Source organism: Bacteroidota bacterium (genome assembly GCA_040388375.1).
In the GTDB taxonomy this organism is placed as follows: domain Bacteria; phylum Bacteroidota; class Bacteroidia; order UKL13-3; family UKL13-3; genus JAAFJM01.
This window is the reverse complement of the sequence record JAZKBU010000003.1, coordinates 57,672-173,014: the sequence shown is the minus strand read 5'-3', so window position 1 is coordinate 173,014 and position 115,343 is coordinate 57,672. Positions and strand designations below refer to the sequence as shown.

The following is a 115,343-nucleotide window of genomic DNA, read 5'->3' as shown; positions in this document are numbered from 1 at the left end:
ACCAGAAGCAACATTATAGTTATTGGCTCTTACTGCAGCAACTACACCAGCCCTACCATAGCTATTTACAGTGGTTTGTCTGGATATAAGTGTTCCCGAATTTAAAGAATTTGTCCAGCCCGTGGGAGTCATTGATACATCAAAATCCTCCAAGACCCTGACCTGACCAAAAGAAAGCGCTGAAATAAATAAAAGCAACGCTAATAAGTAATTTTTTTTCATTTTAATTTAAGTTTGTTAATTTGTTTAATACAAAAATATCATTTTGATAGTCATATTTGCAAATAATAATTAAAGTTAAGTTAAGTTTACACATGAAGTTATCCGTTTTGATTTTTTTCTACCTCATTTCCAATTTGTTATTTGGGCAAATAACGCTCATTAGTCCTAACTATTTAGACACCTTAAACTATAGACAAATTATGTTTGAATATGAACAAGTAGAGGGTGCTCAAAGCTACCAAATAGAAATATCAACAAGCCTTGATCAATTTGAAAAACATATTTTTATAAAAAAAAAAATAGCAGGTTTAGCCATAAGGATTGATAGTGGCTTTAACTTCGGAAACCACTATTATTGGCGAGCTAAAGGATTCAAAAAAAATGGTAGTATTTTAACTACTTCAAATATTTCAAACTTTTATATTGCTAAATCAAATTGGAGTTCTTCTCTACTCATAAAACAGGAAACCAAATCCAATAATCCTCTAAAAATGTACAATGGTCTTATTGTGTACGATTATGGTGTTATTGCTAACAAAAAGGGGGAAGTGCTTTGGTTTTTACCAGATAACGATGGGGCATCTAGAAACTTAAATTTAAATCCAGATGGCACTATTACTTACAATGGGTCAAATGGTTCTTTTGAAACGGACTTAAATGGCAAAAAAACATGGAAAGCGCCTTTTTTTCTTAACGATACCACATTGATAAAAAATTATCATCACGATTTCAAAAAATTAAAAAATGGCCATTTTCTATGTGTTGCAGAAAAGAAACTTAGTTATGAAACAGATAAACTTTTCAGTGTAATATTTGAAATAGACCGAAAAAATAATTTGTATTGGAAATGGGACGAAGAACCTATTTATTACAAACGAATGGATAATGTTTTATCAAACCATATTAATGCCATTGACATAGATACAGATAGAGGAATTGTTTATATAAGTAATCGCAATTTAAATAGCATTAACAAAATAAGGACTGCTAGTGATACCTCCTATATTATAAAGTATATTGGAAATATTAATAATCGGTTTTTCTCTGGACAGCATAGTTTAAGTTTACTGCCAAACAAAAATTTATTACTATTTAACAACAATACTATTGATAAAGAATCACCTAATTCAGTTTCTTCTATACAAGAAATCAATCAAGTTACTTCATCAGATACTTTTGTAAATATTGTATGGGAATACAAATTTTCTTTTCCGAAAATGGAAGAAAATAAATGTGCTAAAGCCGGTGATGCAGACTTGCTACCAAATGGCAATATTTTAATCACAAGTGGTGCGAATAATAGGGTTTTTGAAGTGAACAGAAAAAAAGAAATTATTTGGGAATGCCGCTCATTTAGAAGAGATAAAGAAACAGATATTTTTACTCCTCAATCAAGCTACAGATCCCATTATTGCTCTTCTCTTTATCCCAATTATTTTACGATACAATATAAGAGTTCCAAAAACTTAAAACTAAACAAAGAACAAGAAGTTAAGTTGATAATAAATAATAATGGAAGTGACGATGATGAATATACAGTAAATGTTACATCAAATAATACAGTTATAGAAGAATGTTCTTCTACTATTGCCGTAGCTGCACAAAAAAGTAAAGAAGAAACAATAAAAATAAAAACAAAAAATATGGATGAAATAATAGTCAATATTACTTCAAAAACAAATCCGCTAAAAACCAGAAACATTGTTTATAGAGTAAACTAATGAATAAAATTTACCCATTATTTAACATTCAATTATTTTCAAATAAAATATTCCTCATTTAGCATCTATTGTGATTAATTTCGCACATCAAAAATAACCGTTGACAAATTAAATATCCAAGTAACACCTCGTAATAGTTATAGAGACTATTTTGATTTGCACTTATGTTTACACTAAAAAAAAGTGGTATACTTAATTTGATAAATATTATTTAATAAATTTATACGACTATCGGGATATAGGAAAGTAAAATAATAAAATATTGTATTTCAGCTATTTACTTCTAAGTATTTTTTAAATGATTCCAAATCAAAAGCACCGTATTGTTTATCCATGATAATATCAGCCTCTCTAATAATGAAAGTATAAGTAGTAACATGGCTATCTATATCTAGTTTAAAATTTTGCACCCATTCCTTTTGAATCAAGATATTATTGTATTCATGACTATGAGTAATCATATAAACGACAAAAAAAATTCATCACTAAACCTATTATTAGTAATAGGTCTATCAATAATTAAATAATGGTCTTCACGAGCAGTACCTTGTATTAAAAACATACCAACTTCTACCCACTCATCATTTATAAGCAGAAGTATCATTCATTTCTCTAGCTTTATATAAATAACTACCTTTTTTTATTTTCCTAATTTGTTCTAACTGGATTGGAACATTTGTTTTTCTTACTTAAAACTTGTTCTGTTCAAAGCAAATATTAAAACTAATAAATATTATTACTAACTATTTTTTCATACAACTAAAAATCAACCTTCGATTAACAACTATTTTTACTTTCCAAATCCAATTCAAAACACTGTTCAAATAGTTCTTACTTTTCATTAATCAACTTCAAATCAAAAAGGCCGCTTATCTTTTGACAAGTGGCCTTTTTGAAAATAGCAATAAGTTAGTGTTAAAAACTATTGCTCATTAAAACAATTATTAATTTAGTATTTTATTACTTTAAATACTTCTGCTTTAGTACCGTTTGATACTTTTACAAAGTAAATGCCTGCAGTTAATAAATCTAAGTTCGGTAACGTTGTTGTATTGTTCCCGATTGATACTGGTACCACAACTGTAGATATTATTTTACCACTGATATCAGTGATAGCTATCGTGGTGTTTGTATTTATATCTGATGAAATATCTACTGTCAACGTTTTGTTAAATGGATTCGGATAAATCTTAACTCCATTTGATACCAATTCGTTTTCGTTCACTGCTACCTGATTTGAATAGGTTGGTGTACCATCAAAATCAACTTGTTTTAATCTATAGTATAATACGTTTGATGAAGTTGCTACAAATGCGCCTAAATCTATTTTGCTATAGTTTGTTGTTTTGTTAGTGTTTCCTGCGCCTTTTATAAAACCTATTGAACTGAAGTTTTTACCGTCTACTGAACGTTCTACTTCAAATCCTTTGTTGTTTATTTCATTAGCAGTTATCCATTTCAATTGTACATTACCTTCTACATTGTTAGCTGTAAAGCTTACTAATTTAACCGGTAATGTGGTAGTTGTATTGCTTGAGGCGGCTGCAAATTTATTATGCATATATTTACCATTGTACTCATATACATCAAAACTGTAACCTGTTACTGTAGTTAAACCTGTTACGTTTACTGATGAACCTGTACCATTGTAAACTACATAGTTACCTGTTCCTACTAAGTCGCCACTTCCAAATGCTGCGTTAGCTGTATATAAAACAGTATCGTAAGGAGCAACTGCTGTAGTTGATGTTAACCTTGCAACTACTAAACGACCTTGACCGTTACCCGGTACAAATGCTACGTTTACTGATGTTCCATTAGGTGTTAATGTTACTGTTCCTGTTGGTATAGTTGGCGTTAAATCATTTACTACTTCTACGTTGTCAAAAGCCCAACCTTCGTCTGTTCCTGAACCATCTGAAGCAAAACGTATTCTGAATTTAACATTTGACTGACCGGCAGCTCCTGTTAAACGGGTAGCACTTTGAATCCAGTTGCTAACATTGCTTGAGAACAAGTTACTGTTTTGCGACCATTTTGAAGGAGTCATCGGACCGGCAGTACTTGAGCTATTATACCAGCTATAGCTGCTAAGTGTATTAAAGTTTACACCTGTTCCTAAGTTATCATCTAACTTAGTCCATGCACCATTGTTAATTGATATTTCTAATACTGCTGCATCCCAACCTGCTTCTGTTGTAAAGTTATGTCTGAATCTTACTACAGGATCTGATGTTAAACTTGTAAAATCAAATCTAGGTGAAACAACTGCTCCATTATGGTTATCAGAATAATTAGCAGCAGCACTTGTAAACCAGCATTTAGTTCCGCTATAAGCACCACTTAACTGTGTTTTTGCCGGAGTTCCAACAAGCCATTCATTTAAACCACCTGTAGCTACTGTTGTCCATCCTGTAGAAATACTGCTACTACCATCAAAATTTTCAGTGTATGGGAAAACTGATACAATAGGTGCAGTTGTAAAACTATCTTGTATACTATAACCTGTACCTACTGCATTACTTGCATAAGCACGGAAATAATATTTTGTATTAGAAGCTAAACCAATAGGATTAACAGTGAAAGTTCCTGAAGTAACTAAAGGACTTGTAGTTGAATCTATTACACCTGACCCCAATAAAGCAGGGTTACTGGTAGTAGCATATACAACACCACTTGCTGTTACTGGCGAACCTCCATCTGAAGTAATATTACCTCCGATATTAGCACCTGAGTCAGATACATTAGTTGCTGCTATTTTTAATATAGTTGGAGCAACGGCTGAAGAATTAGTAGTAAATGTACTATCAGCACCATAAGTAGTACCTATTCCGTTTATTGCATAAGCACGGTAGTAATAAGTAGTTGAATTGGTTAAGCCTGCAACGTTTACAGTAAAACTTCCGTTTGTAGCCAATGGAGAAGTAACTGAATCAACTACTCCAAAACCACCTAGGGTTGGTGCAGGGAAAGTACTAAATACAACACCACTTGCTGTTATAGTTGCGTTACCATTGCTAACAATAGTACCGGCTAAAGTTGCTTGGCTGGTTGTAATATTGGTTTTTGTTCCAGTAAGCATAGTTGGTGCAACCGGAGAGAAAACTTCTATATTATCAAAAGCCCAACCTTCTGATGTTCCTGAACCATCCGAAGCAAAACGTATTCTAAATCTAACATTACCCTGGCCTGCAGCTCCTGTTAATTGAGTTGTACTTTGAATCCAAGTACCTACTTTACTTGAAAATAAGCTACTGTTTTCTGACCATTTTGGAGGAGTCATTGGACCTGAAGCACTTGAGTTATTATACCAGCTAATACTATTAGCGGTATTAAAGTTACCTCCTGTTCCTAAAGTATTATCTAACTTAGTCCAAGCACCATTGTTAATTGATATTTCTAATACTGATCCATCCCAACCTGCTTCTGTTGTGAAGTTATGTCTGAATCTTACTATTGGATCTGCTGTTAAACTTGTACAGTCAAATTTAGGTGATACTACAGCTGCATCACTGTTATCAGAGTAATTAGCAGCAGTACTTGTAAACCAGCATTTAGTTCCGCTATAAGCACCACTTAACTGTGTTTTAGCCGGAGTTCCAAGAACCCACTCATTTAAACCACCCGTAGCTACCGAAGCCCACCCTGTTCCAATACTGCTACCAGCATCAAAATTTTCAGTATATGGGAAAGTTGATACAACCGGTGCAGTTGTAAAACTATCTTGTAAAGTATAAGTTGTACCGGCTGAATTTACTGCATAAGCTGAGTAATAATATTTAGTATTAGCAGTAAGTCCTATTATATTAAATGTAAAACTTCCAGTTGTTACCAATGGATTGGTAGTTGAATCAATAACGCCCAAACCGCCAATTAACGGATTAGAGGTAGTTGAATAAACAACACCGCTGGATGTTACTGCTGCACCACCATCAAGTGTAATATTACCGCCAATATTAGCTCCTGTATCAGATACATTGGTAGCTGCTATTTTTAATAATGTTGGAGCTGTTGCTGCTGCATTGGTAGTAAATGTACTATCAGCACCGTAAGAAGTACCTACCGGATTTGTAGCATAAGCACGGTAGTAATAAGTAGTACCATTTAATAAACCTGCAATATTTTTAGTAAAAGTACCACCGGTAACTACTGGGTTTGTAGTAGAGTCAACAACACCAAAACCAGCAATAGTTGGCGTTGGAGAAGTACTGAATACAACACCACTTGCTGTTATACCTGCACCGCCATTATTGGTAATATTACCACCTATAGTAGCAATATTTGTAGTAATACCGCTTTTTGTTCCTGTAACTACTGTTGGAGCTGCAGGAGAGAATACTTCTATATCATCAATAGCCCAACCATCTGCAACTGCACTGACATCTGTAACAAATCTAAATCTTAATCTTACATTTGACTGCCCTGAAGTTCCTGGTAATTGAATTAAGCTAGTAATCCAACCTCCAGCTTGAGTAGAGTATGCATTGCTATTATCAGCCCAAGAGTTTCCTTGAGTTGTCAAATTGTACCAAGCTGTTCCATTTGTAGTATTAAAATTCCCTCCAGTACCTATTACATTTTCTACTTTTGTCCAAGCACCTCCACCAATAGAAATTTCTAAAAAACCTCCATCACAACAAGACTCTGTGATAAAACGGTGTTTAAATTTCAAAACAGCATTTGAAGTAAATGCTGTTAAGTCCAATTGAGGAGAAACTAATGCAGCATCGTGGTTATCTACGTATTGCGTTGAAAGACCTGTTGTCCAACAATTAGGAGCACTAAAGGCCGCTGAAATAGTTGCTTTTGTTGGAGTACCTACTGCCCAATTATTAAATGATCCAACAACAATAACACTATTCCATCCTGTATTACCCGCGCCATCAAAATTCTGAGTATAAGGAAAGGTTGATACAACCGGTGCAGTAGTAAAACTATCTAAAGCACTATAAGCTATGCCTGTTGAGTTAGTGGCATAAGCCCTGTAATAATATTTGGTAGTAGCAGTTAAACCGGCAGGATTAACTGAAAAACTTCCTGAAGTAACAACTGGATTTGTAGTTGAATCTACAACACCTACTCCAAATTGTAAAGGATTATTAGTAGTACTATATACCACTCCACTTGAAAGAATTGGAATTCCACCATTAGAAATAATAGTCCCTCCAACAGTAGCCGTATTTGCAAGCACATTGGTAGCTACATTGCGTTGAACCGTTGGAACCGGAGCAGTTGTCGGGGTAGTAAAAGTGCTATCAGCACCATAAGCTATATTAGCACTTGTTCCAATAGTATCAAGAACGTATGCTCTGTAATGATAAGTAGTACCTAAAGTTAAACCCGTTACATCAAATGAAATGGTTCCAGAATTAACCAAAGGAATAGTTGATGAATCAATAACGCCTATGCCGCCCACTGAAGGGTTAGCTGATGTTGATATAACGATACCAGTAAAAGTTACACTAGTTGGAAGTGTACTACCAACTGTTATACCTCCTTTTAGTGTTGCAGATGATACCAATATTTTACTTGCAGATAAAGTAGTTGCAGAAGAAGGAACTGCTGCAGGAATAGTATAAGTAATTTGTAATTGAGGTTGTGTATTAGCCGAACGACCAGGGTAACCAGAAATATTATAAGTATTTGTTGATCCTCTTACATAACCTAAATTAACGTTGGCATTACCAACATTAGCTTGTAAGAACGAAATACCCGCTGGGTTAAGCGCTTTAGTTTGTAAAGCATTTGCCGACCAAGTAGAAGAATTGTAAACGGTACCTGAACCGCAATTAGCGTATAATGCCGCTCCGGTCATACTTGACGGGTCGCCAGTAAAACCAAAAACAGAATTAGTTGCACCTGATAAGGTAGAAGAAAAAGTCGTAAAAAATGCAGTAGCCGAATTAATTGTTGCACCTGCAGGTAAAAAAGAAAGATCGAATTTGGCCCATCCTCTATTGGCAGAACTATTAATGGTTACCATATCTCCATCGTTAATAGTTCCCGTAGAGCTAACAGAGCCCGATGCTAAAGAACCAGTGTTTCCATTACAATTAAGCGTAATTGTAACTGTTACTTGTGCATTCAAATTACTTATTAGCGCACCAAAAAATAGCACTACTAACAGCAACTTTGAAAACTCAAATTTGAGTTTTGTAGTTGTTTTTTCCATAAATTTAATTGTTTTGTTTGTTTGTTTGGGGCGTAAAATAGGCAATTAATAATAAATTAATGCTCGTTGATTTGTGTTTTTTTTAAATCTATTATGTTTTAAAATTATTAAGTAATTTTCTAGCCAACATTAAAATTCAAACACACTGAATAACAGACGAATAATTGCATTTGTAATTTTTACATTAAAATGAAATTAGTATACCCAATAAACGTAGTGAAAACACTACATAATCGTTGCTTTTGGAGCTATCTTCATAACAAAATATTGAATTTAATTACACACAAAATTAACATTAAAATAACGCTGCATACTAAGATATTTTAAGTGATACGGGTTAATACAGTTAAATGGCTTATCAATAAACAGGTTTCAGTCCTTTATCTTTCCAGTATTGTATAATAGGCTTAAACGGTCCATACTTGTGTTGTCGCACTGAAAAAAAATCAGCGTAAGGACCTTTATCATAGTCTATTGCTTTATCATTTATAAAAGGATAATCCCATGTTTGAGGATTGGGTCTTTTATGTATTTCATCGTTATTTACAAAAGCTGCAATATCTAAAGCTTCTTCATCAGTTAAAACAGGTTTATTCCACTTAGCCAAATCGTAAGGCATATTGGCTTTAAGCCACTGTGCCTGTTTAATTATACGGTGCATACTGGAGCCCGGTTGATATCCATAACGACCCCAAAGTGGAGGATAGGCATAAGTAACATTGTTTACGTTCATTACACCTTCGCCTTCAGGTCCATGACATCTTTGACAATGTTTAGCATATAATACCTCTCCTGCAGCTGAATTTGCTGCCCTATCCGGAAAGTTTACAGACAAGTTTTTATTTCCTAAAAAAGGCTCTTCCTTAGCTTGGCTATTAATCCATTTCAAATACGATAAAAAGGCCAACATTTCTTTTCCATCTAAAGGCAAAGGTTTTCCATTATGCGGGCGGCTTACACAATTATTTACTCGCTCAGCTAAAGATAGAACTTTCCCCTCTCTTCCCCTGTATTGCGGGTACTCATTATGCGAATTAATTAAGTTAAATGAAAATGGCTTGGTACCTGCATCCTGATGGCAGTTGGTACAATTCATTTTGTTACCTAAATACTGCCCATTGATTCCTTCCGGCCCAATATAATAAGCCGTATTAAGCATTAGGTTTCTTCCATACCTAATCATCTCTCCAAATTTATCATTCGGAATTTTATTGGTATCAATTACTAACGCTACAATACTGTCCTTTTGCTTCACTTTACCTTCCTGTACATTATTATTTGTACAAGCATATATGAAACAAAGCAGCAGCCATACCAAATGAGTAAATTTCATTGACGCAAAATAATTAATTTCAATTAACTATCTATTGAAATGGTAAAAATTTGGATAATCCTTCAATCAGTCATTTTGCTTTTTAGTCAATCCTAAATAGTACTAATGGCATCTTTCTAAAACTAATATTTAGCAATAAAATCAACAACAATTGTCAATTCTTGCTTTCTAATGTAGATTTATTCTAAATTGCACCTCTTATGATGAATCTGACACAATTAGATTTTGGGCAAAAAGCAATTATTACAAGAGTTCATGGGCAGGTATTGGCTTTAAAACTTTTTGAAATGGGTATATTACCCGGTGAAGAAGTTGAGCTGGAGAATGTAGCTCCATTTGGTGATCCGATTGCCATTAACTTAAGTGAAAGTAAAGTTTGCCTCCGTATGCAGGATGCAAGTTGTGTAGAAATTAAATTAGTGGATTAATTAATTGGAACAAAAAGAAATAACTGTAGCGCTTGTAGGCAATCCAAATTGTGGCAAAACAAGTTTGTTTAATGCCCTTACCGGATTAAACCATAAAGTATCTAATTTTCCGGGAACTACCGTTGAAAAAAAAACAGGTTCATTTAAACTAAGTGCCAATAAAAATGCACACATTATTGATTTACCCGGTACTTATAGTCTTTATCCAAAAAGTGCTGACGAATTAGTAACCTACGAAATACTGCGTAACAAAGCAGAAACTAATTACCCTGACTTGGTTGTATTTATTGCAGATGCCAGTAACTTAAAACGCAACTTGCTTTTGTTTACTCAGGTAGCAGATTTAAAAGTACCTATTGTATTGGCTTTAAATATGCTTGATGTGGCTGAACGCAGAGGCATAAAATACGATTTAGATAAATTACAGGAGAAACTACAAGTACCCATTATAAGTATCAATGCACGCAAGAAAGAAGGTATTGACAAACTAAAAGAAGTTTTGTTGGATGAAAAACTACGCATTACTGCCAAGTATTTTAGTTTAGAAAAAGTAAGCCCACAGCTATTGCTTGATATTAGCAAAGTAACTGACAAACGTAATAAATATGCGGCTCTGCAATATGCCATTAATGCATCTAGTTTATTGAGTGAAAAAGCTACGCGCTTAAGCGAAATATTTAAACACTACGAATTTGATATTATCAGTTTTCAGGAAGATGAAGTATTAACACGTTACCAAATTATTGACGAAACTGTTAAGTACGCACGTATTAAAAATACGGCTCAACTCAGATCACCTGTTACTTCAAAAATTGATAAAATACTAACGCATCGTTATTATGGTATAGCCATATTTTTAGTGTTGCTGCTATTGGTTTTTCAAGCCATGTTTAGCTGGAGCGAATACCCGAAAGAATGGTTGGAATACGGACTAAACTCATTCACCAATTACGTAGAAAAAACACTCCCGGCAGGTATACTAAACGACTTAATAGTACATGGTATCCTTGCAGGATTAACAGGTGTAATCGTATTTTTACCACAAATTATTTTGTTGTTTTTATTTATAGCCATATTGGAAGATGTGGGCTATATGGCACGTGTTGGTTTTATTATGGATAGAATTATGCGTCCGTTTGGTATGAACGGAAAATCTATTGTACCATTAATTGGCGGTATGGCTTGTGCTGTACCCAGTATTATGGCTACACGTAGTATTGAAAACAAAAAAGAGCGTTTAATAACCATATTGGTAACACCACTCATGAGCTGCTCCGCCCGTTTACCTGTATATACTTTATTAATTGGTATGATGCTAGAAGACTCTGCCAAATGGGGTCCTTTTAACATGCACGGTTTGGTATTAATGCTGATGTATTTAATTGGTTTTTTTGCCGCTTTACTCAGTGCATGGATGTTTAAATTTTTTATTAAACAAAAGGAAAAAACCTATTTTATTTTAGAGTTACCGGGCTACAAAGTACCCGTGTTTTCAAACCTGTTAATTACTATTTATGAAAAAGGAAGCGCTTTTGTTTTTGGTGCAGGTAAAATAATTATTGCTGTATCAGTTATACTATGGGTATTGGCTTCTACAGGGCCAAATGCCAATATGCAAGCTATAGAGAAAAAATACACTACGCTTTTAAACAGCGATACCTTAACTGAATTGCATAAAAAAGAATTGCACTTACAAAGAAATGCACAAAAGCTGGAAGCTAGTTATGCGGGTGAGTTTGGTAAGCTAATTGAACCTGTTATTCGTCCCTTGGGTTTTGACTGGAAAATAGGTATTGCCTTACTTACTTCCTTAGCCGCACGCGAAGTATTTGTGGGTACCATGACAACCATATATAGTGTAAATAACGATGGGGATAATAGCTTTAGCCATATTAAAGAAAAAATGATGGCTGAGATAAGCCCACGTACCCATAAGCCCAGTTACAATACCGCTACTTTTCTTTCCTTAATGATATTTTATGCTTTTGCTTTGCAATGTATGAGTACCATAGCCATTGTACGCAAAGAAACAGGTAGCATTAAATGGCCTCTTATACAATTTGTATACTTAACAGCATTGGCTTACGGCAGTAGCTTCTTGGTATATAATTTGTTTAGTTAGCGCTCTGCCCAATTGATATAAGACTCCGCCCAATATGAACCCAGTTGGATAAATTTGAGCGGAGCCGGGAACAAACAATTAGGTATGTACCATAAGTTTAGTTGTTTCTAAATGTTTCAATTGTTTTCCTAACTCTTCTCTTATAGACTGATAAGTGGGGTCATAAGCCAAGTTATTCAATTCATCAGGGTCATTTACCAAGTCGTATAACTCATATTGCATAGCATAAGACCCCATTGCATCAAAGTAATAGTCATATTTCCACTTTTCGGTGCGTATGCAACGTATACGGTTAGCTGCATTTACAAACGATGGCATATTATTCAACCCTGCCTTGGTATCGTCAAAAGCAAACAAAATGCTATCCTGTACGGGAGTGCCATCTGTTATTACAGGTAATAAACTAACTCCGCGTAATCCGCTTGGAGGATTAGCTACATTAGCAATATCGGCAATAGTAGGTAATACATCAACCAGTGAGGCCAGTGCCAATGAACTTTGTAACTTATCACCAGCAAATAGTACAGGGTTGGATATAACCAACGGCACACGTATTGCTTCTTCATAAGCTACAAACATTTTCTGGCGTAAACCACCATGTGCTAAACCCATTTCTCCATGGTCGGCTGTTTGTATTACAATTGTTTTGTCAGCTAGCTTAATACCATTAGCATCGGATGCATATAGCTCTTTGGTTAATTGGCTGATTTCATTATCGGCCTTTGATAACAAGTATGCATAAAAGTTAATATAGTTTAACTTATCCTCATCGTTAGGTAAAGGACCTAAGCCTCCATTCAGTTTAAGCAGTGTTTGAAACTGTGCAATGGGTTTTTTATTTTCCAGCAATGGCTCATCCACCGTATTAGGCAAACCGACTTCACGTATTAACCAGTTGGATGAGTTATAGCCATAGGTTCCGGCACTTTGCGGATACGCCAATAAATCGTGCGGGTTAACTAATGACACTATTAAACAAAAAGGTTTGGCATCGCCTGCAGCTCTTCTGGCCTTTACTTGTTGTAAATATTTTATCCCCTGGTCAATAAATTTGGCATCATGGTTAGCAAAACCACCACCAAAATTAAGAGGGTCTGTATCTTCACCCGCATCGGGCGCAACCCAGCCCATTCCACCATACAAAGCAATATCGGCCGACATCAATGTATTATAGGTAGTAGTACCTTTACTCAGGTGCCATTTACCTCTGTATTGTACATCGTAACCTTCGCCTTGCAACATATTCATAATATTAGGCAATGCATTGTCTAGTTGTATTTCGCCCGGAGAGTAAATGCCTAATTCGGTCAGGGTTTGCGAAACACCATGCTGGGCAGGATAAGTTCCTGTGAGTAAAGTGGCTCTGCTGGGTGAGCACATGCATGTATTGCAAAACGCTCTGTCAAAACTAAAACCATTCTTTTTAAAGAAAGTCAGGTTAGGCATATATTGTTCTTCCCAGCCGGGTGGGAAGTGTTGGGTAGCGCGCTGTTGATCGGTTATAATAATTAAAAAATCGGGTTGTTTTCCAAGTTCTTCAAGGTTCTTTTTAAAGTTCATAGTTGTTTTATTTTAGGGTATAAAATCAAAACTAACAAAATCCGCTTGGTAACAAATATTGTTCATGTTACATGTTTAATATGTAGGCATTATCTGTCAAAAAGTATCAATTCCCCTACTTCTCTCATACTGCAACAAAACTTCAACTATTTTTCAATTTGAATATATAGCCCTATTATTGCACACCTTTTTAGGATAAAAACCTAACGTATTATGAAGAAAACTATTCAATTAACTGCTTTACCTGAGCAGCTAAAAACGGACGCTGATATTAAGCTTGAAATCAATAAAAATTTTGGTATTGATTTTAATGAAATAAATGGTTTTACGTATGTTAAAAAATCGATTGATGCACGTAAAAAACCTGTACGCATTAATTTAACTTTAGATGTTTTCATCAACGAAAATCCGGTTAAAGAAACTATCTCATTTGATTTTAAGAATGTAAGTAATGCAAAAGAAATAGCCATTATTGGCGCAGGCCCTGCGGGTTTATTTGCCGCTTTACAATTAATAGAATTGGGTTTAAAACCCATCATTTTTGAACGTGGTAAAAACGTACGTGAACGCAGACGTGATTTAGCTAACATAACTAAAAACAATACCGTAAATCCGGAAAGCAATTATTGTTTTGGTGAAGGTGGTGCCGGCACTTATAGCGATGGTAAATTATATACGCGTTCTTCTAAACGTGGTGATGTGAACCGTATTTTAAAGCTATTGGTTTACCACGGTGCAGAAGAAAACATATTGTACGAAAGTCACCCACATATTGGTACAAACAAGCTACCACATATTATTGAAAAAATAAGGGAAACGATTATAAACTGCGGAGGCGAAATACATTTCAACTCCAAATTGACGGATATAACATTGGATGGTGATAAAATAAAATCACTCACCATCAACCAACAAACAACTATCAACTGTCAACAAGTAATATTAGCTACCGGCCATTCTGCACGCGATATATTTGAACTATTGCACCACAGAAATATAGCCATTGAAGCCAAGCCTTTTGCTTTGGGTGTACGCATTGAACATCCGCAGGCATTAATTGACAGCATACAATATAAATGTGGTTCACAACGCAGTGAATATTTGCCTGCGGCAAGTTATAGCTTAGTGGAACAGGTAAATGACAGAGGCGTGTTTAGTTTTTGTATGTGTCCGGGTGGTATTATAGCACCTGCCATGACGGCTCCGGGAGAGATTGTAGTAAACGGATGGAGTCCATCTAAACGCAACAATCCTTTTGCCAATTCAGGCATGGTGGTTTCTATTGGTCAGGACGATTTTAAAGCTTTTGAAAAACAAGGACCTTTAGCGGGTATGTATTTTCAAAGCATGGTGGAGAAAAACTGCTTTGAGCAAGGCAATAAAACATTACAAGCCCCTGCACAACGTATGCTCGATTTTGTAAACAATAAAACCAGTACCATTTTGCCTGACAGCAGTTATTTACCCGGAACGGTTAGTCGTAATTTAAGTGAAATATTACCTTCGTATGTAGCTAAAAGTTTGCAAGGTGCTATGAAGGCTTTTGGCAAAAAAATGCACGGCTATTTAACCAACGAAGCTATTTTACTGGCTACGGAAAGCAGGACATCATCACCAGTACGTATTCCACGTAACAAGGAAACGTTTGAACATATTCAAGTAAAAGGATTGTATCCGTGTGCTGAAGGTGCCGGTTATGCCGGAGGTATAGTAAGTGCTGCTATGGATGGAGAAAATTGCGCCAAGGCTATTGCAGTTTCTTTACTTCTATAATAAAAACATTCCTTCTGTTCGAGCGAATCAACCCCTTAATTATGGCTATTACTTAGCCATCTCATCAATTGAATAAATCATAGCCAATACAAAAGGAACAAGAATAAGGAATGAAATAAACAAAGGCTTCCAAATGGTTTTCTTTTCGTACGCCCCTTCATTGGGAAAATGTTTCTTAAAAAACACTTCGCCTAATACAATACCTCCGGCAAAATTACATATAAAGGAAAGTGCTGTTTGTGGCTTGGCAGGTATGTTTACTATAAAAATTGTTAATACGGTATACAGTATGGCATAAAATAATACTTTGTTGGCTTCACTACGTTTACCAGCATCTTTTAAGTTTTGCATTAACAGCACGGCACCAAATATGGCAGAGAAGAAAACGGAGAAAAACACAATGACTTGCTTCGAATATATTTTAGGTAATATTATTTGTTGTTTGTTCCAATAGGCTTCACTTGCGTTTTGCTCTGTAGTGTTGTTTTCCATAATAATGTATAAAGTAGCGCAAATATAATAATTCTGTTCCTTGTGAATTATTTATTATACTTGGCTAGTTATTACAAACTTTACAGCAATGAATAAAAAACTTAACTTATTGGATAGTATTATGCTCATTATGGGCAGCATGATTGGCTCAGGTATATTCATTGTATCTGCCAGTATGATGCGTGAGTTGGGTTCGCCCAGCATGCTTATTGCGGCATGGTTAGTTACTGCTTTGCTTACTATTATGGCTGCTTTAAGTTATGGTGAGTTGGCTGCTTTAATGCCTAAAGCGGGCGGGCAATATGTATATTTAAAAGAGGCTTACTCACCCCTATTTGGCTTTTTATATGGCTGGACATTGTTTACCATTATTCAAACAGGAACCATTGCTGCGGTAGCGGTGGGTTTTGCTAAATTCAGTGGTGTTATATTTCCGATATTTAGCGAGAAGAAAATACTTTTTTCGCAAGTTATTACGAGTACCTATACTTTTACCATTAGCTCAACGCAGGTATTGGGTATAGCGCTTATTGTATTGTTAACCTTATTTAATTTTGGCAAAGTAAAACAAGCGGCTTTGTTACAAAATATTTTTACTATTAGTAAAATCGGCTCATTGCTCTTTATCATTTTTGCAGGCTTGTACTTTATTTTCACCAATCAGCCAAGCGAGGCTATTGAGTACGCTCCATCAGCGAGTTTAGACATACCCACATTTAGTATTGTTATTTTTTCGGCTGCATTGGTTGGTTCTATTTTTAGTGCCGATGCATGGAACAATATAACTTTTACAGCAGGTGAAATGGAAAACCCTAAACGCAATTTACCTTTATCATTAATTATTGGAACAGGTAGTGTTTTACTATTGTATATTATTATTAATTTTATTTACATCAATGCCTTAAGTATTCCTGAAATTCAAAATGCTCAACAGGATAGAGTAGGTACTTTATTGCTTCAAAAAATATTTGGCAACAATGGTTCTATTATTATGGCTGTATTAATTATGGTATCCACTTTTGGTTGTGTAAATGGCATTATTTTAAGTGGCTCACGGGTATATAAAGTAATGGCTGATGAGGGTTTATTTTTTAAACAGGCATCGCAATTGAATAAAAACAACTCACCTCAAAAAGCATTGATTTTTCAAGCTATTTGGGCTGCATTGCTGGTACTTTCCGGCTCTTATAATGACTTGTTAGATTACGTGGTTTTTGCTGTTTTGTTGTTTTATATATTAACTGTAGCAGCGGTATTTATACTGCGTAAAAAACAACCGGAGGCAGAAAGACCTTATAAAGTATTTGCTTACCCTTACTTACCTATTTTATACATTGTAATGGCACTTGTTATTTGTGTTAGTTTATTGATGTATAAAACAGCATTTGCTTTTACCGGCTTGTGTTTTGTATTGGCAGGTATTCCTATTTATTACGCTATCAGGAAGAAATGAGCAATGCTTATTTCTTTTTCCAACTTAGCAAAGCTGATACACCAAAAGGAAAACTTACTTTTCGTTTAAGCAATGTATTCTCACTTAAAAACAGATAGTATAAAACAGTATTTAAAAAGCCCAATGTAAACATAGAATGATCGCTTCCTGAACCATCGCGTTTAAACAATTTAGGAAATTGATTGCTCAATGAACGTACCAACCAGATAGGAATAAACAACCACGAATTAAAGTAGGTTAGGTATTGTATTTGTCCGCTTTTGTTAAACAGTTTACTTAACTCATCGGTTTTGTATCTTCTAAAATGGTGGTTCACTACATCGTGCTGACTCCACAAGCTCATAAACGCAGGTACGGTTACAAAAACAAAGCCTTCAGGCTTACAAACCCTTGCCATTTCATTAACGGCTAACTGGTCGTCTTCTACATGTTCTATTACATCAAAAGCGCAAACTAAATCGTATGTATTTTCAGCAAAACGCAGTTCCAATATGCTGCCTTGTTCTATATCAATCTGTAGTTTTTCTTTTACAAAATTAAAGCATACTTCATCGTACTCTATTGATTTTACTTTACCAAAAGATTCTAACATAACAGAAGTAGCTCCAGTGGCTACACCTACATTTAAAATATTTAAATCGGTTCTACCCGGATATAGTTTTTGAATATGTGATTTTAAAATTTCCAAACGTGCGGTAAACCACCAGTTACTGCGTTCTAATTCATAATATTCTTTGTAGTATTGGGTATCCATTAGTTATTAAAATTTATGGGGGTTATATAATTTTTGTTTTTAAAAATAAGCAAATCGTTTTGGTCATATACTTTATTGTAATGCAACGTATCGTTTTCTACTTTTTTTATCACTGCTTTAAACTCTGCCACAGTAAGGGGAAAGGTAGTACTCCCTTCTTTAATAATTAAAATTAAATCGGCATTTTGAATACCCGGAAAGGTGTAAATAGTATCTCTTAAGCTAATATGCGGTACCAATGCGGCACTTGCACTCACTTTTGCATCAGCAGGAATTTTGCTCATCATAGCATGCATGTCTGACACATCAAAGCTTTGTTTATAATGTCGTGCATCAAAAAAGTTAGCCTGTACTTTATCGTAATAAACTGAATAACGATGATCTAATGAAGCTATGGTAGAACCAAATGTCAAAAGCACAAAAGCCAATGCATATCTCTCTTTGTGTTTTAACGGTTCGTTTTCTATAAGCCATGTATACAATGCAAATGTAATAATGGGTACAAACTCTATGCTATAATGGTAATTTAAACCCCATTTCATCGGGTCAGTATTAAACAATTTTTGTGCATATATGGAAATAAGCATAATTAGATATTGAGGCTTTAAAAACAAAGCAAAGCCTCCTGCTAACAATACATAAAAATGTAATTCGGTTTTAATAGCAAATGTTTTCGGATTGGGGTTATTGCTTTCAAATAACAAGGTAATAGCAAACTGAAATCTGGTTAGAATGGTTTTAATAGCTTCTGCCGGATTTTTACCTAATACATCAAACGAGAAATGAATATAGTTATTACCCGTTGGTGATAAAGCCGGAATGACAAAACTAATCATAGAGAAAAAGTAAACAAGGCTTATACCTGCAAAGGCAAGTGCTTTTTTTATTTGTTGTTTATCTTTTCTGTTTTGTAGTACTAAACCTAAATTGATAAATAATAACCATAAACCCATTATTTCTTTACAAATAATAATAAGTACAAAAAAGAGTATGGTCATTTTTACATTTCGCTTATCAAAAAAATAAAAATACCATGGCACAAGCATAGCACCAATTACACTGCTATGGTAATCGAATGAAAGGGCTGAATAAATACCCCAGATACTGTAAAAATGAAACAAGGCATAATTAGGCAATGTAGAACCTGCTGCTGCTTTTGATTTAAAATATTTGTATGTGCCAAAGCCTCCTAATATAACGGCTGCAATTTGTGCTACCAACAAAGTGGCATTACCAAAAATAAAGCTTAAGGGCGATAGCAAAACAACCATTAAATCAAAGTGATCGCTTAACTGGTTACGAGGACTAAAAAGAGGCACTAACAACAATGAATAATTGGGGCGCAAGTTTCTATAGTCGTACATAGCGTGGTTATGCAAACCTAAATCTAAAGAGTATGTTCTAAAGTTATAATGGTTAACCAATGATATGGAACAAAATATAATGGCAAAAAATACCATTATCATATAAGCTATTTTATGTTCGTTACTTTTAATTTTCATCGACTAATTTATAATTAGAAACTATGGTAATGGATATAACAATAGAGCTCCAAAACAAATAATTGTAAGGAACTAAAGCAAATGCAAACACAATAGTTAATAGTGCTTTTAAAGCTAATAAATGTAGAAATTGCGGTTTAACCGTTTTGTGTTTTTTTAATACTATATACGCTAAACAAACAATGCTTATAATAATAGCCGCAAACATAATGTGTTTATGTAAATCAACCCTGGCCGGTAAGGGGGCATTGCTTAATAAATATACCCATGAGGCAAAACCCAATCCTTGAAAAAGTTGAAATGGATTATCTGTTTTAGGTTGCCAGTCTTGTCCATCCCATTCGCCCAATGTAGCTATATCATACGACTTGGCTCCTTCGGTAAAGATGCTCCAATCTCTGCTTAAAAACGGAATAATATAACATATACTAACAGCTACCAATACAAAAACAACTTGTAGTATGGCTTGTTTCCTATTACTTAACCATTCTATTAACAACGCTACCGGCAAATAAAATATAACCACGTACCTCGATAACAAAGTAGCAGTTAATGAAAAACCTCTCCCACCCAATGAATTGTTATTGATAAAAATACTTAGCAAAAAATAATAACTGGCTATTAGCAATTCTACGGTATGTGCTAATTCGCTTGTTTGTTTAAAACAGATAAAAATTAATATAACAAATGGTAACAGAAGTTTACCCGTTATATTAATAGCTGAATGTGCCTGTTTTAGTAATTGTTTGGCATAAATAAAAACACTCAATAAATAGGCAACAAAGGGTATCCAACGGAAATCTATTTGCAATACTTTAGCCAATACAAAAGGAAACCAGTGAAAGGGTAAATAATTGGGAGTCCAATTGCCATAACCCAAACCGGGTGCTTTTGCATAAACCCATTCATTGTTTAAAAACCGTTTTACATATACTTCATTTATGTAGGGAATAATATCTGATTTTTTAATGTCGATTGGATTATTGATAAAGATAAAATGTGCCCATAAACAAAAGCTTACACTCACTACAACCAATGCTAAGTATACAATATGTTTATTAGACTTTTGAGGAGCCCTATTCCCCACACCATTCAATGGTTCTTTCACTAAAGGATAATAGGCTATAGCCAGACCACAAACAGTAAATATAATAGGTGCCACAATAAAATCGAGCTGTTTTTTAAATATAAAAAACACCAATAACTCTACTAAAAATAAAGCATATATTACTAAACCAGTCTTATTAATTTTACTACTTATTGGCATACGGTACTGTTTATTCCTCTTGCTTATCTCCTACCGTTCCTATTAATCCATCATCGTCAATATAAATGCTATCGTTAACAATGGTATCACTTTTAATAATATAGCTTTTAGCTATGCCACTAATATTTACTTTAAAATTTAACCCAACGGTATCATCAGGTATAATTAAGTTACGCACCAACATTTTATTGGTAATAAACTGAAAAGTTCTTTCCATGTAAGGTTTTAAAGTTCCATCCTTTGCAAACTTATACATAAACCCTTTCGGACTTGGAATAATGCTGGCCAAATACAAAGCTTCGTTCAGTGTTAGTTCTGCGGGGCTTTTTTGGAAATAGAAACGCGAAGCTTCACCTATACCATATACATTAGGACCCCATTCTATTAAATTCAGGTAAACTTCAAACATGCGTTCCTTTGGAACCACATAATTGTTTTCTAAAATGTATACGAGCAAAATTTCTTCCAGCTTACGCGCCATCGTTTTTTCGCGTGTTAAAAAAACATTTTTAACTAATTGCATGCTAATGGTACTGGCTCCACGTGCAAATTTTCCGGCTCTTATATTCTTGGCAATGGATTGGCGAAAGGCTTCATTCACAAAACCTCTATGGTACATAAACGATGGGTCTTCTGTAGTTAAAATAGCTTTTTTAATGAATGGCGATATTTGTTCGTATGTTACATAGTTTACATTTTCCGGGCCTACCATAAACGAACGTTGTGGTCTGCCTCTTTCGTAAGGTGTATGCATAAAGCTGCCATTTAGTTTTTCCAAGTTAGCTTGTCCGTACTGTGTTATGTGTAAATTATCTTTATCAATTTCACTTTCAAAAACCATTTCGTTCGGCTTATGAATGTCTAGTTTAAAATCAAGTTTGTAAGTAAAACTTCCACTTGCTTCCATTCCTTGTATATGGCTAAACAAGGCACTTGGTAATGAATTAATGAAATCTTGTGCAAGTGTTTTTTCTGTTCGCACGTTCATGGAAACAATGTACTTATCAAAAAACTTATAGAATATGTTTTCTTTATTGCGAGGCACTTTTTTATTCAGGTCTTCATCATCTGCCCTTTCTTCTAATTTAAAATACGGATGAAATTTTGTTTGGTTAAAAGTGACTGTAGTGCTGCTATCCAACGACAGGAAATTGGTACCAAATAAATAATGATAAGTAATATCTGCGTGATTGATAATTACATCTGTTTTAGCAATACGTTCATGGTTAATTAGTAAATTATCAATAGCCGCAGCGCCATCTATTTTTAACTCTTCGTTGCTAAACTCAAAACCATCTAATTGAAAACGTACTTTATTAAATGCGGCCATTAAGCCAAAACGTTCATTCAGGTATGGAATAATAACCATTTCTGAATCTACCCTTTCAATGTTTAAATCTGCCCTGCGTTCTTTTGTTTTTGCAGTTCCGCTAATACGCCATTTCTGGGCTTGAAAATTATCGGTAACTATAATTTTACTATCAAATACCTGGTTGTTGAGTGAAAGCTCATTGATAGCTAAATCAAGGTGTTTATCATTATCAACTATCTTTAAACTGAGTTGGTCTACTAAAACATTATTAGGCACTTGTGCCAATAACCGTGATATTAATTTATAAACTACTTTGGCATAGTTTATTTTACTGCCTGCCTTATCTGTGTCCTCTTTTAAAGTATCTTTTTTACTTAAAAAGTTATCAAAATTTTTATCATCGCCTTTTTTTACCAGTTGAATATAACCGCTCTTTAAGCTTAAATCTTTAACACGTACTTCACCTATAAACAAATACCAAAACCTAACACTTGTTGCAAAATAATTAATGTTTAATAGGGTGTCTTTTCCCTCAGGAACCAGTGTTATATTGTCTAACTGTACGCCACTTAACCCTATAAATGAAGCATTGCCAATTTTAAGTTCGGCTTGGTATTTGGTTTTAAATTTATTGCTAATTTTAGCAATGGCTTTATCTAAAAAATAGCCCCTGAATAAAAAAAATGAAGCAACAGCAATCACTAAAAAAGCACCTATAAACTTTAGCGCAATAATGAGTATTGATTTTATTTTATTGTTTTTTAATACCACAGGCTCTCTTTAAATATAATTGTTAAAAATAACAATGGTTGAGAAAGCACCAAACTAACCCAACCATTGCGAATAAATAATTAGTAATTAACCAATTAATTATACATGCATAATCTCAGCCTCTTTAACAGCTAAAAGATCATCAATTTTTTTAATATAAGCATCTGTGGTTTTTTGTACACCTGCTTCAGCCGTTTTAGCTTCATCTTCAGCTAAACCATCTTTTTGTAGTTTCTTAATGGTTTCGTTTATTTCTTTTCTAATATTTCTAACAGCTATTTTAGCGTTTTCCGATTCGCCTTTTGCTTTCTTAGCAATTTCGCGTCTGCGCTCTTCTGTTAATGGTGGTAAAATAATACGAATTAAAGTACCATCATTAGTAGGGTTAAAACCTAAATTGGCAATAACAATTCCTTTTTCAATGGCTTGTATCATTGATTTTTCCCAAGGTTGAATAGTAATTGTTTTTGCATCAGGCGTGCTAATATTAGCGACCTGGTTAATAGGCACTAATTGACCGTATGAATCAACCTTTACCGCATCTACCATACTCGGGTGTGATTTTCCAGCTCTTATTTTAGTAAATTCACTGTTGGCATGCTCTATGGCAAAATCCATTTCTTCTTTCAATCTATCTAATACTGGTTTTAAACGTGGGTCACTCATGGTATAATTTTTATTTGAATATTAATTTAATTTAACTTAAGGTCGGCAAGATACTAATTTAAAAATTTACTTTTTTAGCAATTATATAATCCGGTCTGCCTTTTACTTCGTCAAAAATATTGGCAATATACTGAGCTACTAAACCTATGGTAAGCAGCTGAATACCTCCAAAGAAAATAACTATTGTTAAAGTACTGGCCCAACCGGCTACAGCCTCCCCGCTTACAAAATAGCCGTATAGTATGTATATTAAAAGTACCAAGGCTAACAGGGTGCTCATTAAGCCTAACTGAATGGAAATTTTAAGTGGCTTTTTCGAAAAATACATAATACCATTCAAAGCAAAACGTATCATTTTTTTCAATGGGTATTTTGTTTCGCCTTCTTCGCGTTCATGGCGTTCGTAGTAAAAAGGTATTTGTACAAAACCTATCCAACTTATTAAACCACGTACAAATTTATTGCTTTCTGTTAACTGTTTAAATTCGTTTATAATATGGCTATCTATCAAGCGAAAATCACCCGTGTCAAGCGGAATAGGTACTTCGCTTAACCTATCCATTAAGCGGTAAAAATATTTAGCGGTTATTTTTTTAAACCAGGTTTCACCCGGCCTTGATTTTCGAACACAGTAAATGGCATTGCACGCTGAAGAATTGTATAAGTCAATCATTTCACCAAATAACTCCGGTGGATCCTGTAAATCAGCATCTATAATGATAGCTATATCTGTATTGCAATTATTAATACCGGCTGTTACCGCTGCCTGATGTCCGAAATTTCTGGAAAAATGTATTACAAATACCTGATTATCATTAGCTGCTATTTTATTTAACTGATTAGCTGTTTGATCTTTACTTCCATCATTTATAAAAATTATCTGTGTATCAACCATTGCCAATTGGTTAACAACGTTTTTTACTCTTTGATAGGTTTTTTCTATCATAAGCTCCTCATTATAACAAGGAATAATTACAGATAATGATTGCTTACTCATGCGGGGCGAAAATATAGAATGCGTACGAAAATCCTAAACTCAATTTTCAACTATTCACAGGCTCTCTTCATTAGACAACAAATAGTCTTCTTTTTAGGCAGGTTTTAAAATCTATTTCTTTTGTTCTATGCGTTTCCAGGTATCGGTTCGCCCAAACATACTTATACCAATATAACCTCTTATATTCATGGTGTTTTTATCTACCAGTGTAATATTACATTTATACTCATTTCCTGTTTCCGGATCGTAAATGGTTCCTCCCTCCCAACGGTTTTCACTTTCCCATTTAAAACCACCTACTAGTCTTAAACCTAGTATAGGTGTATTGCGCTTGTTCACATCTTTATTGTTCTTATCTACTTTGGGTTTTCCATCTACGCTCAATGGTTCTTTTAACCAAATAATTCTACCAAAATAGTAATCGCCTACTTTATCAATTTTTACTCTCGCTTTGCCATTACCTGTTTCCCAAACACCAACTATATCATCGTTATTTTGTTGTGCAAATGCAGTAAACAAACTAGAAATTATAGTTACTGTAATCAATAATAATTTTTTCATGTATTATAAATTTTAGTTTCTGCAATTAGCATAATTTTACCCATTAAAAAAACTTATTTAATCGCAAACCTCATCAATCACTGCGATTTCAAGTTATTATTCAGCACCCTAAAAATAAAAAGACCTGCAATATGCAGGTCTTTTTATTTTTATACATTTTCTATTGATGCACGGTAAAATCAGGTATTCAATAAAATCTATTTTTCAGTGGGTTTTACTTCTTCAATAGTCATATTTACAGGGTGCTCTACTTTTTCATCAAGCAAAGCATAATCAATAACTTCAAGCATATTTTTTACATAGTGAAAAGTTAAATCATTTAAATAATGTTTACTTATTTCCTCTACATCTTTTCTATTGGCTTCGCATAAAATTATATGGTTAATTCCTGCTCGCTTAGCTGCCAATATTTTTTCTTTTACACCTCCAATTGGCAATACTTTTCCGCGTAAAGTAATCTCACCGGTCATAGCCAATTGAGGTTTTACTTTGCGTTGGGTAAATAAACTGGCTAATGAAGTAAGCATGGTAATACCTGCTGATGGACCGTCTTTAGGAACCGCTCCTGCAGGCACATGTATATGTATATCAAACTTGTCAAATACCTTCGGGTCTATACCCAAATAATCGCAATGTGCTTTCAGAAAAGTTAATGCAGTAATAGCTGATTCTTTCATTACATCGCCTAAATGGCCTGTTAATGTAAGTTTGCCTGCTCCCCTAGTTAAACTACTTTCAATAAAAAGTATTTCACCCCCTACACTTGTCCAGGCTAAACCTGTAACTACTCCTGCCACATCATTACCCTGATACATTTCTTTATCGCCACGCTCAACCCCTAAAATGGTTTGAATATCTGTTAAGTCAATTGTTTTTTTGTTTTTCTTAAACATTACTTTTTGCATAGCAATATGCCTTGCAATAGCAGCTATTTTTTTCTCTAAACCACGTACACCACTTTCTCTGGTGTAGCCATCTACAATTTTTTCCAACACTTCATTACTTAGTTCAAAGCTGTTTTTCTTCAAACCATGATTCAATTCCTGTTTTGGAATTAAATATTTTTTGGCTATTTCTACTTTCTCTTCTAAAGTATATCCGTTAATTTCTATAATCTCCATCCTGTCTAACAAAGCAGGCTGAACAGCATCTAAATTATTAGCGGTAGCTATAAACATTACTTTTGATAAGTCATAATCTATCTCTACAAAATTATCGTAGAAAGTTCCGTTTTGTTCTGGATCTAATACTTCTAATAATGCACTGGAAGGATCGCCTCTGAAACTGGTTTGTATTTTATCAATTTCATCTAATACAAAAACAGGATTATTGCTTTTTACTTTTTTCAGGTTTTGAATAATACGCCCCGGCATAGCTCCTATGTAAGTTCTACGGTGTCCGCGCACTTCGCTTTCATCATGCAAACCACCCAATGCTATACGTGCATATTTCCTGTCTAAAGCCTTGGCAATTGATTTGCCCAAACTTGTTTTACCGACTCCCGGAGGGCCGTACAAACAAAGTATAGGGCTTTTCATATCGCCTTTTAGTTTTAAAACTGCCAGGTATTCTAATATACGTTGTTTTACTTTTTCTAACCCAAAATGGTCTTCATTTAAAATGCTTTCTGCTCTTTTTAAATCAAAGTTATCGTTTGTTGTTTCATCCCATGGCAAATCCAACAAGGTATTTAAGTAATTAACCTGAATACTATAATCAGGAGCCATTGGATTAATTCTTTTCAAACGCTCCAGTTCTTTATTAAATGCTTCTGCTATTTCCGGTTGCCATTTTTTATCCTTAGCTCTTGCTTTTAAGGTTTCAATTTCCTGCTCCGGGCTTTCTGAGCCCAGCTCTTCATTAATAGCTTTAATTTGTTGGTGAAGGAAAAATTCGCGTTGCTGCTTATCCAAATCTCCACGTACTTTGTCTTGTATTTTATTTTTAAGTTGTAACAACTCTTTTTCAGCCATCATTAACTCAACCAGCACCTGAGCCATTTTACCCAAGGAATCATTCTCTAAAATACGTTGTTTCGACTCTACTTCTGCATTTAAATTAGTAGCTACCAATGCCATCAATAACAATGGATTGTCAATACGTTTAATGCCACTAGCCATTTCTGGCGAAAAAGCGCCATGCAATTGAATTAACTCAGTAGCTAATGTTTTAATGGTTGTTATTAAATCGCGCGTATTGCTATCCTCTGTATCAACCAATTGCTCATTTACCGTAAATGTACCTTTTAGATAAGGTTCTGTTTCAGTAATATCATGCAGGCTTATTTGCTTAATACCTTGTAAAAAAACCGTCTCTTGGTTATTGGGGAGTTTAATAACCTTTAATACTTTGGCTAAAGTCCCAATTTTGTACAAATCGCCAATTTCCGGTTCATCTGCTTTTATGTTTTTTTGGGTTACAACTAAAATATACGATTTGTTTTTCTTAGCATCTTTAATCAGTTTATTGGATTTTTCGCGTCCAATACTAACAGGTAATGCCATCATTGGAAACAGAACTGTATTACGAAGCGGCAAAATTGGCAGCACTTCGGGCAAATCTTCCACGTTTACCAATAAATCTTTATCATCAAGTGTTATCGGAATACCGGTGGAATCATCATCGTCATTATCTGCCCACTCTTCAAAATTAACGTCTTCAGGTATATTTATCATTTATATTACGGTGATTATTTTTTAAGGAATTAATATTTGGCAATTCAAGTGCCAAATACCTTTACCTTTTATTTAGTTGCTTTATTTTTCTAATTCTTATTTAAACATAAGTCTAATTAAATAATTAAAATAACTTGCCACTCGCTTATATTATTAAATTGAACAAAACATTCATCACATCTGATATAGAAATTGCCTACAATGAATCAGGCAAAGGGAAACAAACTATTTTATTTATTCATGGTTTAGGTAATCACAAAGGAATTTGGAATTATACAACAGAAAACCTTTCTAAAAAGTTTCGTTGCATAGCCATTGATTTGCCCGGTAACGGAAACTCAAGCCATGGAAACTATCCATACAGCATGTTTTTTTATGCCGAATGCATCAAAAAATTAATAGATGTTTTGCAATTGGAAACTATTCATTTAGTAGGGCACAGTATGGGTGGGCATATAGCCATGGTGTTTGCCTTGCGCTATCCGCATTTGGTTAGTAAACTTGTTTTAATAGCAGCAAGCGGGCTTGAGTACTTTTCTGAGTTGGATAAAATGATGGTTAACCAAAGTATTCAGATGGGGCAATTTATGTACAGCAATGAGTTTTATTTGGAAAATGCGATTAAACAAAGCTTTTATCGTTTTGATCATAAGCTTATTAATAAAGTAATTGACGAATCAAAAGCTTTTATTCCTTTACAAAAAACGGGCAATTGGCAGCAAATGATTACGGCTTCCATTAATGGCATGCTATCAGAGCAAGTACAACAGTTTTTGCCCCAAATAAATCAGGAAACACTTATTATTTTTGGAGAAAACGATGCAATGATTCCCAACCTGTTACTGCATCCTACCGAAACGGTGAGCAGCATTGCAAAAAAAGCGGAAGCTTTAATAGAAAACAGCGAGGTACTGCTTTTAAAAAATGCAGGCCATTTTGTACAAATTGAAAAAAGTGATGAGGTAAATGCTGCTATTCAGGCATTTATTGAAAAACGAATTTGATACTTATTCAAAATTATTTGATTAAGTATTTGGATTTAAATAAGATTAGCATATATTCGCAGCCCTTAAAAATTTAAAATTAATAAATCATGTACGCAATCGTAGAAATTGCTGGCCAACAATTTAAAGTTGAAAAAGACCAAAAAGTGTATGTACACCGTTTACAGCACGAAGAAGGCGCCAGTGTTCAATTCGACAAGGTTCTGCTATTAGATAATGGTAGCTCAGTAACCGTAGGTTTGCCAACCGTATCAGGCGCAAATGTTAAAGCGAAAGTTTTAACCCATTTAAAAGGTGACAAAGTAATTGTGTTTAAGAAAAAACGCAGAAAAGGTTACAGAAAATTGAATGGACATCGTCAATGTTTCACCCAAATTCAAATTGAAGCTATAAACGCTTAATTATTGTTTAACTAAAAAAATTTAAATACCATGGCTCACAAGAAAGGTGTAGGTAGTTCGAAAAACGGACGCGAATCGCACAGTAAGCGTTTAGGCGTTAAAATATTTGGTGGTCAAAGAGCTGACGCTGGCAATATCATTATTCGTCAACGCGGAACAAAACATCACCCAGGTGATAATGTAGGAATTGGAAAAGACCATACATTATTTGCTTTAATTGATGGAACCGTTGTTTTCCGTAAAAAAGCTAACGATCGTAGTTATGTTTCTATTAAACCTTTAGCTGAAAAAGCTGAAGCTTAATTATATAAAACATTAATCCAATAAAAAATCCCGATACTTTAAAAAGTGTCGGGATTTTTTAGTTTCTATCGTTTTAGCTTCTTACATAGTAAGCAATAATTGACCAATTTCAATTTTCAAATTATCAATGCTTACTTTTATTTCATTAATTAAATTGGGAACGCTTTCTAAATTGGTTTTATTCTTACCAATTGCTTCCAATGCGCGTACTTTTTCAAACAAATCACTTGCACCTAGCATTTGTATAGGGGCTTTCATTTTATGCGCCAATTGGCCTATTCCTTCATAATTTTGATTCGCCAATAATGGGTCAAAATCGTTTACTTCAATAGCCGTAGTATTTAAAAACAAATCAAGCATTTCGCGAATAAAGGCGTTATCGCCACCTGATATTTCATTTAAATAGGTAAGGTCTATATTACTCATGTTTTTTAATTAGATTTGTACAAATAAACGATTTAATTTAAATATAAAAAATATGTTTGGCATTTGTTTACTTCCACTTATCCCGTTAAGAGAACAGCCTACAAGCAAAAGTGAAATGGTGAGCCAAGTGTTATTTGGCGAAAAATATAAAGTACTTCACCAACAGGCTGATTGGATAAAAATTGAAACTTTTGACGACCATTATACCGGCTGGATAAGTGAAGGACAATATGATACTATAAGCGAACAAGAACTCCATAATCTTACCAATGTGAGTATAGTTAAAAGCTATCCTCAGTTAAGTGTACAAATAAATGGTACTAATATGCTGGTACCTGCCGGTAGCTGTATATATGGACACCAATCATTTACCATTGCCAATCAGCATTTTCAACTAGATTACAAAGAAACGTTTTTACCATTTATTGATATAGCTAAACAGTTTTTAAATACTACTTACCTCTGGGGCGGACGAACTGCCTGGGGAATTGACTGTAGCGGATTTACGCAAAGTGTATTTAAACAATATGGTTTTTTATTGAAACGCGATGCATACCAACAAGCAGAGCAAGGGCAAACTCTTGCTTTTTTAAGCGAAGCAAAATTAGGCGATTTAGCCTTTTTTGATAATGAAGAAGGGCGCATTACGCATGTAGGTATTTTGCTGGACAATGAAACCATTATACATGCCAGTGGCAAAGTACGTATTGATAAAATAGATAATTTTGGTATTATTAATAATGAAAGTAAAAAATACAGCCACAAGCTCAGGTTGATAAAACGAATAATGGAGGTTTTATAACAACTCTTCAAAACAATTTTTATACCATTGTGGTTACAAATTATATAAACAAAACAAATAAAACATGACATTACAAAAAGGCGATAAAGCACCTTCTTTCTCATTGTTTAGCTCTGACAAAAAAGAAGTAAAACTAGAAGATTTTAAGGATAAAAATTTAATTGTACATTTTTTTCCATTTGCATTTACCGGTGTATGTACGGCACAATTATGCGCAGTGCGCGATGGCATTAGCATGTATAAAAACGACAACGCTGATGTTGTTGCTATTTCTGTTGACTCATTATTTACATTAGGTAAATTTAAAGAGGAGCAAAACTTATCATTTGATTTGTTATCGGATTTTAATAAAACAGCTTCAACTGCTTACCATGCCCTTCACGAAACATTCCCTGCTTTTGGTATGCACGGTGTTTCTAAGCGTTCTGCATTTGTAATTGACAAAGAAGGTATTATTCAATATGCCGAGGTATTAGATGTTCCGAGCAACATGCCTAATTTTGAAGCTATCAATGCTACACTTGCCGGCTTAAACTAAAGTAGGCTTAACACATAACAAAAAACGCAAGCACTTTAAGTACTTGCGTTTTTTGTTTTAATATGTATAATTAGCCCGTACTAATAAACCATTTGTAATAGCTTGCACTTAGCCACCATATCTTCGTTATCAATGGCAGTAATTTCAACCTCTATTATTTCATTCACCAACATAGGATCGTAATTAGTTTTAACTTTTATATAGTTACTGGTAAACCCATACATTATATTGTTATCGTTTTCTGCCTCCCAAAGTACCGGATAGGTTTTACCAACATGTTCGTTATAAAACGCCAGACGTTTTTTGTCTGATAAAATATGTAGCATTTTACTTCTATCTGCACGTTCGCTATTGGGTACTTTACCCGGTAATTTATAAGCTGTAGTGTTTACACGCTCGCTATAGGTAAACACATGCAAGTACGAAATATTTAATTCATTTAAGTAATTATAGGTATCAATAAAATCTTCATGTTCTTCACCCGGATAACCCACTATAACATCTACACCAATACAGCAATGGGGCATTAACGTCTTAATTTTATGAACCCGCGAAGTATATAACGCTGTTAAATACCTTCTGCGCATTGATTGTAAAATTTTATCGCTTCCGCTTTGCAATGGAATATGAAAATGGGGAACAATTTTATTTGATTGGGCTACCAACTCTATAATTTCATCGGTTAGTAAGTTTGGTTCTATTGATGAAATCCGTATTCTTTCCAATCCTTCAATCTGCTCTAAAGCTTGTAACAGTAAATAAAAGTTTTCTTCAGTTCCATGTCCAAAATCGCCAGTATTTACGCCTGTTAAAACTATTTCTTTTATACCTTGGTTAACAATTTCAGCAGCTTGTTTTACTGTATTTTCTATGGTATCGCTTCTGCTTTTACCTCTAGCCAATGGAATAGTGCAAAACGAACAAAAATAATCACAACCGTCTTGTACTTTTAAAAATGAGCGTGTTCTGTCACCTATGGAGTAGCTTGCGTGGTAATCTAAAACTTCTTTTATTTTACCTTCTTTAACTACCGCAACTTCTTTTTTATTTAAATCTTCTAAGTAATTATTGATGTTGAATTTTTCAGCAGCCCCTAATACAATGTCTACCCCTGGTATTTTAGCTATTTCGTTTGGCTTTAGCTGCGCATAACAGCCTACTATGGCTACAAATGCATTCGGATTATGGCGTAAAGCTTCTTTTACTATTTTTTTGCATTTTTTATCTGCATTATCTGTTACGGAGCAGGTATTCACCACATATACATCAGCTCCTGCTTCAAAAGCAACCTTTTGCATACCTGCCTCACTTAACTGCCTGCCAATAGAACTGGTTTCGGAAAAGTTTAATTTACAACCTAATGTATAAAACGCAACTGTTTTTTGCATAGCATGCAAAAGTATGAAAGAAAAAGGAAAACTAAACTAAAAATTACGACCTAAACTCACACCAAACCAATTGATAAATTGTTCATCGCGGTAATGTGGGGCATAATTAATTCTAAGCAAAGTTCCATTGTTATCAATTACTTTAAACCCAGCAATAAAAGTGGGGAAGACCTGGCGCTCTAAAAAGTTTTTAGTAGCTAATGTATAACCAGCACCTAATTCTAATTTTTCTTTTCCTTTTCCTAATACAAGAGACGTGGTAAAAGGCATGGCCACAGAATTTTTTTCGAGGTAAACGCTGTTTAATAATTTGTATTCAATCGGGCAAAAACCAAAGCCAATCCTGCCTGTCCATGTTAAAGACTTTGTTCTGTTTTGATACAGGTATTTCTCATAATTAGCACTCCATAAAAGGGCTGCACCGCCTGCTTCAATATACCAATTATTACGTCCCTGTGGTTCTTTATAAGGTTGTACTTCGTCATCGTATTGGGCAAAAACAGTTCTGGCCAAACTTAAACAAAGTATTAAAATAATGAATTTATAGCGAAACATTGGTGCAAGTATAATTGATGCAAAGCAGGCTAGAAAATATAATTTACATTTCGCACCAAAGTATTTTTGGGTAAGACAAACTACATCAGATTTTAAGGCTTACATTATGTTTGCCCGCCATTCATATATACATTAAAAAAATAAGTCCATTGATTTTTATGAGTGTAGATAATCATTATTGCATTTTGAAGCATCTTGTTTTGTAATAAAAAACATTAACCAAAAATTGCATGAATTATGCTTAGAAAAACTCTACTTTTATTAATACTAATTACAACTTTTAAAACATACGGACAAGCTCCTAAACTACAAATTGGTATCCAAACGGGATTTGCCATGCCTACCGGTAATTTTGCAAGTGGTTTTAATTTATATGTTGATAATGGCTATGCAACAACAGGTCAAAACTATAAGTTATATGCAGAATACCGATTAGCAAACACTTTTTGTGTTGGTTTAAATTATCTTTACTACACCAATGGGCTTGAAGACGGTAACTTAAGATCAGCTTCCAATAATATATATACAACCAATAATGCCAAAGTACTTCAAAAATCAAGCACACAGGGGGTAATTGCCAGTTTACTATTTAAAGGTAAGGAAACACCATTGTTTATAAAAGGTTTCGGTGGCTTAGGCGTTTCTAAAACTGCCGAAATTGAAATTAGCAATAGTAAAGAATCACTTATGTTCCCGCAAGCTTCTAGCTTTGGCTTTATTACAGGGCTCGGTATTGGCATTTACTTGCCTCTTAAAGATAAATGGTTTATAGAAATTGAAGCCGATTATATTTCAAGTTATGCTAAACCAAAAAATGTTATAGTTATCGATAAAACGGGCAATAAAATATATCCACAAGGTGATGTTTCTTATAACCAAACGGTTGTAAATATCAACTTAGGTATCGGTTTCTTCTTATTAAATGATTAACTAATTATTTTCATGTTGCGGACTTATATTTTATATTCGCAGCAGTATGTCAAAACATTTAATTGCTCCCTCTATCCTTTCGGCCAATTTTGCCCAATTAGGAACCGATATTGAAATGATTAACCAAAGCCAGGCTGATTGGTTTCATATTGATGTAATGGACGGGGTATTTGTACCTAATATTTCTTTTGGTTTTCCCGTAATGGTCCCTTTAAAAAAATTAGCCACTAAAACCTTAGATGTTCATTTAATGATAGTGCAGCCGGAGCGTTATATTAATGATTTTAAAAATGCCGGAGCCAATATTCTTTCCGTGCATTACGAAGCTTGCACCCACTTGCACAGAACCATTCATGCCATAAAAGAAGCCGGAATGAAAGCAGGGGTGGCACTTAATCCGCATACTTCTGTTGATTTGTTAAAAGATGTAATAGCAGATATTGATTTGGTTTGTATGATGAGTGTGAACCCCGGTTTTGGCGGACAAAAATTCATTGAAAATACTTACAGCAAGTGTGCTGATTTAAAAAGCTTAATTATTCAAAAAAACAGTTCTTGCTTAATAGAAATTGATGGTGGCGTAAACGATGTTACCGCTCCAAAACTATTGAAAGCAGGTGCAGATGTATTGGTAGCAGGTAATTATGTGTTTGCCAGCAGTAATCCGACTGAAATTATTGCAAGTTTAAAAGCTTTGTAGTTTATTGTTTTTATTGCTTTAATACTTTTTTGCTAATTATTTCATCATTTACCAGTATTTGTATTATATAAATACCTCTTTCAAACAGTGTAGTATTAACTTGTATTTGATTAAACCCTTCGCTTATATTTTCATTGCTGTTATAATATTCTCTTCCCATTACATCTGTAATTTTAACCTTAGCAATTCCTGCATTCGAACTATTTAAATCAATAGTTAATTCATTAACAAAAGGATTGGGTAATATATTATTTTCTTGAAAGCCACTATTTGATACTAAAACAGTTTTACTATATTCAAAAGAACCATCAAAATCTATTTGTTTTAAGTGATAATATAAACTTGGCGGTTGCTCATTAATTAATGAAAAACTATTATCCGTAAATTGGTATTGATTTGTTATGCTACTCGTTCCATTGCCCTTTACGTTGCCAATTTTGGCCCAATCCTTATTATTAAAAGAACGTTCTATTTCAAATTTTTCATTATTTATTTCACTGGCTGTTTGCCATGTAAGTGTAATATTTCTACTATCTTTTTTACCAGTAAAAGAAAGTAATTTCACAGGTAAACCACCACTAGATGTAAACGATGCTATAAACGCATCAGTTGAACTAATACTAGACAAAGCTGTTTGATGTGCCCCAAAGGTAGCCAAATTAGACGTGGATAATGTGCTACCACATACATAAATATTACCCGCATAGTCAACACCAAGACTACCTATACCATCACCATTATTTCCTCCAAAATAAGTGGCCCATAAACGGACACCAAAGCTATTAAATTTAACTACAATGCCATCACTACTCCCTCCCAAAACTGTTTGATTAGCTATGCTACTAGCAATATTTGTAGTAGAGGAACTAGCTCCTCCTAAAAAAACATTTCCTATATTATCAATAATTATTGACTTAAAATCATCCAGTGAATTTCCTCCATAATAAGTTCCCCAAAGACGTACTCCTAAACTATTGAATTTTGCAATAAAACCATCCTGCCCACCTGCATAAGTTGGCATATGGGCACCAACACTTGCTATATTGGTAGAAGATGTTGTGTGACCACAAATATAAATATCTCCATTGTTATCATTTGTAATATCATTTGGGCCATCTTGTGATGTTCCACCATAATAAGTTCCCCACAACCTAACACCTAACGAATCGAATTTAACCACAAGTCCATCTTCACTACCAATATTAGCATGTGCTACCTGATGTGCCCCGATTGTAGCAATACCACTAGTTGAGAATGTACCACCACAAGCATACACATTGCCGGTTACATCGGTAACTATTCCGACAATTGCGTCCCAACCAGTTCCTCCATAATAAGTCCCCCACAATCTTGTACCTGAGGCATTAAATTTAGCAATAAATCCATCATAATATAGAACCGCTGCAATATTTACCTGATGAGCCCCACTTGTGGCTATATTATCAGAAGCATTTGTTAAACCACCCAGGTAAACGTTCCCTGTAAAGTCCGTTGTTACAATATAGGCTTGGTCATAGGCACCTCCTCCATAATATGTTCCCCATATTCTTATACCTAAATCATTGAATTTAACTAAAAATGCATCCGATGGAGTACTTGTCCCAGCGCTGCCTTTGGCAGTTTGATGTGCACCACTGGTTGCAATATTAATTGTTGAATTTGTAACTCCACCGGCATAAATATTTTGCCCCTGTTTATCCACCGTTATACTTCTGAACTCATCACTTACAGTTCCACCATAATAAGTTCCCCAAAGACGTACTCCTGAACTATTGAATTTAACAATAAAACCGTCATCACTATTACCCCCAAGACTTGCTTGATGAGACCCAATTGTGGCTATATTTGAACTGGAGGATGCACTCCCACAAACAAATATATTTCCGCTGGTATCAATACTCATATCACTGCCATTTTCACTACCAACTCCTCCATAATATGTACACCATAAAACAGGATCAATAATTAATGTTTGGGTTTGGTTGTATAAATTAGCATGAAAGCTAAAGATGTTTTCTTTTTGCTGATATTTGACCTCTACGTTTGCTCTGTTTTCTGCCATATAACTAATTGGTATTCTCTCTTCTAAATTACCAAAGGCTGTACCCAGTATTATCTTGTCATTTTCTATACTGGTTTTGTTGGCTCCTATATATTTCCATTTTATAAGGCTGGCATCTGCTTCCGGATGTATTATAAAATTGTATTTTGGTTTATCATTTTGGTCCAATACAAACTCCAAGTCGATACCTTCATATAAGTTTTTATATGTTACTTTCTGATAGGTTTTCACAAAAGTAACCCCCTCTTCATTGGTACCAGCGGTATAGTAATTGGTATAGCCGGTATTGGCTTGTTCGGCCACTATGGTCGGCTTGGTATTGGCACCTATAAATTCTATGTCTATTCGATGGAAATGATAGGTAATATCTTCTTGTGGAGTTTTGAATTTTTCCCGAAGGTTTTGTTCTTCGTATGTTTCGTTTTTTGCTTTTGGTTTTTTTTCTATGGTATAAGTATCGTAGCTAAATCCATTGACTTTCAATTGTATATTTAAACCATTACCATTGTATAAATATTTTACAGATGGATTAGAACTATTATTTTGATCTATTATTTGGCCTTTGTTTTCAATATACCCCACTGATTGATTAAAGGGTTTGTTAATTGACTTGACTTGCAGGCTGTATAATAAAAAAAGAATACTGATTAAGTATATTTTTTTCATGGACTTATTTGTTTAACAAACAATTATAATACTATTACCCCGTTTCAACAATTTGTTTTTTGATTATATTATAGATAAGCAATTACTATATATTATTTAAAAGTAATACTGGCAGTATTCAAAATCTTGGTTAAATTGCCTTCCTTTATTGAAAATAATATGAGTAAACTTCCTATCATAGGTATAACCATTGGCGATGTAAATTCCATTGCTCCCGAAATTGTAATTAAAACCCTTAGTGACCCTCGTATTTGCGACTATTGTACACCTGTTATCTATGCCTCTCCTAAAATTATTGGGTATTGGAAAAAGGTAATAGGTCTGCCTGATTTTTTTGTAAACATTGTTAAAAGTATGGATCAGTTAAACACTAAAAAGGTTAATTTAATTAGTTGCTGGGAAGAGGAAGTTGAAATAAAAATAGGTGACGCCAATACTACCGGGGGCAAATATGCTTTTAAAAGTTTGGAATGGGCTACCCGCGATTTAAAGGAAGGCAAACTGGACGGACTAATTACTGCTCCATTAAACAAAAACCAGGTAAACAGTGAGCTGCTTCCTTTTAAAGGACATACTGAATATTTAGCGCATGAACTAGGTAGTCATAACTTTTTAATGTTATTGGTTTGCGAAGAGTTAAAAGTGGGTTTGGTAACAGGCCATTTACCTATTAAAGAGGTAGCTGCAAAACTAAGCACCGATTTAATCCTGAAAAAAATAAAACTATTAAACGAATCGCTTAAAAACGATTTCAATTGTCCTAAACCTAAAATAGCCGTATTGGGTCTTAACCCACATGCCGGTGACAATGGTTTAATTGGCAATGAAGAAAAAGAAATTATTATTCCGGCAGTAAATGCTGCACAAGCTGAAGGTATTGTTGCTTTTGGCCCCTATCCTGCCGATGGCTTTTTTGGTGCTAAACAATACGAAAAATTTGATGCTGTATTAGCTATGTACCACGACCAGGGGTTGATACCTTTTAAATATTTTGCATTTACTGATGGTGTAAATTACACAGCCGGACTTAATGTGGTGAGAACATCACCCGACCACGGTACCGCTTATGACATTGCCGGCAAGGGAACTGCCGATGAAAGCAGCATGCGTAATGCCCTTTATTTAGCTTTGGATATTATTGCCCGAAGGACTGACAATGCCAGTTTAAAGGCAAATCCTTTAGCCTTTCAACAATTTAAACGTGAACGTTTTAGAATGGATTTTTAATATAAATAACTGTAACTATTAAATTACAAAAACATGACTTATGTTTTATTTAGTACGCATTTAATAGTTGATATTGCATTCATTATCTATTACTAAATGACAAAAATTAAATTCGACAACAAAAACCCAGAATTCTTTAACATTTTAAAACAACGTGTTGAAAATTACTTTGAGTCAAAAAACATTAAATCAACAGGAAACTATAAGCTTTACAGTAAAACTGCTATACTTTTAACGGCATTAGCATTGATTTATATTGTATTGGTATTTTTCACTCCTGAATCAGCTTTACTAAACGTAGCTTTATGTATAGTACTAGGTGTTGACTTAGCCGCTATTGGTTTTAATGTAATGCACGATGGTGCACATGGCAGTTATTCTACAAAAAAATGGGTTAATGAAGCAATGAGTTACTCCCTGAATGTAATGGGCGGTAGCAGCTATTTATGGAAACAAAAACACAATATTAACCACCACTCTTATACCAATATTGAAGGTATGGATGATGATATTGATATTAAACCTTTTATAAGGGTGCATGCTGATCAGGATGGTAAATGGTATCACCGTTTTCAACATATTTATGGTTTATTACTTTACGGTTTAACTTATTTATTCTGGGTGTTTTTAAACGACTTTAAAAAATATTTTGCCAGCCGTATTTCTGATTATACGCCTTTGCGTAAAATGGATTTAAAAGAACATTTTATATTTTGGATTACAAAAGTAGGCTACATCGGTTTATTTTTAGTATTGCCAATATTTTTTGCCGGCTTAGTACCTACTATTATTGGTTATTTAATTACTGTTTTTGTATGCGGTTTAGTAATTGCTGTTGTTTTCCAATTAGCACATATTTTAGAAGATATGGATTTTGTTGATACCAATGGAACTTCGATGAAAATTGAAACAGAGTGGGCTATTCATCAAATAAACACCACTGCAAACTTTGCTACCAAAAGTCGTTCTATGACTTGGTTATTGGGTGGTTTAAATTTTCAAATTGAACATCATTTATTTCCACGCATAAGCCATGTACATTACCCACAAATACATAAAATTGTAAAACAGGCTTGTGAAGAATTTAATATTACCTACAAAGAATTTCCAACGGTGGCTAGTGCTGTTCGTTCTCATTTAATGCATTTAAAAGCAATGGGTGTAGCACCAACTATAGTAGTGGCAGCATAAAACATAAAAATATTTCACTCAACAGCCTATAACTTTTAGTTGTAGGCTGTTTTTATTTTATTCTTTTCATTTATAACAAATACATGTCCGATAATATTGTACTTATTAATAAAACAACGCTGTTTACCCATTGCAAAAATATTTTGCTGCAACATATAGCTGATGGTGAAAAGGCTATGCAAGAAGCGCAAGAAGCAGCCAATAGTGAAGAGAAAAGCAGTATGGGCGATAAATATGAAACGGGCAGAGCTATGAGTCAACTGGCGAGAGATATGAATGCAAGCCAAGTTGTTAAAAACAAAGAGGAATTAACTTCGTTGTTAAAATTAGAAAATACGCCTGTAGGTAAACAAGTAATTATGGGCTCACTAGTTTATTGTGACACCAAATTATTTTATGTTAGTGTAGCACTAGGCCAGGTAAGTATTGAGGCCCAAACTGTAACTGTTATATCTGGCAAAGCGCCTTTGGCAAAAGCTATGCTGGGTAAGCAAATTGGCGAGAGCTTTACCTTTAATAACAATACTTTTAGTATTCAGCATATTGCATAAAAAAACTACTTAGGTTTTAAATCTAAGTAGTTTCTTAAATGGTAATGATATTGACTATTCTACAACTATTTTCTTAATAATGGTTTTTTCATCAATACTTGCCTTTAAAATATAAATTCCTTTTTGTGCTATATGGATAGCATTTGTTTTATCTAAATTATCCGCAGCCATTAACTTACCTGTTACATCAAACAATTCATAAGTAGCATTGCGTATGTTCATGTTTGTATTAAAGTAAATGGTTCCATTTGACGGATTAGGATATACAACAAAGGTTGTGTTTGATACTTCGCGAACTGATACGCTTTTTTCAATTTTAAAGGCAGCGCTGCTGTCTTTTAAACTGCCGTTTACTTCGGTTATGTAAACTTTGGCATTATTTGCGTTTACATCTGGTACAGCAATAGAAAAACTGTCTTTACCTGCAGCTTCTTTTATTGACCAAAGTAATGTTGAGCCATCTTTTAAATCAATAGTAATAGAATCAACAAAAGCACTTTGCCATGTAATATATTTATTGTCGTTGCCTTTCCATATATCAGTAGCTACAGGGGTTAATAATTGTAACGATGGTACACTGATAGTAAAGTTGGCATTACTCAAATCGCTGATTGAATTATCGGTTGCTGATACTTTAATTTTTGCAGTGCTGGTAGCTACTGCTGGTATTGTCCATGAATAATTTCCGGTAGTCGCATTTACTGAATCAATAAAATTAAAGTCTGTTCCATTAGTAGTATATTCTAATTTTACTTTGCCTGTTATGTTTGCTGACAACCAGATAACAGGTGTTGTTTTACCTGCAATAAGATTTTCGCCACCATTGGGTGCATTTACCGTTAACACTTTGTTTTGAATCAATGTCATTGTTTTGAAATCAATCAAATTAGCCCAGCTAGGATTGTCAATGAATGGGTTTCTATTGTGCTGTACTGAAGCAATGTATTCATGACGTGCAATTTCTTCTTCACTTGGTGGATCTTGTTGGTGCCATTTTAATAATACAGCTAAGCCTTGATTAGACGGCAAGCTCCAGTTGTTTCCATTTATACCGTTATAGCAAACTGACATGTAGAATAAAGCACGTGCTAAATCTCCTTTTTGCTCATCTTTAGGCTCGTATATGGTATTGTTATTGGCATCTTTACCCAATTTACCTTTACCTGTTGGCGAAGTAGATGTAACAGTTACACATTCCCCAAAAGGATAGTTGGAACGAACACCATTTGCATTAATTTGATCGGCAGGGAATAAATTATGTTGGTCGTTATATTCCGGTAGTTCTAAATTACTTGGGCTACGAGGCCAGCTTGGATTTTGTGCAGCGGTATTACTAGGCATAGTGCTTTGCGCACGTGTATGTTCCCTAGTTAATATTCCTGTGCTATTACTTGCATTCCACACAAATGGCTCGTTGTATACATAAGCAATGCCTGTATATACGCAATTCACTACTTTTTTACCTTGTATGGTATCTCTGGTTAAAAAATTATTGATTACCGTAGTAATATAGTTGCTATAAAAAATGGTATCGTGTGGATTTACTTTAGCACTTAAATCTGCTATGAAAGTAGGAGCACTTGTATTGATACTACTGTAGTAGCTACCTGCATTTCCTGCCAATGATTGAACTGATGATGAAGTAAAATTACTGGTTAAATAGTTTTCGTAAGTTGAAGGACCGTTAAATGCAAAAGCAGCAAAGGTGTAGTTATTGTTGGCCAAAATATAGGTTGGTTTAAATGAACCCACTTGACCAATATAGGCTACTTGTGCAGCACCTATATAATCTCCTTTTTGGTAGGTTTGTCCATCAACGGGAACTTCTGTTATTGTTCCGTTGCGTTTGCGCAATACTATGTAGTTTTCTGTTGAAGCAGTAGCTGTATCGGCTAATACAACATTTAAACCATATGCAGTAATATTGCTAAAAGTAACTGATACGGGTTTAAACAAAGGTTCTGTGGCAAGGCTACCGGCAATACCATATAGGTTTGCAATAAATTGTTGTTTATCTACATCGTTGTTAAAAATATTAATAGCTGCTAACCTGCTACCATTACCGCTTGTATTAAGGGTACAATTAATAAGCATTGAATCTTTTGAGGCTACTTTAATAGGAAATGTATTGGTAACTGCATATGCTGAAGCACTACTTCCACTAAAATTAATACTATCAATAACTAAAGTATCGGCTGATCCAACATTTTTAACTTTAAAAGTAAAGCTGGTTGCATTACCTACGGTATAATCACCATTGTTGCCAATAATTCCTGTGTTGCCACTAACTTGTATGGTTGGGGTTGCTGCAATAGGAGCTGCTGTAATTAATACACTATCTAACGCCATATTACCACCTGGTATAGAAGCACTACCGCCTGCTATTTTAGTGGTATAATAAAACCTGACAAAACGAGTTGTTTGTTTTAAAACATCGGTATACTTACCATTTGTAAAATTGGTTGTTGTAGTGGCTTTTGAAGTAACTGAACGCACTATTGACCAAGTTCCTCCATCATTACTTTCTTGAATATCAAACTGACCTCCCCAAGGATTTCCTGCATTTTGGGGGCTTAAATAATAACTTAATGTACCGGGTTTGTCAGCTACATTAATCACTATATTTTCACCTGTTGCATCTAATCTGCAGGCAATAGCATCGCCTACTCCAAAAGCGTAAGTAGTGTTGCCATTGGTACCTAAATTTAATGTCCACCCCGTTGGTGGTGTTGTACTGCTGGGAGAAGAAAAATTCCAACCTGTTGGAAGCAATGCTTGCGCTTGCGAGGCAATAACTGCCAAGCAAAAACTAATGTTTAATATAAATTTTTTTAACATATTTTGCTGTTTAAATAGCTTCGCAATATATTGTATTTTATTTTTATATAGTGTTACTATAGTGTAAATTATAGATTAATAATTCGAAAAATGTATTATTCTAAATTTGCTATTATATTGCAGTAACTGAATATGAAAGAAGAACTTTTGCATTTTATATGGCAGAGCAAAATACTAGCGAAGCAAAACTTACTATTAAACAATTCTCAACGTATTGAAATAATTAATCCGGGTCAATTAAACAAAGACGCGGGACCTGATTTTTTTAATGCCCAGATCAGAATAGACAATACTATTTTGGTGGGTAATATTGAAATTCATATAAAAGCAAGCGATTGGTTAAACCACAAACATACCGGTGATAAAAAATATGACAATGTAATTTTACATGTGGTTTTTGAAAACGACAAAGTTATTTACGATTCTTCCAATAATCCTTTTTTAACACTTGAACTTAAACCGCTTTTACCTCCATCGCTTTTAAGTAAATACGCTATACTACAGCAACAAAAACAAGAAATTCCATGCAAGTCTATTTTTGTTTTACCTGATGATTTTAAACTAAATACATGGCTAAACAGATTGGTAGTGGAACGTTTAGAAAACAAATGTGAACGAATAGAGTTGTTGCTGCAAGCTACTAATAACAATTGGGAACAAACGTTTTACATCATTACCGCCCGCTATTTTGGGCAAAAAATAAATGAACAGGCTTTTGAATGGGTTGCTCAAAACTTACCGCTTACTGTAATAGCTAAGCACAAGGATAAACTAAGCCAGATAGAGGCTTTGGTGTTGGGAACAGCCGGATTTTTAGATAAAAAACTGAATGATGATTATTTGCGTTATCTGCAATCGGAATATGTGTTTTTGAAAAAGAAGTATAACCTAATTAGTGTTGATGCTTCTATCTGGAAATTTGGAAAAACAAGGCCAAGTAATTTTCCAACTATACGGCTTATGCAATTTGCTGCTTTATTATACCAAAGCAGTCATTTGTTTTCTAAAATTTTAGAAGCTGAATCTGTTAACGACTTGCTTAACTTGTATCAGTTAAAACATTTGCATCTTATCCATCTATCTGAATTAAGCAATCATGATTTTGATGATTTAAAAACTGACTTAGGCAAAGCCGCTATTAATACTTTGCTGATTAATGCGGTCATACCTATTGTTTTTTTATACGGTAAATTACGCTTTGATGAAGAAAAAAGTCAAAAGGCACTAAACTGGCTGGAAGATTTACAACCGGAGAAAAATAATATTGTAACCTTTTGGGCAGGCTTAAATTTAAAAACAACAAATGCTTTGCAAACACAGGCATTATTACAATTAAAAAATGAATATTGCGCTAATCAAAAATGCTTACAATGTGCCATTGGTTACAGTGTATTAAACAATGCCCCCACTTTATGATAAAATCCTTTTTATTACTCTTTCTATTATGCTTTACTGTTTTTGGGTTGTATGCTCAAAAAACAATCAGGTTTATTAATACCAGGAGCAATGAGGTAATTGAAGCCAGTATTGGTCAAACATTAAGTGTGCAGTATTTAGCCTATAATAACCAACTGTTTCACCACAAAAATGTAATTACTGATATAACTGATAGCAGTATAACACTGGGAAATATAAATGAACCTCAAATAGAATGGGTTCAAAAATTAAGCGGGAAATATGATGCTAGCTACAGAATTATTTTATTGAAGGATATTGTTTCTTTCAGGCGCATTACTACGGGCAGAACTATAGCAAAATCGTTATTGTCTACATCTATATTAGTGGCAACTTATGTTGGCGGTATTGATTTATTCAGGTACAATAAAATAGGGTTTTGGGAGACGTTGGGCATATCAGTTGGTATTGGCCTTACAACTACACTAATCACCGCTTTTATACTACCTGAAAATCCAAAATATAAGTTAGCTGACGGTTGGGTAATACTGGTTAAGTAAACGGGTTAGCTTAAACAATATAAGCGCTCATTTCTTCGCACATTCTTTTGGCTTCTGCCTGTGCCTCTTCAGCAAAATTGATTCCATTGCTAGCGTAAATAATACTTCGCGAAGCATTTATTAATAAGCCGATATCGCTATTCATTCCGTATTTAACTACTTCGGCTAAACTACCGCCTTGCGCACCTACACCCGGTACCAATAAAAAGTGATTGGCTGCGTGTTTTCGTATGGTAATAAAATCCTGTGGTTTGGTGGCTCCTACTACAAACATCAAGTTATTATCTGTAGCTAATTTGCAAGTATTTTTAACCACACGCTCATATAAAAACTCACCTTCTATTTTTTGTTGTTCGTAATCGGCACTACCTGCATTGCTGGTTAATGCCAGTACTATTCCCCACTTATTTTTATATTCAAAAAACGGAGCTAAGCTATCGTTGCCCATGTATGGAGCTAATGTAATAGCATCAAAGTTTAGTGTTTCAAAAAAAGCTTTGGCATACATATTACTGGTATTGCCTATATCTCCTCTTTTGGCATCGGCTATGGTTAAAATATCAGCCGGAATTTCAGCCAATGTTTTGGCCATACTTTGCCAACCTTTTATTCCATTGGCTTCGTAAAATGCTGTATTTATTTTATAGCAAACGCAATAATCTTTGGTAGCTGCTATAATGGCTTTATTAAATTCAAATACTGGGTCTTCGGTATCTAGTAAATGGGCAGGGATTTTAGATAAATCGGTGTCTAAACCTATGCACAAAAAATTTCTTTTTGTTTTTATTTGATTAATAAGCTCTTGTTTGGTCACAAAAAATGATGTTAAATATTAAAATAATAAGTTGACTTCAAAGATAAGATTATGCATACTTTTTCCTTGATTAGCGGGTGTAATATTAGGCAATAAACCATTATTTATATTCACAAAACCGTATTTAAACATTGTTTGTATGGCAATATGACCTAACCTGTAATGGTATCCTCCACATGCTAATATATCGTATTCAACTAGTTTGGGTGGTTTGGATTCGGGTAAATTAAATTGATTTTTATACAAGGCCGAACTTAACAAATAGGAAAATTGTGGTCCCAAAATAATTTTATGGTCTTCGTTTTTTGTCAGGTTAAAAAATAAATACAATGGTACATCTAAACATACCAAACGGATAGATGAATAGTTGGTATCATTAGCTTCGTAGTTACTGCCTCTGAAACTTCCGTTTAACTCTATTTGAAAACCCCATTTTTCGCTTTTGAATTTCCTGCGTAAATAAGCTCCACCACTTAAACCAAACTTAATGGTGTTGTTGGTGTTCTCTTCGCCTGAAATGGTACTACCCAGCACACCTAATTTTAAACCTATTTTATATTTGCCATCGGGCATTGGCAATACATCTGTTACTTCTTCCTCATCCAAGGTTGAATCTACTACCTCTTTATTTTGGGCATATACAAACTGCCCTATAAACAAGGAGAAAAAAACGATTGCTATTTTATATATTCCTGACATATGCTTTCAACAAAAATAATTGAATTACCTATTCCTTTTCCTAAAATATTCTTAAGGGAATGTATTTAAAAATAAAAATTAACTTTCTTTGTTACCAAGCATGAAAAATTTTATACATAAAAGGCTCATATCATTTAAACCTGCACTAAATGGCATTATATGGCTTTTTAGTAACGAAGGAAATGCCATGGTGCATTTATTTGCCACTTTTGTTGTAGTGGTTGCCGGCTGGTTTTTTGAGTTAAATGCCATTGAATGGATTATTATAACACTTACTATTTCGGCTGTAATAGCTGCTGAAGCTTTTAATACGGCTATTGAAAAAACCATTGATTTACTGCATCCACAAAAACACGACAAAGCAGGACTGGTAAAAGACTTAGCTGCTGCCGGTGTTTTAATTACTTCTATAGCCGCTGTTATTGTTGGCGTGCTTATTTTTGTGCCTAAGTTTTTTTAATCCTGTTCTTCTTCTGCGCTTATATTAGGATCTTTAATTTTATCTTCTTTTTTTATTCCCCCCAATATTTCAATATTTATTCCATCACTTAAGCCTGTTTGTATAAATCGTTTTTCAAATACTTGTGGTGTGGTTTCTACTTCAACAAATGTTTTACCATTTTCAAATTGTAAAACGGCTTCGGGTAAGGACATTACTTTGTTGCGTCTGGCTAAAACTATATCGGCTGTACTGCTATAGCCTGCGCGTAAAAACACGCCTTTTTGTAAATTTACTTTGGCTTTAATCTGAAACTGAATGGCTCCATTTTCTTTTACACCTTTGGGTGCTATGTATTCTAAATTGGCATCAAACTTAAAGGTGTCTAATGCGCCAATGGTTAATATTAACGACATACCGGGTTTTATTTTTCCTACTTCGCTTTCATCTACCTTGCCGTCAAAAATCATTTCACCCATATCGGCTATGGAAGCTATTGTGGTTCCTTCGTTAAAGTTATTGCTTTCTATAACGCTACCGCCTTCTTTAACGGGTATATCGAGTATCATTCCGTCTATAGTGCTACGTACAATGGTGTTGGTTACTTTTCCGCCTGATTTGCTTACGCCTTCTTTTATTAAAGCTATATTGTTTTCGGCTGCTTCCAGCTCTTCACTGGCATTTTTATAAGACAAGGCAAAGGGTTGGAACTCTGATAAGGAAACCATTTTCTGGTCATATAATTTCTGGTACCTATCAAAGTCTATTTTAGCATTATCTAAAGCCAGCTTAGCACGGGTAATCCTGCTTTCTGCATTGGCTAAATTTATCATGTTAGGAATAATTTTTATACGGGCTATCATATCGCCTTTGCTTACATGTGTACCTGCTACCACATATATTTTTTCTATTATGCCTGATACTTGTGGCTTGATATTAATTTCTCTGCGTGGCACAATACTACCCGTGGCCAAGGTTTTTTTAACTATATCTGTTTCGCTGGCCTGGGTAGTTTTAAATACAACAGGTTTTTCCTGGTTTTTTGCATACAGGTAATAAATGGTGTATACAAACAATGCTCCTAATGCTACAAATACTAATGTCTTTATTATTTTTTTCATACTTATTCTTTTGCTTCTAGCTGCTGGCTTCTGGCCGCTAGCTTTTTATTAATACTTTTATACTTCATGCCAGTAGCCATCCCGATAACTATCGGGAGCTAGTAGCTAGTTGCCAAATTTATTCTGTTCTTAATGCTTCTACCGGACTTATTGATACTGCTTTTCGTGCAGGGATAATACCTGCAAGGGCTCCTGAAATAACAAGTATGGCTAATGCTTTTAAAGCAATAACTATATCAACTCCCGGGTTTTGAAACATGCCTGTTTCTTGTCCTTTTATAGCTACGTTCACTGCTTCTAAAGCAAATACGCCACACACTAATCCAACATAGCCTGCTATAGCTGTTAGTACTATACTTTCTGATACTACCTGACTCATTATGTTTAATGGAGATGCGCCTATGGCTCTGCGCACGCCTATTTCTTTTGTTCGTTCTTTTACTATGATGAGCATAATATTGCTTACGCCTATTACGCCTGCCAGCAGGGTTCCTACTCCTACTATCCAAACCAATAACTCTATCCCTCTAAACAAACCCATTAGCTTTTGAAACTCTTTTTCGCTATTCCAACTGCCTATGGCTCTATCGTCTTCGGGTGCTATGTTATGTCGTTGTTTTAAAATGGTTTTTATTTTTTCTTCTACCAATGAAGCGGATATGTTGTCTTTTGCTGTGAGTGTAAACCAACCAATTTTACCACCAAAATTAAATGCATTTTGAAATGTAGTGAATGGCACATAAATGGTTTGCATTTTTTCCTGTACATCATCACCTGAATTATCCGCTTTTATGCTTCCTATTACTTTAAAATAAACACCGTTAATCTGTATGTATTTTTCTAATGGGTATTCGTTTTTTGGAAATAATATTTCGACTACGCGTTGTGCTATTACGCATACTTTTCTTCGTTCTTTTATATCTAACTCATTTAGAAAACGGCCGTTGGTCATTTTAAATGTTTGTACCAATCGGGTATCTGGATAATCGCCTCTAACGGTAAAGGCTCCTGTGTATTTATTTCTGCTTACATTGTTCTCTCCTCTGTATCCGCCTAATTGTGCGGCAGGTGCTATTACGCCAAGTTCTGGCACATTGTCTCTGATGGCTTGTACATCTTCTACTTTAAAATCAAAACTTCTACCGCGTGGTAAACCTTTATAGGCTACTGATGTATTTTGGGTCCACATATAAACTGCGTTTTTAGCTGATCCACCAAACATAAATGTAACTCCATTTTCTAAACCATTACCTGAACCAAGCATTATAATCAACATAAATATACCCCAAAACACACCGAATGCGGTGAGCATTGTTCTTAGCTTATTTTTACTAAGTGTTTGGTATATTTCGTTTATTTTATCCATTTATTTTAGTCTGCTCTCAATGCTTCAATGGGTTGAATTTTAGCTGCACGCCTTGCAGGAAAAAAACCTGCTAAAAAGCCTGCAAATATTAATACGGTTAGTGCTTGCAATACTACACTTAAACTCACTTCTGGTTTCCTGAAATAATCGCTATCGGGCATATACTTTTGGGCTAGTTCTAATACTCCTATTCCTAACATCATCCCTACATAACCTGATACAGCCGTAATAAAAATACTTTCCTGTATAACCAATGAAATAATGCTTGCCGGAGTTGCACCAAGGGCTTTGCGAATGCCTATTTCTTTGGTTCGTTCTTTTACCACTATCATCATAATATTGCTTACACCAACTATACCTGCTATTAAAGTACCAATACCTATAATCCAAACAAAAAGCTGTATGCTATTAATTAAACCCATTATACGCTTAAATTCTACAATATTATTCCAAACAAAAACTGCTTTCTGATCTTGCGGGTCAAAGTGATGTCGTTGTGCCAATAGTTTCTGTACTTCTTCTCGGGTCACTTCGCTTTCATTCATATTGCTTTCTGGTAATGTAAATACTATCTGATCTACTTTATTATCGTTACCAAATACACGTTGTGAGGTACTAATGGGTATATAGGCTCTCCTGTTATCATCAGGACCTCCGGCATCTTTGAATACGCCTATTACTTTAAAGGGTATATTGTTTATATTGATATTTTGGTTGAGCGGATTTTCTGTTTTAAATAATTCATCTACTACCTGGTTACCAATGCAGCACACTTTTCTGCATTCTTTTATATCTAAATCGTTTACAAAACGGCCTTGCAATACTTCTATTTTTTCTGCGTAAACCATATCGTAATTGCAACCTTTTGTACTAAAACTACCATAACGGTTTTTGTAGTTAAATTGGTTTACATCCCACAGCTGCAAGCGTGGCGACAGGTGTTCAATAGATGTTACGCTTTTATGAATGGCTTCGTAATCCTGGTTGGTTAATTTTATATCGCGCCCTGATTGCATGCCATCAAAAGCAAGGGAGGTTCGGCCATTGTTAAACCATATACTGTTTACTGCATCGCGCGAAAACTGAAACTTAACACCATTGCCTAACCCGTTACCTGTTCCCAACAAAACGATGAGCATAAAAATACCCCAAGCCACGCTAAATCCTGTAAGGAATGTGCGGAGCCTGTTTTTGCGAATAGTCGCAAATATTTCTTGCCATTTGTCTATGTCAAACATCTTTTTTAATACTAAAATTCTAAAATCGAAATCCGAAAACAACAATTCAGTCATTCGAATTTTGGTCTTTAGATTTCGAATTTTTATAAAATAAGCCCGTCCTTTAACCTTATTGTTCTATCTGTCATTTCAGCTATATCGTGTTCATGGGTAACTATAACCACCGTAATACCTGTTTTATTTATATCTTTTAAAAGGCTCATTACTTCGTAACTGGTTTGTGTATCTAATGCTCCTGTTGGTTCATCAGCCAGTATCATTTTAGGCTGTGCAATTAAGGCCCGTGCAATAGCTACGCGTTGTTTCTGACCTCCGCTCATTTCGTTGGGCATGTGTTCTGCCCATTGTTTTAAACCTACTTTATCCAGATACTCTAAAGCTAATTCGTTGCGTTTTTTCCTGCTTACTTTTTGATAATACAAAGGCAATGAAACGTTTTCCATTGCATTTTTAAACGATATTAAATTGAATGACTGGAATACAAAACCAATGTACTGATTGCGTAATTGGGCGGCTTTGGTTTCGTTTAAATGTTGAATTAAGGTGCCTCCTAACCTGTATTCTCCGCTATCGTAACCATCTAAAATGCCTAAAATATTTAAAAGGGTTGATTTGCCGCTACCTGAAGAACCCATAATGGAAACCATTTCGCCTTCATTTACTTTCATATCAATACCTTTTAATACGTGCAATTTATTATCGCCAACGGTATATGCTTTTTGAATGTTTTTTAACTCAATCATTTTAGGCCACCAAAGTAATTATTCCTTTTTGATTGTTTTTGCTTGTTTACACAAACGGACAATTATAAAATTAAAGTAACAAAAAAGCCCATCTGGCTAGATGGGCTTTGCAATTTGGTTGGTTAGTCTGTTTTAAATTTATAACCGTAACCTCTAATGGAAACAATGAACTTAGGGTTGGAAGGGTCTACTTCAAAGTATTTCCTGAGCATGACTATAAAATTATCGAGGGTGCGGGAATTGGGAATTTCATTTTTTTTGTATCCCCAAATATTTTTATAAATCTCGTCCCGGCTAATTACTTTGTCTTTGTTTAACACAAAGAATTTCATCATTTCAAATTCTATTTTTGACAATGTAATTTGGATACCGCGTGCATCAGCCGCTATCATTTTATCAAAATCAATAATACACTTGCCAAATTTAAACTGTGTATCGTTGTTGTTGTAAATATTGTTTACCAGTAAATTGTTTATTCTTAACAGTAACTCATCGTATTCAAAAGGTTTTACCAAATAATCGTTGGCACCTAATCGCAATCCATGAATTCTGTCTATGCTTGAGCCTCTTGACGTAATAAAAACAACGGGTGTTTGCAAATCTGTTGTTCTAAACTGTTTGCAAATTTCATAACCATCTTTATCGGGCAACATTACATCTAACAAAACCAAGTCGAACTTTTGGGTAGCTAACAAACCTGTTGCTGTTAATCCATCATGTGCTAGTGTAATATGAAAACCGTCCTGCTCTAAATTAAACTTGAGTATTTCTGCTAATCCAATTTCATCCTCAACCAATAAAATGGTACGCTCTACCGCTCTCATCTTAAAACGTTAAATTAAACTGCATTTTGTTTTTATTTCTGGTTATAACTATGGTACTGGTTTCGCCTTTTTTAAAGGTGCCCAATGCTTTCATATAGTCATAAATATTTTCGATTTTAACAGCACCCATTTCGGTTATTATATCGCCTGATAACAAACCTGCTTTTTCGGCTGGCTTACCTTCATTTACAGCATCTATCTTTAAGCCAATACCTTCAAAAGTATAGTCGGGCATTATACCCAATGTTACTTTAAAACTTACTCTTTGTTGCTCTGGTTGCTTGGTTTTGGTAAAAGTTAGCTTGGGTTGGTCGGCTAACTTTTCTGTTACCGCAGCTATTAAATCAAGTACTAATTTTTCTCCTGCATAATTTATTTTCTCGGTATCATCGCTTGATTTATGGTAATCTGAATGCTGGCCTGTGAAGAAATGTAACGCGGGAATATCTTTTAAATAAAACGATGTTTGATCGGAAGGGCCAATGCCTGACGAATCAAAAGCCAGTGTTAACGGAGTTGTTAAATTAGCAAATGCATTGCTATAGCCTGGGCTTGTTCCTACGCCATATACCATTACTTTTTTGGTGCTGTCATTTAATCTGCCTACCATATCCATGTTTATCATACACTGAATGGTATTTAAGTCAATGGTAGGATTGTTTACATAGTATTTGGAACCTATTAAGCCATCTTCTTCACCTGAAAAGCAGATGAACAAAAAATTGTATTTTTCTTTTACATCATTGTTTACAAAATAATTAGCCAACTCAATAACACCTGCTGTTCCCGAGGCATTGTCATCGGCTCCGTTATGGATTAGTTTTTTGTTTTTATCTAACGATGATGGATGCTCATCGTAACCTAAATGGTCGTAATGTCCACCTATTACTATCGTGTAGTTGGCATTGTTATCTAAATAGGCAACTACGTTGGTTCCGTTTTTTTGTTTACCTAATCCAATTGTATCGTGCGGACTGGCTAATGTTTTATAGGTAAAGTTTTGTAAATAACCATCGCTTCCTTTTGGAAGCAAATCCATTCTTTTAAATTGCTTTTGAATATATTGGTAGGCTAATTGCTCTCCTTTTGTTCCTGGCTCTCTCCCTTGCAATTTATCGCTGGCCAAATACGTTATATGCTTCTTTATTTTTGCTTCCGTTATTAATTGGGCAGAGCTTATTTTAAATGAAGTTGTTAAAGTTAATAGTAAAAGAATTTTATTCATAAATTTAGAGGTTAGAGATTTGGTTTAGTGTCGTCAATCTATTCTTCCCAATCTGCAATAAACAAATTGGTGTCGCGGGTACCGTGGTTATTTCTGTTTGATGAAAACACTATTTTTTTACCATCGGGAGAAAACATGGGGAAAGCATTGAATAAACTTTCACCAGTAATTTTTTCTAAGTTATTACCTTCAGTATCTATCATGTATAATTGAAAATCGTACCCTCTTGGTGAATGATGGTTACTGGAGAATATTATTTTTTTACCCCCAGGGTGAAAGAACGGAGCCCAATTGGCTTTACCTAAATGGGTAATTTGTTTCATTTGGCTGCCATCTATATTGCAGGTATATATTTCCATGTTGGTAGGTGCCACAAGTCCTTTGGCTAGATAGTCTTTATATTCTTTTATCTCAGCTTCGGTTTGTGGACGTGAAGCTCTGAACACTAATTGTTTTCCATCAGGCGAAAAGAAAGCGCCTCCATCATAACCTAAACCAAAGGTAATTTGCTTTTGGTTTTTGCCATCAATGTCCATAATCCATAATTCTAAATCGCCACTGCGTGTGCTGGTAAAAACTATTTTATCACCTTTGGGCGAAACGGTTGCTTCTGCATCATAGCCGGGCGTATTGGTTAACTGGCTTATAATTTCACCCTTTAAGTTGGATACAAAAATATCGAAGCTTTCGTATATGGCCCATAAATATCTTTCGCCTTTGGGTGGATCCGGTGGACACTCTTTTCCGGCTAAATGGGTTGAAGCAAAAATAATTGACTTATTGCCGGGCATAAAATAACTACAGGTGGTTCTACCCGTACCTGTGCTTATTAAAGTTGGTTTATAAGTGGTATCCTTTACGGCTTTTTTTATGTCTAAATTAAATATTTGATCGCACTGTAAACCCCAAGCTTTGTTATTGCTTTGAAAGCTTAATTGTTTGTTATCAAAACTCCAGTAAGCTTCGGCATTGTCGCCACCAAAAGTTAATTGGGTTAAGTTTTTTAAATGTTTTTCTTTGGTTTGTGCAAACAGTAATTGCGAAGAAAAAATCAGTAGTAAGGTTATTTTTATATTCATTTTTTTCATGTAGTAATTTGTGCCACCATTGGTATTGAAATAATATAAACGATTTCAATACCAATATAGTGGGCTTAGTTATTTATATATAGTTTATATGATGCTCCTGTATTTTTATTAATTAAGAAATAAATTCCATTTGAAAGATTGTCTATCATTCCTTTATTGTCTTTTGTTTCTAATACTTGCACTAATACTCCTTGGTTGTTATACAATTCAAAATACTTAGTTTCAAAATTATCAGCTGATTCTATGTAAATGGTATTCCCTGTTAATGGATTGGGACTCACTTTCATGCTTGATTCAACGCTATTTCGAGTAGCTAGAATTTTTGAGTAGGCAAAAGTACCGTCATTGTCAATTATTTTTAAGCGATAGTAATTTTGTGCATTTTTATTTACAGACTTATTACATTCAAAATTATACCGTACTAATTTGCTGCTATTATTGCTTGCTTCTACCGTTCCAATTTTAGTCCAGTTGTAGGCATCTATCTGTTGTTCTATTTCAAACCTATTAGCATTTACTTCTTGTGCCGTTAACCATACTAACTCATTGTAATTGTCTTTTTGGTTAAGGGTAAAACTCACTAATTTTACAGGTAACGTAGTACTTGATTTTAAAATACTTCCATTTGATAATAATAAATAGGCATTGTAATTGGGTGTGAAAAATATTTTTTGAATGGAAGTGGTTACACTGGTAGTTACAGTGCTCCATGTTATACCACCATCGGTTGTTTTAATTAATAAACCACTTTGACCGGCAGCATAACCTACACTGTCGTTTATAAACTGAATAGCATTTAAATAGGTTGTTGTTCCTGAATTTAAACCAATCCACGTGGCTCCACCATTGGTTGTTTTCCTGATGTTTCCCGTTTGTCCGCATACAAATGCAGTGCTATCGTTTAATATGGCTACTGATGTTAATGTAATGGTTCCGCTACCTGATGCACCACTTACTATGGTACTCCATGTAGTGCCTGTATCTGAAGTTTTCATAATTACACCGCCAACACCACATGCATAACCAATTTTCTTGCTGTTGGTAAACTTAATATCGAAAATAGAAAAGCTACCACCTGCACTAAAAAATGTCCATGAATTGGCACTATCAGCCGTGCGCCAAATACCACTACCTGAACTTCCACCTCCACCTATAAAACCAACGGTATCACTTATAAAATTTACGCATAAAAGTCCTGCGGTAGTTGGTCTTGTTAATGTATCCCAGCTTACGCCTCTGTTACGTGTCTTTAATATTCGTCCGCTTGTTCCAACGGCATAACCCGTAACAAAATCTGTAAAGTTAACACCGCGTAAGCCTTGTGTAACTCCGGCTGGTGGTGCAATGGTATTCCATGTATTTCCTCCGTTTGTAGTGCTTAAAATAGCAGGACCATTGCCTACTACAAAACCGGTATCATTACTAAAAAAGTAGCTTCCCCATAGTGAACTGGTAGTGCCACTGGTTTGGGTAATCCATTGGGCATGTATAACTGTATTTATTAAAAGTAAAATTATTATTAGTTGTATTCTTTTCATATGTTTTGTGATATTTCTTTAATTAATTGTAAGGACCTGTATAGTAGTAATGAGTCTGCAACCAGTTCAGCTAACTGAACCAGTTCTATATAGTTTAAAATAATATTTACATTTAAACTATCTGTATTGTATAAAAACGATTTCTCTGTATTCTGGTTGCACTTCTCGGTATTATTTACATCGTTATTTAATATGGATGAAAAGTTTTCAAACTGGCTTGTATTAAGCGAAAACAGTATGGTATGAAAGGCTATATTTATATTATTACATTCGCTACACCACGAAATATATCCATACTGGTTATGTTTTAATTTAATTGGTGAACACATAATTTATTTATAACCTGCTGTAAACAAATTGTGGAGCTCCTTTCACTCCATTTTCATCATAAAAATCTATAAACTTTAGTTTGTATAAGTAACCTTCCTGATCTTTAATAATGTAGGTGGTTTTATCATCAACCAAATATTTTGCTGCGTTTAAATCGTAGAATTTCCAGTCAAATCCAATTACATCTTCATTGACTGATAACATAATCTGTTGCACATTACTGATGTTAATATCTTCAAACTTTATTTTCCTGGTTTTAGCTGCAAGGGTGTTTGTTGGATTGGTTAATACGCCTGTTACGTAATAGGGTGTTATAGGCTCTAAATCGTAATAAACATGGCGGTAACGGGTAAAAACAAAATCCCACTCGTGAAAATCGGGTTCAAAATTACTCGTATCATTTTTGAGTAAATTACAATAGGTAAAATTTGTACTGAGGCTTCTTTTAAAATCAATCTGCACTTCATTGAAGTTATCTAAGTTAGCATATCTGATTGAATAGTTATTTGGTGAAGCGCCCATAAATTGAATTTTTTTATACCTGGGCATAACTGATTTACCTAAATCAATTATATATACATTCATAAGTGATTTTCTACTAATGGTATCAAACCAGCATCCAACAGCTGTTGAATCTTTTTTACCATTGGGATTATCCCAATCCCAAAACGGTGGCACATTGTATTTTTTGTTGAAGCTGGTATCAAATGTGTTAAATATTTGCACATCGGCACCGCCATTTATTCTAACATACATTTCACTCGAATAATTGTTGAATGCAATATGCCAGTCGTTTAAATTTTTTATTTCTTTATGGCCGGTGCTTAGCTTATAAAAAATTACCTTTTCGTAATTTTCGCCCATACTAACGCGTTCTACTTTTTCTGTTCCGGCAGAAGGTGGCAGTTTCCATAACATATCTTCTTTTTCGCATGAAAACAGAAGCAATGAAAGAATGGTGAATGATATTAGTTTAAATTTTTTCAATGCTGAATCTAATTGAGGTAAAGTAAAATCTTCCCATGGCTGTGGGCATATTATTGCTGTTTGAACTGTGAGTAGCGCTGCTTGAATTAACAGAAATATTGGTCACGTCCAAAATGTTTTTTACACCGAAAATGATAACGAGTTTGTTCTTATAAAATGATTTACTAATACTGCCATCTACCATAGAGTAATCACTCACAAAGGTTTGTATAATGTTATTGTCTGCATCTAAACCAAAACCGGGTAGTCTACCATTGTATTTATAAAACAGGTTTACATCAGTCGCCCATTTTTTTATGCTGTAGGTAGTATTAAGTCTGTATTCATTGGTGTAGGAAAATTCGCTTATATTATTGCTACTGCTTAATTGGTTATATCGTCCAATTCTACCATAGCCTAAGTTAAACTGTATATTTTTTATAGTTATCTGGCTATTAAAATTTAATCCCAATGTTTTGTATTTTTCAATATTTACATAGCTATATAACTGATTAACGGGATCTACTATTGCTAAACTGATTAGGTCTTTTATATCGTTATAAAATATTGATACATCTGACTTTGTTATTAATTTTTTGTACTGGTAATTGTAGCTGAGGGAGGCTAAAAAATTATTGGATGTTTCGGCCTTTAAATCTTTGTTGCCTCTTATATTGTGGTTTACATCAACAAAAAGTAAACTCAATTCTTTTAATGAAGGAGCTCTGAAACCTTGCGAATAGCTAGCTCGTAAAAACAGGTTTTTTGTTAAGTCGTATTTTATATTAAAGTTAGGGACTACGGGTGCGCCGTAGCGGGTATTGTATATAAACCTTACTCCCTGCCTGATGTTTAATTTCTTGGTGGCCTTTATATCTGAAATATAAAACAGTGCATAATCACCAATGTTTTGGGTATTGTTTTCTAATTTTTTGCCATAACCGGTTTCTAGGTTTATATCGTAACCCAATTGTGAGTTAAATATAGAATTGGTTCTGGTGGTGTATGTACCTCTTAGTAATACAAGGTTAAATTTACTGGTATCGTGGTCGCTTGCATTGGGTGTAATTTTATTTTCACCTGTTACTAAATTCTTAACGTACCTTATTTTATTTCGTTCAAAAGTCCCAAACGAGTTTATTAAAGTCAGGGTAGCTTTATTGCTGAAAAAGAAATCGGAATAAAGTGTATTTGTTGTTCGGTTAGTTATAAAATAATCGTCAAGCGCACTAATTGAATAGGGTGTTATGGTGGGGTTGGCTTTACTTTTAATGAGCTCGTTAAAGTATTGTGTAGTAAACCTGTGAATTTGGTTCTTATAACTGTACTTTATTTCTCCATTAAAAAAATACTGTTCTTTGGGTTTCCATTCAAGTTGTCGTATGGAGTCATTTTCAACGCGTGAAAAACCATCAAAATAATTACGCCCGCCACCAATTGCAACCTGTATTTTTTTTATATTGAATCCAACATTTGCATCGGCATTATAAGTACCTACTGACTCGTTGTAAATATTTGCATTTAAACTGTATTTACGGTCATTGGCTTTTTTGGTAATAATATTTATAACTCCGCCTAAGGCATCGGTTCCATATATTACACTCATTGGCCCTTCTACTATTTCTATTCTTTCTACATTGTTCAGGTTTATTTGGCTGATATCTATATTGCCATCTAAACGCCCCAATACGGGCACTCCATCTATTAAAATTTTTACATTCTGTCCGTCAAGCCCCATCATATTCATTTGGGTTCCTAAAACGCCATCTTGCGTTATTCTAATATTAAGTTCGTTGCTGAGCACATCTTTTAAATTAACAGCCCCTTGTTGTTCAATTCTTTTGCGGTCAATTATTTTAACTTTCTGAACTGATTTGTCAATCGTATTCTGCTCAAACTGACCGGTAATAACTACATCCTTAAAATTGGTATTGTTTCGTTTTATGATATAGGTTTTTGTCTGCCCGGTTTCAATGGTATCGCTTAGGTTTTCAAAGCCAACCTTTGAAACGGTAAAAACTATTTTCTCTTTTGATTTGATGAATACCTCACCTTTATTATTGGTAACGGCCATTTTTTGTCTGGCGCTATTACCCACAGGAAAAAACGCAACTATTGCTTCATCAATAGCCTCGTTTTTTTCATTGGTAATCTTTATACGCTGTTGCCCTATTAATTGTGCTTGCACAAAAACCAGAACAACAGCTAATATAAAGTTTATGAAAAAACTGCTATTTACTACTTGCAGTTTTATCTTTCTAATCACTCGCGTAGTTTGCTAAATAAAATTAGTCAACAATTATTTTTTGAACGCCTCTGGCATTTTCAGTATTTACATTTAAAATATAAACACCTTTAGTTAATGTGGTTACATCTAACTCGTACTTGCTGAATCCTTTTGCAGTTATGGTTTTAAGCATTACATTTTTACCAGTAACATCTTTTAACGACACAGTTGCTTCATTGCTATTTTCGGTATCAAACAATACAGTTAATGTTTGCGAAACTGGGTTAGGGAATGCAGTAATATTTATATTTTTTGACGCTACTTCGTTAACTGATGTAGTAAAGTTTGAAATTAGTTTTTTGCCAAATGCTACTTTTCCTGTTGAGCTACCGGCAAATCCTGTAAACACTAATTTATAAATTTTTGTATTTACATTTCCATTGGTAACTGCCGAATCTACTTTAATAAAAAAGGCTGTTGAATCTTCCATGTAATAAGCAAAATTAGCATCTAATGCTTTCCAATTCCAACCAATGGTCGACATGTTTGAAGCGGCAAAACGTGAGTCATCTCTTAAAGGATTAACCATATTATCTACAGCAGTACTGGTTTCTTTTATTACCTGAACTTTTCTGTTTTGTAATACACCTGTTACCTGGTAGTAAGGAGTTGTTGGCGAGTTTTGTGCACCAAAGTATCTTGTAAATACAATATCCCAACTGGTGTTTACCGGTTCTCTGTTAAGAGCTGTATTGGTTTTTAAATTATAATAAGCAAAATATTTGTTGGCATATTGCGCATCGTTTAAAGTAATGGTTGTATCAGCTGTTCCATTTAAGTTAGCATATCTGAATTCCCATGTTCTAATACCTGATGATGATTTACGTTGTACAATCCATAATTTTTTAAATGTGGTAGGTACCGGATTTGTTGAACTCGCGTAACCAATTAAGTAAAGTGAATCACCTGTTATTTCGCCTGAGTTGGTGTAAGTACCCCATGAGTATACCGGGTGGTTTTCAGGATTTAAATTAAATGCACCGTGTGACCAACTGGTATCGGTATTCCATAAATTTCTCCAACCTTGCCAGCCTGTTGTATCAAAAGCAGCCCAACCTGTAATATCACTTTTAGGGTATTTATAAACTCTAACGCCATTGCTATGGTTTGCTTGTATGGTAAAAAATTGTTGATCGAAACTTCCTACAGTTGAAAAAGCCAAATCCCATGTTTTAATTTCCACGGTGTCAACCATTCCTTTTTGTAAACTGTAATAAACTTCGTTACGGTAACTTGGGCCCATAAACACAGAATCTGAAACCATCTGAGCTTTTACATTTAGTTGAATCATTTGCACAAATGCGTACAGTAAAATTATTCTTTTCATATCTTCTTTTATTGTTTTTTGAGCCGCAATGGTAGGGTCAATTTTTTGTTATTTAGAATCGTTCTAAAAGGAGTTACAAAACTTTTACATCCATGACGGTTTTATGACAATACGCGCTTTTTAATCCTGTTTTAAAATACGGAAATTCATAAATAACTAATTATCATAACAATAAAATATTATGCTTATTTAGACTAATTAAAAATAACAAATATATTTGCCGACATAATTTTAAATAACATGGAAAAAAATTTTGTTGCCATTAATTACATTCAATGTGAAGCTGATTATAAAGCTCGTTTTGAAGAACTATTTGCAAGTCGTGCTCACGCTATAGATACTATGCCAGGTTTTGTAGACATGCAAGTATTAAAACCACAAACTGAAAACGACCCTTACCTGATAGTAAGTTTTTGGGAAAGTGAAGAATCTTTTAAAACTTGGACTACTTCACCCGCATTTATGGAAGGCCACAAACGTGGATTCGAAGATATAAGACAAGCAAAAGCCGAAGGAAAAAAAGCACCTATGACTTCTGACTTTAAAGTTTATAAAGTTATTTCAAGATAAGATGAATAACGCACAAATGGCCGATAATAAAAAAGTATTTGCCCGACTGGTTACCTGGTTTAAACGCATTGGCGTTGCGGGCTTTATATTCTTCCTTGTAAAAGGATTGCTTTGGTTAATTATACCTTATCTTATTTCAAAAGGTATATTTTAAGCTCATTATCTACTATACAAAAAGGCTGTTTCAAATGTAATTTTGAAACAGCCTTTTAAATATTTATATCAGTTAAACTTTAGTGTTTAGCAGCTACGGCACTGTCGCCTATATGCTTGGCTAAAAACTTTTCCATAGCACCATAAAAATCAAACTGGTTTTCTTCATTGCCAAATCCGTGGCCTTCATTGTCTTTAACCATATATTCTACCTGAATATTTCTTTTCTTTAAAGCCTCTACCATTTGGTCGCTTTCTGCTTTATTTACCCTTGGGTCGTTAGCTCCTTGTGCTATAAATAAAGGTACAACAATTTTATCGGCATGGTAAACGGGTGAAGCTTCACGCATCAAAGCAGTATCTTTAGTCGGATTACCCACCATTTCGTACATCATATCTAAATAAGGTTTCCAGTAAGGTGGAATGGTATTCATAAAACTGAATAAATTAGATACACCTACATAATCAACTCCACATGCATATAAATTGGGTGTATAAGTTAGCCCGGCTAATGTAGCATAACCGCCATAGCTTGCACCATAAATAGCTACTCGTTTAGGGTCAGCTATTCCTTCTTTTACCAAATAGTTTACGCCATCTGTTATATCCTGTTGCATGGTTTTACCCCATTGCTTAAAGCTGGCTTCCCAGAACTTACGTCCGTAGCCTGTTGAACCTCTGAAATTCATTTGTAAAACAGCATAACCTCTATTGGCTAAAAACTGCACTTCAGGATTCCAGCCCCACTCATCGCGTGCCCAAGGGCCACCATGCGGATTAACCACCACCGGCAAATTTTTAGCTTCTACTCCTTTTGGTAAAGTCAGGTAACCGTTAATTGTTAAACCATCTTTCGACTGATAACTTATTGGCTTCATTTCGCTCATATGATTTTCATTTATCCAAGGTGCCCTGTCGGCAATTTTTACCAATTCGTTTTTTGCTACATCATAAAAATAGCTTGTTCCCAACGATCTGTCGCTCATGGTGCGCACCAATAATTTATCTTCATTTTTATTGCTGCTTGTAATTATTATTTCGTACTTATCGCCTAACTTTTCCTTTAGCTTATTGTGTATTGCTTCTGTTTCTTTATCTAAATATTTGGTTTCTTCTTTGGCTGTTATATAATTTATTTCGGTTAATACTTTGCGCTTTTTCGAGTAGCTTAAATCTTCCACATCTACTTCCGGATGTTCAAAAATTAACTCCAATTCTTTACCATTGGCTGCATCAAATTTCACAATGGCCGATTTGTCTCTTCCTAAATTAGATGAAGCGTATACATACTTATTATCGAAAGTGAAAAACATAGGGTTTATGTTTTCTTTAAAACTGGTTTCCAATACTTTTTTAAATGGTTGCTTTGCATCATCCCTGTAAAGCATTACCCTATTCACTCCATCCGACTGCATGGCTACACGTACTACCCCGTTGTGGTCGGTAATCCAGTTACTAACGCCACCCGGATTTTTAGCTTCTAAAGTCAATGCCCCTGTGTTAATGTTTAATTTGTATACATCAAACAATTCAGGATTTTCTTTATTCATACCTATCAATACTTCGTTCTCATTTTCTTCTAAATCATCAACTATTTGCACATTTACTTTGGCAAAAGGCGTTAAATCTTTTTGGTTTTTACCATCTGCATCAACAGCGTATAAATGAAAGTTTTCATCGCCACCATTATCGCGCATGTAAATAATACGGTTATTTGTTTTCCAAAAATAACCTTGTACATCGCGGTCCTCTATAAAAGTAATTTGCGTAGTATCTTTACCACCTAGCGTACTTGTAAAAACATTCATTCTATTTTTATAAGGTTTGGTAAATGCTATTTTATCACCCACGGGCGATAACATAAAATAAGCAATATCCGGATTTTTAAAGAAGTCTTTTAACGGAACAATAGGTGCTTTTTCGGTCATTGTTGATTTGTTTTGGCACGAAAATACCAGTGTTAACAATACAAAGGGAATTACGCCCCATTTAATTTTTTGTTTCATGTTAAGTAATAATTTATCAGCAACTTATACTTTTATAATTGGTATACCAGTGGTATTTGATAAATGTATAAATGACATGATAATTGGTAAACTTTATTTTACAGCTTTTTGGTTTAACAACTCCCATAAAAACAAAAGGTTTGATTGTATTTAACAACCAAACCTCTCATTCATCTATTACTATAAATATCTTTTAGTGCCCTCCGCCTTTTTCCAATTGGTCTTCATCTATTCCCTGTGTTTTTAAAATAGCTTTGGCTTTTATGGCAAAAAATGCCAAGTAAGCAAAACAAATAACAGGTATAATATAACTGGTGTGTATGCCAATTGAATCGGCTAACTTACCTTGTAATGGTGGAATAATAGCTCCTCCCAAAATCATCATAATTAAAAACGAAGCACCCTGGCTGGTGTATTTTCCTAAGCCTGCAATAGACAAAGCAAAAATACAAGGCCACATAATACTGCATGCCAAACCTCCGCTTATAAAAGCATACAATGCAATTTGCCCTGTTGTCATTAAGCCTACTACCATAGCTACAATACCAAAAACAGAAAACAGCATAAGGGTTTTAGCAGGCTTTTCGTTACCCATAAAAAAGGCTACTACCAAAGCTACTACACATAAAGCATATTTATACAACATGCTTACATCTTTACCTCCTAAACTGTTTACAAATAGTATTAATGCAAATGCAATAAAAGGAACAATGGCTGTTAAAATCTGTTTGGTTTGTTTACTTAAATCAAAAACTGCTACGGCTCCTGCCCAACGGCCTATCATTAAGCTACCCCAATACAATGAAATAAAAGGGGCAATTTCTGATTCATTAAAACCGCCAAAGGCTGACTCTTTTAATAAAGCGCCCATATTACTTTGAATGGAAACTTCAACACCTACGTATGTAAATATGGCTAACATACCATACACCAACTGAGGATATTTTAAAGCACCTGCACCGGGCTCAAATGCTTCCTGGCTTGTAACTTGTGGCAGCTTGGCAAAGCTGAAAAATATAGCCACAGCTGCAAATACGCCTGCTAAAATTAAATATAGTGAGTTAATGGAAGTAATAGATACTTCAACCTGGCTCCCTACGGAACCAAACAAAAAATAACCAACTACAATAGGACCTAAAGTAGTACCTAATGAGTTAACGCCTCCTGCTAAATTTAGCCTATGTGCTCCTGTTTCAGGACTGCCTAACGCTACTACAAATGGTTGTGCCGAGGTTTGCTGTAAACTAAAGCCTAATGCTACAATAAAAAATGAAGCTAATATTAATGGAAATGAACCTACGTTTACTGAAGGAATAATAGCCAAAGCGCCCACCACTGATATGAGCAAGCCGTAAATAATCCCTTTTTTATAGCCTATTTTATTTAACACATCAACCTTAACCGTTTGCGATAAAATAAATAGTAAGATGGAGCCAATAAAATAACCTCCGTAAAAAGTAAAATCAATTAATTGCGACTGAAACTGACTTAACTGAAAATGGCTTTTACAAAAAGGAATAAATATTCCGTTAGAGGCAGCAACAAATCCCCAGAAAAAAAACACTGTTATCAGCGTATAAAGTTTCGATTTTTGGTTAGTACTAGTATTATCCATTAGCTATATTATTTTGGCATTAATTAAATAAAATATTACTAAACAACAAAATAAAGTTTACCACCTTTGGCTTCATCAGCTATGCAAAACCATTGTTAATTATGTTGTTTGTGATAAATTAAACGTTTTCTAGTTGTGCCTAAAATATATATTTGCCCAAAAACCAATATGCAAATAAGCGAAGCTCAAAAACAGGTAGATGAATGGATAAAAACCGTTGGCGTGAGGTACTTTAATGAATTAACCAATACGGCCATTTTAATGGAAGAAGTAGGTGAGCTAGCCCGTATAATGGCACGTAAATACGGAGAGCAAAGTTTTAAAGAAAGTGATAAAAATAGTGACATGGCCGATGAAATGGCTGATGTATTATGGGTTTTAATTTGCTTAGCCAATCAAACGGGTGTTGATTTAACAGCTGCTTTTGAAAAAAACATGGCTAAAAAAACCAATCGTGATGCTACCCGCCATTTAGAAAACGAAAAACTAAAATAGCTACCGGCTGTTAATGAAAACAATTGGCTAACTAAAAAGAACAATAAACCAGAATGAAATACGAAAAACATATATTTATATGCGCTAACCAAAAAGGGGAAGGCAAAGCTTGCTGTGGAGAAGAACGCGGTATGGAAATAGTACAAAAATTCAGAGAAGTACTAAAAGAACAAGGATTACAAGGCCGTGTAAGAGCGCAACGTGCGGGCTGCTTGGATGAATGTAAAAATGGACCTGCTTTGGTTATTTATCCGGAGGGTACTTATTATAAAAATGTATCGGTTGATCGTGTAGAAGAAATTGTAAAAATGCACGTCATGCAAAACAAAATTGTAAGTGATTTAGAACTTACTTTTGAACAAAATTAGTTTACTCTAAAGCACATTCTTTTAAGGCTACTATTATATCATAATCGTTGTAGTCCTTTTTAAGCAATTTGGTTTTGGCACAATACTTTTTTATGTATTCAGCCTTTTTCTCGTTTACGCCAGTTACTTTCATAATATACTCAATACTTAACTTATCATCCAACTGAACGAACTGGTTGTAAAGGTTTATGATACTCAATAATTTTTCATTGTTTTTACCTTCTGTGGAGTACTTATACCAGGTTTTGTAAATTAAGCCTTCTACGCCAATTCCATTTTGTGAAATGAACTTGGGCTTAGCCATTTCCCTATAATTTTCTTTGCGCCTGTTATTGTTTAACAAAGTATCTCGTTTCATTATTTCGGCCATGGCTTGAGCCAAGGAATCGTTTTTATGCCTGCGTCTTACATTCACGTCTTTGAGTTGCACATCCTGGCGTCTTAAAGCAATTACAAAGTTGATTGTTTCATAAAAAACCGCAGCCGAAACAACTACAGTATCGGTTTTATAAGCCAAGCGTGAAACAATTAAACTATCGCCAATAGCGGCTTGGATAACAAATGCTCCAAACTCGTTGGCTGAATACGTTTGTTTGGTATTGTTGTTATATATAATGGTAAACGATAGCGTTTGTAGCTCACCATTCTTTACAAAGCCTTTTAGTGTTTTAAGCTCTTTAACCTGCGCAGTGGCATGGAAAATGGATAAGAATAATAGTAAAGTAATAGTTAAACGCATAGGTACATATTCTAAAAACGGAATGGCTCTTATACGTTTCAATACCATAATTGTTACCCTGTTACTATAAATGAATCAATGTAAAATCGAGTTTTTGGGCAAATGTTTTATAATAGGTTCTTATATAGGCTTCGACCCTACTTACATCTAAAAACTCCTGAAACAAATCAAGCAGTAATATATCAAATGCGGAGCCTTCAATAAACTTTATTTCCTTTTTGAAACCGCATACACATAGGGCATTTGTTTTACGCAAAAACTTTTTCACCAATCGTTTGTCCGTATTTAACACGTGGCATGAGCCAAAATGTATAATTTTATTTTTACAGCTATCACCCATCATTTCGGCTAATTCATCTAAACTAACCAAATCCTTGCCAATTAAAATACTACCCGGTTTACCATGAAAGGCCAAATAACCTATACTGTATTTTGCATAGCGCTTTAGTTTCCATTGTTGTAAGTAATACGCTAAGTTTTCACGTGTACCGCAATGCCTGTGTATATAATCTATATTTCTGTTTTCCTTTAAAAAATCAAGTGCCGCTTTTACACTATTTTGCTTCAGTAAATTGGTATTCCAATCCCCCTCTAAACAAAATATATCTTTGTCGTATGCCTGCGCCTTTTTCATTTACTGACAAAGATATAGCAAAATTGGGTACACGGGTAAACTATTAATGCTACCTAAATGTAATATATTGCATCATGATTTTAATTTTTGTAGCTGATCATCAATCGCCACGATTAAATTATATTTTAGACGAGATATTGCACAAGAGGCTATCCATTAAGTATGCGCTTACTGACAATATTGATTATTTTAAGCACTCGCAGATGTCTAAAATAAACTATTCGGATACGCTGATGGAGGATTGTTTAAATATACCGGCAGCTATTTTATTATACGAAGAAAACATAAAAAAACAGACTATACAGGTAAAACAAAGCGACCATTACCAATATACTTTTTTTGATATTAACCTTGATGCCTCCAAATTTATAGATGCTCCCAAACAAATTATTCCTTTCGACATTTTTGCTGCCAGCTTCTATTTGCTGAGCCGCTATGAAGAATATATTTTAGAAACTTTTGATATACATAACCGCTTTAAAGCGGAACATAGCCTGGCTTACCAGAACAACTTTTTGCAAATACCTTTGGTTGATTACTGGGCTAACGAGTTAGGCAAAACCATTAACCATTATTTTAATCATATTCAATTCCAAAACAATACCTATAAAGCCATTCATACTTTTGATATTGACTTTGCCTATAAATACAAGGGTTTATCAACTACCCAGTTTTACAAAAAGGCTTTGGGCAATTTATTGCGTTTTGATTTTGCTGAATTGAAAACCCAGTTTTCGAAAGATAAGCCTGATGCTTATGATACCTATCAATTGATATATGATAGCATTACCCAATATAATTTTGAAACTATTTTTTTCTTTTTGGTAGCAATAAAAAATAGTGCTTACGATAAAAATTTATTGCCAACCAGTACTATTTATGAAAAGCTTATTCTCACCATCAATTCAAAATACAATATTGGTTTGCACCCTTCTTATTACGGAGGTTTAGGAGCCAATAGTATTACAGCCGAAAAACAAATTTTAGAGGATATTACCCATAAACCCATTGAGCAAAATCGTTTTCACTTTTTAAAATTTCGCTTACCTAAATCGTATACTTATTTACTTAATGCAGGTTTGCATAACGATTACTCAATGGCTTATTCTACCCATATTGGTTTTAGGGCAAGTACGTGCAAACCTTTTCATTTCTTTAACTTAACAGAAAACACAGCCACTTCCTTACAAGTATTTTCGCCTTGTATAATGGATGTAACATTGAAGAATTATTTACAGTTAAACCCCGCACAAGCACAGGAAAAAATAAACGATTTACAGGAACAGGTAAAAAGTGTAAATGGTATTTTTATGAGCATTTGGCACAACTCTAACCTGATAGATACGGAAGGATGGGCCGGATGGAAAAGCGTTTGGTTAAAAATGGTTAGTGCTTAATAAAGCATTAGCTCATTTTTTGTAATAAACCTTCAATCACTTTCGGAAAGTTAGCCATTTCTAGTTCATGTATTTTGTGTGCAATGCTATCAGGTGTATCATTATCGCTTAATGAAGCTTTAGCTTGGAAAATAGGTTCGCCTTCATCGTAGGCTTCGGTAACATAATGAATGGTAATACCCGTTTCTGTTTCGCCCGCATTTTTCACTGCTTCGTGCACATGCATACCATACATGCCTTTACCACCAAATTTTGGTAACAATGCCGGATGTATATTGATAATAGCATTGGGATAAGCCTTTACTAAATAACTTGGTATTAGCCATAAAAAACCTGCCAATACTATTAAGTCTGCTTGTTGTTCTTGAAGTAATGATAAAAAATATTGCTCGTCTTGAAAATTGGCTCTGGAAAAAACGTAACAGGGAATGTTAAATTTTTTCATACGCTCTATTACTCCTGCATTGGCATTATTGGTATAAACCGCTTTTACATTTACATTGTTATTGTCAGCAAAGTAAGCAGCTATATTTTCTGCATTACTACCGCTACCTGATGCAAATAGGATGATGTTTTTCAAGAGCTATAATTTTAAAATTCCAGTTCGGTTCTTAATACTCTTTCTAAAAACAAATTCGCATTGCCATTGCCATTAAGTAAATGGATAGGAAGACTTAAAAATAATAAAACGGGCTTATTGGTTTTTAATGAAATGCGTTTCGACATTATATTAGACTGGCCTGTCCATGGGTTTACCCCACTTGAACCTTGTGTAATTAACTGTGCACTATACATGGTATCGTAAGTGTTGGTTCCACTTGCTGTTAAAGGCGAAATAAACGGACGCGCATTGGATATAATAGCACTTGCTTTTAATACAGGCCATGTAATGTCTTTGGCTGTCATGAGTGCATCGACATTCATCCTTAAAACAGAACCATCAGTTGTATTAATGAGTTGCTGAATAGGTGTAAAACCAAAATAAGGAGAGGTACTTCCAAAATCGGAACCGAAGTTACACATCATAAACATGGTTCCTCCATTGTTAAAAAAAGCATCGGTTGATTGTTGTGCCAATGCTAAAGTATTTGCAGTAGCACCTTCATCGCTAATCCATATAATCCTGTTAAAAAAGTTAAACACCCTGCCTTGAGTTAATTCATCACACGACTGTTCGGTTAGTGATCTGTATGCTGTGCTGTAATCGTTCAACAACAAGGTATCAATTACCGGTGCAAATGAAGTAATACGAGAAGCTATAAAATTAAAAGGTAAATTACGGGAAGCTAAATATGCATTTACAAACAGTACTTTCGATTTTGGTTTTTTTATAATGATTGAGTCTTTGGCAAATACTGATTTTGAACCTGCTTTATCAATGGCTCTTACATAAAAGTAATTCCATACATCGTATTTTATGCCTGTTATTTTTGCATCCTGTGCCTTGGTTCTAGTTCCTGTATACACAAAACATTCGTTTGAAAATGTTGTATCAGCCACTATGGAAATATCGTTTACATTAGATGCCAGTAAATAAGGAACATTATTGGTATCGTTCAAATAAACTTCAAAACCGTTTATATCCTGCGAACCGTCAGCATCGGTAGCTGTCCAAAAAAACCTGACTGCCGGAAACGATTTAATAGGTTTTTTACCGGGAATACCTGAAGTAACAGTTACCGGGGCTGTATTTTTAACCGGATATAATAAAGAAGCGGGTGTTAAATCTTTTTGTCCTAAATTATCAATAGCTCTTACATAAATATCCAAATCGGCTGTATCGCTGCCAAAAGGAATAACCAATAAAATATTGCTATCTAAACTGGTTGTATAAGTCCAGGTATGCATGCTGTCAATAGATACTTCGTAACCAACTACATATCCATTTTGTGAGGTTCCCCACCAATATGCATCTACGCGGGTAGTTAACCTGTTTTCGCCACTGCGTTCTATTTTACTTACTGCCATGTATGTTTCAGGCAAAGGATTGTTATTAAAACTTCCTTCGTACCCTTTTTTACAAGCGTAAGCGGTTACTATTAATAATAGAAATAATATGTATTTAAAACAATTCATTTGTATCTTAAAATTGGGCATCAAACATACATAAATACAAGCAATTGAAATGGTATTTTGTTAAATTTAACTATTCCATAAACCAGCTTTTGGTTTAGCTCATTCCATCTTTTAGCTTTTCAGCATTTTCAGCAATTTGTAACTGGTCAATAAAATCTTGTATCTCTCCGTTTAACACATCGGGTAAGTTGTATTTGGTATAACCTATTCTATGGTCCGTTACCCTTGTTTGCGGATAATTGTATGTTCTTATTTTTGCTGATCTGTCTCCAGTAGAAACCATGGTTTTACGTTTACTGGCAATACCATCCAAATGTTTTTTAAGTTCCATTTCGTATAGTTTGGTTCTTAACATTTGCATGGCTCTTTCACGGTTTCCTTTTTGTGTACGCTCCACCTGGCAAACCACTACTATACCACTTGGTCTGTGTGTTAACATTACTTTCGATTCAATCTTGTTTACATTTTGTCCTCCAGCACCACCAGAGCGTGACGTTTGCATATCAATATCGGCCGGATTTAAATCAACATCCACATCTTCTGCTTCTGGCAATACAACTACCGAAGCGGCTGATGTGTGCACTCTACCCTGTGTTTCTGTATCGGGCACACGTTGTACACGGTGTACACCGCTTTCGTATTTTAAAATACCATATACATCTTCCCCACTTACCTCCATTACTATCTCTTTATAACCACCCGCTGAGCCTTCGGTAAAATCAAGTACTTCTGTTCTCCAACCACGGTTTTCGCAATAGCGCGAATACATTCTGAATAATTCTCCGGCAAATAATGAAGCCTCATCTCCACCTGTTCCTCCTCTTATTTCTACAGTGGCATTTTTAGCATCTTCCGGCTCTTTAGGAATCAATAAAATCCTGATTTCTTCTTCTATTGGTTGCACTCTTGGCTCTAACTCGTCTAATTCAGCTTTGGCCATTTCGCGCATATCAGCATCTTTTTCTGTTTTTAAAATGTCTTTTGCATTATCAATATTGGCCTTTAAGTTTTTATACTCATGGTATTTATCAATAATTGCAGTAAGACCTTTATATTCTCTATTTAAATGCGTGAATCTTTTCATATCGGCCAAAATATCCGGCTGACTAATCATTTCTTCTACATTTTTATATCGTTGAAAAATAGCTTCTAATTTATCTAACATGCTGTTAAGCTTTACAATTTGAGGCGCAAAGATAATTGCAGTGAGCTTTAAAACCTAATGAGCGTTTTAAATTAAAATATGGTGGGGTGTTTAAAACAAAAGTGGCCCGAAGGCCACTTTTCAAACAAACTAACAAATAAATTTATACTTACTAAACAAATTTACTGTTACTCCCTTAGACTACTATACCCATAGTATAGTTGCACGTGTATTAATTTAAGTGTGTCAAATTTTAATGACTATTAATTTACTGGTTTGATTTACTGATAGAAAAGGAAGAAAATAATTTTTAATTATTTTAATTTTTACAACCATAACTAAAAACAAAAGGTGACCCTACCGGATCACCTTTAAAACAAACTAACAAATAAATAAATTTCATTTTAAACAACTATGCTCTTAAACTATAAATAGTACATTACTCTATTATACTATTATTATTACAAGGCATTGGCTATAAAATATAAATAATCTTTTACTTATTATAGGTATGACAAAGTACTTAACACCAACCCCTATGTGCTTCCTTAAATTTTATTAATTTACTGATTATGATATATTTATTTTAAAACATGGCTACTTTTTTACCTTTTGAAATTAAATACCACTAAATAATAGCAAGCTTATATATTTGCCCAATTAAAATTACGTTATAGAAATGATTACACTATCAAACAAAACAGCACTTATTACTGGAGCAAGTCGTGGAATTGGAAAAGGTATAGCCATGCATTTAGCTAAACTGGGTGCTAACATTGCTTTTACTTATGCCAGCTCAGTTGAAAAGGCAATGGCTTTTGAAGCAGAATTAAATCAAATAAGTGGTATAAAAGCTAAAGGATACCAAAGTAATGCTGCTGATTTTGCTGCCAGTGAAACTTTGGTTGATGAAGTTATAAAAGAATTTGGTGCTATTGATATACTAATAAATAATGCTGGTATTACTCGCGATACTTTGTTGATGCGTATGAGTGAAGCGCAATGGGATGAAGTATTGGATACCAATTTAAAATCGGCATTTAATATGACTAAAGCCGCTACTAAATATATGATGAAAGCCAAACAAGGTTCTATCATCAATATATCTTCTATAGTTGGTATTACCGGAAATGCCGGTCAAGCCAATTATGCTGCTTCAAAAGCTGGTATGTTTGGTTTTACAAAATCGATAGCCAAAGAATTAGGTAGCCGTAATATTCGTTGCAATGCCATTGCTCCCGGTTTTATAGAAACGGAGATGACTGATGCTTTAACCCCTGAAGTAAAAGCCGAATGGGTTAAAAGTATTCCTTTAAAACGTGGTGGTTCAACGGAGGATGTAGCCAATTGCGTTGCTTTCTTATCAAGCGACTTATCAGCTTATATTACCGGACAAACTATTAATGTTTGTGGTGGTATGGTAATGTAATTAATTACTGATTATTAAGCATAAAAAAATTGAATTTAACTACTGAATTATCGCTTTGGTACTTACCTGTATGCGCAATTATTGCTGCTGGTTTATCGTGGTTTTTATATTATAAAAACCCATTAAACATTGGCAATAAATATGTGAGATGGGCTTTACATGCATTGCGTTTTTCCAGTATTTTCTTAATCAGCTTTTTGCTTTTAGGTATTCTAATTAAATCGAATAATAAAACAGTAAAAAAACCTGTCATTATTATAGCTGCCGACAATAGTCAATCTATTATTACCAACCAGTTTGGTGCGGCTTATAAAGCAAATCTACAAAGCAAATTAAATGCACTGGGTGCTGAGTTAAATGCTGACTATGAAATAAAGTATTACACGTTTGGCAATGAAACAAAACCTGACTTGGATTTAAGCTTTACCCAAAAGCAAAGCAATATGGAGCAGGTAGTTGCTGAAATTGAAAATACGTATAGCAACAAAAATTTGGGTGCTGTTGTATTGGCCAGCGATGGTATTTATAACAAAGGCAATAATCCGCTTGAGGCAGCTACTAATTTAAAAGTTCCTTTTTATACCATTGCCCTAGGCGATAGTAACCAACAATGCGATGCATTGATTAAAACGGTTCGCTACAACCAAATTGTATTTGCAGGTAATGAATTTGAAGTAGAAATTGATGTTTCGGCATTTGAGTTAAATAAAAAGAACAGTCTTATTGAAATCAGTAGCAATGGACAACGTTTGTTCAGTCAGAATTTTGCTATTGATAATAATGTATTCTTTAAAACAATAAAGGCTAAACTGCTTGCCAATAAAGAAGGGTCGCAACATTTTACGGTAAATATTACTCAGCAGAAAAACGAGATAAGCTATGCCAATAACCGATACGATTTTTTTGTAGATGTAATAAAAGCCAAGCAAAAAATAGTGATAGTTGGTTTAGCTCCTCATCCTGATTTAACGGCATTGAAGCAAGCCATTAACCAAAACCAAAATTACCAGGCTTATATATTATTGCATAACCAAATTACCAATGATATTTTTAATCAATGCGATATCATTATTGCCCATCAATTACCCGGTTGGCGTAATGAGGCTATGGCATTTGCAAAACAAATTATTGAACGTAAGTTTCCTTGCTTATTTGTATTGAGTAACAAAAGTAGTCTTCAATTACTTAACCAATTACAAAACAGTATAAAGGTAGGTGGCAATCCGGGTAATTCGGCTAATGCTATAGCCAGTTATAATAGTAACAATACTGCTATTTACTTTGATGATAACACAAGCAAACAAATAAATGACTTACCTCCTTTGCAAGTTGTTTACGGTAACTACACTTTGAGCAACCAAACTCAGACTGTATTTAAACAACAAATTGGTTATGTTACTACTGATGCTCCTTTGTTATGTATTGACAACAGCAATAACCTTGCTTTTTTAATGGGTGAAGGTTTCTGGAAATGGCGTTTGTTTGATTTTGAAAAAAACAACCAGCAACAAATAACCAATGATTTAATTTCTAAAATCATCCAAAGTATTGGTGTAAAAGCCGATAAGAGTTTGTTTAAAGTGAAGCCCATTAAACAAAAATTTGATGAAGGAGATGCCATTATTTTTGATGCAGAAATGTATAACCAAAGCTATGAGCTGCAAAATGGAGATGACATTAACTTAACCGTAAAAAATGCACAAGGCAAAGTGTTTAACTATACTTTCAGCAAAACTGAAAAAGCTTATACCGCTAATTTAGGGCAATTGCCAATTGGTTCTTATAGCTATGTAGCAACAGCCTCTACGCAAAAAAGCGGTAAGAGCGGAAATTTTATTGTACAGGCATTACAAACAGAACTTGCGCAAACAAGGGCCAATTACCAATTGCTGAATACCATTGCCAACGAAACGCATGGCGAAGCTTTTGATTACAATACATTAACCAATATTGCCAAGCAAATAAAATTGAATGAAAACATTCAATCTGTTATTTACAAAACCACAAAATTAGACGAACTCATTAACGATAAATGGTTGTTTTTTCTTATTCTTGTTATGCTCTCTTTGGAGTGGCTGATAAGAAAATGGAATGGTGTAATTTAATTTTAACAGTACAATGAAACACGAGGGCTATTCAAAACTAATTCACGTAATAGTTTTTACTACTTTCTTTTTACCTTTTTTTCAAAATGGTTGTGGGCCCAGTGCAGAAGAAAAAGTAAAAGCAGAAAACAAAAGACTGGCTGACTCTATTGCTAAAATTACCGCCATTCAAGATTCCATTGCATTACAAAAAAATGAACCTGTTGCTTCAGAGGAAATAGACTCCATCATTATTGACAGTAACATTGTTTCAAAATCTAATAATACTACAACAGAAAAAGAAAAGAGAATTTCAGTACAAGTAGCTGAACAGATTCCCCTCTTAAAACCATTTTTAAACCCTACTGAAGATATTTCAACTGGTGTTGGGACAATTATTGATAGTTTACCTTACTTCGCATTTGTCTGTACTTTCCTGTGCTTATTATTATTACTTATCAGTTTCGTTATTAAATTTATAGACAAAAAGGCTCTTAATACTATTATTTTTACCGAACTACTCTCTATTGTCGCCCTATATAATGCTGTACCTATAACTTTGTTTGGTGAAAATTTATGGGGCTATTGGTTTTGCTTTTATGCTATCATCGCATTGGTTGTTTTCGATATTTACGTGCGCATAAAAAATAAAAAGACCGAATAACAAGAGCATTTATTCCCTGTCCTTTTACTTCCTCTTAATAAAATCTCATTTACTGATTTTAGTCGTTAGTTTTATTTTGTATAAATCTTATTTTCGCAACGCAAAATTATAAAATACATGAAAACAGTCGATTCAATTAATTTTAATGGTAAAAAAGCGCTTATACGCGTTGATTTTAATGTGCCTTTAGACAAACAAACGCTTGCCGTTACGGACGATGCGCGCATACGTGCAACAGTGCCTACTATTAAAAAAATATTGGCTGATGGTGGTTCTTGTATTTTGATGAGCCATTTAGGTCGTCCGCTAAAAAAATTAAAAGACGATGGCAGTGTTGATTTTGAAAAACACTCGTTGAAACATGCATTAGCTACTGCTTCAAAATTATTTGGTGTTGAGGTTCAGTTTGCCAACGATTGTATTGGACAGGAAGCCATTGACAAAGCAGCAAACTTAAAAGCAGGTGAAATTTTATTATTAGAAAACTTACGTTTTTATAAAGAAGAAGAAAAAGGCGATGTAGCCTTTGCGGAGAAATTAAGCAAACTAGGCAATGTATATGTAAACGATGCATTTGGAACTGCACACCGTGCACATGCCAGTACTGCTGTTATTGCACAATTTTTCCCTAACGATAAATGCTTTGGTTATGTAATGGCAAACGAAGTAGCCAATGCAGAGAAAGTGATGAAAAATGCAGAACGTCCGTTTACTGCCATTACAGGTGGTGCTAAGGTTTCTGACAAATTATTAATCATTGAAAACTTAATCAATAGCGTTGACAATATCATTATTGGGGGTGGAATGGCTTATACTTTTTTAAAGGCGCAAGGTTATGAAATTGGTTCATCGCTTTGCGAAGATGACAGATTGGAACTTTGCTTAGACCTATTGAAAAAAGCAGAGGCAAAAGGGGTAAAATTATTATTACCTGCCGACTCTGTGGTAGCTGATAAATTTGGTAACGATGCCAACTTTAAAAATTGCAGTAACCATAAAATTGAAGCCGGTTGGATGGGATTAGATATTGGAACGGAAGCAAGCCAAACTTTTGCCGATGTAATTAAAAACTCGAAAACAGTTTTATGGAATGGCCCAATGGGTGTTTTTGAAATGAGCAATTTTGAAAATGGAACTAAAACTGTAGCCATTGCGGTAGTAGAAGCTACTAAAAATGGTGCATTTAGTTTAATTGGCGGTGGCGATAGCGCTGCTGCGGTAGCTAAATTTGGCTTTGAAGACCAAGTAAGTTATGTGAGTACGGGTGGCGGTGCTTTGTTAGAGTACTTTGAAGGAAAAGAATTACCGGGCATTGCAGCTATAAATAATTAATAATTGCCTCTGGCAGCTAGCTGCTGGCTCCTGGCAAGGAAATTAAGAAACATAAAAATTAAAAGTATAAAAATAACCAAAGGCTAGCTGCCAGCAGCCAGAGGCTAGAAGCAAAAATATGACATACAGAATAGAACACGATACCATGGGCGAGGTACAAGTACCTGCCGAAAAATATTGGGGAGCACAAACTGAACGTAGCCGCAATAACTTTAAAATAGGACCTGAAGCTAGTATGCCAAGGGAAATTATACATGCATTTGCTTACTTAAAAAAAGCTGCTGCACATGCCAATACTGATTTGGGTGTATTGCCTGCTGAAAAACGCGATTTGATTAGCAAAGTATGTGATGAAATCTTAACTGGTATGCACGATGGGGAGTTCCCGTTGGTAATTTGGCAAACCGGTAGCGGTACCCAAAGCAATATGAACTCGAACGAGGTAATTGCTAACCGTGCACACGTTATCAATGGTGGAAATTTATTAGACGAAAACAAAGTATTACATCCAAACGATGATGTAAATAAATCGCAATCGAGTAACGATACATTCCCAACTGCCATGCATATTGCTGCATACAAACAAACAGTTGAAATTACTTTACCTGGTTTAACTTTATTGCGCAATACTTTAGATAAAAAAGCAAAGGATTTTAAAAACATAGTTAAAACAGGTAGAACCCATTTTATGGATGCTACTCCATTAACCTTAGGTCAGGAATTCAGCGGTTATGTACAACAAATTGATAACTCTATCAGATGTATCAATAGTGCATTAACTATGATTTTAGAATTGGCTTTAGGTGGTACCGCTGTGGGAACTGGATTAAATGCTCCTAAAGGTTACGATGTATTGGTAGCTAAAAAAATTGCTGACTTTACCGGCTTTCCTTTTGTAACTGCTCCAAACAAATTTGAAGCATTAGCAGCTCACGATGCCATGGTTGAATTAAGTGGCGCCTTAAAACGTACAGCAGTTTCGTTAATGAAAATTGCCAACGATATTCGTATGTTATCATCAGGACCAAGAAGCGGTATTGGCGAAATTATTATTCCTGATAACGAACCAGGTTCATCTATTATGCCGGGTAAAGTAAACCCAACTCAGCCTGAAGCTATGACTATGGTTTGCGCACAGGTAATTGGTAACGATGTAGCAGTTACTGTGGGTGGCATGAACGGACATTTTGAATTGAATGTATTTAAACCTGTAATGGCAGCTAACGTATTACAAAGTGCCCGTTTAATTGGCGATGCTTGTGTATCATTCAACGACAAATGTGCTATAGGTATTGAAGCTAATAATGATATTATTCAACGTCATTTAGAAAACTCATTGATGTTGGTTACTGCTTTAAACCCACATATTGGTTACGAAAAAGCAGCTAAAATTGCTAAGAAAGCACATAAAGAAAACAAAACTTTACGCGAAGCAGCGGTAGAATTAGGTTACTTAACCAGCGAAGAATTTACCGCATGGGTTAAACCTGAAAACATGGTTGGTAATTTATAATCATCTATTTTTATAAAACAAAAACGCCACCTTTCTTTTGAAAGGTGGCGTTTTTTTATTGCTTACTTTTAAACTAAATAATTACTCTAACGTATCCCACCTTACCAGTTGCATATCATTTATACTATGCAGCATTTCGTCTATTTCATTAATGTCTTCATCTGCTTTATCCAATACTTTTAAAGTTATATCTATCACTACATTTTCATTGTTTATAAACTCTACATTGTAAGAGTTTACTTTTAAATTGTTTGTCTTTTCAATAATCTTAAACAAGTTAACCCTTACTACATCTTTTACTGCCAAGCTGCATTTAATAAGTAATCTATGACGACCACCACTTTGGTTGCCCTGACTTCTTTTCTCTATTCTGGCTTCAACCGGACGTAATACCAAATGTGATAAGATTACAAACAAAGTACCTATACCTGCCTCGTACCAAAAACCTAAACCTGCTAAACAACCTACTGCCCCGCTACACCAAATAGTAGCTGCCGTGTTTAAACCAGATACGCTAAAACCTTCTTTCATTATAGCACCGGCACCTAAAAAACCAATACCTGTTATTATTTGGGCAGCTATGCGTGCCTCGCTTGAGCTATCCATTATTTTAGCTCCTAACAAAATAAATAATGCGGAACCCAATGATACCAAAGCATTGGTTTTAACACCAGCCATTTTATGACGCCACTGACGCTCTAAACCAATAGCTGCTCCCAGCAACAAAGCCAGCAGCAAGCGAAGTTCAAATTGAGTAATTGTTACCATGTGGTAATATTACAAAATCTGTTTATTTTTTTATTGATTAAACATTTCCGTACAAATAATTTTAATGAAGCCAAGGCTTTTAACTTATTTTTGCCCCATGAGTTTTAATTTAATTCCTGATAACTTACAGCAATACTGCGATGATGCTACTTCAGATGAAAGCAGCGTTTTACAGCAGCTTAACAGGCATACACATGCCAATATATTACAGCCTCGTATGTTAAGCGGACATTTTCAAGGTCGTTTGCTAAGCATGATTAGTCATTTACTAAAACCGAAATATATTTTAGAAATAGGTACTTATACCGGTTATTCGGCTATTTGTCTGGCCGAAGGCTTACAGGAAAATGGTAAACTCGTTACCATTGATGTGAATCCGGAGCATGAGGATTTAGTTAATGATTATATAGAAAAATCGGGCAACAAAGGAAAAATACAACATATTATTGGCGATGCTTACCAGATTATACGCACCTTAAACCATGCATTTGATTTGGTTTTTATTGATGCTGACAAACCTAATTACCCTAAATATTACGAATTGGTATTAAATATAATTCCTTCGGGTGCTTTTATATTAATTGACAATGTGCTTTGGAGCGGAAAGGTTTTGGATGCAAACCACATAGAAAAAGATCGTGACACCAAAATTTTACACGACTTAAACCAGCATATTACCAACGACACCCGGGTGGAGAATATATTATTGCCTTTAAGGGACGGGCTTATGCTGGTTCGTAAAAAATAAACCGACACGCCCTCCAACTTTATTCATTTTCATCATTTTATCTTTAAAACAAGCTATAAATAGCTATTTTACAATTGGGTGCTTATATTCGCAACCTTTATAAAGTTATGGGTATTCGTCAGGAAAAATTTGCAGGCATTATACAACAGTATTTGGCTGATATATTTTTAAAAGAAGCAGGTTCTTTTAACAACGCTTTTATTACAATTAGCCGAGTGGAAATGTCGCCTGACTTGGGCTATGCTAAAGTATATCTTAGCTTTTTAAATACTACCAATAAAACAGAGTTACTCGACTTAATTAACCTTAACAATAAAGAAATTCGCAAACGCCTTGCAGCCAAAATAAAAAATCAGGCTCGTATTGTACCTGAATTGAGTTTTTTCATTGATGAAAGTTTGGATTATGTTTTCCATATGGAAAATATATTGAAAAAGGTAAAAGACGAAGACGACAAAAAAGGAAAATAATAATAGCAATCTCAACAGTATAAAAAATAATGAATTACGATCCAATAAAGAAAGATTTAGGCATAGTATTTAATAAGTATACCATTTTACGTAAATTCTTTTACAGCTTGCTCGATTTACTTTTGTTGCGCAGTTGGCATATACACCGTGAATTAAAAACATGGATTAATAAAAACCCGAAAGCATTGATTTGTGATGCGGGCTCGGGCTTTGGTCAGTACAGTTATTTTTTAGCTAAACATAAAAACCAATACACCATAGATTCATTGGATGTAATGGAAAAACAAATTGCTGATTGCAATGAATTTTTTGGTAAAGTAGGTTTAACCAATGCTAAATTTCAGTTTGCTGATTTAACCAAACCTTTTGCTACCAATAAATATGATTTGGTTTTATGTGTAGATGTAATGGAACATATTTTAGAAGATGTTGATGTATTTACCAATTACTACCAAGCCATGAAACCGGGCGCTATGTTATTAATTTCAACCCCTAGCGACCAAGGCGGAAGTGATGTACACGAAGAAACAGGCGAAAGCTTTATAGGCGAGCATGTACGCGATGGATACCCGGTAGCTGAAATGGAAGAAAAATTAATGAAAGCAGGTTTCAGTAAAGATAAAATTGAAATATTATACAGCTACGGAGCTCCCGGTAAAATAGCATGGAAACTAAGTATGAAATACCCAATGTCTATGTTAAATACCAGTAAAGCATTCTTTATTATATTACCTTTTTATTATATTATTACTTTTCCTATCAGCTTTATTTTAAATTACCTTGATACCAATAGTACCCACAAAACGGGTACCGGTTTAATTGTAAAAGCTTGGAAATAAAATCACTTATTACTATATGAAAAAGCATACCTTTTAAGTATGCTTTTTTTATGCGCTTTTATCAATACATTGAGCGAACATTTTTATGTAAATAATATGCAAATAACTGAACTGCCTTTTAACAAACTGATTAATCTTGAACTGTCAGACAAGGAAGATTACTTACTGAAACTATCAGCCAACCAAGCTTACACCAACCACTTAAACACGGTGCATGCTGCAGCATTATTTGCTTTAGCCGAAGCCACCAGCGGGCAGTTCCTGTTAATTCATTTTCCTGCTTATGGAAACAATTTAATACCTGTTGTTAGAAAAGTAACTGTTAAATATAAAAAACCGGCTACAGGCGCTATTTACTCCAAAGCTAATCTGGTTGATATAAATGTAGCTGATATCAGCACACAACTAGCCACTAAAAAACGTGTTTCATTTACACTGCACGTTGAGTTATTTGACACCCATAACACGCTTGTTTTTGACGGCCATTTTGAATGGTTTGTAAGCGTATTGGAGCAATAAACACTTATTATATTCTCATACAGGTTTTTTGGGTTACAATGGTATCTATCCATTGTTGTTGCTTAATGTTATCAAAATATTTAGCAGGTGTTTCCAACTTACAGAAACGTATATTTTTCTCTTTGCAATGATTGGCTATTTGCACTATTTGTGCTTTTGCATTGGTTATGCCCACAAATGTTTTTCGTGTAAAATACACGGCTTTTAAATGACTTAATTGATTGATTAATGAAATTATGTCTTTCCACTCATGAGCATGTTGATCTATAAAAACATCATCTAAATTATTTTCTTCTCCTTCGGGTACTTCCAGACTCTCAATAATATCGGCAAAATCAACTTTATGGGTTTTCATAAACGATTGTTTCTGGCTTAAAGGAGCTTCTTTTAAACTTGGTAAACCCCAGCAAACAGGCAGTAAATGCCATAAATAATTACGGGGTTTTCCAAAAAAGAAATCTGCACCATCTTTCACATTGTGGCTGAAAGTACCTAAAATAAGTATTTCAGTATTTGGGTTAATCTCGTATGATTTGAATTTATTATAAACTATGGACATCAGTGTTATTTGTTAAAAAAGCAGACTACTCCAAACTGGTTTTGGAGTAGTCTGCTTACTTGTATTACTGTTTGATTTTAATTTTTTACTACTTTATAAATATTGGTTTCTCCATTGGTAACTACAAGCACATTATACATACCTGTAGTTAAGTTAGCTAAATTATCAAGGTTAATAAATTGTATATCTACCGGTGAAGATACAGTACGTTCTGACACAATGCGTCCGTTTATATCAGTAATTTTCACCTGCACATGGGTAACTGTTTTATTGCCGTTGAATGTAATTTTAAGTGCATTGTCAAAAGGATTTGGTGTAATGGTTTCTAATGTATGATTGCCTTTATTCAAATTGATAACAACAATAGTTGAGTAAGTAAATGTGCCATCCATATCTACTTGTTTTAACCTGTAATACAAAGTTGGTTGGGCTAATGCAATAGCATCTATATCGGTAAAATTATAGGTGTTTATACGACTACTGGTGCCTGCTCCCTTAACAGTACCAATGGCTGTAAAGTTTACATTATCAAATGACCGCTCTACTGTAAAATGATCGTTGTTTATTTCACTGGCTGTTGCCCAAGTAAGTAATACTTTGTTGCCATTTTCTTCTCCTTTAAAGCTAATTAACTCAACAGGAAAAGCAAGGTTAGCAATACTGAATGGAGAGAATGCGGTAATACCTGAAAGGGTTTGCGTATAAGGATTTGAACCTATTGCTGCTGAAGGAGGATTACCCACCCAAAAAGTTCCGTTGTAACGAGATACAAAGCAGGCAAAACGAGTAAAACCCGGCAACTCATCTATTGTATTCCACTGCAAAGTTACGGTTGCATTGCTTCCTCCCGCTGTTCCTTCGTTTATAATCCACGTTCGGTCTACTACATTACCAGGTAACTTATTACCAACCGATGACGAGCCTGAATAGTTAGCTGTTACACTATCAAATAAACGTAAAGTAAAGTTATCGGTTGTTCCTGCATTAAGCAATTTAACAGGATTGAATGTAGCATTTCCTATGGGTATAATTACATTGCCTGTTTTACCTGTACCACCTACCCCGTTAACTATAACTGAACCAAAACCATTGGTTTTAATAAAGCTGTTTGCACTTCCAGCACCCGCATAAGAGTTTGTACCCAATGTTAAATTATTAGCATCTAAATAAAGTATACCATTGGTCAACAATAATGAATCGCTTAACGTAACTGACCCACCTAATATAGCTCCCGCAGTATTGTTTATTTGCAACTTGGCATAATTACCTGCGGGTATTATTTGTTGTGAGCTTCCATTGAAATTTATCTTAGTACCATTAGCACTGGTAAAAAGTCCATTATTGATAAACGAATCCAATAAATTTAATTGTGCGTTTGCTCCAAGTAAAGTAAGGCTTGCACCACTATTTATATTTAATTTATTTACTGTTACAGGTACACTTATAATTGGATAATTAAATGAAAGTGCGGGAATGGTTACATTGCTATTGTTACAAGGCACAACACCATTTGACCAATTATCAGGGTCAGCCCAGTCAGTACTCATAGAGCCATTCCACGTTGAATTTAAATTAATGTCTACTTTAATGGCTGCAGAAGTATCAGCAGCACAGGCACCTGATATTACTTTTCTTCTAAACCACATGGCTTGCGTTAATGCTGCCGGTGAATAGTTTTGTGTATTTACTGTTCCTGATGCTACGGCAAATCCGGTAGTAGCACTTGTTGTTGAACTTAACCATGAATAGGTATAAGTAGTGCCACTACCTCCTGTTGGTGTTGAAGCTGTTATGGTTGTTGGTGATGAGCCTGAACAAATAATTTGTGGCAATGAAGTAATACTGTTGTTTGCAACAGGTGCGGTAACGTTAACAGTAATCAATGCTCTTGCACTGATACAACCTGTTATAGCATTGCTATCAGCTACATAATAAAGTGTAGTGCCCGCTGATGTGGTAACGGGTGTTGGCGCAGTATTACTACCCGCTCCACCTGAAGAACTCGTAAACCATAACAAGGTGTTAACTCCTGTTGCGGTAAGTGCTGTTGCTGTTGCATTCTGGCAATAAGTTACAGTTGAAGTAACTACCGGAGGTAAAGGTTTTACATTGATGGTTACAGTGAGTGTATCGTTTGTATTTACTTCAGTAGTAGTACCGGCCCATAACTTAAAGGTATAAGTACCGGGAGTGTTCATGTTATAATTGGTTACAGGGTTAACAGTTATTGAATCGCCTGAAGCAAGTGTTCCGGTACTGATTACAGTAGCAGGTAAAGTGCTAGTAACATTTAACGGGTTTGTTACACTTACCCGCACACTTAAGTTATTGCTTGCAAAATTCTGTGCCAGTAAACCTACATTCATTACCCTTAATGAAATTGGTTGGTTACTCACAGTATCAAGACATCCTGTTAAAGGTGATAAAAGCTGTGTTACACTCAGGTCGTTTGCAAGCTCCAAACGTGGCTCTATCATAAAGCGGTATGGACTGTTTGTTACACTAAAATCGCTCCATGTACTACTACCTGTGGGTGAAGTATAGTAAAAGGTTTTATCGCGAATGGGGTTTTCATTCTGAAATCCGAAATTGGCATTGGTGGCATTAAACTGTATAACACCTACATAAAAGCTTCCTGAAATAGCCAGCTTAGGATTAACCGGAATGGTATTTAAACCTGTTACTGAAGTAAAACTTGCCGACTGCCACAACAAGATTCCAGGGGTTCCTGTAGCTGAAGTATCCCATATACCAATTTTTACTGACTGACCGCCTCCAAAAAAGTTCACTCCTATCTGGTTTATTTTGTTAGTGCCTGTATATTTAAATTTAGCTACAAAATCGCCTGTGCCTCCATTAAAACCTGCGCCTCCTAATGAAGGTAAAGTAGGGTCGGCATAGTTATAAGAATTGAGGTTAACGGTTTGGTTAAATGTTTTTGAATTATTGCTGCTCACACTATCGGTGGGCACGCTTACAGTAAGTATATTATTACCTGTATTGGCAGGACTAAAACCTGCAAAGTCAACGTATTTGGAGTTACCTCCAGGTAAAAGTGTATCTATATAACTGGTGGTGGTAAATGTATTGGCACCTGTAATGTTTAAAGTAATTGGCCAAGTAAACAAGGTGTCTTTTCCTTTATTGGTTATTCTTGTTCTTACTATATGCGGGTTGGCATAAGGAATAGGTAGTTTACCCAAACTGTACAATTCATCAACCGAAGCATCAATCTTTTTAGGAACAACACCTAATATTACCTGTGCACGAAAATTGCTGTTCAAATTAAGTGTGGCAGGTAATGAAGCACCCTGTGCATTCCACTGCCCGCCTGTAATATCTGTATTGCAGTTATAAAGGGCACCTGTAGAAGTGGTAGAAGGAGTCCACTCGTAAGCAACATATATACCTGCACCTGTATAAACAAATGGAGTGCTTAGTGTTACTGAATAAACCGTGGCCGAAGCAGGAATAGTCATAGACCCGTTATATACCAATGTCGTGGCAGTTGGTGTGGTAAGCAAGGTAGCCCAAGTTGTGCTTCTGTTATAAGTTACATCGGTAGTATTTACCAAATATATTTTCATGTTTCCTGTAACGCTTCCTCCTGCGGTAAGAATGCTCCAACCTACTTTGCCTATGGTATCACCGGAAGAAAGATAAGGCGTTAACTCAGCAGCTTTGTAAATAGCATTGCTCCTGTGGAATAATGATGAAGTAATAGGGCCGCGTCCGTTGTTTGAATTTCCGTTGGCAATAGCCGGAATTGCAAAGGTGTTATACTGAGCAACTGATCGTACGGTGCAGGTAAGCAATAAAGCAAAAAGAAACAAAGCATGTAAATATTTTACACCTGATAAAAGCATGTAATTTTTTCTCATAATTATATGGCATTGATTGATGCATATATAGCGCAAAATTTCCTAAAATAATTAACATAAACTGCGCTGTTGAATGACCTGACAACTATTTAAACCACATAAAATTTCAGGTTTTTATCAATGCTTATTTCTTAGCTCTTTCTATAAAATCTTCAGACGTTTTTCCATCATAACGATAAAGTCCCTGATCTCTTGTACCAAACCAAATATTCCCTGTTTTATCTTCTACCATGGTCCATATCCTATTGTTCTTTAAAGCTTCAGTTGAAAAGGAAATAAAGTTTTTTCCATTGTAAATAATTACACAACCTCCTTTGGTTTCCATATTACCTACACTGCCTATCCAAATATTTCCTTTGCTGTCTTCCAGCAAAGCATTTGCACCTCTATCGCAAAAGCCATCTTTTTGGGTAAAATGTTCAACTCCCTTTCCATTGTAAAAGCAAACACCATTGTCTCTGGTAGCCATCCAAATATTTCCTTGCCGGTTTTCAATCATATAAAAAATATGGCCTGTGGTATGGCTTTTAAATGTTTTTCTATCAAAACTAAATACCGCGTTACAGCCTTTACCTAAAGCACTGAACCAAATATTTCCCATGTTGTCTTCCATAATATATTGTACCATATTATGAGGAATAGTGTCATTGTTTTTTAGGCTATCGCTCGGTACTTCATGCCATGTATTATCTATATTTATAAAATGGGTAAATGTTTTTCCATCAAAACGGCATAAACCTTTCTGCTCGGTACCAAACCACATATTGCCTACCCTATCCTGCATAATGCAATAAACTGTTTTTGTAACCCGAAGGCCTTTATGGAGTTCATCACCAAAATGTAAGGAGGTAGCAAAAAATATATTGTTTTCCAATGGAAATGGAACAAAGCCATCACCTATATTGCGAAAGACGCCTTTGTCTGTTCCTGCCCAAATGGTTCCATTCTTATCTTCTAACAGACTAAATACGGCTGCATTGGGCAGACCATCTTTTTCGTCAAAATGGGTAAACAGCTTTCCATCGTACCGGTAGATGCCAAAACCGGTAGTGCCAAACCAAAGGTTACCTGCTTTATCTTTCATAGAGCAACGAAAGCTAGCATAAGGGTTTGCTCCGGCAGGTATAACAATCTTGGGCTTTCCCACTTTTATTATTTTTGGTTCGCTTACTACTCTGTTTTTGGGCAGGTTTTGTCCATTACAGACAGTAGTAAAAATATATAACAACAATAGTAATTGGCTAGGTTTCATAATAGATTTAAAATTGATGTAACAAACCTAACGCTTATGGAAAAAACATTTTGTTAGCAAGTAGTTATTAGGGTGTTATTGACTTGTTAAAACAAGCCATACACTGCAAAAAATAATTACTTTTGAAACACTTACATGAAACTAAACCGAACCTATTTATTTATAGCCATTTCTTCTGTTGCCTTACTCATAGTGCTCATTATTCAGGTGAACTGGATATTGCAAAGTGCCAAAATAAAAGAGGAGTTATTTAATGAAAAAGCCAATATGGTGCTTTCAAAAACAGCTGATGCACTCCTTGCTGATAAAGAAACTTACAGGAACTTAGCGGCTGCTAATATGGTGCTTTCAAAAAAAGTAAATGCACTCCATGCTACTGATAAAACAACTTATAAAAATTTACCCTCACAGGTAAGTGAAGAGGATACACATACTATAGATTCTTTGTTTAATCATTTCATGAAAGTGTATAATATCCGTATTGATTATTTTTTTGAGATAAAAACGGCTCCGGTTAAAATAAACAACCAGATAGCATGGGCAAATTCAGGCCAAAAGCAAGGTGTAACCAGCACTAAAAAAGAAAACAGTTTCAATCAAACGGACTCTTACCAAACCTGTATTGGCGATGGTGATGATAAAAATAACCTGGAACTTAAATTGGTATTTCCGGATAAGGAACAATTTATTATTGCGGAGATGGGTATACCATTTATTACATCGGTGGTATTGATACTGGTTGTGTTGGTTATGTCATGGCGAACTATACTCTCCCTGTTAAAAGAAAAAAGAATATCAGAACATACAACAGACTTTTTAAACAACATGACGCATGAGTTTAAAACGCCTTTAACCAATATAGCTTTAGCAGGTAAAATGATGGTGAAGGATTCAAATATTAAAGAGGAAAACAGAATAAAACATTACTCTGGAATTATACTGGAAGAAAATGAAAAACTACGCCATCAGGTAGAACAGGTATTAAGCATGACGGCTTTGGAAAGAGGTGAGATTCCATTGCAAAAAACGGAGCTGGATTTCCATCAGCTTATTCACGATGCCATCAAATGTATCAGCGTACAAATTGAAAACACGCAAGGACACTTAACACTCAGTTTAGATGCTACACAGTTTGTAATAACGGGCGATAAACAACATTTAACCAATGCCCTTTGTAACCTTATTGACAACGCTATTAAATACGCTAAAGGCAAACCTGAATTATACATACACACCTTTAATAAAGGACCTTACTTAATACTGACAGTGGCTGATGGTGGTATTGGTATAGCCAAGGCATACCAGAAAAAAGTATTCGATAAATTTTTCAGGGTACCGACAGGCAATGTACATGATGTAAAAGGATTTGGCCTTGGCCTGGCTTATATAAAAGCCATTGTGGAACTACATGCAGGCACTATTGAATTACAAAGCAATCCTGATGATAACCGCGAAGGAAAGAAAACTATTTTCACCATTACATTAAGCAACCATGGCTAAAGAAAAACTAAAAATACTGGTAGCGGAAGACGACCCTAATTTAGGTTTGCTTTTGGTTGATTACTTGCATACGGAAGGTTTTGAAGTTACGCTTTGTAAAGATGGAGAGTTGGCTTTAAAAGCCTTTCAGGAAAACATGTTTGATATGTGTTTGCTGGATGTAATGATGCCTAAACTGGATGGTTTTTCATTGGCTAAAAAAATAAGAAAAAAGGACAAAGCAGTACCCGTTATTTTTATCACAGCCAAATCCTTAAAAGAAGATAAACTAAAAGGATATGATTTGGGTGCGGATGATTATATAACCAAACCATTTGATGAAGAGGAATTGTTATGGAAAATAAAAGCCGTTATCAGACGAATTCCGGACAATAAAAACAAGCCCGATAACGGAATAATTGCAATAGGCAAATACACTTTGGACTTCGACAACCAATCGTTAACTTTTGATAGTAATAGCAAACGCATTACGGAGAAAGAAAGTGAGATACTTAAATACCTGTCGAATCACCGAAACCGTATTATAAAACGCGAAGAATTACTAGAGGAAATATGGGGCAAGAATGATTATTTTTTAGGCAGAAGTTTGGATGTATTCATTACCAAAATACGCAAATACTTAAAAGATGATACAGACCTGAGTATAGAAAATGTTTTTGGTGTCGGGTTTATTTTAAATGTAGCATCAACAAGTGAAGTAAGCAGCTCAATTTTATAACAAACAACCTTATGTCACATCATTTTTATTGGTGAAATTTTTCCCTTATTTTATATTCTTCCACATCAACCAGTGCCTGGTATTTTCGAACCAACTCTTCATCAAACTCTGCTTTATGGTTGATAGCATCCAGCACGTTACGTTGGTGTTCCAATAAACCCAAATAAATTTCCTTGTACTCATTTCTCAGCTGCTTGTGTGCATTTTCCGACTCATCAATTTCACGACTAAAAAAGTCGAGCTCTATTTTAAGGCGGGCTTTTAAGTTTGTTAAATGGTCGTTCTCCCCACTGCCATTACCTGTGTTTTCTTCTAAGTATAGAAGCGAGTGATGTGATATTTTTTTCTGAATGATTTTTTCTTGCTCATGTTCCGGCACACTGGAAGCAGAAGGTGTAATATTTAGTTTCCTTACCAACCAAGGAAGTGTAAGGCCTTGCAAAACCAATGTGACCATAATAACAATAAACGTAATAAATATAATGAGACTACGATATGGAAAAGCCTGGTTATTCTGTGCAAGCAACGGAATAGACAATGCAGCAGCTAAAGAAACAACACCTCGCATACCTGCCCAACCTAAAACCAGTGGCGACTTCCATCCGGGATTAGCATCGGCTACCGTAATAAAGTTACTCATAAACATGGTAAATGCAGAAGCACCCAACGCACAAATGAGTCGGGTTACGATAAGTATAGCAGATATAACAACACCATACCAGGTAGCAGTTGCCAAACTAATATCGCCCAACTGATTGATAACTGATTTCAGTTGCAAGCCTATCAATAAAAAGATTAAACCGTTCATGATAAAAACACTGCTTGTCCAAACATTTACACTTTGAATACGGCTTACATAGCTCAACATGCTTTGGCGTTTGCTCGATAAAAACAAGCCACCACTCACTACCGCTAACACACCTGAAAAATGAAAATACTCTGCAGCATAATACATGCAATAAGGTGTTACAAAAGTCAATACAATTTCAATACTTGGTGTTACAGGTAACCAACGATGGATAGCATAAAATACAAAGCCTACTGCCAATCCGATTAATATACCCAATACAACTACCAGCAGAAAACTACCCGCTGCTTGTTGAAAATAAAACTGCCCTGTAATAACTGCTGCCAATGCAAAACGAAAAACAATCAATGAGGAAGCATCGTTCAACAAGCTCTCCCCTTCTGCAATACTCACCAACGACTTAGGCACTTTTACCTGACGCATAATAGTAGTGGCCGAAATAGCATCAGGTGGAGAAATAATACCACCCAACAAAAAACCCAAAGCCCATGTAAAGCCGGGGATAAGCGCAGTAGATACAAATGCAATAACACCTGAGGTAAGAATAACAATAGGGAAAGCAAAGCTCGTAATAACCCGCCTCCATTTCCAAAACTCCTTCCACGATATTTGCCAGGCTGCTTCATACAAAAGCGGTGGAAGAAAAATAAAAAATATCAATTCAGGGTTAATGGTAATAGATGAAAAATCAGAAAAAAGGCTCAAACCCAGTCCTCCGATAACCAACACAATGGGATAAGCCAAACGCAATTTGTTAGCCAGCATCACCAGCCCGAGAATCATTAATATAAGAAATACATATTCTATAAAAGTACTTTGCATCATATCGCAAAATAGTAAATTATGAATTAGGTTTATGGATGCACAAAAAAAGGATGTTGGGTTTATACTACATGTCATAGAATAATTCCAAATGATGTAAGCCCTAATTTATTAATACTGAAACAGGTATAATACGCTCGTTTTTATTATCAAAAAAAACAATGTACAACTTAAAACTATTTGTACCTAAATTAGTTGTAACCTAAAACTAAAACATATGAAAAGAGTCTTACTATCCGCAATATGTGCCCTACAGTTGGGCGCATTTGCACAGGTCGTTATTCCCCCTTCCCAAAAAGTTTTTGGAAATAACCCTATCGACATTAAATGGAAATATTTTGACACCAAAGCAGTGAAAATAATTTTCCCTGAATCAAACCTGAAAGAGGCTACACGCGTGGCCAATATTATTAACCTCATACACGACAGTGCAGGCGTAACTGTTGGCGAAAAACGAAAGCATCTTGACCTGATGCTACAAACCAACCAAGTTATATCAAACGGATATGTAGGGCTTGCTCCTTACCGAAGTGAGTTTTATGCAACAGGTATACAGGATTTCAATTGGCTGGGCTCACCTAATTGGCTTGATGGGCTTGCTTTTCATGAATACCGCCATGCACTGCAATTTGCCAATGGTCGCAGAGGATTGACCAAAGCAGGTTATGTTATTGGGGGGCAAACTTTTTGGATGCTGCTTGAACTTGTTGCTGTTCCAAATTGGTATATGGAAGGTGATGCCGTACAAACAGAAACATTGTTTTCAGGTGCAGGCAGAGGCAGAACTCCTTACTTTTTCCAGGAACAACGTGCATTGCTGCTCAACAATAAAAACTATTCATATATAAAAGCGCGTAATGGTTCTCTCCGGTCATTGGTTCCCGATCATTACAGACTTGGATATGCTATGCTCCATCAGGTAAGAAACGAACAAGGGCCCGATGTATGGCGTAAAATATTGAAAGATGGAAGTGCCTATAAAGGATTATTCTATTCATTCTCGCGTGCCATGAAACGCCATTCGGGTTACACCAGCAGAAAAACCTATTACCGTACTTACGATACTTTACTTACTACTTGGGACAATGAATTAAAAGCAATCAATATTATTCCTACCACCCAACTAACCGCACAACCTAAAAAAATTGTGACCAATTATGAATGGCCTCATTACCTGGAGGACGGAAGTATGATATACAGAAAAGACGCCTATAACAGAACGGCAGAAATTGTTCATCTGAAAGATGGTAAAGAAAATTCGCTTGTTGTATTGGGTTATGGCGTTACTGAATCTTTTTTATCAGTAAACAACAATGTAGCGGCCTGGACACAACTCGCTACCGACCCGAGGTGGTTAAACAGAAACTACTCTGATATTTTTACTTATAATATTACCACCAAAGAAAAGAAACAAATAACCAGCCACGCTAAACTATTCTCTCCCCAATATTCGGCAAAACGTAACCAAATAGTAGCGGTTAAAGCGGATAATGAATTGAAAAATACAGTTGTTTTTATCAATGCAGAAACCGGGGCAGAAATGGGAAGTATTGCAAACCCCGACAACGATTTTTTGTCGTACCCTAAATGGACAAAAGACGATGAAGCCATTGTATACCTGGCTAAAAAAGGACATCAGATAATAATGCTTAAGTATGATATAGCAAGCAAAACAACTACTGAATTGACTCCCTTATCGCAACATGTTATTGGTGCAACCAGTGTAGGAAAAGAGGCTGTTTATTTTTCAGCCAGTTATAGTGGAATCAATAATATATATGCAGTAAGTCTGAATGGCGATAAACAAATAAAACAAATAACCTCTGTTAAAGTAGGCGCTAACGACCCTGCCATATCAGCCGATGAAAAAACACTCGCTATGATAGAATTGGGTTATATGGGTAATGCCATACAAACACAACCTGTAAACTTAGCATCGGCACAAGCTATAACACTGGTAGAACCTGAAGACCAAACACGCTGGAAAATATTGACTACACCTATTGAAAGTAAATTATACAATAGAATTCCAACAACCACTTACGAAGCAAAAGACTATAAAGGATTGATACGCTCACCAAAATTGCACTCATGGAACTTCATACCTTCGCAACAGGATATTCATGTTACATTGGCTATAAACAATATCATGGACGATTTTGGATTGGATATTACAGCGGGCCGAAACCTGAATGAAAATACCAACTATGTAACCGGACGTTTGGACTTTTCTAAATACTATTTGCCATTGGGTGTAATGGGAGCTGTAAATGGAAGACAGATTATACAACCAACCAATTTAACAGAAAGTGGCGCGCGCGATAAAGTCACCATTAAATTTACTGAAGCTATTTATGGAGCAGGATTATCGCTTCCATTATTATGGTACAATGGTATATATAGCACTTCGTTACGTACCTATGTTAATGGCGGTTTTATTTCAACGTCTGATTTCTCTATCAATGATTCGGACCAAACAGGCTCCAACTCACTTACTATGTTAGAAGGAGGATTTAACTTTGCCCACCTGAGAGGAAGAGCTAAACAAAACTTGATGCCACGCTTTGGACAAGCGCTAAATGTATATTACGGAACAAATATTTCAGGAGATAAAGCCATTAAGTTACAAGCGCAGGCTACCGTATATCTTCCCGGTATTATCCGCAACCATGGTATCAGGCTAGAGGCTGGTTTTAACAAAGAAGACTTAACAAACGACTACCGCTTCATTGATAATTTTAAGCATGCAAGAGGTTATACTGCCATTCTGGGCGATCAGGAAATGGTATACAGTATAAACTATGCTTTGCCATTGTTTTATCCTGATTGGGGCTTCGGAGGCCTTTTCTATTTAAAACGTATCAATGCAAACGTATTTGGCGATTTCTCACAAGTGAGAAGAGATGCATTGGACAAAACATTCGATCAAAACTCAGCAGGATATGAATTAACATTTAATGTAGTATTGGGTAATTTTATTCCACTAAACCTTGGTTATCGTTCTTCTTATTTATCAAACAAAGATTATTACACGGCTGATAAAACACAATTCACAGAAGTGTTTTTCTCACAAACCTTTTAATACAATAATCATTAACAAAAAAAGCGGTAGCAAAATCTACCGCTTTTTTATGTCTGTTTTTATCAGGAACATGAAAAACTAAAATAAGGAAAGGTTTGTTAATATTGCTATATGGAAATAGGAATAGATAGTTTTGCTGCCATGTTCAGCGAAAACACACCCAGTGCCGGACTGAGTGATACCGATGCAATAGCACAATTATTAGAGAGAATTGAACATGCCGACCGTTCGGGATTAGATGTATTTGGCATTGGCGAACACCACCGCAAAGGATTTTTAGATTCAGCCCCTGCCATGATTTTAGCTGCCGCTGCATCACGTACCAAAAATATAAAACTGACAAGTGCCGTAACCGTATTAAGTGCTGCCGACCCCGTAAGAGTATTTCAAAGTTTTGCTACCTTAGATTTAATTTCAAACGGCAGGGCCGAAATGGTAGTTGGGCGTGGTTCGTTCATTGATGCATTTCCCTTGTTTGGTTTAAACCTCGATCATTATGATGAGCTTTTTATAGAGAAGCTAAACTTATTACTTAAAATCCGCGATAACGAATTTGTTACCTGGTCAGGTAAATTCAGGCCTGCCATGCATAACCAACCCGTATACCCAAGGCCTTTACAAGAAAAGTTGCCGGTATGGATTGGTGTAGGAGGCACACCTGAATCGTTTGTGCGTGCAGGTACTTTAGGCCTTCCCTTAATGGTGGCTATCATTGGTGGTGAAACACATCGTTTCCGTCCGTTGGTTGATTTATACCGACAAGCGGGAGCCGAAGCAGGACATGCACCGGAGAAACTAACCGTAGGTTTGCATTCGTTGGGTTATGTTGCCAATACAAACGAAGAAGCTATTGCCGATTTTTATCCCGGCTATGCAGAGTCTATGACCAAGATTGGTAAAGAACGAGGTTGGCCACCGATGACACGCAGTCATTTTGAAGCACAAATGGGTGATAAGGGAGCTTTGCTGGTTGGCGGTTACCAAGAAGTAGCTGAAAAAATACTACGCCATGCAAAAGCATTGGGCGGCATTTCACGCCTTACTTTCCAAATGGACAGCGCAGGACTGCAACATGATAAATTAATGCAAGCCATTGAGCTGATTGGAAAAAAAGTGGCTCCAATTGTGAATGGGTAAAAGGTTTGAAGAAAGTCATTGATGTGAAAATGTTTTATTACTATTACAGCATTAAAAATTCATAGTTCGAATAATGACCACCAACGATACCAAACGACTTTCGCGGCTGACTGCTATATTAACACAATTGCAAACTAAACGATTGCTGACAGCACCCGAGTTAGCCAATAAGTTTTCGGTGAGTATCAGAACCATTTACAGAGATATAAGAGCATTGGAACAAGCAGGCGTTCCGATTGTAGCAGAAGAAGGCAAAGGTTATTCATTGATGGAAGGTTATAAAATTCCTCCTGTTATGTTTACCGAAAATCAGGCCAATGCTTTAATACTGGCCGAGCAGCTAGTACTCAAAAACAAAGATGCCTCCTTTGTTAAAGATTATACAGAAGCCATTGATATTATTAAAGCCGTATTGAAGCATAATGTAAAAGAAAAGGTAAACCTGCTTGCCGAGCGTACACGATTTGACCAGAACAACAGCAACGAAAGAAACAGCAATAATTTATCAGACCTGCAATATGCCCTGACCAATTATTGTTTAACAAAAATTGAATATACCAACGAAGCCAACCAAACCACCAGCCGCTTAATAGAACCCTTTGCTTTACTGAGCACAAAGGAAAACTGGTTACTGGTGGCATGGTGCCGCTTACGCAACGAATTCAGGTTTTTCCGTTTGGATAGAATTAAAAAAACAATCATACAAAATGAAAAATTCACGCCACACAAAATGACCTTACAAGAATATTTCGATAAATATCATTAGCCCATTTTTACCCCTGACATACCGCTGTCAGCACCCCTATTTAAGTTTGCTGAAACTTTAAACAATTAAAATTTATGATTCATTATTTTTCAGCTATCAATTGGGTAAGTGTTGTTATTGCATTTGCCGTTTATTGCATTCTAGGTGGTCTTTGGTTTACCCAATTCTTTAAAAAACCATACGCCATATCATTGGGTAAGGAAAATCAATTACCACCAAAGCTCGCTCCCATTTTTATTATCGGCCCTGCCATTTGCTCCCTGGTTATTACCATAGCAACGGCCTTATTAATGGTTGCACTCCATATTGAAACCTACCAAACAGCTATGGTGTTTGCAGGTATTGTGGGTATAGGTTATTTGTTTGCCAATACCGTTAACATAGCCATTAACCCCAACATACCAAAGCCTATTCTGTATGGCATCATCAGCGGTATGTACCATTTGGTTTGTATTACACTGGTTTGTGTAATTATTGTGGCCATGCATTAATGGCATTCAATAGATTTTTATTTTATTTGATATAATTTTTAAGCAAATGAGCCCGCAAGAAAACGAAATGTTTTATCCTGAAAACAAGCAACAATGGAGACAATGGTTACAGGAAAACCATGTTAACCAACAATCGGTTTGGCTCATTTGCTATAAAATGAAATCGGGTAAACCCTCGCTTTCCTGGAGCGATGCAGTGGACGAAGCATTGTGTTTTGGCTGGATAGACAGCACCCGCAAAACCATAGACCATGAAAAGTTCATACAGTTTTTCAGCAAACGAAAAGCAAGCAGCACTTGGTCAAAAGTGAACAAAGAAAAAGTGCAGAAGCTTGTGGAGGAAGGAAGCATGACCAAGGCCGGTTTAAAATGTATTGAAGTGGCCAAACAAAATGGCTCGTGGACCATTTTAGATACGGTGGAAGAGCTGACCATACCCGATGCTTTAGAGGCAGCATTTAAAAAGCACAAAGGTTCAAAAGACTTCTTTCTGAGCTTAAGCAAATCGGCAAGGAAAATGATGTTGCACCGGATTGCAATGGCCAAACAACCCGAAACCAAACAAAAGCGTATAAACGAAATAATAACCACACTGACTGCCCAAAAACTGAAGCCCTAAACAGTTTTAATAATTATCAATAGTCACACAAAGAACAGCCGTTTTTTACTAGTTAAAAATGCCCTACATTCGCACCCATAAACAATTTGTGTATACACACAATCATTGAAATAATTATGAGTCAGCCAGATAAATTTGATATTGCCATCCTGAATATTCTTCAACAAGATTCAACCATTTCTGTAAAAGATATTGCGGAGAAAATTGGTCTTTCAGCAACACCCACTTACGAACGTATAAGACGGATGGAGCAAGACAAAGTGATTACTAAATACGTAGCCTTGGTTGACAGAGAAAAAGTGGGTTTAAACTTGTTGGTATATTGTAATATAGTTTTAAAAGAACAATCGAAAAAGGCTTTATTAAGTTTTGAAAATGTAGTTTTAAAAATACCGGAAGTGCTTGAAGTAATCAGTATTTCGGGCACCTATGATTATATGCTTAAAATTGCAGCAAAGGATATTTCATCGTACAATGATTTTGTAGTGAATATAATTTCAAATATTCCAAACATTGGCCAATACCATAGCAGCATTGTTTTAAAAGAGGTGAAAAAAGAAACTGCTTATAAAGTTTTATAAGTTCGGCTTCTTTAAAATTTTCCCTACCACTGTTTTAAATTCCCTTACAATTTTATCATTACATAAATTGCCCATGCTTCCTTCGTGTGTATGGCTTATGTGTTTTGATGGTTCATAATGCCCTGTTTCTATTTTTGAAGCAATGTTTTTATACGCATCTCTGAAAGGTACACCATTTGTTACTTCCCTGTTTACCTCCTCTACACTATAAAGCAAATTATACTTATCATCTGCAAGAATATTTTCTTGTACTTCCATATGTTCCAACATAAAAACTGCCATTTTCAAGCAGTTTAGTAATTCATCAATAGCAGGAAACAAACACTCTTTGGTTAGCTGCCAATCGCGGTGATAACCTGATGGTAAGTTATTAGTTAACAAAGTAAGTTCATTGGGTAAAGCTTGAATGCGGTTACATTTGGCCCGAATTAATTCAAACACATCGGGATTTTTTTTATGTGGCATAATACTACTACCTGTTGTTAATGAATCAGGAAAAGAAACAAATGCAAAATTTTGGTTCATATATAAACAGATATCGTACGCAAATTTTGAAAGCGTAGCAGCTATGTTTGCCATAGCCATGGCTACTATCTTTTCTGTTTTCCCTCTGCTCATTTGCGCATAAACAACATTGTAATTCATGGTTTCAAATTCCATTAATTGGGTGGTAAGTATTCTGTCAATTGGAAACGAAGACCCATACCCAGCCCCCGAACCCAAAGGATTTTTATTACAAACATGAAATGCCGAAACTAAAACTTCCGTATCATCTATCAGCGATTCAGCGTAAGCCGCAAACCACAAACCAAAAGACGAAGGCATAGCCAACTGAAAGTGCGTATAGCCTGGTAAATACTTTTTTTTATGGGTTTCACTTAAACCAATTAATGCATTAAAAAGTTGCTCTGTATGTTGTGCTATTTCTGTAATTTGATGCCGGAGAAATAATTTTATATCTAACAATACTTGGTCGTTTCTTGACCTGGCACTGTGTATTTTTTTGCCTGCTTCACCTATTCTTTCTGTCAGTAAAAATTCAATTTGCGAGTGAACATCTTCTACCCCATCTTCAATTGTAAACTGACCCAATTTTATCTCCTGTAATATATCTCTTAAAGCTTTGTCTATTAGCTTCCATTCATCGCTGGTAAGTAAGCCCACAGTTTCAAGCATTTTTACATGAGCCAAAGAACCTATTACATCAAACTTTGCCAATTGCAAATCAAACACCTTGTCATTGCCAACAGTAAATTTTTCAATCATTTCAGCATGCTCATCAGATGATAGATATTCTTTTTGCCAAATTTTATTATTCATGTTATACTATTTTAGAAAGCATTTTTATATACAATTCAATTCCTTCCTTTATTTCATCTATAAAAATAAACTCGTTACTGCTGTGCGACCGCAGTGAATTGCCCGGGCCTATTTTTACTGAAGGGAAATTCATTAGGGCCATATCAGATGTAGTGGGAGAACCATACGTTAATTTTCCTAAGTCAATACCTGCCTGCACAAATGGATGATGAACAGGTATTGATGATGGATTTAAACGCAATGAACGAGGCGATACTGCACTGGAAATATGTTGTTGTATTATATCCAATACCTCTTGGTTACTATATACATCAGTGGTTCTAATATCAACAGTAAACTCGCATCTATCAGGAACAATATTGTGTTGAATGCCTGATTGAATCATGGTAACATTCATTTTTATTTTACCCAATGTTTCCGAAACTTTAGGAAATGCAAAAGTACTTAGCCATATTATATCGTTTAATGCATTTACAATGGCATTGTTTGGGTTATCGTGTGCCACATGTGCAGCAGTGCCTTGCGCTACGCAATCAAGCACCATCAACCCTTTTTCGGCAATGGCTATATTCATTTCAGTTGGTTCACCAACAATAGCAAAATCAATTTCACCTAATTCATCCAGAATAGATGAAACACCATGGATGCCTGAAATTTCTTCTTCGGCAGTGGCTGAAAAAATAAAGTTATACTGTAAGTTTTGTTGCTTATAAAAAAACAGAAACGTAGCCAACAAACTCACCAAAGCACCTCCTGCATCATTGCTACCCAAGCCAAATAACTTGCCATCCTTTTCCGTGGGTTCAAAAGGATTTAAAGTATAACCCGCATTGGGTTTAACAGTATCATGATGGGAGTTTAAAAGGATGGTAGGCAATTGCACATTATAGTATTTGTTTTTCGTCCATACATTATTGCCACTTCGCCATACTGCTATTTCCTTTTGTTGTAAACAGGCTGCTATCAAATCAGCCGACAAGTTTTCCTCTTTACTAAACGAAGGAATAGCTATTAATTTTTTTAACAAATCAATAGCATCCTGCTTTATTGTTTCAATAAACACCGGACTATGCAGTGAGTTGTGTTCCGACATTTTTAGTCTTATTGATTACGTTTAAAATATCGTCAGCATGCAAAATAACAACGGAGCTTACACCATTTTCTATAGCAGCAAAAGCATTATCTAATTTGGGAATCATTCCTGCTGAAACCAATTTATTCTTTACCAATTGCTTGTACTTACTTGCTGAAATAGTTGGTATTACAGAATCAGCATCATTTATATTAGCCATTACGCCTTTTTTCTCAAAGCAATAATTTAAATGCACTTTATATTTGGCTGACATAGCAACAGCCAATGCACTGGCCAAAGTATCAGCATTGGTATTTAATAGCTGTCCATTCTTATCATGTGTAATGGAACAAAACACAGGAAGCATATTTATTTCAAGCAATGTGGAGATAAAGGAAGTATTAATTCCTCCTTCTTCAATATCGCCCACCCATCCAAAATTGTGTTTAGCATGGGTTCTTTTTTTGGCTCTTATACAATTGTTATCTGCACCAGAAAGGCCAATGGCATTGCTTGAATTGGCCTGTAACAATGCCACTATTTTTTTATTGATTAATCCGGCATAAACCATTGTTGTTAATTCCAATGTTTTGGTATCAGTAACTCTTCGGCCATCTATCATGTGCTGCTCAATACCTAATTTAAGGGCCAACTCATCAACCAACTTACCGCCACCATGCACTATAATTTTTCTGGCTTTTATGGTTGATACCAACGAGATAAAATGCTTAAGTTTAACTTCATGGTTGATAATATTTCCGCCAATTTTAATGATGTAAAGTGCTTGCATTTTTATTTGGTTCAATTAATTAAAATTACTTTCCATTATTTTTTTTAACACTGCCTGTGCGGCAAACAAGCGGTTGTGTGCCTGCTGAAGCACCAATGAATTTTTGCCATCTAACAACTCATCAGTCAACTCTACATTTCTACGAACAGGAAGACAATGCATTATTTTTGCATCATTGCTTACTGCCAATTTTTGTTCATTAAGCAACCAGTCATCATTTGTTTCGGGCATTTTTCCATACTCGTTATACGAAGACCAATTTTTCACATAAACGAAATCAGCATTTTGCAAAGCATCCGTTTGCTCATAACATATTTTTGCACCTTGTGTAAACTCTTCCTTTAACTCATATCCATGCGGATGCGTAATAACAAAATCAACCGGAGCATTACACATCCATTCGCTAAAAGAATTAGCCACCGCCTGTGGCAATGGTTTTATATGCGGAGCCCAGGTCAACACCACTTTGGGTTTATAATCTTTTTTCCAGTTTTCTGTAATGGTTATTAAGTCGGCAAAACTTTGCAACGGATGGCGTATAGCCGATTCCAATGAAATAACAGGCACCGAACAATACTTTATAAACTGATTCAACACTTTTTCATTGTAGTCATCTTCCCTGTTTTCCAAAGAGGGGAAACAACGAATACCCACCATATCGCAATACATACTTAATATAGCTGCTGCATCTTTAATATGCTCCACTTTGGTACCATTCATAACCGCACCTTCTTCAAACTCCCAAGCCCAACTTTCCTGGTTTACATTTAATACAATAACATGTAAACCCAAGTTCATGGCTGCTTTCTGCGTACTTAAACGGGTTCTTAAACTTGCGTTTAAAAATACCAAACCCAATGTTTTCTTTTTGCCCAAGGTATTAAATTGCAATGGATTTTCTTTCAGCATCAATGCTTCCTGCAATAGTTCCGTTATACTTTCTACATCATAAAAGGAGGTGAAGTTTTTCATTTATTCAATTCTTATTTTATTATCAGGCATTAACCAGTTGTTGATGTATTACCTTTTTAAATGCCTGTAAAAAAATATCTGCCTCGTGCCTGGTAATATTTAGTGCAGGTAAAATGCGCAATGTGTTTTTGTTTGATGACGAGCCTGTAAAAATTTTATATTGTAGTAACAGTTCATTTCTTATGGCAGCACAGGGCATGTTTAATTCAATGCCAATCATCAGTCCAACACCTCTTACTTCTTTAATACCCGCTATTGTCTTTAACTCTTGTAATAAATACTGACCTATGTTGAGCGCATTTTCAATTAAGTTTTCCTGTTTCATTACATCAAGTACGGCAATAGCTGCCGCGCAGGCTAGGTAGTTACCTCCAAAGGTCGTTCCCAACATGCCATGCTTTGCTTTTATGTTTGGATGAATCAATACACCCGCCACAGGAAAACCATTCCCCATGCCTTTTGCAATGGTTATAATATCGGGTTGTACATAAGCATATTGATGCGCAAAAAATTTACCACTGCGTCCGTAACCCGATTGTATTTCATCGCAAATCATTAATGCATCCCATTTTTCGCACAGCGATTTTATTTTTTGCAGAAACAAAAGCGAAGGAATATTAACACCGCCAACACCTTGAATTCCTTCAATAATGACAACCGCAATTTCATGATTCAAAAAAATAGTAGTCAATGCCTCTGCATTATTCCACTCACAAAAAATAACATTATCTGTTTCGTTTACCGGTGCTATAATCAGCTTATCATCTGTAGCGGCTACAGCAGCCGATGTACGACCATGAAACGATTTGGAGAATGCAATTATTTTTCTTTTACCTGTATGAAACGATGCCAGCTTAAAAGCATTTTCATTGGCCTCAGCACCTGAATTGCACATAAAAAAATGGTAGTCGTTATAACCACTTTGCTCACCTAACTTTTGGGCTAGTTCTTCTTGCAATGGAATTTTTACTGAGTTAGAGTAAAAACCTATTTGCTGTAACTGGCTTGCCAGTTTTTCAATATAATAAGGATGGGAATGCCCGATGGAAATAACAGCATGTCCACCATATAAATCTAAATACCTTTCCCCTTTATCATCCCATATATAACTGCCTTCAGCCTTTACAGGAACAATATCAAACAGTGGATAAACGTTAAATAATTTCATGTTTTTAAAATGCGGTGGCTTTTAATTTTAAACCCGTTGTTTCAGCTAATCCAAACAACAGGTTCATGTTTTGTACGGCTTGTCCCGAAGCCCCTTTCAATAGGTTATCAATAACACTTGCTATCAATAATTTGTTGCCATGCTTTTCCAAATACAACAAACACTTATTGGTGTTTACTACTTGTTTTAAATCTATGTTTTGTTTACTGATAACCACAAAAGGATGATCAGCATAAAAATCTTCATATAAAGCAATAGCCTCCTCCATGCTTATATCACAATCCAGGTAACAACTTGCAAAAATTCCTCTGGTAAAAGAGCCACGCTGAGGAATAAAATGAATGGTACTTGCAAACTCATTTTGCAGTTGTAAAATGCTTTGATTTATTTCATTCAAATGCTGGTGTTCAAATGGCTTATAAAAAGAAAGATTATTGTTTCGCCAACTAAAATGCGATGTGGTGCTTAATGCCTGGCCTGCACCGGTTGAACCTGTTGTTGCTGAAATATGTATTTCATTTTTCAGTAATTTACCCTTTGCCAAGGGAAGCAATGCCAGTTGAATACAAGTGGCAAAGCACCCCGGATTGGCAACGAATTGAGCCGCTTTTATTGCATCGCGATTCAATTCAGGTAAACCATATACAAACAAACTAACGGTTTTCAACGCAATATCTTTCACTCTAAAATCAGCACTCAAATCAATTATTTTAATGGTATCATTTAATTTATTTTCATCAAGCCATTTTTTTGCTTCGCCATGAGCCACACATAAAAAAAGCATATCTATATTTTGCGATATAGTATCAGAAAATTTTAAATCAGTATCACCAATTAAATCAGTATGTGTTTCATATATAAATTTTGGGCTATTGCTTTTACTATGCACAAAAACAATTTCTACATCAGTATGATTAAGCAATAACCGAATCAACTCACCCCCTGTATAGCCGGCTCCGCCAACAATGCCAACCTTTATTTTTTTCATGCGTTGTTATTCACCTCATGAAAAATAGCCGTGGCGTTGCCAAACATTTTTGAAAAACCTTTTACATCATCGCCACTCCATACATTATTCATTTCGCCATAGCTGCCAAATTTGGCCTGCATTAAATCATTAGGCGATTCAATGCCATTCACCACAAAACGATAAGGTGCCAGTGTTATAAAAACTTTTCCATTTACCTTTTTTTGCGTACCCTCAAAAAACGATTCAATATTGCGCATCACCGGGTCTAAAAACTGTCCTTCGTGTAACCAGTTTCCGTACCAATCAGCCAATTGATCTTTTAAAAACAATTGCCATTTGGTAAGCACATGTTTCTCTAAAGTATAATGCGCTTTTAAAATAATTAAAGGCGCAGCCGCTTCAAAACCAACCCTGCCTTTAATGCCAATAATGGTATCGCCCACATGAATATCTCTGCCTATAGCATAAGGAGCTGCCAATGCTTGCAAGCATTGTATAGCATGAACGGGGTTATTAAAAAGTTGTTCGTTTACACCCACCGGTTCACCCTCGTTAAAAGTTAGTGTTACTGTAGTTGGCGTTTCTTGTGTTAAAGGAGTTGGAAAAGCTTCTTCAGGTAAATAGTTTGCCGATGTTAATGTTTCAATGCCGCCAACCGAAGTACCCCACAAACCTTTATTAACGGAGTATTTTGCTTTCTCAAAATTCATTTCAACGCCATGCGTTTTCAAAAACTGTATTTCCTCCCCGCGCGATAACTTCATATCACGAATAGGTGTAATAATTTCAATACCCGGAATAAGAATATTGAAAATCATATCAAACCTTACCTGGTCATTGCCTGCACCTGTGCTTCCATGTGCCACATACGCAGCACCCATTTCTTTGGCATACTTTGCAATAGCGGTGGCTTGGTTAATGCGTTCGGCACTTACCGACAAAGGATACGTTTTATTTTTAAGTACGTTTCCAAATATGAGGTACTTAATACAGTTTGTATAAAAATGATCGGTTTCATCAATACAGGTAAAAGATACTGCACCAAGTGCCAAAGCCCTGTTTTCAATTTCCTTCAGCTCATCTGTATTAAAACCGCCTGTATTAACCGTTACGGCATGTACTTCCAGTTTTTTAATTTTCGATAAATAAACAGCACAGTACGATGTATCTAATCCGCCACTGAATGCCAATACTACTTTTTCCTTTTTCATCATGCTGTTTCAACCATTGCGTAAGCGTGAACAACTTCCTTTGTTTTCAATAAAGGATCAAAAAGCATGGCTGTACAAAGGCAATTCTTTTTGCCTTTGCTTTGTAGTATTTCATAATTCACACAGCTTTTACAACCAGTCCAAAAATTTTCATCGGTGGTTATTTCAGCATACACAACAGGCTCATAACCCATTTCTGAATTTATTTTCATAACGGCCGAACTGGTTGTTAAACCAAATATCTTAGCGTTTGGAAACTTTACTTTCGATAACTTAAAAATTTCCCGTTTAATGGTTCGTGCCAATCCCTTTTCGCGAAATGGATTGGCTACTATTAATCCGGAGTTGGAAACATACTCGTCATTTTGCCACGATTCAATATAACAAAACCCTGCCCACTCTCCGGTATGGGTTAAAGCAATGATAGCTTTGCCATCTAAAATTTTTTGAATGATTTGCGCAGGTGTACGTTTTGAAATACCTGTGCCACGTTGCCTGGCCGACATTTCCATTTCATGACTTATTTGTGGCGCAAATTGTATATGACAGTCGTTTGCTTTTAATACCTCAAATGACAAGTTGTTCATTCTGTTTTTATTCTTTTTTTTAGTTTAAATATCTATTTTAACAGCAAATGTAAGATGTTTTATCTTTTAAATGCAAATAATTAAGAATTATTTTTTGTTTAACATAATATTAAGAGAATAAATGACAGCCACAAAAAGCCGCTACAGCATTTAAAACAAAAGGCACTTACATAACCAGTAGTAGCCATTTATAACAAGCTAAAAAAGAGGATACTTTTTCCCTTTTCAATTTTGGACCTGATTACATACGAGTAAAATTTTTATGTATTATTGCGTGTATTTATAAATGAGCTGTTATTGTAAAACTGACATAACAGGAACAAAACAGTATTTGAAACATGAAATTAGGAGCCCCACTAATTACAAAATATAAAGAATTCTTTCTCTATGGCATTTCCATGGCTATGGTGTTATTTTTACTCCAATGGCTCGAAGCTCATTTTATTGTTTTTAATTACCGCCTCGATTTTTTTATTGGTGCCATTGCCATTGTGTTTACCGTTTTGGGTATATGGTTAGCGCTTAAACTGGTCAAACCAAAAGTAGAAACCCGTATTATAGAAAAGGAAGTTTATAGAGATAATCCGAACCCAACCGAAATTAACCAAACGGAAATAGCTAATCTGGGTATCAGCAAACGCGAGCTGGATGTATTGCAATTAATGGCAACCGGATTAAGCAATGAGGAAATTGCAGGCAAATTATTTATCAGTTTGAATACGGTTAAAACACATTCGTCCAATATATTTTTAAAGCTCGATGTAAAAAGACGAACACAAGCAGTAGAAAAAGCAAAACGACTGAATATCATAGATTAACCCAACTACTACTTTAGTATGAAAGTGTAATAGAGTAGCAAAATCACCCGAAAGTATGAAGCAGAAACAGCAAACTGAAGGTAGTTTTGTGGCTTATTAATCTATTAAAAAAATAACATTATGAAAAAAAACAGTTTAGTATTCGGAGCCATTTCTGGCGTAATCGTTAGCACATTTATGGCTATTTCTATGGCAATGATGTCGTGCGGCAGTGGCGATATGGATGGTGGAAGCACCAGTATGGTTATTGGTTTTACTTCCATGGCCGTGGCATTCTCCTTTATTTTTGTAGGCATTAAAAATTTCCGCGACAAGCAAAATGGCGGCACCATTACTTTTGGTAAAGGATTTTTACTGGGCCTTTTTATCAGCTTAATTGCCTCTACCATGTACGTAATTACTTGGGGAGTAGAATTCCATTTCTTTATGCCCGATTTTATAGATAAGTACTCAGCCATGCAGGTAAAACAATTGCATGAAAGCGGTGTAACAGGTACAAAGCTTGATGAGGCTGTTAAAGAAATAGAAACCGCCAATTACGATTACAAGCACAATATCTTTTTCTTTGCCATGTACACTTATGCTGAAATATTGCCCATAGGTATTTTAATCACCCTGATCAGTGCTTTGATTTTAAAAAGAAAAACACCGGTAGTAGCGGCATAACCCCTACAGTTATCGGACCAACTATTATATAATTATTACAATGGAAGAACAAAAAAACACAAACTCGTCTTCAAACACAGAACCCAAAGTAACCGGAGTTGGAGGCATTTTCTTTTTTACCGAAAACCCGAAGGAAACAAGTGCCTGGTATAAGGCTCATTTAGGACTTGACACCAACGACTATGGTGCCACTTTCGAATTCAGGAATTTAAATAAGCCCGATGAAGTGAACCAATTGCAATGGAGTCCGTTTAAAGCAGGCAGTGATTATTTTGCCCCTTCAAAAAAGGAATTTATGATTAACTACCATGTACAAAATATTGAAGGTTTGGTAAAAAACCTGAAAGAAAAAGGCGTAACCGTATTGGACGAAATAGCCACTTACGATTACGGAAAGTTTGTACACATCATGGATCCGGAAGGCAACAAAATAGAGTTGTGGGAACCTGATGTGGAGACTAAGTAACAGAACATTAATGAAGGACAATCACGATATGGAGAACAGAAAGCAAATTTGGATTGCCTTGTCTGAGTTTTACTTAGATACTCAATTAACGCCTGAGGACTTTGACAGAATTTCATCAATCTTTCAAAACTCCGGTCTTCATATAAACGACATAAAGGAAATTGATATACTGGAAGTCTTTCCGCTTCTTCAAACAAACCTTGTAAGTGCTGCCGGAAGCTGGGCTGGTTTTGACGAAGACTGGTTAGTAGCTGAATGTACAAAACGTTACAAACGTAGAAATAATGTATTACATAAACTCAGTTGTAAATTTTGGAATAGCTTGTTCTACTCTATGAGAAGAGATTACTGGGAGCAAATTGAAACAAGAATGAACGTAACAAATGAAAGAAACAGCTATCACTAAAATTATAAAGCAATTCATAAAACATGCAAATGCTTTTGATGTAGCAGCAGCACTTACTTTATTTGCTCCTGATGCTATAATTGATGATGTATCCGTAGGCGAAAAGTTTAAGCATACAAAAGGTGTCCGTAAATACCTGGACACCTTTTTTGTTGGTTACAAAACAGTAACCAAGCTGGAATCTGTGGAGGTAATTGATAACAAAAATGCCAAAGCACAAGTTGATTTTACAGGTAACTTCGGACACGAAACGGGTGGTTTAAACTTTACAATAAATAATGATGGATTGATAATTTTAATCAGTGCTCACCTTAATTGAATTGTATCACAATAATTACAAATAATCAATGACGATAAATAAGCAAGACGAATTAAACCAATTATTATTGTTAGATACGTTAGAAACTATTTCGGAAGAAGAAATTCTTGATACATTATGTAAATTAATTGAACACTCCAATGATATAGGAGTAAGAACTGGAACACATAAAGCTATAGAATTAGCAAAAACGATTGACCCTTCAATAAAATTTAAAAAGGATAGATATCTATTTCACTATTATTTAAGTCTTGCCTTTAGTGATTTAAGAGCAGATAAACATCTTACTGATGATGCCTGGCAATGGGACCAAGAAGACTTAGCTAATGAAATAATTAATCTCCGATATGCTTCACTATTTTTCAATGAATCCAAACACCCTCAAAGCAAGTTTTTGCAAATTCATACCAATCTAGCCAATCTACTTGATAACATGGGTCGATTTATCCCTGCTATTGCCAATTGGAATAAAGTACTCGCCATTCAGAGTAATTTTGGAACTGCATTAGCTGCCAAAGGCCATTGCATGTTATACCATGCTCGTTTTACAATATTTGATTCAGGACATAAAGATATATTCTTACGTTATGGACACAAAACACTTAAAACTGCTTTGGATATGCCTTTAGAAAAAGGAGCAAAAGAATATTACTTAGCACACATCACACCAATAGAAAAGTCATATCCAGGGCTTTTAGAAAAAGAAGAATTTAAAAATCACAATCATAACTACAATAGCCCACTTGAAAAACAATATCGTAACTGGGCATTGAAACACTTCCTCTTCCTAAATCCTCTAAACGATATTGGTGATTTTACATTCACAGATTATGATCCGTTACTGCTCCCAACAATGACTATAATAAAAGGTAAGGGTGCTTCATTCCATAGTATGTTTAATGAAATTAAGAAACAATATACTACAGCCAGATATTTTCTGTTTGAAGGAATTTATAATAACCAAAACCACTTCTCAGAAAACGATGTGAAAATTTATGATTTATTAGACTCTTCAAACAATTCCTATAGAATGGAACAAGTTAAAATATCTTATCGCTTAGCATATTCAATTTTTGATAAGATTGCTTGTTTTCTAAACCATTATTTAGACTTAGGTATTTCTGATAATACCGTTAGTTTTCGAAATTTGTGGTACGAAGATAAACATGGTAGAATATTAAAGTCAAAATTTGTAAACCGAAAAAATCTTATGCTTAGAGCACTATATTGGTTAAGTAAGGATATACACCCACGTGGAGATTTCTTAATGCAAGACTCTATTGAACCTGAAGCAAAGGAACTTGCTAGAATTCGTAACCATATAGAACACAAAGGATTTAAAGTTATTTCTGAAAATCCTTTTTTGGAAGGAATGGAAGAGTTCTTTCCGGAAATATTAAAGGATAATTTCTCTATGGAAATTAAAGAAAGTGAATTTATAGATAAAGCTATCAAAGTACTGAAGTTGTCCAAAGAAGCTATAACTTACCTTTCTTTGAGTGTGTATCAAGAGGAAGATTCAGAGAATGATTTTCCATCTATTCAACTTGACACAAAACACTAAAATATGTTAATACTATTGTTTGAAGTATTTAAGCATTCTTCAAACAATATTCTCCCTACATCTTCTCACTATCAATAATATCTACTTGTTTGCCCATTTTTTTTTGGATGATACCAAAATGATGTAGCTCGCTTGGACTTACCAAGGAGATAGCATCGCCTGCGGTGCCTGCGCGGCCTGTTCTCCCTATGCGGTGTATATAATCTTTGGGAGAGCGGGGCAATTCATAATTAATAACATAAGGAAGCGAAAGTATATCAATACCCCTTGCCATTAAATCCGTAGCTACCAATACCCGCAACTTACCTGATTTAAACAAAGACAAAGCTTCCGTTCTGCCTCCCTGGCTTTTTTTACTGTGAATGGCTTTTGCATCAATATTGTTTTTAAGCAATTTGTTTACTATGGCATCGGCTTGGTAAACAGAAGAAGCAAACACCAATACCTGCTGCATGTCGTGCTGATGGATAAGCTGGCGTAAGAAAGGCCCTTTCTTATCTTCTGACACAATATAAGCTACTTGCTTAATCAGCTCTAACGAGTCTTCCTCTTCCGCTATCTTTATTACAACAGGTTCATGCAACATTACCTGATGTATCAACTGCACATCATCGTTTAAAGTGGCCGACAATAATATATTCTGGCGTTTGGCTGGTAATAGGGCCAATATTTTATTTACTTCTTCCTTAAAACCTAAATTAAGCATCTTATCCGCTTCGTCCAGTACCAGTGTTTCAATACCCGATAAATGTACTGCATTGGAATCAATCAATTCCAATAACCTGCCCGGAGTAGCCACCAGTATATTTACGCCTTGCAGCGCCATCATTTGCGGGTTAATGGAAACACCACCATATACAGCCAGTGTTTTAACGGGCTCCGGCAATGCTTTGCTAAAAGTATGGAACACCTCTTTTACCTGTTCGGCCAACTCGCGCGTGGGTACCAAAACCAATATATGGGCATGGCGGTTTTTAAGCTTGGCTGCCGGTTTAGCCTGCATTAAAAGCGGCAACACATAGCTGGCTGTTTTGCCTGCACCCGTTTTGGCTATGCCCAATACATCGTTTTTATTCAATATAGCCGGTATAGCTGTTTCTTGTATAGGTGTGGGTATAGTAAACTCCTGTTTTTCCAGTGCCTTTAACAAGGCAGGCGAAAGGCCTAGGGATGCAAATGACGTGTGACTCATGTAGGGTGTAAAAGTAGCTTTAAAATAGCTAAAACAAGTATTTAAACACCAAACGGGTAATTTGTATAATTTGTTGCCCTTGTTGGTGTTCTTCACCAACAAGTTTATAGTTTTCCGCTGTTTACAAACTGCTGTAAAACAAAAAAGACCTGCATTGCTGCAAGTCTTTGTGTTACCTTCTTTGGTAGCCCGTAGGGGAGTCGAACCCCTCTTTAATGGATGAAAACCATTTGTCCTAACCGATAGACGAACGGGCCATTTTTGGGTTGGCAAATGTAAGATTTATAGTTTAAAGACCAAATATTTTTTTTAATATTTTTTTATCCGCTACAAATCAGGAATTTATATTACGCCTGTTTACCCAATAATACCGTATTAAGCCATCGCTTTTACAATATCAGCAAAACTTCTGCTTTGTAAAGCCGCTCCGCCTACCAATGCGCCATCAATATCAGGAGCCGAAAATAACTCGGCTGCATTATCCGCTTTTACGCTTCCACCGTACTGAATGGTTATATTATTGCTAATAGCCTCACCAAATTTATCCTTTAACAGGTTTCTTATAAAAGCATGTACTTCCTGTGCTTGTGCTGTACTGGCTGTTTTGCCCGTACCAATGGCCCAAACAGGTTCGTAAGCCACCACACACTCAGCCATTTGGGCCGGGCTTAAGTGAAACAAAGCTTGGCTTATTTGATTTTTTAATACCTCAAAGTGGGTATTGCCTTCTCGTTCCTCTAAAGTTTCGCCCACGCAGTAAATAGGGTTTAAGCCTTCGGCTAAAACAGCATCAATCTTTTTAGCCAACCAGTTGTTATGCTCGCCAAAGTATTGTCTGCGCTCGCTATGGCCTATAATAATATATTTACCGCCACAGCTTTTTACCATAGCTGCACTTATTTCGCCTGTGTAAGCACCACTTACATGGTTACTGCAGTTTTGTGCGCCACAGCTAATGTTTGTATAACCAACCAACATGCGGCTTACTGAATTAATGTACAATGCCGGAGGAATAATAACCACTTCAGCGCTGCCATGGTACTCATCCTTTACCATATTGCTTAATTCTGAAACCAATGCCATTCCTTCGTCAAAGGTCTTGTTCATTTTCCAATTGCCTGCTATAATTTTCTTTCTCATATAGTTGTGTACTTTGTTAGGGTATTTAAAAAATGCAAATAAAAGAAATAATATGGTTGTTTCAACTATGTATGGGTTACCCGGTTTATAAGTTATTGGTTGAATTGTTAAATTTCTTTGATTGTTCATCAAAATTATTGCCTTTGTTGGTGTTCTTCACCAACAAAGACAAACTCTTCACCAACAAGTTATAGTAAGCAAAATTAGCATGGGCTTTAAACGAGGCAAGGTAAGCCGGGGCTTATAAAATAAATACCATAAATGAATACATTTGTTTTATGCAATTACCCTTGAAGGCAGTCTGTCTTTTTTGTTTACTGATTGGTGTTTGGTTACCTGTAAAAGCCCAGCAGCCTTTTATGTGGCACTTAACCGATGATGATGGTTTGCCCAGTATGGAGGTATATAGTGTGTTTGAAGACAACAAGGGTTATATGTGGTTTGGTACTGATAATGGCGTATGCCGTTATGATGGCCTGGAGATGAAAAACTATTACAGTAGCCAACAAAGGGGTAAATCGTTTTCGCATTTTATACAGGATGCCAAGGGACGTATTTGGTGTGTTAATTTTGCAGGGCAGTTATTCTATATTGAAAACGACTCCTTAAAACTTTTCGAGCCTTTTGAAAAGGTATATAAATCGGGATTTCCGCGTTACTGTTTCGATAACAAAAACCAGCTCTGGATTATTTCCATTAACAACCCCATTTACTATTACAATTTTGAAACGCAAACGCTAAACAAATTTAAGCAGGTAAATTTTCCGTTTATAGTAAATATTGTGGCCGACAGGAAGGGCAATGTAGTTGTTGCGGCTGATAGTATTTATTACATTAACAATGGCAAACTCGCCCATGCAAAATTTAATCCATGTGCGGTTGAATACTCCATACACGATGATGGTATCTATTTTATAAAAAGTATACAAAACCGGGTTTGTGGTATTGATGCATTTGATGGCAAACAGCAGTATACACTGAATACTGATGCTATTAAAACAAACGATGTGCGCTTTACTGATTTTATTTCGTTTGATAACCACGACAGGTGGTTTTTAACCTACGATGGTGCTTATATTTTTAGTGCCGATAAAAATAAATCGAACCTGTTTGCACATATTTTAAAAGGCAATGCTATTTCGTGGGCTACTAAAGACAGGGAAGGCAATTATTGGGTAAGCACTTTAAAAAATGGCGTATTTGTTATTCCCTCCAAAAATGTTTGGTTAATGAATAGCAGCAACTCATCCTTACAATCGGACAGGGTGAGTACTATAGCCGAAGATAAAAACGGGCTTTTGTATTTGGCTTCGGGGCTTGGTAATGTTATTACTTTCGATACCGATAAAAAACAAGTACTGCATTCTATTAAACTAGAAAATGAAACAAAAGATATAGATGCATTGGCTATTGATAAAACAACAAACCTATTGTATGCCCACTCCAGCCAAAGCTATATTTATGATATTAAAACAAAACGGTATTTAAATAAGTATTTAAACTTTTCGGCTGTAAAGGATTACTCTTTTGATGGGTATGGAAACTATTTTCTGGCTACCTCCTACTCTGCTTTTTTTGTG

At 35.2% G+C, this 115,343-nt stretch carries 103 protein-coding genes and 1 tRNA gene (2 of these 104 cut by a window edge); 47 read left to right on the top strand and 57 right to left on the bottom strand.

Annotation, left to right across the window (positions count from 1 at the left end):
* Window positions 1–222 carry the beginning of a T9SS type A sorting domain-containing protein gene (locus tag V4538_03840; protein ID MES2380147.1) on the bottom strand. The gene continues 4,977 nt to the left of window position 1, outside the view, so 222 of the gene's 5,199 nt are visible here — the first part of the coding sequence; the start codon lies at window positions 220–222; its stop codon lies beyond the left edge, outside the window.
* A 92-nt stretch (window positions 223–314) separates the two neighbouring features.
* On the opposite strand from V4538_03840, the gene V4538_03835 reads away from it, so the two are divergent.
* A complete protein-coding gene (locus tag V4538_03835) occupies window positions 315–1,943 on the top strand; it encodes an aryl-sulfate sulfotransferase (GenBank protein ID MES2380146.1) in 1,629 nt (542 codons plus the stop codon).
* A gap of 269 nt (window positions 1,944–2,212) precedes the next feature.
* Here V4538_03835 and V4538_03830 read toward each other — a convergent pair whose 3' ends face one another.
* From V4538_03830 to V4538_03815, 4 genes are all read right to left on the bottom strand, one after another.
* Window positions 2,213–2,404: a hypothetical protein gene (locus tag V4538_03830; GenBank protein MES2380145.1), complete on the bottom strand. Its 192-nt coding sequence runs from the start codon at window positions 2,402–2,404 to the stop codon at window positions 2,213–2,215.
* Complete coding sequence (locus V4538_03825) at window positions 2,401–2,547, bottom strand: hypothetical protein (protein ID MES2380144.1); 147 nt, start codon at window positions 2,545–2,547, stop codon at window positions 2,401–2,403. Before V4538_03825 ends, V4538_03830 begins: the two co-directional genes overlap by 4 nt.
* Before the next feature lie 345 nt (window positions 2,548–2,892).
* Window positions 2,893–8,115, bottom strand: a complete 5,223-nt coding sequence (locus V4538_03820) for a T9SS type A sorting domain-containing protein (GenBank protein MES2380143.1) — start codon at window positions 8,113–8,115, stop codon at window positions 2,893–2,895.
* 358 nt (window positions 8,116–8,473) lie between these two features.
* The gene (locus V4538_03815) at window positions 8,474–9,448 is read right to left on the bottom strand and encodes a c-type cytochrome (GenBank protein MES2380142.1); all 975 of its coding nucleotides are present in this window, start codon (window positions 9,446–9,448) and stop codon (window positions 8,474–8,476) included.
* Between the two features lie 200 nt (window positions 9,449–9,648).
* On the opposite strand from V4538_03815, the gene V4538_03810 reads away from it, so the two are divergent.
* Together V4538_03810 and feoB are read left to right on the top strand one after the other, a co-directional pair.
* Window positions 9,649–9,876 carry a FeoA family protein gene (locus V4538_03810; GenBank protein ID MES2380141.1) on the top strand — a complete coding sequence of 76 codons (228 nt, stop codon included), beginning with the start codon at window positions 9,649–9,651 and terminating at the stop codon, window positions 9,874–9,876.
* A gap of 4 nt (window positions 9,877–9,880) precedes the next feature.
* Window positions 9,881–11,998 (top strand): ferrous iron transport protein B, encoded by a 2,118-nt coding sequence (gene feoB, locus V4538_03805; GenBank protein MES2380140.1) that lies wholly within the window; start codon window positions 9,881–9,883, stop codon window positions 11,996–11,998.
* Between the two features lie 78 nt (window positions 11,999–12,076).
* Here feoB and V4538_03800 read toward each other — a convergent pair whose 3' ends face one another.
* Window positions 12,077–13,558 carry a sulfatase-like hydrolase/transferase gene (locus V4538_03800; protein MES2380139.1) on the bottom strand — a complete coding sequence of 494 codons (1,482 nt, stop codon included), beginning with the start codon at window positions 13,556–13,558 and terminating at the stop codon, window positions 12,077–12,079.
* A 213-nt stretch (window positions 13,559–13,771) separates the two neighbouring features.
* Here V4538_03800 and V4538_03795 point away from each other — a divergent pair, with 213 nt between their 5' ends.
* Window positions 13,772–15,331 carry an FAD-binding protein gene (locus tag V4538_03795; GenBank protein ID MES2380138.1) on the top strand — a complete coding sequence of 520 codons (1,560 nt, stop codon included), beginning with the start codon at window positions 13,772–13,774 and terminating at the stop codon, window positions 15,329–15,331.
* Between the two features lie 48 nt (window positions 15,332–15,379).
* On the opposite strand, the gene V4538_03790 is transcribed toward V4538_03795, so the two are convergent.
* Entirely contained in the window at window positions 15,380–15,823 is a 444-nt protein-coding gene (locus V4538_03790) for a hypothetical protein (GenBank protein ID MES2380137.1), read from the bottom strand.
* Window positions 15,824–15,911: 88 nt separating this feature from the next.
* On the opposite strand from V4538_03790, the gene V4538_03785 reads away from it, so the two are divergent.
* Window positions 15,912–17,276: an amino acid permease gene (locus V4538_03785; protein MES2380136.1), complete on the top strand. Its 1,365-nt coding sequence runs from the start codon at window positions 15,912–15,914 to the stop codon at window positions 17,274–17,276.
* Window positions 17,277–17,283: 7 nt separating this feature from the next.
* Here the strand turns inward: V4538_03785 and V4538_03780 are convergent, their stop codons facing one another.
* From V4538_03780 to lon, 8 genes are all read right to left on the bottom strand, one after another.
* Window positions 17,284–18,030, bottom strand: a complete 747-nt coding sequence (locus V4538_03780; protein ID MES2380135.1) for a class I SAM-dependent methyltransferase — start codon at window positions 18,028–18,030, stop codon at window positions 17,284–17,286.
* Entirely contained in the window at window positions 18,030–19,532 is a 1,503-nt protein-coding gene (locus V4538_03775) for a DUF2079 domain-containing protein (protein MES2380134.1), read from the bottom strand. Before V4538_03775 ends, V4538_03780 begins: the two co-directional genes overlap by 1 nt.
* Entirely contained in the window at window positions 19,522–20,799 is a 1,278-nt protein-coding gene (locus V4538_03770) for a hypothetical protein (protein ID MES2380133.1), read from the bottom strand. The genes V4538_03775 and V4538_03770 overlap by 11 nt, the downstream gene beginning before the upstream one ends.
* Before the next feature lie 10 nt (window positions 20,800–20,809).
* Window positions 20,810–22,882 (bottom strand): biosynthetic peptidoglycan transglycosylase, encoded by a 2,073-nt coding sequence (locus tag V4538_03765; protein ID MES2380132.1) that lies wholly within the window; start codon window positions 22,880–22,882, stop codon window positions 20,810–20,812.
* 99 nt (window positions 22,883–22,981) lie between these two features.
* Window positions 22,982–23,548, bottom strand: coding sequence for a ribosome recycling factor (gene frr, locus V4538_03760; GenBank protein MES2380131.1), 567 nt, complete (start codon window positions 23,546–23,548; stop codon window positions 22,982–22,984).
* Between the two features lie 58 nt (window positions 23,549–23,606).
* Window positions 23,607–24,545, bottom strand: coding sequence for a glycosyltransferase family 2 protein (locus V4538_03755; protein ID MES2380130.1), 939 nt, complete (start codon window positions 24,543–24,545; stop codon window positions 23,607–23,609).
* A gap of 111 nt (window positions 24,546–24,656) precedes the next feature.
* Window positions 24,657–25,106 (bottom strand): DUF2147 domain-containing protein, encoded by a 450-nt coding sequence (locus tag V4538_03750; GenBank protein MES2380129.1) that lies wholly within the window; start codon window positions 25,104–25,106, stop codon window positions 24,657–24,659.
* Between the two features lie 197 nt (window positions 25,107–25,303).
* A complete protein-coding gene (lon, locus tag V4538_03745) occupies window positions 25,304–27,781 on the bottom strand; it encodes an endopeptidase La (GenBank protein MES2380128.1) in 2,478 nt (825 codons plus the stop codon).
* A 158-nt stretch (window positions 27,782–27,939) separates the two neighbouring features.
* On the opposite strand from lon, the gene V4538_03740 reads away from it, so the two are divergent.
* The 3 genes from V4538_03740 to rpmA all read left to right on the top strand — a co-directional run bounded on the left by V4538_03740 (window position 27,940) and on the right by rpmA (window position 29,489).
* Window positions 27,940–28,785, top strand: coding sequence for an alpha/beta hydrolase (locus tag V4538_03740; protein MES2380127.1), 846 nt, complete (start codon window positions 27,940–27,942; stop codon window positions 28,783–28,785).
* Window positions 28,786–28,874: 89 nt separating this feature from the next.
* A complete protein-coding gene (rplU, locus tag V4538_03735; protein ID MES2380126.1) occupies window positions 28,875–29,186 on the top strand; it encodes a 50S ribosomal protein L21 in 312 nt (103 codons plus the stop codon).
* Window positions 29,187–29,216: 30 nt separating this feature from the next.
* Complete coding sequence (rpmA, locus tag V4538_03730; GenBank protein ID MES2380125.1) at window positions 29,217–29,489, top strand: 50S ribosomal protein L27; 273 nt, start codon at window positions 29,217–29,219, stop codon at window positions 29,487–29,489.
* A gap of 81 nt (window positions 29,490–29,570) precedes the next feature.
* Here the strand turns inward: rpmA and V4538_03725 are convergent, their stop codons facing one another.
* On the bottom strand, window positions 29,571–29,915 hold the full coding sequence (locus V4538_03725) for an Hpt domain-containing protein (GenBank protein MES2380124.1): 345 nt from the start codon (window positions 29,913–29,915) through the stop codon (window positions 29,571–29,573).
* A gap of 52 nt (window positions 29,916–29,967) precedes the next feature.
* On the opposite strand from V4538_03725, the gene V4538_03720 reads away from it, so the two are divergent.
* Together V4538_03720 and V4538_03715 are read left to right on the top strand one after the other, a co-directional pair.
* The gene (locus tag V4538_03720; protein MES2380123.1) at window positions 29,968–30,717 is read left to right on the top strand and encodes a C40 family peptidase; all 750 of its coding nucleotides are present in this window, start codon (window positions 29,968–29,970) and stop codon (window positions 30,715–30,717) included.
* A gap of 64 nt (window positions 30,718–30,781) precedes the next feature.
* Entirely contained in the window at window positions 30,782–31,255 is a 474-nt protein-coding gene (locus tag V4538_03715) for a redoxin domain-containing protein (GenBank protein MES2380122.1), read from the top strand.
* 80 nt (window positions 31,256–31,335) lie between these two features.
* Here V4538_03715 and mtaB read toward each other — a convergent pair whose 3' ends face one another.
* On the bottom strand, window positions 31,336–32,643 hold the full coding sequence (mtaB, locus tag V4538_03710; protein ID MES2380121.1) for a tRNA (N(6)-L-threonylcarbamoyladenosine(37)-C(2))-methylthiotransferase MtaB: 1,308 nt from the start codon (window positions 32,641–32,643) through the stop codon (window positions 31,336–31,338).
* 36 nt (window positions 32,644–32,679) lie between these two features.
* Entirely contained in the window at window positions 32,680–33,198 is a 519-nt protein-coding gene (locus V4538_03705; protein MES2380120.1) for a hypothetical protein, read from the bottom strand.
* A gap of 237 nt (window positions 33,199–33,435) precedes the next feature.
* Between V4538_03705 and V4538_03700 the strand changes: the two genes are divergently transcribed.
* Together V4538_03700 and rpe are read left to right on the top strand one after the other, a co-directional pair.
* Window positions 33,436–34,128, top strand: coding sequence for a hypothetical protein (locus tag V4538_03700; GenBank protein ID MES2380119.1), 693 nt, complete (start codon window positions 33,436–33,438; stop codon window positions 34,126–34,128).
* Between the two features lie 46 nt (window positions 34,129–34,174).
* Complete coding sequence (gene rpe / locus V4538_03695) at window positions 34,175–34,828, top strand: ribulose-phosphate 3-epimerase (GenBank protein MES2380118.1); 654 nt, start codon at window positions 34,175–34,177, stop codon at window positions 34,826–34,828.
* Window positions 34,829–34,838: 10 nt separating this feature from the next.
* Here rpe and V4538_03690 read toward each other — a convergent pair whose 3' ends face one another.
* A complete protein-coding gene (locus tag V4538_03690) occupies window positions 34,839–37,556 on the bottom strand; it encodes an SBBP repeat-containing protein (protein MES2380117.1) in 2,718 nt (905 codons plus the stop codon).
* Window positions 37,557–37,715: 159 nt separating this feature from the next.
* On the opposite strand from V4538_03690, the gene pdxA reads away from it, so the two are divergent.
* The 3 genes from pdxA (at window position 37,716) to V4538_03675 (ending at window position 40,525) form a co-directional block, all read left to right on the top strand.
* Window positions 37,716–38,783, top strand: a complete 1,068-nt coding sequence (pdxA, locus tag V4538_03685; GenBank protein ID MES2380116.1) for a 4-hydroxythreonine-4-phosphate dehydrogenase PdxA — start codon at window positions 37,716–37,718, stop codon at window positions 38,781–38,783.
* 96 nt (window positions 38,784–38,879) lie between these two features.
* Complete coding sequence (locus V4538_03680; protein ID MES2380115.1) at window positions 38,880–39,974, top strand: acyl-CoA desaturase; 1,095 nt, start codon at window positions 38,880–38,882, stop codon at window positions 39,972–39,974.
* Between the two features lie 83 nt (window positions 39,975–40,057).
* Window positions 40,058–40,525 (top strand): 3-oxoacyl-ACP synthase, encoded by a 468-nt coding sequence (locus V4538_03675; protein ID MES2380114.1) that lies wholly within the window; start codon window positions 40,058–40,060, stop codon window positions 40,523–40,525.
* 54 nt (window positions 40,526–40,579) lie between these two features.
* On the opposite strand, the gene V4538_03670 is transcribed toward V4538_03675, so the two are convergent.
* Window positions 40,580–43,363 carry an endonuclease gene (locus tag V4538_03670; GenBank protein ID MES2380113.1) on the bottom strand — a complete coding sequence of 928 codons (2,784 nt, stop codon included), beginning with the start codon at window positions 43,361–43,363 and terminating at the stop codon, window positions 40,580–40,582.
* Between the two features lie 132 nt (window positions 43,364–43,495).
* Between V4538_03670 and V4538_03665 the strand changes: the two genes are divergently transcribed.
* Entirely contained in the window at window positions 43,496–44,779 is a 1,284-nt protein-coding gene (locus tag V4538_03665; GenBank protein ID MES2380112.1) for a DUF2851 family protein, read from the top strand.
* Window positions 44,776–45,318, top strand: a complete 543-nt coding sequence (locus tag V4538_03660) for a hypothetical protein (GenBank protein MES2380111.1) — start codon at window positions 44,776–44,778, stop codon at window positions 45,316–45,318. Before V4538_03665 ends, V4538_03660 begins: the two co-directional genes overlap by 4 nt.
* A 10-nt stretch (window positions 45,319–45,328) precedes the next feature.
* On the opposite strand, the gene pyrF is transcribed toward V4538_03660, so the two are convergent.
* Window positions 45,329–46,132 (bottom strand): orotidine-5'-phosphate decarboxylase, encoded by an 804-nt coding sequence (gene pyrF, locus V4538_03655; protein MES2380110.1) that lies wholly within the window; start codon window positions 46,130–46,132, stop codon window positions 45,329–45,331.
* Window positions 46,133–46,150: 18 nt separating this feature from the next.
* On the bottom strand, window positions 46,151–46,831 hold the full coding sequence (locus V4538_03650) for an outer membrane beta-barrel protein (GenBank protein MES2380109.1): 681 nt from the start codon (window positions 46,829–46,831) through the stop codon (window positions 46,151–46,153).
* Between the two features lie 100 nt (window positions 46,832–46,931).
* Here V4538_03650 and V4538_03645 point away from each other — a divergent pair, with 100 nt between their 5' ends.
* Complete coding sequence (locus V4538_03645) at window positions 46,932–47,291, top strand: diacylglycerol kinase family protein (protein ID MES2380108.1); 360 nt, start codon at window positions 46,932–46,934, stop codon at window positions 47,289–47,291.
* Here the strand turns inward: V4538_03645 and V4538_03640 are convergent.
* From V4538_03640 to V4538_03585, 12 genes are all read right to left on the bottom strand, one after another.
* Window positions 47,288–48,391 carry an efflux RND transporter periplasmic adaptor subunit gene (locus tag V4538_03640; protein ID MES2380107.1) on the bottom strand — a complete coding sequence of 368 codons (1,104 nt, stop codon included), beginning with the start codon at window positions 48,389–48,391 and terminating at the stop codon, window positions 47,288–47,290. The two genes, V4538_03645 and V4538_03640, sit on opposite strands and share 4 nt — an antisense overlap.
* A gap of 118 nt (window positions 48,392–48,509) precedes the next feature.
* A complete protein-coding gene (locus V4538_03635) occupies window positions 48,510–49,757 on the bottom strand; it encodes an ABC transporter permease (GenBank protein ID MES2380106.1) in 1,248 nt (415 codons plus the stop codon).
* Between the two features lie 5 nt (window positions 49,758–49,762).
* Entirely contained in the window at window positions 49,763–50,995 is a 1,233-nt protein-coding gene (locus tag V4538_03630; protein ID MES2380105.1) for an ABC transporter permease, read from the bottom strand.
* 83 nt (window positions 50,996–51,078) lie between these two features.
* The gene (locus V4538_03625) at window positions 51,079–51,738 is read right to left on the bottom strand and encodes an ABC transporter ATP-binding protein (protein ID MES2380104.1); all 660 of its coding nucleotides are present in this window, start codon (window positions 51,736–51,738) and stop codon (window positions 51,079–51,081) included.
* Window positions 51,739–51,860: 122 nt separating this feature from the next.
* Complete coding sequence (locus tag V4538_03620) at window positions 51,861–52,562, bottom strand: response regulator transcription factor (GenBank protein ID MES2380103.1); 702 nt, start codon at window positions 52,560–52,562, stop codon at window positions 51,861–51,863.
* 1 nt (window position 52,563) lies between these two features.
* Complete coding sequence (locus V4538_03615; protein MES2380102.1) at window positions 52,564–53,787, bottom strand: M20/M25/M40 family metallo-hydrolase; 1,224 nt, start codon at window positions 53,785–53,787, stop codon at window positions 52,564–52,566.
* A gap of 38 nt (window positions 53,788–53,825) precedes the next feature.
* Window positions 53,826–54,866 carry a hypothetical protein gene (locus V4538_03610; protein MES2380101.1) on the bottom strand — a complete coding sequence of 347 codons (1,041 nt, stop codon included), beginning with the start codon at window positions 54,864–54,866 and terminating at the stop codon, window positions 53,826–53,828.
* 74 nt (window positions 54,867–54,940) lie between these two features.
* Window positions 54,941–56,413, bottom strand: coding sequence for a YCF48-related protein (locus V4538_03605; protein MES2380100.1), 1,473 nt, complete (start codon window positions 56,411–56,413; stop codon window positions 54,941–54,943).
* Complete coding sequence (locus V4538_03600; protein MES2380099.1) at window positions 56,410–56,742, bottom strand: DUF6686 family protein; 333 nt, start codon at window positions 56,740–56,742, stop codon at window positions 56,410–56,412. The genes V4538_03605 and V4538_03600 overlap by 4 nt, the downstream gene beginning before the upstream one ends.
* Before the next feature lie 7 nt (window positions 56,743–56,749).
* Entirely contained in the window at window positions 56,750–57,730 is a 981-nt protein-coding gene (locus V4538_03595) for an HmuY family protein (protein MES2380098.1), read from the bottom strand.
* Window positions 57,717–59,975, bottom strand: coding sequence for a TonB-dependent receptor (locus V4538_03590; protein ID MES2380097.1), 2,259 nt, complete (start codon window positions 59,973–59,975; stop codon window positions 57,717–57,719). Before V4538_03590 ends, V4538_03595 begins: the two co-directional genes overlap by 14 nt.
* 22 nt (window positions 59,976–59,997) lie before the next feature.
* The gene (locus V4538_03585; GenBank protein ID MES2380096.1) at window positions 59,998–61,323 is read right to left on the bottom strand and encodes a T9SS type A sorting domain-containing protein; all 1,326 of its coding nucleotides are present in this window, start codon (window positions 61,321–61,323) and stop codon (window positions 59,998–60,000) included.
* 240 nt (window positions 61,324–61,563) lie between these two features.
* Here V4538_03585 and V4538_03580 point away from each other — a divergent pair, with 240 nt between their 5' ends.
* Entirely contained in the window at window positions 61,564–61,893 is a 330-nt protein-coding gene (locus V4538_03580) for an antibiotic biosynthesis monooxygenase (protein MES2380095.1), read from the top strand.
* Between the two features lies 1 nt (window position 61,894).
* Window positions 61,895–62,047, top strand: coding sequence for a hypothetical protein (locus V4538_03575; protein ID MES2380094.1), 153 nt, complete (start codon window positions 61,895–61,897; stop codon window positions 62,045–62,047).
* 79 nt (window positions 62,048–62,126) lie between these two features.
* Here the strand turns inward: V4538_03575 and V4538_03570 are convergent, their stop codons facing one another.
* Both V4538_03570 and V4538_03565 read right to left on the bottom strand, forming a co-directional pair.
* The gene (locus V4538_03570; protein ID MES2380093.1) at window positions 62,127–64,052 is read right to left on the bottom strand and encodes a S9 family peptidase; all 1,926 of its coding nucleotides are present in this window, start codon (window positions 64,050–64,052) and stop codon (window positions 62,127–62,129) included.
* A gap of 193 nt (window positions 64,053–64,245) precedes the next feature.
* Window positions 64,246–65,667, bottom strand: coding sequence for an MFS transporter (locus tag V4538_03565; protein MES2380092.1), 1,422 nt, complete (start codon window positions 65,665–65,667; stop codon window positions 64,246–64,248).
* Between the two features lie 168 nt (window positions 65,668–65,835).
* On the opposite strand from V4538_03565, the gene V4538_03560 reads away from it, so the two are divergent.
* Together V4538_03560 and V4538_03555 are read left to right on the top strand one after the other, a co-directional pair.
* Window positions 65,836–66,162 carry a nucleotide pyrophosphohydrolase gene (locus V4538_03560; protein MES2380091.1) on the top strand — a complete coding sequence of 109 codons (327 nt, stop codon included), beginning with the start codon at window positions 65,836–65,838 and terminating at the stop codon, window positions 66,160–66,162.
* Window positions 66,163–66,215: 53 nt separating this feature from the next.
* Window positions 66,216–66,530: a (2Fe-2S) ferredoxin domain-containing protein gene (locus V4538_03555; protein MES2380090.1), complete on the top strand. Its 315-nt coding sequence runs from the start codon at window positions 66,216–66,218 to the stop codon at window positions 66,528–66,530.
* A gap of 1 nt (window position 66,531) precedes the next feature.
* On the opposite strand, the gene V4538_03550 is transcribed toward V4538_03555, so the two are convergent.
* A complete protein-coding gene (locus tag V4538_03550) occupies window positions 66,532–67,317 on the bottom strand; it encodes a hypothetical protein (GenBank protein MES2380089.1) in 786 nt (261 codons plus the stop codon).
* 16 nt (window positions 67,318–67,333) lie between these two features.
* Window positions 67,334–67,903, bottom strand: coding sequence for a DUF6642 family protein (locus V4538_03545; GenBank protein ID MES2380088.1), 570 nt, complete (start codon window positions 67,901–67,903; stop codon window positions 67,334–67,336).
* Window positions 67,904–67,977: 74 nt separating this feature from the next.
* On the opposite strand from V4538_03545, the gene V4538_03540 reads away from it, so the two are divergent.
* Window positions 67,978–69,300 carry a polysaccharide deacetylase family protein gene (locus V4538_03540; protein MES2380087.1) on the top strand — a complete coding sequence of 441 codons (1,323 nt, stop codon included), beginning with the start codon at window positions 67,978–67,980 and terminating at the stop codon, window positions 69,298–69,300.
* Between the two features lie 7 nt (window positions 69,301–69,307).
* Here the strand turns inward: V4538_03540 and V4538_03535 are convergent, their stop codons facing one another.
* The 3 genes from V4538_03535 to prfA all read right to left on the bottom strand — a co-directional run bounded on the left by V4538_03535 (window position 69,308) and on the right by prfA (window position 72,541).
* Window positions 69,308–69,880, bottom strand: a complete 573-nt coding sequence (locus tag V4538_03535) for a phosphoribosylglycinamide formyltransferase (GenBank protein MES2380086.1) — start codon at window positions 69,878–69,880, stop codon at window positions 69,308–69,310.
* A gap of 11 nt (window positions 69,881–69,891) precedes the next feature.
* Entirely contained in the window at window positions 69,892–71,376 is a 1,485-nt protein-coding gene (locus V4538_03530) for a hypothetical protein (GenBank protein MES2380085.1), read from the bottom strand.
* Window positions 71,377–71,470: 94 nt separating this feature from the next.
* Window positions 71,471–72,541: a peptide chain release factor 1 gene (gene prfA, locus V4538_03525; protein MES2380084.1), complete on the bottom strand. Its 1,071-nt coding sequence runs from the start codon at window positions 72,539–72,541 to the stop codon at window positions 71,471–71,473.
* Between the two features lie 658 nt (window positions 72,542–73,199).
* On the opposite strand from prfA, the gene fabG reads away from it, so the two are divergent.
* From fabG to fumC, 5 genes are all read left to right on the top strand, one after another.
* Window positions 73,200–73,949 carry a 3-oxoacyl-[acyl-carrier-protein] reductase gene (gene fabG, locus V4538_03520; GenBank protein ID MES2380083.1) on the top strand — a complete coding sequence of 250 codons (750 nt, stop codon included), beginning with the start codon at window positions 73,200–73,202 and terminating at the stop codon, window positions 73,947–73,949.
* A gap of 29 nt (window positions 73,950–73,978) precedes the next feature.
* A complete protein-coding gene (locus tag V4538_03515) occupies window positions 73,979–76,054 on the top strand; it encodes a hypothetical protein (GenBank protein ID MES2380082.1) in 2,076 nt (691 codons plus the stop codon).
* Between the two features lie 13 nt (window positions 76,055–76,067).
* Entirely contained in the window at window positions 76,068–76,697 is a 630-nt protein-coding gene (locus tag V4538_03510; protein MES2380081.1) for a hypothetical protein, read from the top strand.
* A gap of 117 nt (window positions 76,698–76,814) precedes the next feature.
* On the top strand, window positions 76,815–78,029 hold the full coding sequence (locus V4538_03505; GenBank protein MES2380080.1) for a phosphoglycerate kinase: 1,215 nt from the start codon (window positions 76,815–76,817) through the stop codon (window positions 78,027–78,029).
* Window positions 78,030–78,147: 118 nt separating this feature from the next.
* Window positions 78,148–79,542, top strand: coding sequence for a class II fumarate hydratase (fumC, locus tag V4538_03500; protein MES2380079.1), 1,395 nt, complete (start codon window positions 78,148–78,150; stop codon window positions 79,540–79,542).
* 81 nt (window positions 79,543–79,623) lie between these two features.
* Here fumC and V4538_03495 read toward each other — a convergent pair whose 3' ends face one another.
* A complete protein-coding gene (locus V4538_03495; GenBank protein MES2380078.1) occupies window positions 79,624–80,310 on the bottom strand; it encodes an MgtC/SapB family protein in 687 nt (228 codons plus the stop codon).
* Window positions 80,311–80,407: 97 nt separating this feature from the next.
* Between V4538_03495 and V4538_03490 the strand changes: the two genes are divergently transcribed.
* The 4 genes from V4538_03490 to V4538_03475 all read left to right on the top strand — a co-directional run bounded on the left by V4538_03490 (window position 80,408) and on the right by V4538_03475 (window position 82,886).
* Window positions 80,408–81,058, top strand: coding sequence for an O-methyltransferase (locus V4538_03490; protein ID MES2380077.1), 651 nt, complete (start codon window positions 80,408–80,410; stop codon window positions 81,056–81,058).
* A gap of 107 nt (window positions 81,059–81,165) precedes the next feature.
* Window positions 81,166–81,528, top strand: a complete 363-nt coding sequence (rbfA, locus tag V4538_03485; GenBank protein ID MES2380076.1) for a 30S ribosome-binding factor RbfA — start codon at window positions 81,166–81,168, stop codon at window positions 81,526–81,528.
* 29 nt (window positions 81,529–81,557) lie between these two features.
* Complete coding sequence (locus tag V4538_03480; GenBank protein ID MES2380075.1) at window positions 81,558–82,367, top strand: class I SAM-dependent methyltransferase; 810 nt, start codon at window positions 81,558–81,560, stop codon at window positions 82,365–82,367.
* A gap of 96 nt (window positions 82,368–82,463) precedes the next feature.
* Window positions 82,464–82,886, top strand: coding sequence for a YiiD C-terminal domain-containing protein (locus tag V4538_03475; GenBank protein MES2380074.1), 423 nt, complete (start codon window positions 82,464–82,466; stop codon window positions 82,884–82,886).
* Window positions 82,887–82,893: 7 nt separating this feature from the next.
* Here V4538_03475 and V4538_03470 read toward each other — a convergent pair whose 3' ends face one another.
* From V4538_03470 to V4538_03460, 3 genes are all read right to left on the bottom strand, one after another.
* Complete coding sequence (locus V4538_03470; protein ID MES2380073.1) at window positions 82,894–83,445, bottom strand: hypothetical protein; 552 nt, start codon at window positions 83,443–83,445, stop codon at window positions 82,894–82,896.
* A 77-nt stretch (window positions 83,446–83,522) separates the two neighbouring features.
* Window positions 83,523–87,326, bottom strand: a complete 3,804-nt coding sequence (locus tag V4538_03465) for a T9SS type A sorting domain-containing protein (GenBank protein ID MES2380072.1) — start codon at window positions 87,324–87,326, stop codon at window positions 83,523–83,525.
* A 124-nt stretch (window positions 87,327–87,450) separates the two neighbouring features.
* The gene (locus V4538_03460; GenBank protein MES2380071.1) at window positions 87,451–88,578 is read right to left on the bottom strand and encodes a two-component regulator propeller domain-containing protein; all 1,128 of its coding nucleotides are present in this window, start codon (window positions 88,576–88,578) and stop codon (window positions 87,451–87,453) included.
* A gap of 135 nt (window positions 88,579–88,713) precedes the next feature.
* On the opposite strand from V4538_03460, the gene V4538_03455 reads away from it, so the two are divergent.
* Window positions 88,714–90,078 carry a HAMP domain-containing sensor histidine kinase gene (locus tag V4538_03455; GenBank protein ID MES2380070.1) on the top strand — a complete coding sequence of 455 codons (1,365 nt, stop codon included), beginning with the start codon at window positions 88,714–88,716 and terminating at the stop codon, window positions 90,076–90,078.
* A complete protein-coding gene (locus V4538_03450; protein MES2380069.1) occupies window positions 90,071–90,796 on the top strand; it encodes a response regulator transcription factor in 726 nt (241 codons plus the stop codon). Before V4538_03455 ends, V4538_03450 begins: the two co-directional genes overlap by 8 nt.
* Window positions 90,797–90,821: 25 nt before the next feature.
* On the opposite strand, the gene V4538_03445 is transcribed toward V4538_03450, so the two are convergent.
* Window positions 90,822–92,426: a Na+/H+ antiporter gene (locus V4538_03445; GenBank protein MES2380068.1), complete on the bottom strand. Its 1,605-nt coding sequence runs from the start codon at window positions 92,424–92,426 to the stop codon at window positions 90,822–90,824.
* Window positions 92,427–92,643: 217 nt separating this feature from the next.
* On the opposite strand from V4538_03445, the gene V4538_03440 reads away from it, so the two are divergent.
* The 6 genes from V4538_03440 to V4538_03415 all read left to right on the top strand — a co-directional run bounded on the left by V4538_03440 (window position 92,644) and on the right by V4538_03415 (window position 99,102).
* Window positions 92,644–95,508 (top strand): hypothetical protein, encoded by a 2,865-nt coding sequence (locus V4538_03440; protein ID MES2380067.1) that lies wholly within the window; start codon window positions 92,644–92,646, stop codon window positions 95,506–95,508.
* Between the two features lie 111 nt (window positions 95,509–95,619).
* Window positions 95,620–96,645, top strand: a complete 1,026-nt coding sequence (locus V4538_03435; GenBank protein MES2380066.1) for an LLM class flavin-dependent oxidoreductase — start codon at window positions 95,620–95,622, stop codon at window positions 96,643–96,645.
* A gap of 73 nt (window positions 96,646–96,718) precedes the next feature.
* A complete protein-coding gene (locus V4538_03430; protein ID MES2380065.1) occupies window positions 96,719–97,411 on the top strand; it encodes a YafY family protein in 693 nt (230 codons plus the stop codon).
* Window positions 97,412–97,485: 74 nt separating this feature from the next.
* Window positions 97,486–97,902: a DUF1761 domain-containing protein gene (locus tag V4538_03425; protein ID MES2380064.1), complete on the top strand. Its 417-nt coding sequence runs from the start codon at window positions 97,486–97,488 to the stop codon at window positions 97,900–97,902.
* A 46-nt stretch (window positions 97,903–97,948) separates the two neighbouring features.
* Window positions 97,949–98,521, top strand: coding sequence for a YdeI/OmpD-associated family protein (locus V4538_03420; GenBank protein MES2380063.1), 573 nt, complete (start codon window positions 97,949–97,951; stop codon window positions 98,519–98,521).
* Between the two features lie 116 nt (window positions 98,522–98,637).
* Complete coding sequence (locus V4538_03415) at window positions 98,638–99,102, top strand: Lrp/AsnC family transcriptional regulator (protein ID MES2380062.1); 465 nt, start codon at window positions 98,638–98,640, stop codon at window positions 99,100–99,102.
* Here the strand turns inward: V4538_03415 and argH are convergent.
* From argH to V4538_03375, 8 genes are read right to left on the bottom strand one after another with little or no spacing between them, the layout of a single operon-like run.
* Window positions 99,097–100,422: an argininosuccinate lyase gene (gene argH, locus V4538_03410; GenBank protein ID MES2380061.1), complete on the bottom strand. Its 1,326-nt coding sequence runs from the start codon at window positions 100,420–100,422 to the stop codon at window positions 99,097–99,099. The genes V4538_03415 and argH overlap by 6 nt on opposite strands.
* 1 nt (window position 100,423) lies before the next feature.
* Entirely contained in the window at window positions 100,424–101,515 is a 1,092-nt protein-coding gene (locus V4538_03405) for a M20 family metallo-hydrolase (protein MES2380060.1), read from the bottom strand.
* Window positions 101,490–102,284: an acetylglutamate kinase gene (gene argB / locus V4538_03400; GenBank protein ID MES2380059.1), complete on the bottom strand. Its 795-nt coding sequence runs from the start codon at window positions 102,282–102,284 to the stop codon at window positions 101,490–101,492. The genes V4538_03405 and argB overlap by 26 nt, the downstream gene beginning before the upstream one ends.
* Window positions 102,285–102,299: 15 nt before the next feature.
* Window positions 102,300–103,256: an N-acetylornithine carbamoyltransferase gene (locus V4538_03395; GenBank protein MES2380058.1), complete on the bottom strand. Its 957-nt coding sequence runs from the start codon at window positions 103,254–103,256 to the stop codon at window positions 102,300–102,302.
* 22 nt (window positions 103,257–103,278) lie between these two features.
* The gene (locus V4538_03390) at window positions 103,279–104,424 is read right to left on the bottom strand and encodes an aminotransferase class III-fold pyridoxal phosphate-dependent enzyme (protein ID MES2380057.1); all 1,146 of its coding nucleotides are present in this window, start codon (window positions 104,422–104,424) and stop codon (window positions 103,279–103,281) included.
* A gap of 4 nt (window positions 104,425–104,428) precedes the next feature.
* Entirely contained in the window at window positions 104,429–105,412 is a 984-nt protein-coding gene (gene argC, locus V4538_03385) for an N-acetyl-gamma-glutamyl-phosphate reductase (GenBank protein ID MES2380056.1), read from the bottom strand.
* Window positions 105,409–106,605, bottom strand: a complete 1,197-nt coding sequence (locus V4538_03380) for an argininosuccinate synthase domain-containing protein (GenBank protein ID MES2380055.1) — start codon at window positions 106,603–106,605, stop codon at window positions 105,409–105,411. Before V4538_03380 ends, argC begins: the two co-directional genes overlap by 4 nt.
* The gene (locus V4538_03375) at window positions 106,605–107,192 is read right to left on the bottom strand and encodes a GNAT family N-acetyltransferase (GenBank protein MES2380054.1); all 588 of its coding nucleotides are present in this window, start codon (window positions 107,190–107,192) and stop codon (window positions 106,605–106,607) included. The genes V4538_03380 and V4538_03375 overlap by 1 nt, the downstream gene beginning before the upstream one ends.
* A 338-nt stretch (window positions 107,193–107,530) precedes the next feature.
* Here V4538_03375 and V4538_03370 point away from each other — a divergent pair, with 338 nt between their 5' ends.
* The 6 genes from V4538_03370 to V4538_03345 all read left to right on the top strand — a co-directional run bounded on the left by V4538_03370 (window position 107,531) and on the right by V4538_03345 (window position 111,431).
* A complete protein-coding gene (locus V4538_03370; GenBank protein MES2380053.1) occupies window positions 107,531–108,010 on the top strand; it encodes a LuxR C-terminal-related transcriptional regulator in 480 nt (159 codons plus the stop codon).
* 120 nt (window positions 108,011–108,130) lie between these two features.
* Window positions 108,131–108,676 carry a DUF4199 domain-containing protein gene (locus V4538_03365; GenBank protein ID MES2380052.1) on the top strand — a complete coding sequence of 182 codons (546 nt, stop codon included), beginning with the start codon at window positions 108,131–108,133 and terminating at the stop codon, window positions 108,674–108,676.
* 40 nt (window positions 108,677–108,716) lie between these two features.
* Window positions 108,717–109,142: a VOC family protein gene (locus tag V4538_03360; protein MES2380051.1), complete on the top strand. Its 426-nt coding sequence runs from the start codon at window positions 108,717–108,719 to the stop codon at window positions 109,140–109,142.
* A 10-nt stretch (window positions 109,143–109,152) separates the two neighbouring features.
* Complete coding sequence (locus tag V4538_03355) at window positions 109,153–109,548, top strand: hypothetical protein (GenBank protein MES2380050.1); 396 nt, start codon at window positions 109,153–109,155, stop codon at window positions 109,546–109,548.
* Entirely contained in the window at window positions 109,526–109,867 is a 342-nt protein-coding gene (locus tag V4538_03350; protein MES2380049.1) for a nuclear transport factor 2 family protein, read from the top strand. The genes V4538_03355 and V4538_03350 overlap by 23 nt, the downstream gene beginning before the upstream one ends.
* 28 nt (window positions 109,868–109,895) lie before the next feature.
* Window positions 109,896–111,431, top strand: coding sequence for an LA2681 family HEPN domain-containing protein (locus tag V4538_03345; GenBank protein ID MES2380048.1), 1,536 nt, complete (start codon window positions 109,896–109,898; stop codon window positions 111,429–111,431).
* A gap of 55 nt (window positions 111,432–111,486) precedes the next feature.
* Here V4538_03345 and V4538_03340 read toward each other — a convergent pair whose 3' ends face one another.
* The 3 genes from V4538_03340 to tpiA all read right to left on the bottom strand — a co-directional run bounded on the left by V4538_03340 (window position 111,487) and on the right by tpiA (window position 113,763).
* Window positions 111,487–112,623 (bottom strand): DEAD/DEAH box helicase, encoded by a 1,137-nt coding sequence (locus V4538_03340; GenBank protein ID MES2380047.1) that lies wholly within the window; start codon window positions 112,621–112,623, stop codon window positions 111,487–111,489.
* A 182-nt stretch (window positions 112,624–112,805) separates the two neighbouring features.
* A tRNA-Glu gene (locus tag V4538_03335) sits at window positions 112,806–112,880 on the bottom strand.
* 118 nt (window positions 112,881–112,998) lie between these two features.
* Complete coding sequence (gene tpiA / locus V4538_03330) at window positions 112,999–113,763, bottom strand: triose-phosphate isomerase (protein MES2380046.1); 765 nt, start codon at window positions 113,761–113,763, stop codon at window positions 112,999–113,001.
* A 278-nt stretch (window positions 113,764–114,041) separates the two neighbouring features.
* Here tpiA and V4538_03325 point away from each other — a divergent pair, with 278 nt between their 5' ends.
* Window positions 114,042–115,343, top strand: the 5' portion of a protein-coding gene (locus V4538_03325) for a histidine kinase (protein MES2380045.1). The gene runs 1,695 nt beyond the window's last position; only the first 1,302 of its 2,997 coding nucleotides appear in the window; its start codon is at window positions 114,042–114,044; its stop codon lies off the right edge, out of view.

Excerpts from the sequence above, each read along its gene's own strand:
- argH (MES2380061.1), bottom strand. The coding sequence starts at position 100,422 with ATGAATAATAAAATTTGGCAAAAAGAATATCTATCATCTGATGAGCAT.
- V4538_03635 (MES2380106.1), bottom strand. The coding sequence starts at position 49,757 with ATGGATAAAATAAACGAAATATACCAAACACTTAGTAAAAATAAGCTA.
- V4538_03360 (MES2380051.1), top strand. The coding sequence starts at position 108,717 with ATGGAAGAACAAAAAAACACAAACTCGTCTTCAAACACAGAACCCAAA.
- V4538_03390 (MES2380057.1), bottom strand. The coding sequence starts at position 104,424 with ATGAAATTATTTAACGTTTATCCACTGTTTGATATTGTTCCTGTAAAG.
- V4538_03750 (MES2380129.1), bottom strand. The coding sequence starts at position 25,106 with ATGAAAAAATTATTATTGATTACAGTAACTATAATTTCTAGTTTGTTT.
- V4538_03435 (MES2380066.1), top strand. The coding sequence starts at position 95,620 with ATGGAAATAGGAATAGATAGTTTTGCTGCCATGTTCAGCGAAAACACA.
- V4538_03380 (MES2380055.1), bottom strand. The coding sequence starts at position 106,605 with ATGAAAAAGGAAAAAGTAGTATTGGCATTCAGTGGCGGATTAGATACA.
- rpmA (MES2380125.1), top strand. The coding sequence starts at position 29,217 with ATGGCTCACAAGAAAGGTGTAGGTAGTTCGAAAAACGGACGCGAATCG.
- argB (MES2380059.1), bottom strand. The coding sequence starts at position 102,284 with ATGCAAGCACTTTACATCATTAAAATTGGCGGAAATATTATCAACCAT.
- tpiA (MES2380046.1), bottom strand. The coding sequence starts at position 113,763 with ATGAGAAAGAAAATTATAGCAGGCAATTGGAAAATGAACAAGACCTTT.
- V4538_03550 (MES2380089.1), bottom strand. The coding sequence starts at position 67,317 with ATGGTATTGAAACGTATAAGAGCCATTCCGTTTTTAGAATATGTACCT.
- mtaB (MES2380121.1), bottom strand. The coding sequence starts at position 32,643 with ATGCAAAAAACAGTTGCGTTTTATACATTAGGTTGTAAATTAAACTTT.
- V4538_03370 (MES2380053.1), top strand. The coding sequence starts at position 107,531 with ATGAAATTAGGAGCCCCACTAATTACAAAATATAAAGAATTCTTTCTC.
- rbfA (MES2380076.1), top strand. The coding sequence starts at position 81,166 with ATGGGTATTCGTCAGGAAAAATTTGCAGGCATTATACAACAGTATTTG.
- V4538_03640 (MES2380107.1), bottom strand. The coding sequence starts at position 48,391 with ATGAAAAAAATAATAAAGACATTAGTATTTGTAGCATTAGGAGCATTG.
- V4538_03660 (MES2380111.1), top strand. The coding sequence starts at position 44,776 with ATGATAAAATCCTTTTTATTACTCTTTCTATTATGCTTTACTGTTTTT.
- V4538_03420 (MES2380063.1), top strand. The coding sequence starts at position 97,949 with ATGAGCCCGCAAGAAAACGAAATGTTTTATCCTGAAAACAAGCAACAA.
- V4538_03415 (MES2380062.1), top strand. The coding sequence starts at position 98,638 with ATGAGTCAGCCAGATAAATTTGATATTGCCATCCTGAATATTCTTCAA.
- V4538_03670 (MES2380113.1), bottom strand. The coding sequence starts at position 43,363 with ATGTTAAAAAAATTTATATTAAACATTAGTTTTTGCTTGGCAGTTATT.
- V4538_03610 (MES2380101.1), bottom strand. The coding sequence starts at position 54,866 with ATGAATATAAAAATAACCTTACTACTGATTTTTTCTTCGCAATTACTG.
- V4538_03815 (MES2380142.1), bottom strand. The coding sequence starts at position 9,448 with ATGAAATTTACTCATTTGGTATGGCTGCTGCTTTGTTTCATATATGCT.
- V4538_03810 (MES2380141.1), top strand. The coding sequence starts at position 9,649 with ATGATGAATCTGACACAATTAGATTTTGGGCAAAAAGCAATTATTACA.
- V4538_03780 (MES2380135.1), bottom strand. The coding sequence starts at position 18,030 with ATGGATACCCAATACTACAAAGAATATTATGAATTAGAACGCAGTAAC.
- argC (MES2380056.1), bottom strand. The coding sequence starts at position 105,412 with ATGAAAAAAATAAAGGTTGGCATTGTTGGCGGAGCCGGCTATACAGGG.
- V4538_03560 (MES2380091.1), top strand. The coding sequence starts at position 65,836 with ATGCAAATAAGCGAAGCTCAAAAACAGGTAGATGAATGGATAAAAACC.
- V4538_03490 (MES2380077.1), top strand. The coding sequence starts at position 80,408 with ATGAGTTTTAATTTAATTCCTGATAACTTACAGCAATACTGCGATGAT.
- V4538_03770 (MES2380133.1), bottom strand. The coding sequence starts at position 20,799 with ATGCCAATAAGTAGTAAAATTAATAAGACTGGTTTAGTAATATATGCT.
- rplU (MES2380126.1), top strand. The coding sequence starts at position 28,875 with ATGTACGCAATCGTAGAAATTGCTGGCCAACAATTTAAAGTTGAAAAA.
- V4538_03405 (MES2380060.1), bottom strand. The coding sequence starts at position 101,515 with ATGTCGGAACACAACTCACTGCATAGTCCGGTGTTTATTGAAACAATA.
- V4538_03755 (MES2380130.1), bottom strand. The coding sequence starts at position 24,545 with ATGAGTAAGCAATCATTATCTGTAATTATTCCTTGTTATAATGAGGAG.
- V4538_03470 (MES2380073.1), bottom strand. The coding sequence starts at position 83,445 with ATGTCCATAGTTTATAATAAATTCAAATCATACGAGATTAACCCAAAT.
- V4538_03700 (MES2380119.1), top strand. The coding sequence starts at position 33,436 with ATGCTTAGAAAAACTCTACTTTTATTAATACTAATTACAACTTTTAAA.
- V4538_03365 (MES2380052.1), top strand. The coding sequence starts at position 108,131 with ATGAAAAAAAACAGTTTAGTATTCGGAGCCATTTCTGGCGTAATCGTT.
- rpe (MES2380118.1), top strand. The coding sequence starts at position 34,175 with ATGTCAAAACATTTAATTGCTCCCTCTATCCTTTCGGCCAATTTTGCC.
- V4538_03645 (MES2380108.1), top strand. The coding sequence starts at position 46,932 with ATGAAAAATTTTATACATAAAAGGCTCATATCATTTAAACCTGCACTA.
- fumC (MES2380079.1), top strand. The coding sequence starts at position 78,148 with ATGACATACAGAATAGAACACGATACCATGGGCGAGGTACAAGTACCT.
- V4538_03445 (MES2380068.1), bottom strand. The coding sequence starts at position 92,426 with ATGCAAAGTACTTTTATAGAATATGTATTTCTTATATTAATGATTCTC.
- V4538_03605 (MES2380100.1), bottom strand. The coding sequence starts at position 56,413 with ATGAAAAGAATACAACTAATAATAATTTTACTTTTAATAAATACAGTT.
- V4538_03480 (MES2380075.1), top strand. The coding sequence starts at position 81,558 with ATGAATTACGATCCAATAAAGAAAGATTTAGGCATAGTATTTAATAAG.
- V4538_03425 (MES2380064.1), top strand. The coding sequence starts at position 97,486 with ATGATTCATTATTTTTCAGCTATCAATTGGGTAAGTGTTGTTATTGCA.
- V4538_03820 (MES2380143.1), bottom strand. The coding sequence starts at position 8,115 with ATGGAAAAAACAACTACAAAACTCAAATTTGAGTTTTCAAAGTTGCTG.
- V4538_03455 (MES2380070.1), top strand. The coding sequence starts at position 88,714 with ATGAAACTAAACCGAACCTATTTATTTATAGCCATTTCTTCTGTTGCC.
- V4538_03580 (MES2380095.1), top strand. The coding sequence starts at position 61,564 with ATGGAAAAAAATTTTGTTGCCATTAATTACATTCAATGTGAAGCTGAT.
- V4538_03720 (MES2380123.1), top strand. The coding sequence starts at position 29,968 with ATGTTTGGCATTTGTTTACTTCCACTTATCCCGTTAAGAGAACAGCCT.
- lon (MES2380128.1), bottom strand. The coding sequence starts at position 27,781 with ATGATAAATATACCTGAAGACGTTAATTTTGAAGAGTGGGCAGATAAT.
- V4538_03575 (MES2380094.1), top strand. The coding sequence starts at position 61,895 with ATGAATAACGCACAAATGGCCGATAATAAAAAAGTATTTGCCCGACTG.
- V4538_03650 (MES2380109.1), bottom strand. The coding sequence starts at position 46,831 with ATGTCAGGAATATATAAAATAGCAATCGTTTTTTTCTCCTTGTTTATA.
- V4538_03505 (MES2380080.1), top strand. The coding sequence starts at position 76,815 with ATGAAAACAGTCGATTCAATTAATTTTAATGGTAAAAAAGCGCTTATA.
- V4538_03790 (MES2380137.1), bottom strand. The coding sequence starts at position 15,823 with ATGGAAAACAACACTACAGAGCAAAACGCAAGTGAAGCCTATTGGAAC.
- V4538_03460 (MES2380071.1), bottom strand. The coding sequence starts at position 88,578 with ATGAAACCTAGCCAATTACTATTGTTGTTATATATTTTTACTACTGTC.
- V4538_03450 (MES2380069.1), top strand. The coding sequence starts at position 90,071 with ATGGCTAAAGAAAAACTAAAAATACTGGTAGCGGAAGACGACCCTAAT.
- V4538_03585 (MES2380096.1), bottom strand. The coding sequence starts at position 61,323 with ATGAAAAGAATAATTTTACTGTACGCATTTGTGCAAATGATTCAACTA.
- V4538_03350 (MES2380049.1), top strand. The coding sequence starts at position 109,526 with ATGAAAGAAACAGCTATCACTAAAATTATAAAGCAATTCATAAAACAT.
- V4538_03615 (MES2380102.1), bottom strand. The coding sequence starts at position 53,787 with ATGAATAAAATTCTTTTACTATTAACTTTAACAACTTCATTTAAAATA.
- V4538_03375 (MES2380054.1), bottom strand. The coding sequence starts at position 107,192 with ATGAACAACTTGTCATTTGAGGTATTAAAAGCAAACGACTGTCATATA.
- V4538_03570 (MES2380093.1), bottom strand. The coding sequence starts at position 64,052 with ATGAAACAAAAAATTAAATGGGGCGTAATTCCCTTTGTATTGTTAACA.
- V4538_03530 (MES2380085.1), bottom strand. The coding sequence starts at position 71,376 with ATGAATTGTTTTAAATACATATTATTTCTATTATTAATAGTAACCGCT.
- V4538_03510 (MES2380081.1), top strand. The coding sequence starts at position 76,068 with ATGAAACACGAGGGCTATTCAAAACTAATTCACGTAATAGTTTTTACT.
- frr (MES2380131.1), bottom strand. The coding sequence starts at position 23,548 with ATGAGTGACCCACGTTTAAAACCAGTATTAGATAGATTGAAAGAAGAA.
- V4538_03825 (MES2380144.1), bottom strand. The coding sequence starts at position 2,547 with ATGATACTTCTGCTTATAAATGATGAGTGGGTAGAAGTTGGTATGTTT.
- V4538_03495 (MES2380078.1), bottom strand. The coding sequence starts at position 80,310 with ATGGTAACAATTACTCAATTTGAACTTCGCTTGCTGCTGGCTTTGTTG.
- V4538_03475 (MES2380074.1), top strand. The coding sequence starts at position 82,464 with ATGCAAATAACTGAACTGCCTTTTAACAAACTGATTAATCTTGAACTG.
- V4538_03625 (MES2380104.1), bottom strand. The coding sequence starts at position 51,738 with ATGATTGAGTTAAAAAACATTCAAAAAGCATATACCGTTGGCGATAAT.
- V4538_03705 (MES2380120.1), bottom strand. The coding sequence starts at position 33,198 with ATGTTTCGCTATAAATTCATTATTTTAATACTTTGTTTAAGTTTGGCC.
- V4538_03340 (MES2380047.1), bottom strand. The coding sequence starts at position 112,623 with ATGAGTCACACGTCATTTGCATCCCTAGGCCTTTCGCCTGCCTTGTTA.
- V4538_03440 (MES2380067.1), top strand. The coding sequence starts at position 92,644 with ATGAAAAGAGTCTTACTATCCGCAATATGTGCCCTACAGTTGGGCGCA.
- V4538_03715 (MES2380122.1), top strand. The coding sequence starts at position 30,782 with ATGACATTACAAAAAGGCGATAAAGCACCTTCTTTCTCATTGTTTAGC.
- V4538_03620 (MES2380103.1), bottom strand. The coding sequence starts at position 52,562 with ATGAGAGCGGTAGAGCGTACCATTTTATTGGTTGAGGATGAAATTGGA.
- V4538_03800 (MES2380139.1), bottom strand. The coding sequence starts at position 13,558 with ATGAACTTTAAAAAGAACCTTGAAGAACTTGGAAAACAACCCGATTTT.
- V4538_03345 (MES2380048.1), top strand. The coding sequence starts at position 109,896 with ATGACGATAAATAAGCAAGACGAATTAAACCAATTATTATTGTTAGAT.
- V4538_03355 (MES2380050.1), top strand. The coding sequence starts at position 109,153 with ATGAAGGACAATCACGATATGGAGAACAGAAAGCAAATTTGGATTGCC.
- V4538_03680 (MES2380115.1), top strand. The coding sequence starts at position 38,880 with ATGACAAAAATTAAATTCGACAACAAAAACCCAGAATTCTTTAACATT.
- V4538_03785 (MES2380136.1), top strand. The coding sequence starts at position 15,912 with ATGAATAAAAAACTTAACTTATTGGATAGTATTATGCTCATTATGGGC.
- V4538_03775 (MES2380134.1), bottom strand. The coding sequence starts at position 19,532 with ATGAAAATTAAAAGTAACGAACATAAAATAGCTTATATGATAATGGTA.
- V4538_03600 (MES2380099.1), bottom strand. The coding sequence starts at position 56,742 with ATGTGTTCACCAATTAAATTAAAACATAACCAGTATGGATATATTTCG.
- V4538_03540 (MES2380087.1), top strand. The coding sequence starts at position 67,978 with ATGATTTTAATTTTTGTAGCTGATCATCAATCGCCACGATTAAATTAT.
- V4538_03395 (MES2380058.1), bottom strand. The coding sequence starts at position 103,256 with ATGAAAAACTTCACCTCCTTTTATGATGTAGAAAGTATAACGGAACTA.
- V4538_03795 (MES2380138.1), top strand. The coding sequence starts at position 13,772 with ATGAAGAAAACTATTCAATTAACTGCTTTACCTGAGCAGCTAAAAACG.
- V4538_03545 (MES2380088.1), bottom strand. The coding sequence starts at position 67,903 with ATGAAAAAGGCGCAGGCATACGACAAAGATATATTTTGTTTAGAGGGG.
- V4538_03565 (MES2380092.1), bottom strand. The coding sequence starts at position 65,667 with ATGGATAATACTAGTACTAACCAAAAATCGAAACTTTATACGCTGATA.
- V4538_03835 (MES2380146.1), top strand. The coding sequence starts at position 315 with ATGAAGTTATCCGTTTTGATTTTTTTCTACCTCATTTCCAATTTGTTA.
- V4538_03665 (MES2380112.1), top strand. The coding sequence starts at position 43,496 with ATGAAAGAAGAACTTTTGCATTTTATATGGCAGAGCAAAATACTAGCG.
- V4538_03555 (MES2380090.1), top strand. The coding sequence starts at position 66,216 with ATGAAATACGAAAAACATATATTTATATGCGCTAACCAAAAAGGGGAA.
- V4538_03430 (MES2380065.1), top strand. The coding sequence starts at position 96,719 with ATGACCACCAACGATACCAAACGACTTTCGCGGCTGACTGCTATATTA.
- V4538_03630 (MES2380105.1), bottom strand. The coding sequence starts at position 50,995 with ATGTTTGACATAGACAAATGGCAAGAAATATTTGCGACTATTCGCAAA.
- pdxA (MES2380116.1), top strand. The coding sequence starts at position 37,716 with ATGAGTAAACTTCCTATCATAGGTATAACCATTGGCGATGTAAATTCC.
- V4538_03465 (MES2380072.1), bottom strand. The coding sequence starts at position 87,326 with ATGAGAAAAAATTACATGCTTTTATCAGGTGTAAAATATTTACATGCT.
- fabG (MES2380083.1), top strand. The coding sequence starts at position 73,200 with ATGATTACACTATCAAACAAAACAGCACTTATTACTGGAGCAAGTCGT.
- V4538_03690 (MES2380117.1), bottom strand. The coding sequence starts at position 37,556 with ATGAAAAAAATATACTTAATCAGTATTCTTTTTTTATTATACAGCCTG.
- V4538_03830 (MES2380145.1), bottom strand. The coding sequence starts at position 2,404 with ATGATTACTCATAGTCATGAATACAATAATATCTTGATTCAAAAGGAA.
- V4538_03675 (MES2380114.1), top strand. The coding sequence starts at position 40,058 with ATGTCCGATAATATTGTACTTATTAATAAAACAACGCTGTTTACCCAT.
- prfA (MES2380084.1), bottom strand. The coding sequence starts at position 72,541 with ATGTTAGATAAATTAGAAGCTATTTTTCAACGATATAAAAATGTAGAA.
- V4538_03725 (MES2380124.1), bottom strand. The coding sequence starts at position 29,915 with ATGAGTAATATAGACCTTACCTATTTAAATGAAATATCAGGTGGCGAT.